General features: G+C 70.0%; 116 protein-coding genes, 3 pseudogenes and 1 riboswitch. Of the genes and pseudogenes, 47 read left to right on the top strand and 72 right to left on the bottom strand.

All coding sequences use genetic code 11. From position 1 onward, the window contains the following. Window positions 1-32: 32 nt before the first annotated feature. The 14 genes from ACFY2B_RS18670 to ACFY2B_RS18605 form a co-directional block, all read right to left on the bottom strand. A complete protein-coding gene (locus tag ACFY2B_RS18670) occupies window positions 33-572 on the bottom strand; it encodes a hypothetical protein (RefSeq protein WP_390764201.1) in 540 nt (179 codons plus the stop codon). Between the two features lie 11 nt (window positions 573-583). Beyond that, the gene (locus ACFY2B_RS18665) at window positions 584-3301 is read right to left on the bottom strand and encodes a hypothetical protein (protein WP_390764200.1); all 2718 of its coding nucleotides are present in this window, start codon (window positions 3299-3301) and stop codon (window positions 584-586) included. Beyond that, the gene (locus ACFY2B_RS18660; protein ID WP_390764199.1) at window positions 3302-5509 is read right to left on the bottom strand and encodes a phage tail tape measure protein; all 2208 of its coding nucleotides are present in this window, start codon (window positions 5507-5509) and stop codon (window positions 3302-3304) included. A 39-nt stretch (window positions 5510-5548) separates the two neighbouring features. Beyond that, window positions 5549-5761, bottom strand: coding sequence for a hypothetical protein (locus ACFY2B_RS18655; protein WP_390764198.1), 213 nt, complete (start codon window positions 5759-5761; stop codon window positions 5549-5551). Next, window positions 5758-6243, bottom strand: coding sequence for a hypothetical protein (locus tag ACFY2B_RS18650; protein WP_390764197.1), 486 nt, complete (start codon window positions 6241-6243; stop codon window positions 5758-5760). The genes ACFY2B_RS18655 and ACFY2B_RS18650 overlap by 4 nt, the downstream gene beginning before the upstream one ends. 3 nt (window positions 6244-6246) lie before the next feature. Continuing rightward, entirely contained in the window at window positions 6247-6738 is a 492-nt protein-coding gene (locus ACFY2B_RS18645) for a phage tail tube protein (RefSeq protein WP_390764196.1), read from the bottom strand. Between the two features lie 13 nt (window positions 6739-6751). Continuing rightward, window positions 6752-7186 carry a minor capsid protein gene (locus ACFY2B_RS18640; RefSeq protein ID WP_390764195.1) on the bottom strand — a complete coding sequence of 145 codons (435 nt, stop codon included), beginning with the start codon at window positions 7184-7186 and terminating at the stop codon, window positions 6752-6754. Further along, the gene (locus ACFY2B_RS18635) at window positions 7183-7530 is read right to left on the bottom strand and encodes a hypothetical protein (protein ID WP_390764194.1); all 348 of its coding nucleotides are present in this window, start codon (window positions 7528-7530) and stop codon (window positions 7183-7185) included. The genes ACFY2B_RS18640 and ACFY2B_RS18635 overlap by 4 nt, the downstream gene beginning before the upstream one ends. Beyond that, complete coding sequence (locus ACFY2B_RS18630; RefSeq protein WP_390764193.1) at window positions 7527-7844, bottom strand: hypothetical protein; 318 nt, start codon at window positions 7842-7844, stop codon at window positions 7527-7529. The genes ACFY2B_RS18635 and ACFY2B_RS18630 overlap by 4 nt, the downstream gene beginning before the upstream one ends. Then, window positions 7841-8230: a hypothetical protein gene (locus ACFY2B_RS18625; protein WP_390764192.1), complete on the bottom strand. Its 390-nt coding sequence runs from the start codon at window positions 8228-8230 to the stop codon at window positions 7841-7843. Before ACFY2B_RS18625 ends, ACFY2B_RS18630 begins: the two co-directional genes overlap by 4 nt. 156 nt (window positions 8231-8386) lie before the next feature. Then, window positions 8387-9244 (bottom strand): N4-gp56 family major capsid protein, encoded by an 858-nt coding sequence (locus tag ACFY2B_RS18620; protein ID WP_390764191.1) that lies wholly within the window; start codon window positions 9242-9244, stop codon window positions 8387-8389. A 67-nt stretch (window positions 9245-9311) separates the two neighbouring features. Beyond that, window positions 9312-9992: a hypothetical protein gene (locus tag ACFY2B_RS18615; RefSeq protein WP_390764190.1), complete on the bottom strand. Its 681-nt coding sequence runs from the start codon at window positions 9990-9992 to the stop codon at window positions 9312-9314. A gap of 117 nt (window positions 9993-10109) precedes the next feature. After that, window positions 10110-10277: an Rmf/CrpP fold protein gene (locus ACFY2B_RS18610; protein WP_390764189.1), complete on the bottom strand. Its 168-nt coding sequence runs from the start codon at window positions 10275-10277 to the stop codon at window positions 10110-10112. Window positions 10278-10288: 11 nt separating this feature from the next. After that, on the bottom strand, window positions 10289-12505 hold the full coding sequence (locus ACFY2B_RS18605) for a phage minor capsid protein (protein WP_390764188.1): 2217 nt from the start codon (window positions 12503-12505) through the stop codon (window positions 10289-10291). 89 nt (window positions 12506-12594) lie between these two features. Between ACFY2B_RS18605 and ACFY2B_RS18600 the strand changes: the two genes are divergently transcribed. Further along, window positions 12595-13293: a hypothetical protein gene (locus tag ACFY2B_RS18600; protein ID WP_390764187.1), complete on the top strand. Its 699-nt coding sequence runs from the start codon at window positions 12595-12597 to the stop codon at window positions 13291-13293. Here the strand turns inward: ACFY2B_RS18600 and ACFY2B_RS18595 are convergent. The 19 genes from ACFY2B_RS18595 to ACFY2B_RS18505 form a co-directional block, all read right to left on the bottom strand. Further along, entirely contained in the window at window positions 13290-14711 is a 1422-nt protein-coding gene (locus tag ACFY2B_RS18595) for a phage capsid protein (protein WP_390764186.1), read from the bottom strand. The genes ACFY2B_RS18600 and ACFY2B_RS18595 overlap by 4 nt on opposite strands. Window positions 14712-14754: 43 nt before the next feature. Further along, complete coding sequence (locus ACFY2B_RS18590; RefSeq protein WP_390764185.1) at window positions 14755-14958, bottom strand: hypothetical protein; 204 nt, start codon at window positions 14956-14958, stop codon at window positions 14755-14757. 13 nt (window positions 14959-14971) lie between these two features. Further along, window positions 14972-16237: a PBSX family phage terminase large subunit gene (locus tag ACFY2B_RS18585; protein WP_390764184.1), complete on the bottom strand. Its 1266-nt coding sequence runs from the start codon at window positions 16235-16237 to the stop codon at window positions 14972-14974. Next, window positions 16227-16769 (bottom strand): helix-turn-helix domain-containing protein, encoded by a 543-nt coding sequence (locus ACFY2B_RS18580; protein ID WP_390764183.1) that lies wholly within the window; start codon window positions 16767-16769, stop codon window positions 16227-16229. The genes ACFY2B_RS18585 and ACFY2B_RS18580 overlap by 11 nt, the downstream gene beginning before the upstream one ends. A 77-nt stretch (window positions 16770-16846) precedes the next feature. After that, the gene (locus ACFY2B_RS18575; RefSeq protein WP_390764182.1) at window positions 16847-17248 is read right to left on the bottom strand and encodes a hypothetical protein; all 402 of its coding nucleotides are present in this window, start codon (window positions 17246-17248) and stop codon (window positions 16847-16849) included. 256 nt (window positions 17249-17504) lie between these two features. Then, a complete protein-coding gene (locus tag ACFY2B_RS18570; protein ID WP_390764181.1) occupies window positions 17505-17867 on the bottom strand; it encodes a hypothetical protein in 363 nt (120 codons plus the stop codon). A gap of 78 nt (window positions 17868-17945) precedes the next feature. Next, complete coding sequence (locus tag ACFY2B_RS18565; protein WP_390764180.1) at window positions 17946-18494, bottom strand: hypothetical protein; 549 nt, start codon at window positions 18492-18494, stop codon at window positions 17946-17948. Between the two features lie 53 nt (window positions 18495-18547). Next, window positions 18548-19006: a hypothetical protein gene (locus tag ACFY2B_RS18560; RefSeq protein WP_390764179.1), complete on the bottom strand. Its 459-nt coding sequence runs from the start codon at window positions 19004-19006 to the stop codon at window positions 18548-18550. Between the two features lie 395 nt (window positions 19007-19401). Further along, window positions 19402-20274: a hypothetical protein gene (locus ACFY2B_RS18555; protein WP_390764178.1), complete on the bottom strand. Its 873-nt coding sequence runs from the start codon at window positions 20272-20274 to the stop codon at window positions 19402-19404. Between the two features lie 58 nt (window positions 20275-20332). Then, entirely contained in the window at window positions 20333-21088 is a 756-nt protein-coding gene (locus tag ACFY2B_RS18550; protein WP_390764177.1) for a hypothetical protein, read from the bottom strand. 11 nt (window positions 21089-21099) lie between these two features. Beyond that, window positions 21100-21456: a hypothetical protein gene (locus ACFY2B_RS18545; protein ID WP_390764176.1), complete on the bottom strand. Its 357-nt coding sequence runs from the start codon at window positions 21454-21456 to the stop codon at window positions 21100-21102. Further along, window positions 21456-21611 (bottom strand): hypothetical protein, encoded by a 156-nt coding sequence (locus ACFY2B_RS18540; RefSeq protein ID WP_390764175.1) that lies wholly within the window; start codon window positions 21609-21611, stop codon window positions 21456-21458. The genes ACFY2B_RS18545 and ACFY2B_RS18540 overlap by 1 nt, the downstream gene beginning before the upstream one ends. A gap of 29 nt (window positions 21612-21640) precedes the next feature. Then, entirely contained in the window at window positions 21641-22570 is a 930-nt protein-coding gene (locus tag ACFY2B_RS18535; RefSeq protein WP_390764174.1) for a hypothetical protein, read from the bottom strand. 41 nt (window positions 22571-22611) lie between these two features. Next, the gene (locus ACFY2B_RS18530; protein ID WP_390764173.1) at window positions 22612-22884 is read right to left on the bottom strand and encodes a hypothetical protein; all 273 of its coding nucleotides are present in this window, start codon (window positions 22882-22884) and stop codon (window positions 22612-22614) included. Window positions 22885-22963: 79 nt separating this feature from the next. Beyond that, window positions 22964-23467, bottom strand: coding sequence for a single-stranded DNA-binding protein (locus ACFY2B_RS18525; protein ID WP_390764172.1), 504 nt, complete (start codon window positions 23465-23467; stop codon window positions 22964-22966). After that, window positions 23467-23955 carry an HNH endonuclease signature motif containing protein gene (locus ACFY2B_RS18520; RefSeq protein WP_390764171.1) on the bottom strand — a complete coding sequence of 163 codons (489 nt, stop codon included), beginning with the start codon at window positions 23953-23955 and terminating at the stop codon, window positions 23467-23469. Before ACFY2B_RS18520 ends, ACFY2B_RS18525 begins: the two co-directional genes overlap by 1 nt. 158 nt (window positions 23956-24113) lie before the next feature. Next, window positions 24114-24287, bottom strand: a complete 174-nt coding sequence (locus ACFY2B_RS18515) for a hypothetical protein (RefSeq protein ID WP_390764170.1) — start codon at window positions 24285-24287, stop codon at window positions 24114-24116. After that, window positions 24284-24967, bottom strand: a complete 684-nt coding sequence (locus ACFY2B_RS18510; protein WP_390764169.1) for a cell surface glycoprotein — start codon at window positions 24965-24967, stop codon at window positions 24284-24286. The genes ACFY2B_RS18515 and ACFY2B_RS18510 overlap by 4 nt, the downstream gene beginning before the upstream one ends. A gap of 5 nt (window positions 24968-24972) precedes the next feature. Then, on the bottom strand, window positions 24973-25398 hold the full coding sequence (locus ACFY2B_RS18505; protein ID WP_390764168.1) for a hypothetical protein: 426 nt from the start codon (window positions 25396-25398) through the stop codon (window positions 24973-24975). 207 nt (window positions 25399-25605) lie between these two features. Here ACFY2B_RS18505 and ACFY2B_RS18500 point away from each other — a divergent pair, with 207 nt between their 5' ends. Further along, complete coding sequence (locus ACFY2B_RS18500; protein ID WP_390764167.1) at window positions 25606-25869, top strand: hypothetical protein; 264 nt, start codon at window positions 25606-25608, stop codon at window positions 25867-25869. 118 nt (window positions 25870-25987) lie between these two features. Here ACFY2B_RS18500 and ACFY2B_RS18495 read toward each other — a convergent pair whose 3' ends face one another. From ACFY2B_RS18495 to ACFY2B_RS18455, 9 genes are all read right to left on the bottom strand, one after another. After that, entirely contained in the window at window positions 25988-26194 is a 207-nt protein-coding gene (locus tag ACFY2B_RS18495; RefSeq protein WP_390764166.1) for an aromatic ring-opening dioxygenase LigA, read from the bottom strand. Next, entirely contained in the window at window positions 26191-26778 is a 588-nt protein-coding gene (locus ACFY2B_RS18490) for a hypothetical protein (protein WP_390764165.1), read from the bottom strand. The genes ACFY2B_RS18495 and ACFY2B_RS18490 overlap by 4 nt, the downstream gene beginning before the upstream one ends. Continuing rightward, complete coding sequence (locus tag ACFY2B_RS18485) at window positions 26775-27152, bottom strand: hypothetical protein (protein ID WP_390764164.1); 378 nt, start codon at window positions 27150-27152, stop codon at window positions 26775-26777. Before ACFY2B_RS18485 ends, ACFY2B_RS18490 begins: the two co-directional genes overlap by 4 nt. 57 nt (window positions 27153-27209) lie before the next feature. After that, on the bottom strand, window positions 27210-27830 hold the full coding sequence (locus ACFY2B_RS18480) for a hypothetical protein (RefSeq protein WP_390764163.1): 621 nt from the start codon (window positions 27828-27830) through the stop codon (window positions 27210-27212). Then, the gene (locus tag ACFY2B_RS18475; protein WP_390764162.1) at window positions 27827-28843 is read right to left on the bottom strand and encodes an ERF family protein; all 1017 of its coding nucleotides are present in this window, start codon (window positions 28841-28843) and stop codon (window positions 27827-27829) included. The genes ACFY2B_RS18480 and ACFY2B_RS18475 overlap by 4 nt, the downstream gene beginning before the upstream one ends. After that, a complete protein-coding gene (locus tag ACFY2B_RS18470) occupies window positions 28840-29214 on the bottom strand; it encodes a hypothetical protein (protein WP_390764161.1) in 375 nt (124 codons plus the stop codon). The genes ACFY2B_RS18475 and ACFY2B_RS18470 overlap by 4 nt, the downstream gene beginning before the upstream one ends. Continuing rightward, on the bottom strand, window positions 29211-29588 hold the full coding sequence (locus ACFY2B_RS18465) for a hypothetical protein (protein ID WP_390764160.1): 378 nt from the start codon (window positions 29586-29588) through the stop codon (window positions 29211-29213). The genes ACFY2B_RS18470 and ACFY2B_RS18465 overlap by 4 nt, the downstream gene beginning before the upstream one ends. Before the next feature lie 69 nt (window positions 29589-29657). Continuing rightward, window positions 29658-29858, bottom strand: a complete 201-nt coding sequence (locus tag ACFY2B_RS18460) for a hypothetical protein (protein ID WP_390764159.1) — start codon at window positions 29856-29858, stop codon at window positions 29658-29660. After that, complete coding sequence (locus ACFY2B_RS18455; RefSeq protein ID WP_390764158.1) at window positions 29855-30067, bottom strand: helix-turn-helix domain-containing protein; 213 nt, start codon at window positions 30065-30067, stop codon at window positions 29855-29857. Before ACFY2B_RS18455 ends, ACFY2B_RS18460 begins: the two co-directional genes overlap by 4 nt. 301 nt (window positions 30068-30368) lie before the next feature. Between ACFY2B_RS18455 and ACFY2B_RS18450 the strand changes: the two genes are divergently transcribed. From ACFY2B_RS18450 to ACFY2B_RS18420, 7 genes and pseudogenes are all read left to right on the top strand, one after another. Continuing rightward, window positions 30369-30785, top strand: a complete 417-nt coding sequence (locus ACFY2B_RS18450) for a helix-turn-helix domain-containing protein (protein ID WP_390764157.1) — start codon at window positions 30369-30371, stop codon at window positions 30783-30785. 58 nt (window positions 30786-30843) lie between these two features. Then, entirely contained in the window at window positions 30844-31143 is a 300-nt protein-coding gene (locus ACFY2B_RS18445) for a hypothetical protein (RefSeq protein WP_390764156.1), read from the top strand. Next, window positions 31140-32789 (top strand): recombinase family protein, encoded by a 1650-nt coding sequence (locus ACFY2B_RS18440; RefSeq protein ID WP_390764155.1) that lies wholly within the window; start codon window positions 31140-31142, stop codon window positions 32787-32789. The genes ACFY2B_RS18445 and ACFY2B_RS18440 overlap by 4 nt, the downstream gene beginning before the upstream one ends. Before the next feature lie 46 nt (window positions 32790-32835). After that, window positions 32836-33480 (top strand): annotated as a pseudogene (locus ACFY2B_RS18435) (ATP-binding protein); the annotation flags it as partial. Next, entirely contained in the window at window positions 33477-34637 is a 1161-nt protein-coding gene (dprA, locus tag ACFY2B_RS18430) for a DNA-processing protein DprA (protein ID WP_390764154.1), read from the top strand. The pseudogene ACFY2B_RS18435 and the gene dprA, both read left to right, overlap by 4 nt. A gap of 291 nt (window positions 34638-34928) precedes the next feature. Further along, complete coding sequence (gene whiG, locus ACFY2B_RS18425; RefSeq protein ID WP_376533285.1) at window positions 34929-35771, top strand: RNA polymerase sigma factor WhiG; 843 nt, start codon at window positions 34929-34931, stop codon at window positions 35769-35771. Window positions 35772-36156: 385 nt separating this feature from the next. Then, window positions 36157-36714, top strand: a complete 558-nt coding sequence (locus ACFY2B_RS18420; RefSeq protein ID WP_390764369.1) for a TetR/AcrR family transcriptional regulator — start codon at window positions 36157-36159, stop codon at window positions 36712-36714. Window positions 36715-36921: 207 nt separating this feature from the next. On the opposite strand, the gene ACFY2B_RS18415 is transcribed toward ACFY2B_RS18420, so the two are convergent. Continuing rightward, the gene (locus tag ACFY2B_RS18415; protein ID WP_390764153.1) at window positions 36922-37599 is read right to left on the bottom strand and encodes a peptidoglycan DD-metalloendopeptidase family protein; all 678 of its coding nucleotides are present in this window, start codon (window positions 37597-37599) and stop codon (window positions 36922-36924) included. Between the two features lie 289 nt (window positions 37600-37888). Here ACFY2B_RS18415 and rpsB point away from each other — a divergent pair, with 289 nt between their 5' ends. From rpsB to ACFY2B_RS18390, 5 genes are all read left to right on the top strand, one after another. Continuing rightward, complete coding sequence (rpsB, locus tag ACFY2B_RS18410) at window positions 37889-38791, top strand: 30S ribosomal protein S2 (RefSeq protein ID WP_390764152.1); 903 nt, start codon at window positions 37889-37891, stop codon at window positions 38789-38791. A 157-nt stretch (window positions 38792-38948) separates the two neighbouring features. Further along, window positions 38949-39785, top strand: coding sequence for a translation elongation factor Ts (gene tsf, locus ACFY2B_RS18405; RefSeq protein ID WP_390764151.1), 837 nt, complete (start codon window positions 38949-38951; stop codon window positions 39783-39785). Window positions 39786-39974: 189 nt separating this feature from the next. Further along, entirely contained in the window at window positions 39975-40733 is a 759-nt protein-coding gene (pyrH, locus tag ACFY2B_RS18400; protein WP_390764150.1) for a UMP kinase, read from the top strand. Window positions 40734-40877: 144 nt separating this feature from the next. Further along, complete coding sequence (gene frr / locus ACFY2B_RS18395) at window positions 40878-41435, top strand: ribosome recycling factor (RefSeq protein WP_376533289.1); 558 nt, start codon at window positions 40878-40880, stop codon at window positions 41433-41435. Continuing rightward, window positions 41435-42619: a phosphatidate cytidylyltransferase gene (locus ACFY2B_RS18390; protein ID WP_390764149.1), complete on the top strand. Its 1185-nt coding sequence runs from the start codon at window positions 41435-41437 to the stop codon at window positions 42617-42619. The genes frr and ACFY2B_RS18390 overlap by 1 nt, the downstream gene beginning before the upstream one ends. Window positions 42620-43530: 911 nt before the next feature. On the opposite strand, the gene ACFY2B_RS18385 is transcribed toward ACFY2B_RS18390, so the two are convergent. The 9 genes from ACFY2B_RS18385 to ACFY2B_RS18345 form a co-directional block, all read right to left on the bottom strand. After that, window positions 43531-44766, bottom strand: coding sequence for a tyrosine-type recombinase/integrase (locus ACFY2B_RS18385; protein ID WP_390764148.1), 1236 nt, complete (start codon window positions 44764-44766; stop codon window positions 43531-43533). A gap of 94 nt (window positions 44767-44860) precedes the next feature. Beyond that, the gene (locus tag ACFY2B_RS18380) at window positions 44861-45076 is read right to left on the bottom strand and encodes a helix-turn-helix domain-containing protein (RefSeq protein ID WP_390764147.1); all 216 of its coding nucleotides are present in this window, start codon (window positions 45074-45076) and stop codon (window positions 44861-44863) included. Window positions 45077-45342: 266 nt separating this feature from the next. Beyond that, window positions 45343-47154 (bottom strand): DnaB-like helicase N-terminal domain-containing protein, encoded by a 1812-nt coding sequence (locus tag ACFY2B_RS18375; RefSeq protein WP_376538590.1) that lies wholly within the window; start codon window positions 47152-47154, stop codon window positions 45343-45345. Between the two features lie 86 nt (window positions 47155-47240). Continuing rightward, a complete protein-coding gene (locus tag ACFY2B_RS18370; RefSeq protein ID WP_390764146.1) occupies window positions 47241-47852 on the bottom strand; it encodes a hypothetical protein in 612 nt (203 codons plus the stop codon). Window positions 47853-47865: 13 nt separating this feature from the next. After that, a complete protein-coding gene (locus tag ACFY2B_RS18365) occupies window positions 47866-48060 on the bottom strand; it encodes a hypothetical protein (RefSeq protein WP_390764145.1) in 195 nt (64 codons plus the stop codon). Next, complete coding sequence (locus ACFY2B_RS18360; RefSeq protein ID WP_390764144.1) at window positions 48057-48332, bottom strand: hypothetical protein; 276 nt, start codon at window positions 48330-48332, stop codon at window positions 48057-48059. Before ACFY2B_RS18360 ends, ACFY2B_RS18365 begins: the two co-directional genes overlap by 4 nt. Before the next feature lie 141 nt (window positions 48333-48473). Then, the gene (locus ACFY2B_RS18355; RefSeq protein ID WP_390764143.1) at window positions 48474-50639 is read right to left on the bottom strand and encodes a cell division protein FtsK; all 2166 of its coding nucleotides are present in this window, start codon (window positions 50637-50639) and stop codon (window positions 48474-48476) included. 102 nt (window positions 50640-50741) lie between these two features. Further along, a complete protein-coding gene (locus ACFY2B_RS18350) occupies window positions 50742-51746 on the bottom strand; it encodes a DUF2637 domain-containing protein (RefSeq protein ID WP_390764142.1) in 1005 nt (334 codons plus the stop codon). Between the two features lie 65 nt (window positions 51747-51811). Next, window positions 51812-52306, bottom strand: a complete 495-nt coding sequence (locus ACFY2B_RS18345; RefSeq protein ID WP_390764141.1) for a DUF6284 family protein — start codon at window positions 52304-52306, stop codon at window positions 51812-51814. Window positions 52307-52702: 396 nt separating this feature from the next. On the opposite strand from ACFY2B_RS18345, the gene ACFY2B_RS18340 reads away from it, so the two are divergent. The 5 genes from ACFY2B_RS18340 to ACFY2B_RS18320 all read left to right on the top strand — a co-directional run bounded on the left by ACFY2B_RS18340 (window position 52703) and on the right by ACFY2B_RS18320 (window position 55827). Beyond that, a complete protein-coding gene (locus tag ACFY2B_RS18340) occupies window positions 52703-53458 on the top strand; it encodes a GntR family transcriptional regulator (protein WP_390764140.1) in 756 nt (251 codons plus the stop codon). Window positions 53459-53764: 306 nt separating this feature from the next. Next, complete coding sequence (locus tag ACFY2B_RS18335) at window positions 53765-54040, top strand: hypothetical protein (protein ID WP_390764139.1); 276 nt, start codon at window positions 53765-53767, stop codon at window positions 54038-54040. Next, the gene (locus tag ACFY2B_RS18330) at window positions 54037-54534 is read left to right on the top strand and encodes a hypothetical protein (protein WP_390764138.1); all 498 of its coding nucleotides are present in this window, start codon (window positions 54037-54039) and stop codon (window positions 54532-54534) included. The genes ACFY2B_RS18335 and ACFY2B_RS18330 overlap by 4 nt, the downstream gene beginning before the upstream one ends. Next, a complete protein-coding gene (locus tag ACFY2B_RS18325) occupies window positions 54512-54880 on the top strand; it encodes a hypothetical protein (protein WP_390764137.1) in 369 nt (122 codons plus the stop codon). Before ACFY2B_RS18330 ends, ACFY2B_RS18325 begins: the two co-directional genes overlap by 23 nt. A gap of 311 nt (window positions 54881-55191) precedes the next feature. After that, window positions 55192-55827, top strand: coding sequence for a DUF4145 domain-containing protein (locus ACFY2B_RS18320; RefSeq protein ID WP_390764136.1), 636 nt, complete (start codon window positions 55192-55194; stop codon window positions 55825-55827). Window positions 55828-55868: 41 nt separating this feature from the next. Here the strand turns inward: ACFY2B_RS18320 and ACFY2B_RS18315 are convergent, their stop codons facing one another. The 5 genes from ACFY2B_RS18315 to ACFY2B_RS18295 form a co-directional block, all read right to left on the bottom strand. Then, entirely contained in the window at window positions 55869-56243 is a 375-nt protein-coding gene (locus ACFY2B_RS18315; protein ID WP_390764368.1) for a hypothetical protein, read from the bottom strand. Between the two features lie 8 nt (window positions 56244-56251). After that, window positions 56252-56599, bottom strand: coding sequence for a hypothetical protein (locus tag ACFY2B_RS18310; protein ID WP_390764135.1), 348 nt, complete (start codon window positions 56597-56599; stop codon window positions 56252-56254). A gap of 88 nt (window positions 56600-56687) precedes the next feature. Next, entirely contained in the window at window positions 56688-56990 is a 303-nt protein-coding gene (locus ACFY2B_RS18305) for a hypothetical protein (RefSeq protein ID WP_390764134.1), read from the bottom strand. Between the two features lie 26 nt (window positions 56991-57016). After that, window positions 57017-57313, bottom strand: coding sequence for a hypothetical protein (locus ACFY2B_RS18300; protein WP_390764133.1), 297 nt, complete (start codon window positions 57311-57313; stop codon window positions 57017-57019). Continuing rightward, window positions 57303-57854: a bifunctional DNA primase/polymerase gene (locus tag ACFY2B_RS18295; protein ID WP_390764132.1), complete on the bottom strand. Its 552-nt coding sequence runs from the start codon at window positions 57852-57854 to the stop codon at window positions 57303-57305. Before ACFY2B_RS18295 ends, ACFY2B_RS18300 begins: the two co-directional genes overlap by 11 nt. A gap of 394 nt (window positions 57855-58248) precedes the next feature. Here ACFY2B_RS18295 and ACFY2B_RS18290 point away from each other — a divergent pair, with 394 nt between their 5' ends. After that, the gene (locus ACFY2B_RS18290; RefSeq protein WP_390764367.1) at window positions 58249-59520 is read left to right on the top strand and encodes a hypothetical protein; all 1272 of its coding nucleotides are present in this window, start codon (window positions 58249-58251) and stop codon (window positions 59518-59520) included. A 109-nt stretch (window positions 59521-59629) separates the two neighbouring features. Here the strand turns inward: ACFY2B_RS18290 and ACFY2B_RS18285 are convergent, their stop codons facing one another. Further along, a complete protein-coding gene (locus ACFY2B_RS18285; RefSeq protein ID WP_390764131.1) occupies window positions 59630-60556 on the bottom strand; it encodes a phosphotransferase enzyme family protein in 927 nt (308 codons plus the stop codon). A gap of 248 nt (window positions 60557-60804) precedes the next feature. On the opposite strand from ACFY2B_RS18285, the gene rlmN reads away from it, so the two are divergent. The 5 genes from rlmN (at window position 60805) to ACFY2B_RS18260 (ending at window position 66802) form a co-directional block, all read left to right on the top strand. Next, window positions 60805-61911: a 23S rRNA (adenine(2503)-C(2))-methyltransferase RlmN gene (rlmN, locus tag ACFY2B_RS18280; protein ID WP_390764130.1), complete on the top strand. Its 1107-nt coding sequence runs from the start codon at window positions 60805-60807 to the stop codon at window positions 61909-61911. Between the two features lie 64 nt (window positions 61912-61975). Next, window positions 61976-62083, top strand: a riboswitch (TPP riboswitch). Between the two features lie 81 nt (window positions 62084-62164). Further along, the gene (locus ACFY2B_RS18275) at window positions 62165-63235 is read left to right on the top strand and encodes a thiamine ABC transporter substrate binding subunit (protein ID WP_390764129.1); all 1071 of its coding nucleotides are present in this window, start codon (window positions 62165-62167) and stop codon (window positions 63233-63235) included. A 92-nt stretch (window positions 63236-63327) separates the two neighbouring features. Then, window positions 63328-64962: an ABC transporter permease gene (locus tag ACFY2B_RS18270; protein WP_390764366.1), complete on the top strand. Its 1635-nt coding sequence runs from the start codon at window positions 63328-63330 to the stop codon at window positions 64960-64962. Further along, complete coding sequence (locus tag ACFY2B_RS18265) at window positions 64962-65981, top strand: ABC transporter ATP-binding protein (protein ID WP_390764128.1); 1020 nt, start codon at window positions 64962-64964, stop codon at window positions 65979-65981. Before ACFY2B_RS18270 ends, ACFY2B_RS18265 begins: the two co-directional genes overlap by 1 nt. Before the next feature lie 23 nt (window positions 65982-66004). Then, complete coding sequence (locus tag ACFY2B_RS18260; RefSeq protein ID WP_390764127.1) at window positions 66005-66802, top strand: maleylpyruvate isomerase family mycothiol-dependent enzyme; 798 nt, start codon at window positions 66005-66007, stop codon at window positions 66800-66802. A 60-nt stretch (window positions 66803-66862) separates the two neighbouring features. Here ACFY2B_RS18260 and ACFY2B_RS18255 read toward each other — a convergent pair whose 3' ends face one another. The 6 genes from ACFY2B_RS18255 to ACFY2B_RS18230 all read right to left on the bottom strand — a co-directional run bounded on the left by ACFY2B_RS18255 (window position 66863) and on the right by ACFY2B_RS18230 (window position 72814). Continuing rightward, window positions 66863-67555, bottom strand: a complete 693-nt coding sequence (locus ACFY2B_RS18255) for an LAETG motif-containing sortase-dependent surface protein (RefSeq protein WP_390764126.1) — start codon at window positions 67553-67555, stop codon at window positions 66863-66865. A 384-nt stretch (window positions 67556-67939) separates the two neighbouring features. Beyond that, window positions 67940-68347, bottom strand: coding sequence for a VOC family protein (locus tag ACFY2B_RS18250; protein ID WP_390764125.1), 408 nt, complete (start codon window positions 68345-68347; stop codon window positions 67940-67942). Window positions 68348-68550: 203 nt separating this feature from the next. Further along, window positions 68551-69969, bottom strand: coding sequence for a hypothetical protein (locus ACFY2B_RS18245; RefSeq protein ID WP_390764124.1), 1419 nt, complete (start codon window positions 69967-69969; stop codon window positions 68551-68553). Next, on the bottom strand, window positions 69951-70691 hold the full coding sequence (locus ACFY2B_RS18240; RefSeq protein ID WP_390764123.1) for an ABC transporter ATP-binding protein: 741 nt from the start codon (window positions 70689-70691) through the stop codon (window positions 69951-69953). Before ACFY2B_RS18240 ends, ACFY2B_RS18245 begins: the two co-directional genes overlap by 19 nt. Window positions 70692-70928: 237 nt before the next feature. Continuing rightward, a complete protein-coding gene (locus ACFY2B_RS18235) occupies window positions 70929-72311 on the bottom strand; it encodes an aspartate aminotransferase family protein (protein ID WP_390764122.1) in 1383 nt (460 codons plus the stop codon). Beyond that, the gene (locus ACFY2B_RS18230) at window positions 72296-72814 is read right to left on the bottom strand and encodes an Lrp/AsnC family transcriptional regulator (RefSeq protein WP_390764121.1); all 519 of its coding nucleotides are present in this window, start codon (window positions 72812-72814) and stop codon (window positions 72296-72298) included. Before ACFY2B_RS18230 ends, ACFY2B_RS18235 begins: the two co-directional genes overlap by 16 nt. A 169-nt stretch (window positions 72815-72983) precedes the next feature. Here ACFY2B_RS18230 and ACFY2B_RS18225 point away from each other — a divergent pair, with 169 nt between their 5' ends. The 3 genes and pseudogenes from ACFY2B_RS18225 to ACFY2B_RS18215 all read left to right on the top strand — a co-directional run bounded on the left by ACFY2B_RS18225 (window position 72984) and on the right by ACFY2B_RS18215 (window position 76596). Further along, window positions 72984-74432, top strand: coding sequence for a gamma-aminobutyraldehyde dehydrogenase (locus tag ACFY2B_RS18225; RefSeq protein ID WP_390764120.1), 1449 nt, complete (start codon window positions 72984-72986; stop codon window positions 74430-74432). Window positions 74433-74733: 301 nt separating this feature from the next. Beyond that, a pseudogene (locus ACFY2B_RS18220) lies at window positions 74734-75475 on the top strand (hypothetical protein). Between the two features lie 203 nt (window positions 75476-75678). Beyond that, complete coding sequence (locus ACFY2B_RS18215) at window positions 75679-76596, top strand: endo-beta-N-acetylglucosaminidase H (RefSeq protein WP_390764119.1); 918 nt, start codon at window positions 75679-75681, stop codon at window positions 76594-76596. 238 nt (window positions 76597-76834) lie between these two features. On the opposite strand, the gene ACFY2B_RS18210 is transcribed toward ACFY2B_RS18215, so the two are convergent. Then, complete coding sequence (locus ACFY2B_RS18210) at window positions 76835-77764, bottom strand: NADP-dependent oxidoreductase (RefSeq protein WP_390764118.1); 930 nt, start codon at window positions 77762-77764, stop codon at window positions 76835-76837. A 77-nt stretch (window positions 77765-77841) separates the two neighbouring features. Between ACFY2B_RS18210 and ACFY2B_RS18205 the strand changes: the two genes are divergently transcribed. Both ACFY2B_RS18205 and nhaA read left to right on the top strand, forming a co-directional pair. Next, entirely contained in the window at window positions 77842-78222 is a 381-nt protein-coding gene (locus ACFY2B_RS18205; RefSeq protein WP_390764117.1) for a winged helix-turn-helix transcriptional regulator, read from the top strand. Between the two features lie 563 nt (window positions 78223-78785). After that, on the top strand, window positions 78786-80666 hold the full coding sequence (gene nhaA, locus ACFY2B_RS18200) for a Na+/H+ antiporter NhaA (protein ID WP_390764116.1): 1881 nt from the start codon (window positions 78786-78788) through the stop codon (window positions 80664-80666). Window positions 80667-80753: 87 nt separating this feature from the next. On the opposite strand, the gene ACFY2B_RS18195 is transcribed toward nhaA, so the two are convergent. Continuing rightward, complete coding sequence (locus ACFY2B_RS18195) at window positions 80754-81122, bottom strand: winged helix-turn-helix transcriptional regulator (protein WP_390764115.1); 369 nt, start codon at window positions 81120-81122, stop codon at window positions 80754-80756. Between the two features lie 85 nt (window positions 81123-81207). Between ACFY2B_RS18195 and ACFY2B_RS18190 the strand changes: the two genes are divergently transcribed. Beyond that, on the top strand, window positions 81208-81864 hold the full coding sequence (locus ACFY2B_RS18190; protein ID WP_390764114.1) for an NADPH-dependent F420 reductase: 657 nt from the start codon (window positions 81208-81210) through the stop codon (window positions 81862-81864). 72 nt (window positions 81865-81936) lie between these two features. Here ACFY2B_RS18190 and ACFY2B_RS18185 read toward each other — a convergent pair whose 3' ends face one another. After that, window positions 81937-82644 (bottom strand): glycerophosphodiester phosphodiesterase, encoded by a 708-nt coding sequence (locus ACFY2B_RS18185; protein ID WP_390764113.1) that lies wholly within the window; start codon window positions 82642-82644, stop codon window positions 81937-81939. A gap of 36 nt (window positions 82645-82680) precedes the next feature. Next, window positions 82681-83736: an adenosine deaminase gene (locus tag ACFY2B_RS18180; protein WP_390764112.1), complete on the bottom strand. Its 1056-nt coding sequence runs from the start codon at window positions 83734-83736 to the stop codon at window positions 82681-82683. A gap of 460 nt (window positions 83737-84196) precedes the next feature. Between ACFY2B_RS18180 and ACFY2B_RS18175 the strand changes: the two genes are divergently transcribed. After that, window positions 84197-85000 (top strand): DUF4190 domain-containing protein, encoded by an 804-nt coding sequence (locus ACFY2B_RS18175; RefSeq protein WP_390764111.1) that lies wholly within the window; start codon window positions 84197-84199, stop codon window positions 84998-85000. A gap of 93 nt (window positions 85001-85093) precedes the next feature. Here the strand turns inward: ACFY2B_RS18175 and ACFY2B_RS18170 are convergent, their stop codons facing one another. Then, a complete protein-coding gene (locus tag ACFY2B_RS18170; protein ID WP_390764110.1) occupies window positions 85094-85654 on the bottom strand; it encodes an NADAR family protein in 561 nt (186 codons plus the stop codon). 207 nt (window positions 85655-85861) lie between these two features. On the opposite strand from ACFY2B_RS18170, the gene ACFY2B_RS18165 reads away from it, so the two are divergent. From ACFY2B_RS18165 to ACFY2B_RS18130, 8 genes are all read left to right on the top strand, one after another. Continuing rightward, a complete protein-coding gene (locus tag ACFY2B_RS18165; RefSeq protein ID WP_390764109.1) occupies window positions 85862-87406 on the top strand; it encodes a gamma-aminobutyraldehyde dehydrogenase in 1545 nt (514 codons plus the stop codon). A gap of 64 nt (window positions 87407-87470) precedes the next feature. Further along, a complete protein-coding gene (locus ACFY2B_RS18160; RefSeq protein WP_390764108.1) occupies window positions 87471-88718 on the top strand; it encodes a spermidine/putrescine ABC transporter substrate-binding protein in 1248 nt (415 codons plus the stop codon). A 5-nt stretch (window positions 88719-88723) separates the two neighbouring features. Then, window positions 88724-89896 carry an ABC transporter ATP-binding protein gene (locus tag ACFY2B_RS18155; protein WP_390764107.1) on the top strand — a complete coding sequence of 391 codons (1173 nt, stop codon included), beginning with the start codon at window positions 88724-88726 and terminating at the stop codon, window positions 89894-89896. Window positions 89897-89898: 2 nt separating this feature from the next. Next, the gene (locus tag ACFY2B_RS18150; RefSeq protein WP_390764106.1) at window positions 89899-90819 is read left to right on the top strand and encodes an ABC transporter permease; all 921 of its coding nucleotides are present in this window, start codon (window positions 89899-89901) and stop codon (window positions 90817-90819) included. After that, the gene (locus ACFY2B_RS18145; protein WP_376536566.1) at window positions 90820-91620 is read left to right on the top strand and encodes an ABC transporter permease; all 801 of its coding nucleotides are present in this window, start codon (window positions 90820-90822) and stop codon (window positions 91618-91620) included. Window positions 91621-91678: 58 nt separating this feature from the next. Continuing rightward, window positions 91679-93106, top strand: a complete 1428-nt coding sequence (locus ACFY2B_RS18140) for an NAD(P)/FAD-dependent oxidoreductase (RefSeq protein WP_390764105.1) — start codon at window positions 91679-91681, stop codon at window positions 93104-93106. A 250-nt stretch (window positions 93107-93356) separates the two neighbouring features. Next, window positions 93357-93809: a hypothetical protein gene (locus ACFY2B_RS18135; protein WP_390764104.1), complete on the top strand. Its 453-nt coding sequence runs from the start codon at window positions 93357-93359 to the stop codon at window positions 93807-93809. Window positions 93810-93915: 106 nt separating this feature from the next. Then, complete coding sequence (locus ACFY2B_RS18130; RefSeq protein WP_390764103.1) at window positions 93916-95775, top strand: chitinase; 1860 nt, start codon at window positions 93916-93918, stop codon at window positions 95773-95775. A 157-nt stretch (window positions 95776-95932) separates the two neighbouring features. On the opposite strand, the gene ACFY2B_RS18125 is transcribed toward ACFY2B_RS18130, so the two are convergent. Together ACFY2B_RS18125 and gabT are read right to left on the bottom strand one after the other, a co-directional pair. Continuing rightward, a complete protein-coding gene (locus ACFY2B_RS18125; RefSeq protein ID WP_390764102.1) occupies window positions 95933-96526 on the bottom strand; it encodes a phosphatase PAP2 family protein in 594 nt (197 codons plus the stop codon). A gap of 502 nt (window positions 96527-97028) precedes the next feature. Then, window positions 97029-98363 carry a 4-aminobutyrate--2-oxoglutarate transaminase gene (gene gabT / locus ACFY2B_RS18120; RefSeq protein ID WP_390764101.1) on the bottom strand — a complete coding sequence of 445 codons (1335 nt, stop codon included), beginning with the start codon at window positions 98361-98363 and terminating at the stop codon, window positions 97029-97031. Window positions 98364-98645: 282 nt separating this feature from the next. On the opposite strand from gabT, the gene ACFY2B_RS18115 reads away from it, so the two are divergent. The 4 genes from ACFY2B_RS18115 to ACFY2B_RS18100 all read left to right on the top strand — a co-directional run bounded on the left by ACFY2B_RS18115 (window position 98646) and on the right by ACFY2B_RS18100 (window position 106571). Further along, window positions 98646-100772: an ATP-binding protein gene (locus ACFY2B_RS18115; protein WP_390764100.1), complete on the top strand. Its 2127-nt coding sequence runs from the start codon at window positions 98646-98648 to the stop codon at window positions 100770-100772. A 154-nt stretch (window positions 100773-100926) separates the two neighbouring features. Then, the gene (locus ACFY2B_RS18110; protein WP_390764099.1) at window positions 100927-102591 is read left to right on the top strand and encodes a PucR family transcriptional regulator; all 1665 of its coding nucleotides are present in this window, start codon (window positions 100927-100929) and stop codon (window positions 102589-102591) included. A gap of 179 nt (window positions 102592-102770) precedes the next feature. Beyond that, window positions 102771-104216, top strand: a complete 1446-nt coding sequence (locus ACFY2B_RS18105) for an aldehyde dehydrogenase family protein (protein WP_390764098.1) — start codon at window positions 102771-102773, stop codon at window positions 104214-104216. 414 nt (window positions 104217-104630) lie between these two features. Further along, on the top strand, window positions 104631-106571 hold the full coding sequence (locus ACFY2B_RS18100; RefSeq protein WP_390764097.1) for an acyl-CoA dehydrogenase family protein: 1941 nt from the start codon (window positions 104631-104633) through the stop codon (window positions 106569-106571). A gap of 128 nt (window positions 106572-106699) precedes the next feature. Here ACFY2B_RS18100 and ACFY2B_RS18095 read toward each other — a convergent pair whose 3' ends face one another. Beyond that, window positions 106700-107152, bottom strand: a complete 453-nt coding sequence (locus ACFY2B_RS18095; protein ID WP_390764096.1) for a lamin tail domain-containing protein — start codon at window positions 107150-107152, stop codon at window positions 106700-106702. Window positions 107153-107317: 165 nt separating this feature from the next. Here ACFY2B_RS18095 and dxr point away from each other — a divergent pair, with 165 nt between their 5' ends. The 3 genes and pseudogenes from dxr to ACFY2B_RS18080 all read left to right on the top strand — a co-directional run. Continuing rightward, on the top strand, window positions 107318-108625 hold the full coding sequence (gene dxr, locus ACFY2B_RS18090; RefSeq protein WP_390764095.1) for a 1-deoxy-D-xylulose-5-phosphate reductoisomerase: 1308 nt from the start codon (window positions 107318-107320) through the stop codon (window positions 108623-108625). Window positions 108626-108633: 8 nt separating this feature from the next. Continuing rightward, window positions 108634-109926 carry a M50 family metallopeptidase gene (locus tag ACFY2B_RS18085; protein ID WP_390764365.1) on the top strand — a complete coding sequence of 431 codons (1293 nt, stop codon included), beginning with the start codon at window positions 108634-108636 and terminating at the stop codon, window positions 109924-109926. 173 nt (window positions 109927-110099) lie between these two features. Beyond that, a pseudogene (locus ACFY2B_RS18080) lies at window positions 110100-110237 on the top strand (4-hydroxy-3-methylbut-2-en-1-yl diphosphate synthase); the annotation flags it as partial.

The following is a 110237-nucleotide window of genomic DNA, read 5'->3' as shown; positions in this document are numbered from 1 at the left end:
CGCGGTGCGCGGGGCGTACGGGGGTGATCGGGTCAGTTGGCGGGGCCGGCGTAGGTGACGTTCGCGTACGGGGCGAATGTGCCGGTCGCGGTCGGCAGCGATACGGCTGTACCGGCGTTGTTCGCGTTGTGTGCGGGCACCAGCTCGACGTAGTCGCCGGCGGCGAGACGTTTGGTGATGGTCCGGGCTTCGACGGTCAGCGGTGAGGATGAGATGCCGCTTTCCGCGTAGGTGCGGGCACGGCCGGAGACGAGGGCGCCCCCGTTGACGTACCAGAGGGCGTCACGGGTGGTGCCCGGGGTGGTGGTGCCGTTCACGCTGATCGCTCCGGACAGTGTCCACAGGCCGGCGACCGGCACGGTCCACCGGCTTGGGTTGGCTGCGGACCAGCCGCTGAGCAGGTCGACATCGATACTGTCCCATTGCAGGGCGTTCGCGGCTGTCTCGGTCCCGCTGGGGATGGTCTGGCCGGTGGTGCGGGCCGCGGCGAACACCACAGCTCCGATCATGGCGGCGAGGTTGGCGCGTTGCGCGGTGATCGTCATTCCGGGCTGCCACACAGCGAATGCCACGGGGAGTCTCCTTACAGGGCGATGGCGGCGGGTTGGGCGAGGCGAATGTCTGTGCCGTTTGCGTGGGCTTTCGTGACGCCGTTGACCGCGCGGGTGACTACGAATGTCTGGGACAGTGCGGTTCCGACGCAGCCGGTCACCCGCATGACCTCTCCGCCGACGGTCACGTCGAAGGGGAATTCTCCGGGGAATCCGGCTGAGTCGATCCACGGCTTTCCGCCCACCGGTGTCAGGACGTTGACGACGTCCGACGTAGCGTCCAGGGCGCCGTTGAGGGTGCAGCCGTCGGCGTCTGTCCGGCCGGCCGCTGGGTCATCGATCACCCCTACGGTCCATGGACCGGCCGGCGCGCCGTTGAACGTGATCGTCCATGCGCGCGGCAGGAGTGTTTCTGTGAAGCTGTCGACGAGGAGTTCCGCGGTACCTGATCCCGTGAATTGCTTGGGGAGGTTGGTGATGCGGATTTTGTCGCCCTCGCGTAGGGCCAGCACAGCCGGGATGAGTTCCGGGCACCGGTGCAGCAGGATCGTGACCGACGGATAGCGGGCCTCATCCCAGGTCGACAGGTGCAGCAGCCATGACGCCATGGGCTCGGCCTGGTCGTCGCTGTACAGATTGAGCGTCACAGAGTCGGCGACCAGGCCGATACCGTCGGGCGGGTCCTGAGTCGACAGCGGGCCCGTGTCGAGGCTCGCCACGCCGGCGGAGCCGCCGGCGCGCTGTACCTCCCAGGAGTTCCTTACCTGGTCGTCCTCTACCGGTTCGAACGGGGCGGCCACCTGGCCGGCGGCGTAGTCGAGGGTGAGTTTCGGCGCCTGGTTGTACAGGTCGCTTCGGGTGCGGTACGTGAGTTCTCTCCGGTCGGCGGTCTCACCGAACAGGCCCCCGTCGGCCTCGGCGCATTCGCGAAGCAGGTCGAGCAGGGCTGCCGGGCGTTGCGGCCCGACGAGTGCGGTCCCCGCAGGGTCCCCGGCGATCGTGAGGGGAATCCTTTCCTCGTCGCGCAGACGTGCCATTCTGGCGCCGACTGTTTCACCGGCGAACCCGTTATCGGCGCCGTTGAAAGCCACCGTGTTGACCGTCGAGAAAACAGCTATGTGCCCCATACGCAAGTTGCCGGGCACGCCCAGGGCGTTTATCCCTGTGGGGCGGCCTTCGGTGCCTGTGAAGGTGACGGTCGAGCCGAAACCGTTTGTGCCGACTCCCAGCCACGCTACGTGCATTTCCACGCTGGATCCCACCTGTCTGGCCCAGAGCTGGAAGCGGTTCCATCGTCCGAGGAAATCCGGGGCGGTGGTGTTTATGAGTGACAGAACGTTGTCTTCTGAATCGAGGGCCCGTACCTCGACGTTGTTCGTTTGAAGACGTACCGTGTATTTCTTGGCCGTGCCGGTTGTGTTCACCTCGATCAGGGTGTTGAAGCTCGTCGGCATCGTGTCCAGGCGCATCACACATTCAAGGTGCCAGCCACCCACCGGGAAAGACGGGATTGCTCCGTGACACAGGGCATCCTCGTCCCATACCGGCAAGGGGGATGATCCGCCCAACGTGTCATCAGAAGCGAACTTCAACCCGCTCACGCCCATCGGACGCACACCAGCGATCGGGCTGTACGCCTGTGTGGCGTTGGCGCCCTCTTCCATCGGCCAGTACGCGCGCGGCGCGTAACTCGGGATGCGGCGACGCAACGTCGACGCGAGGGGTTTCTGTCCCTGGGAGAGGCGGCGCAGGATGCCCGCGGCCTGAATCGGCGTCCACGCATCGCGGGCGCTCGGCGTCCACTTCGGCGGCCACTCGGGCACTTCGCCCTCGAACCGAATCACGCGGTCGGTGATCTCGGCGTCGGTGGCGAGGGTCCATACGCGGCCCGCGGCGTCGGTCCACGTGCCGCCCGTTCCCAGGGGGCGCGCGGTGAGATCGGGCGCGGCAACAACTGTGCCCCCGACACCGGAACGCACCTCGGCGCGGCAGCTCTTGCCGGTCACAGCGCGGCGTGCCGGGGTGACGAGGTCGAGCTGTTGCGGCGCGATGGAGAGGGGGGCGGTACTTGCGTAGATGCTGATCGTTCCGGTGCCGACGGCATTGGTGCCTATCTGCGTCCACGGTCCGGAGATCGACTCCGCCCAGTACAGGCCGGCAACCCAGCCACCGGCGCCATTGTCGACGTCGATCGTTCCGCGCAGCGCAGCTCGGCGCGGTAGCTGTGCAGGCAGTGTGATCGTGGCGTTCTTGCCGCTGGTGCCGTCTTGAGTGGTGTGGATGACGAGTGTGCCGTCTTGGATGCGCAGGTGATAGGAGCGATTACCGCTTGCGCCCCACTTGCCGATGAGGATCTGGGCGCCTGCCGCGTACCAGTCGGCCTCACCCTCCCACCGCAGGTCGATGTCACCGGTGATGTCGAGTGCGGCGACGTCGGGGGTGGTGACGCGGTCGGGGGCACCGGTCATCGCAAGGTACGGTGACGGCCCTCCGGGCAGGCTGATGCGGAACGGGGTACCGCGGCCAAAGAGTCCGTAGAACGGGCCCTCGGGGTTTCGCGGTGTGTACCGCCCATCGATGTTGCGGATGGTCGCCGATACCGTCGACGGATCGGCGGCGTTGCTCCGGTACGGTCGCCCGCGGGTGTGGGTGATCGCGTCACGGGTGTACAGGTCGCCGGTGATGTTCCGCCATACCTGGCCGATCCTGAGTTCTCCGCGCAGTCCGAGGGCGTTTTCCGGGAATGCCACTTACGCGCTCCTTCCCGTGATGGCGAACTGCACGTTGCCGCCGCGGCCGGCGACGGCTGTCCGCAGAGTGCTGATGATGAAGTCGCCGAACGCTGTACCGTCCGAACCGATCCGTACGACGTCGGCCGAGTTTCCGTGGGTGCTCGTCGTGCTGGTCGCGGCCGAGGCGGCGATGTTCGCTGCGACGGTCTGCCCGCTGGTCGGCACGGTGACCAGGTTCCGCATGGCGGCATCAACGGCGGGGGCGCCTTCTTCGACGCCCTCGACGACGCCGGCGGGAATCCACCGGCCGATCCGGTCGGCCATGACGCGCGATGGCGAGTGGATACCGAGGGCGTCGGCGATGGGGCCGGGAATGAGGTCTCGGGCCCAGCCTATGAGCGTGCTGCGCAACCAACTGCCCATGGCCTTGATGCCGTTCCACAGGCCGCGTACGACATCTTGCCCCTTGTCGTAGAGCAGGGAGCCGAGATTTCCGATGGCGTCTGTGATCCGGCGGGGCAGACCGCGCACCCAGGTGATCATTTCGGTTGCCTTGTTTACCGTCGCAGTCTTGATCTGCGACCAGTGTTTGATGATCAGGCCGAGCAGTGTCCAGTTAAGAAAGGCGTTGTAGAGCTTTCCGGGGATGCCCTTGACCCAACCCACCACGGTATTCCATGCGGTGGTTGTGGCGTTCTTTATGGCGTCCCAGTGTTTGATGATCAGGCCAACGAGCGTGAAGTCAAGAAAGGCGTTTACCGCCGCGTCCTTGGCCCACGTCACTTTCTGTACAACCCAGTTCCATGCGGCAAGCGTGGCTGACTTGATCTGCGTCCAATATGTGACGATCAGTACAACGGCTGCCGCTACACCAGCAATTACCCAGAAGATCGGGTTGGCCAGCATCGCCGAGTTCATCGCCCATACAGCGACCGAAGCGACTGTGAATGCCACTGCGAGGCCACCGACGGCGACCGCGAGCAACTTTGCCGCGCCTGAGTGTTCCTGGAAGTATCCGCCGACCTTCGTCAGGATCGGTACGACCTTTTCGCCCAGCACTTGTACGAAAGCCTGTGTCGCCGACCGTTTGAACTGTTCGACCTGCGTTGCGGCGTTGTCCCGCAGGCTGTCACCCATCCGGGCGGCGGCGCCCCCCACGTCGCCGAGACCCTGAGCGGCGGTGGTCGGGTCCATGGCGTAAAGCGCTCTGCCGAGGTCTTCGGCCTGGGTGCCGAACAGGGCGACCGCGGTCTGAGACTGTGTGATGGGGTCTTTGACGGCGCGCAACCGGTCAAGGGTGGTGTCGAGTGCGGCGGAGGCGGACTTTCCGCCCTTGCCGAACTTGGCGGCCATGTCGTCGGCATTCAGGCCGAGGGCCTGAAAACCGGCCGCGGTGGTCGTAGAACCATCCACCGCGCGGATGGCGAATTCCTTGATCGCGTCCGCGGCGATATCCGAGTCGCGGGCGCCTGCCTGGATCGCCTGGTTCATCAGGCCAACGGCGGTCGCTCCGTCCAATCCGGCTTTACGGAACTGTGTGCCGTACTCGTTGAACGTGTCCACCAGGTCGTCGGCTTTATTTGCCGAGGACTGAAAACCTGCCGTGAGGACGTCGAATGCTTCGTCCGCCGAGGATGCGAGGCCCGTACGAAGCATTTGTGACACCGCATTGGTTACGCCGCCCAAATCTTGCTCGAAGGTGTTGGCAAGGTCGGCGACTTTCGTCGCTATGGACTCGATTTGTGCGTTGGTGGCATCCGGCGGTAGCAGGCCGCTGCTCATGGTCGCCTTGATCGCGTCCGCGGCGCCCTGGAAATCGTCGGTGATCGCGTTCGAGTACAGGGCACCGGCGATCTTGCCGTACTTCTCGGCCTCGGCCGGGGTGGATCCGAGTTGTGCGGCGAGTTTGCCGGTGATCTGGTCCTGTTCCATCGCCGTTGCGATGCCGCCCATGAGGGCGGCGCCGAGACTGCCGCCGATCGCGCCGAGAGCAAGCCCCTTGAGCGTGCCGGTGATGGACTCGCCGGCCGTGTCGGCGCCTTCGCCGGCGCCCTCGTCGAGCCCCCCGCCGAGAGCGTCGCCTGCATCCTGCCCGCCCTGCCGGGCCCGCTGGACGGTACGGGCGAGGGCGGACCGTAGACGGTTCTGGAAGCCGTTGAGACCCTGCTCGGCCTCGGTGTCGTCGACGGTGATCGTGGCGGCAAGCTCGCCCACAGTCAGTGCCATGCGCGGCCTCCTCTCGGGTAGGCCGCGCGCGGCGCGGGGTCACGTACGCCCGGTTGCCTTGGACGGCTCGGACGGGGGAAGCAACAGGCGGTTGATGCGGGAATCAGCTGAGAGCAGGCCCAGGATGCGCACGCGCAGCCATCGCCACGTACGCACGTCGAGCAGGCCCGGAGCGCCGACGTCCACGCCGTACACCTCGTGCAGGTCGGCCTCAATGAGCGGCCACTCGGCGAGCAACTGCGCCCACGTCACGTGCGGCGCGCGTTGCTGCCCCGTCCGTCGCGGTTGCCCTGGCGGCGGGTCGTAGAACTCGTGGAGCCCCGAGACCGGGTCGATGTCGCCATGCCCGATGAGGCCCGGCGGGCTGCCCGGTTCGGGGCCACGCGGTTTGGGTCGCCGCCGCTGTTCCAATACAGCTCGGCACGGTCCTTGTCCTGGACGATCCACACCATGGCCGTCACTGCGCAGTGCTTGAGCATCGGCCACGACACGCCATCGGCGACCATCTCAGCGTGAGCCGTGCCGAGGACGTCGCGGTACATGTCCCGCTCGGCGGCGTCGGCCAGTGCCTCGTTGTTGACGTTGCCTCCGTCGGCGGCGACCGCGGCGGCCTGCATGATGGCCTGCACGCGCAGACCGGTCGCGGCCGAGGGCGGCGGGACGGCGTACGTCTTGCCGTTGACGGGGAGTGACAGGGTCTCGTCGAGTAGTTCCCCGAGTGCCTGAAACGCCACGGATCAGCCTCCGGTCGGCGCGAGCGGGTTGGTGATCTTCGTCCGCTTGCCCTTGCCGGTCAGTGTGACCGTGACCGAATCGAGGTCGTCGGTGGCGGTGCCGTCCTGCTCCCACGTCACCAGGGCGTACCCCTCGTACGCCTCGTCGCGGCCGTCGCGGTCGTACCAGCGGACATGCACCTTGGCACCGTCGCCGAACTGCTCGGCGGCCATCCTGAGTGCTTCCTGAGCGGCGTTGAATGCCTTGGTGTCCGGATGGCACCGGTGCAACATGGTCAGCTCGATGGACCATGCGAGCTGGGTGACCGTGTTGTCGGCCCATCCCTCGTCGTCGTAGGTCGTGTTGTCCTGCTGGGTGGGGTCGACCTTCGGCGCGAAGTCGTTGATGCCGGGCAGCCACGACCACGTGACGGTGCCGGTGCCGGTGTCGACGTCCACGCGGTACCGGCGGGCGAGCGCGGTCTCTGTCTCCGCCGGCGGGATGGGGGTCGTCATGGGTGTGCTCCTCCTATTCGAGGCGGTCAGATGCGGGCCGTTGGGCGCGCACGGTGTAGTTGCTGGTGCGCTCGAAACGGCCTACGGCGTCGGCCCCCATCGAGGCCGAGTTGTCGCGCGTGACGAGCTGGACGTAAGCGCTGCCGAACTGGCGGTCGCGTAGGCCGTGCAGCGCGGTGAATGCGGCCTCGTCGAGGTCGGCCACGTCGCGCGGGTCGGTGCCGGCGCGGGTGCGTACCTGCACGCTTACGGCGCAGTCGGTGAGGGCGGGCGCGTCGGTGGTGTCGTAGGCAGTCAGGACGACGGCGCGGTCTGGACTCTCCGGCATCGCCGTGTCCGTGATGGCGGTCTCGCTGCTGGTGTAGGCGCCGGTAGGCCGGTAGGTGGCCACGCCGGTGGCAGCAAGTTCACGGGCCAGTCCGTCGACCAGGTCACGGAGGAACGTCACGGGATCGCCCTCCGGACCTGCGCGGCGATGATGTCCGTGATGGTGCCGTTCTCCTCGTGCAACGGCCGTTCGAGGTACTTCGCGGTGCGGCCGTTGTCGTGCCGGTACGTCAGTTCCTCGTGCTGGCGGACGGCGTACGGCGAGTCGTACGACACGACGGCCGTAAGGGTGCCCTCGTCGACGGTGGCGACCCCGGAGCGTTCGAGAGTGCCCTCTTCCATCGGGACACGCTGCCGGGACACCTCCAACAGATGCTCGGCACCGAGGCGTACGCCCCGTACGGCGGCGGCCCGTATGGCGGCAAGAGCGGCGTTCCCGTTCCATCGGATCTCGGCACGGCTCACTCGCAATACACCTCCGTCGATTCCGGGACGGGGAGGCCCGGCGCGGTGTGGCTGGCGATGGTGAGTACCCGCGTGACCCGCCCGTGGGGGAGGGTCACGCGGGACCCGACGGGGCAAACGAGGTCCGGCCCGGCGTAGATCTGGGCGGTGGAGACGACGACGGCCCCCGTGGGGTCGCGTACCTGCTTTACGGTCTCGGCGACCAGGGCCGAGGCGGCGGCGGGCTCGCCGTAGACAGGCCCGTACGCCCCGCTGCCGCGGTACGGCTCGACGGTGATCGTGTGGCGCAGTAGCCACGCGGGCAGTGCGGTCACCAGATCACCTCAAGCAGTCCGGCCCGCCGTAGGGCGCGCGCGGCGCGCGGGGCGAGGTCGAGCCCTTCGGGTCCGGCGGGGGCGTCACGGCGGCCGGACAGGGCGACCGGGCCGAGGGTCACGGAATCCCATCGCCCTGCGGCGCCGGTGCCGGTGTCGCCGGTCTCTTGCTGGTATTCGACCTGCGCGCATGTGGCGTCGCGTAGTGCGTCATGCACGCACGCCTCGACCGGCATGCCGTCGGCGTCGGTGCAGTAGACGGCCGTCAGTAGGGCGTCTTCGATGTCCTGCGACGCGCGGGTGAGCAGGCGGGCGATGTCGGCCGGCGGGGTGGCCTGGCCGGTCCACGCGATGTAGTCGGCGCTCGTGGCGTAGACGCGGCCCATGGCTCATTCCCCCTTTGTGGTCTTGGAGCGGGAACGCCCCGCAGGCTTCTCGGCCTGCGTGGCGTTGGTGGTGTTCGGCGCCCTGTCGGCGTCGCGGCGGTGTCGGCGCAGCAGCATGAGGCGCCCTCCCTTCCTGGGTGGTGGCCGGGCGTCCGGTCAGGTGGTGGCGAGGGTTCCGACGCAAACGCCGCGGTCGTTGAGGCGCTTCACCGCGTAGTGAAGCGTGGTCGTGACGACAGTCGAGCGGGCGAGGATGTCGCGGTCGGACTCGACCAGCGGGCGCCGCTTGTAGAGCAGGCCGAGGGCCTGGTTCTTCATCAGCAGGAACTTGCCCGCGGCGATCCGGTTCGTGATGAACACGGGCACGCCGCCGATCCGGCCGATGCTGCCCGCGACGGCGGCCGACGGGCCGTTGCCCAGCTTGGACGCGTCGACGAACTGCGAGTCACCGAGGGCATCGGCGTACTGAGCGCTGTTGATGAACAGGCCGGCGAACTGGTCGGGCTCCCACTCGTCGCCGAACTTCGCGATGGCCGGCACCATCGCGTCCAGCCACGTGAACTTCGTCTTCCCCGTGGCGGTGGTGAAGCTGTAGGGGGTGCCTCCGCCCTGCGCGGTCTCGTCGGCCTGGGCCTGGGCGATCAGGGCGGCGTCGACCTTGCGGGCGGCGAGGATGCCGAACTGGCGGCGGGCTTCGGCCTCGGGGTCGCCGAGGCTGGTCAGCTTGGCCTTGTCGGTGATCTCGACGGCCTTACCGGCTTCCTTGATCGTGGCCGTGGCGTCGCTGGTGGACATGGCGACGGGGGTCATGGCGGTGGTCTCGGTGAGGTCGTCGAGGTCGCCGAGGGTGCCCCACTTCGGGAAGTGGATGGTGTCTCCGGGCGCACCCTCAAGGGTGTTGTCCTCGACGACGGCGGCCGATCCGGCGACGCGTACCTGTCCGATGAACTGGGCCTGTGCCATGTCGCCCCATACCTCGGGGACGATGACGACTGCGGACGTGGTCTGAGCCATGGCGGCTACTCACTTTCTCCGGCGCGGTGGCCGGGCGTTGGGGTGCCCGGCATAGGGCCGGGCGGGGTCAGCCGGCGAGGCGCCGGTATGTGTCGGGGGCGGTCTGGTACAACTCGGCGCGCGCCGCGTAGTCCATGGCGGCGAACTGCTGCGGGGTGATGTCGGCCGAGGTGGGCGTGCTGAACTCGACTCCGCCGCGGCCGGGGTTGAATCCGCCGGCGGCGAGGTGCGGCTGAGCCGTCACGGCGGCCTGGATTGCCGCGGTGACGGCGGCCTGGTCGGCGGGGTCGACGGCGGCGAGGGCGCGCATGGCCGAGCTGCTGTCGAGCAGGCGGGCGATGTCGGCGCCGGCGGCGGGGGCGGTGGCGATCACTGCCGTCTGAACGGCGAGGGTCCGGGCGGCGCCCTGTCCGTCTGTGACGGCCTGCTGTGCCCACCGAGGGAGGCGGGACACGTCGCCCTCGGCCGCGGACTGGGGCGCGGGCTCGGCGGGCACCGTGGTGCCCTGGGCGCGGGTGCGCCACTGGGCGGCCTCGGCACGGGTGTTGCCGATGAGCTGTTGGGCCCACTCGGGCAGGCTCGCAACGTTCTGCGGCTCATCCGTCGGCGCCGGGGTGGGATTCGGCGGCGCGACTGGGGCGGGCGGCGCGGGCGTGGCCGGTGCCGCCAGGGCTACCGGTGCGGCGGGCGCAGCGGGGGTCGAGGGCGTTGCCGGGGCGGCGGGCGCGGACGGGGTGGACTCGGACATGACGGGGCCTCCTGGGCCGTAGTCGGGGGCGGCGCGCGCCTGGCGCTCCGCGTCTCAAAGGCAAAGCAAAAGGGCCCGCTCCTGGCGGGCCCTTCCGGGGTGGTGCTGGTGTGGCTGCTACGCGTCGTCGGCCTGGTCGGCGAGGGGCGGCGCGGTCTGCGTGTATCCCTTGATCCATGCCGTGCGCAGCACGTCGCGGTACGGGCAGACAGTCGCGGGGTCGCCTCGGCGCCCGGCCTCGGTCCCCTCGATCACGGCTCGTGCGATGTCCTCGCGCGTGCCCATGTCGCCTCCCTCTACCGCCTGTTCTGGTGGTCAGATTCGCTCTTGCGGGCGCCGGCCGCCCAACGCTGCTCATGGCCGGTCACCTGCTCGATGAACTCGGCCTGTGTGAGTCGGCCGTGTTCGGCCCACCACTGTTTTAGCTCGTCCGACGCGCGCGCGTACGCAATATGGGCGGGACCGCTGAACAGGGTTGCGGGGTTGTGTCGGGCGGCCTGGGCTTTCTTGTTGAGCAGGAAGCCGTTACAGGCGTCTTCGGCGGCGAGGTACTGCCGGTACAGGTACTCGTCGTACATGCGGCGGGCCTCGGCGCGGGTGATCTGCGGTACCTCGCCTGCGGCCATGGCGGCATCACGCTCGGACTGGCGGGCGATCTCCTCGGCCAACTCGGCGGCAAACTGGGCGTCGTCGGCGAGGGCGCCCCATCCGTCCGGGTCCGGTGCGGGACTCATGGCCTCGGCGAGGGCGTCGCGGTCGGCCAGCATGTCGGCGACCGCATCGCCTGTCGCGGCCGGCTGCGGTAGTTCGATGGCGTCGCGGCGGTCCATCTCCGCGGCGATTCGCAAGACCTCGTCGGGCTCGGCGTACTGCATCGCCCATCCGAGGGTGTCATCTCCGACGCTAGCGAGGTCGTCTGCAAGGCGACCGCCGGGGAACGTGCGGGCGAGCAGGTCGCGGCGGTGCGCCTCGGCGGCGAGCTGGGCGACGTTGTCTGTGCCGTGCGCGATGGCCTCGCGTACCCGTCCGGCGAGCTGGTCGTCAGACAGGTTGACCAGGTCGCCGCGGACGCCGGGCAGGCGGGCAGCGACGTCGCGGCGGTCCATCTCGGCGGCGATCCGCAGCGTGTCGCGGTCGTCGACGTGGCCGAGTAGGCGGCCCAACTCGTCGTCACTGAATCCGGTGAGGTCATCGGCCAGAGTGCGGCCGTCGGGCTTGGCGCGGTCGAGTAGGGCGGCGGTGTCGCGGCGGTCGGCCTCGGCCTCGATCCGGGCCCGGTCCTGCGGGGTGAGGTCGCCGTGCCGCAAGGCGGCGGCCAGCTCGTCGTCGGTCATCTCACGCGGGGTGAGCTGGTCGCCGGATCGGATACGGGCGGCCTGCTGCGCCTCGTCGGGGATCGGGCGGCGCGGTGCCGGGAGGTTGCTCGCCCCAGGCTGTTCGCGGGAACGCAACCGCCGTAGGTCCGGGTGCGCGGCGAGGTGGTCGCGCATGGCGGCCTGGTGCTGCCGAACCTTGGCGCGCGCGGCCGTCTTCGCCTCCGGGGTGACGGCGGCGGCCTCACGGTTCTTCCACTTCCTGATGTTCCGCTCGATGGCGCGCTGTCGCTGTCCGGCCTCGTATCCGGCGGGATCGGACTCGGCGGGCTCCACGCGGGTGATTCCGGGTGTGTACGCGGACACACCGTGTCGGCAGTTGGGGTGCTGGAGTCCGGCGCGGCGGGCCTCGTCGAGGCTGCCCGCAACGTCCACGCGGACCATGCGGCCGTCCTCGGTGGCGTGCTCTACCTGGAGGGTCCGCGCCCCGTTGCCGGTGAGAGACAACACCTTGCGCTCCCACGGACGGCACAGGGGGCACTCGCGGGGCGCGTCGGACACGATGACCAGATCAACGCCGGCGTCGGTGAGGGTCCGGGCGTGCGCCTCGGACGCGGCCCGCCCAACGGACGTACGTACGGCCATCTCCGCGTAGCTCGTGAGTTGCCAGCGACGGCCCGCGCGGTCGGTGAACGACCGGATACCGCGGTCGGCGAAACGGGCCATGGCGTCCTGTGTGGCTTGGCGGCGGGTGCCGGTGCCGAGTAGGGGTGTGGCGGTCACCTCGGCGACGACGGCGCGGTATCCGTCGTCGACGGCCCGCAGGATCGACCGGTGCCGGTCTGTGAGCAGGTTGACGGTTTCCTCGGCGAGGCGGTCGACGGCTTGCGCGTTCGGGGTGACGTCGTCGACCAGTCGGCGCGCAGCGTCGGACAGGGCTCCAAGCTCGGCGACCGCGGCGCGGTGCCCCGTGTTGTACGCCTCCGCTACCGAGCCGAACACGTCCAACGTGACAGCCTTGCCCAACTCGTCGACGACGGCCTGTGCGCTGCGCCTGAGCGCCTGCACAGCGGCGAGTTTGCGCTCAGCCCACCCGGGCGCGTCAAGGCCATCGGCAAGCTGCCGGGCGATGATGCCCAACAGACGTTGCTCGGCTGACGCGTACAGATTGCGAGTCCGCTCCGCAGCAGGTTCAACCATGCCGGGGTGAATTGGCATTGCTGCTACCTCCCCAGCTGCGATCAGATACCGTTGGTCGGTGGTCACTCGGTGAGGGAACGAGGCTAGTTATGGGTAGCAGCATTGCGTGGCGACGCGATAACGAAATTACGCAAACTGTGGAATATAAAATCCACCTCCAAGCGGGGCCGCTTTCTGGCCTGATTATGTCCATCAGTGCCACAGATGACCACTTGGCGAATCGGTATATCGACGCCATTCGGGGAGGGGGCGCGTTCGAGGTTTTTGACGAGGCTCAATTACCCGCAGAGTTCGAGATTCGTAGCGGCATATTCCAAGACCGCGGCGGCATGCATGGTAACTACATCGCTACTCGGTATTCGGAAGTGCTGGCGACCCATCTGGTCCAAACCGGTCGATTGTTCGACAGTGCGGCCGCTTTCGATGAGATTCGTATTTTTCTTATCGGCGGCCAGCCGCGTGTTCCCCAATTCGGATCTCCCCCCCGTGGCTGGTTCAATCTATCCGCAGTAATGGCGCAAGCGGTGGGGACCCTTGTGGCTATTGGTAAAGGTGGAGGGGGTGTGTCATTGCTGCTTTGTTACGCTGGTGGCGTTGTCCTAGTCCGCTTTATCGATCCGATGGCCGCTGAGGCGGGGCGAGCACTTGCCGAAGGTATTGGTGTTGCTATTCGTCGAGCTTTTGGGCTGAACGAGACTCCGCAACTCGGAGTACAAATTGAGGAGACTGCTATTGAATCATCGGCATCGGAGTCTGGTCAGCGGGAGCTGGAGGATGGAAATAGTTAGCGACCCACGGGGAACGTGCCGACCGGATCGGGTGCAGCGGCGCCGGTCTCGGCGAGGATCGCCCGAACCTCGGTCTGCACGGCTGCGTCGTCCCACTCGGGGTGCAACACCTTCACCTTCGTCGCGGTCGATACGGCTCCGGCACGGTTGAGCAGGTCGAGCGTCGTCGCAGTCGACTGCTGCGACTCGGCCACGCCGGGTCCGAACTCGACCGACGGGCGCTCGGGCGTGATCCTGCTGCCGAACAGGCTCCGGTCGAGCTGAAGCTGTACGTAAAGCTGCTCGGTCAATCCGTATCGCCAGTAGCCGGCTTTCTTCCCGCGCGTGACCACGCTCCGTCGGTCGCGGCTGTCGGATTCGGTGGCGGTGATCGGCTGCCCGCCTCCGTCTAGGCCGAAGCTCTGCGCGGAATATCCGGCGGACTCGGCGGCCTGCCGAACGATAGATTCGGCCGTGGCCTGATGTTCGGCAACGCGGATGCCGAACTGGGCGAGCGTGATCGATCCACCGGCCTCGGTCGGCGGAATCTTCAGCGCGGCGTACACCTCGCGGTCATCGTCGAACGTCGCGCCGGCTCCGGGCCCGTTGTCCCGTAGGTAGCCGTCGGGCACGATCAGCCGGGCGCGGGCGAGGCGGATGTCACGCATCCAAGAGGTCCATGTCTCGTCGAGCGCATCAAACAGGTCGTACAACGGCGAGGCGTAGTCGCTTCGGCCGATCGGCGCCGCGCGGTGCAGACGGTTAGGCAGCATGTTGGGCACGTAGGACGCGGTCAGTTCGCGTATTCCGGTGGCGATGGACTGTCCGTCGGGTCCGAGGCTCGCCCGGAGTTCGGCGGTGTCGGGGTGCTCGGTGAGCGGGACGGCGCGGCCGATGGTGTCGTGGGTGCCTTGGTACAGGGCGTGCACGATGCGGCCGGGCTCGTGCCGCTCGATGTGCCGGAACACAACGTCGCTACGGCCGGTGTGCAGCTCGCGCCAGAAGTTGACGGCTCGGAGCATGCCGAACCGGAATTCGGGAAGGGCGGCATCCGGCTGCATGACGGTGATCAGGGGATACGGGGCTATCGCCTCATCCCAAGTGGTACGCAGGAACACTCCGGACAGGGCGGCAGCCTGCTCGGCGGCGCCGAGGAACGTCTGTTGCCCGCGGTCGAGGTCGAGCAGGTCGTCAAGACGCTGCTGTGTGGCAGTGTCCGTGACCTTGATCGACGGCATGTCCGCGAACAGGAGATCGGCGCTTGTCGAGGCGATGTCGCCCGGGAGAGGCACGTGAAGGCGATGGTCGCGGTGGTGCTGGCGGTGCTCGGCTGAGTGGCGTCCCCACAGCCGGAACCGGCGCTCGCGTACTGGGGCCTGCCGGTAGACGTGGGTGAGGCGGCGCGCGTCGCCTGCGTACCAAGCGTCGTCGACGCGCATGCGCCGGTAGTGCTCGGCCCACTCGGGCGGCGGCCACGGAGTGTTATCTGAGGGGAGGGGCATCGGTGTTCACCTCCTCATTGGGTACGTGGTCGAGTGCGTCGGCGGCGGCGCGGAGCAGGTCGGAGAGGGCGCCATGTACGGTCTCGCCGGGTTCGAGGGTGAGCTGTCCTACCTCGGCGGTGTAGTCGCCGACGGTGAGGCTTATTGGCAGCGTGAGCGGGGGGACAGACGGCGTGTGTGCCATGGGGCGGGCCTCCTTACGCGGCGAGGGTGAGCAGGTGGCGCCACTCGTGGGCAGTCGAGTGGACGACGTAGCGCAGTGCGTCCACGCTGTGATCGTTGACCTTGATGGGCTTGTCCTCGCCCTGCGCGGCGGCTTTCTCGTCCCACACGTAGCCGGGTAGCTCGTCGAGCAGGCCCGTGCATGAGCGGTGGATGCGGAGCAGGCCGGCGGCGAGCAGGGATGCCACGTCGCGGATGCCGTCGCCTACATCGTTGTTCGCCCTGGTGAGGTTGGGGAATCCGTCCTCGTACGCCTGCCGAATGAAGCTCGCGGCCGAGGGATCGACGAACGACCAGACGGGGGTGACCCCCCGCGGCGCGGTTGAGATTGCACGCGGCGGCCGGTAGTCGGCGAGCCACGCGCGGATCGCGGCACTGTACTGCGCGTCGGTCATCTGGCGTTGCGCCTGGCGGGAGTCGTGCCGCCACTCGGCGCACGCGTACAGGCGGCCGTCGGCTCCCTCGCCGAGCAGGATCACGGACGTGGCGTTCACGGTGCCGTAGTCCATGCCGATCCAGTACCGGCGCATCTCCGGTAGCTCGTCAACGACGTGCGTTGCCTCGTCGTACGCCTCGTAGATGGCGCCCTCGGCCATCACCCACAAGCCCTGAACGTTCCGCTTGTAGAACAGGCCCCGGTGCGTGGCCTTCGTGCGGGCCTTGTACGCCTCGGACAATCCGGGGTTGTCGTCCATGACGAAGTGCCAGGAACGCAACCTCGTCTCGCGCGGTCGGAGTAGGTACTCCTTGCGTAGCCAGTGCTGCGGGTTGTCGGGGTTCGTGGTTCCGAAGATCTTCGAGCCGTCGACGGAGCATCGTGCGTTCAGCTGGTCGTAGAACGACTTCGGCAGGGTGGTGATCTCGTCGACGTACGCGCCGGCGCACGTCAGACCGCGGACCTTCGGTTCGGCTTGGGCGTCGTTGGCGCCGAGTGCGTGAACGGTGACGCCGAGGACGTTCGCGGTCGGTGCCCCGCTCGTGTAATGGATATCCCGGGTGAGGCTGCCGAAGATTGACGGGTCGGTGAGCGGTCCGAACACGTTCCGGGCGAGGCTGTCGCGGGTGCGACCGACCATGACCAATTCGCCGGTGGCGGGCCGGTTGCTCACGAAGTCCAGCCACCGGAGCAGGCTCGCAATGGTCTTCCCGGAGCGCACGGAGCCGTCCCATACGTTCTGGAACGCGCGGGCCTCCATGATGCTGTCGACCTGCTTCGGCGACAGGGCGAGGCTACTCGGCATCGTCGACGGCCCCCGGATCGTCGGGCTCCGGGGGCGGTCCGTCGTTCCGGGCGGCGTAGTCGCGGGCGAGGCCGGCCATGAGGTCGCCGATGACGCTCCGGGACTCGGCGGCTCCGTCGTCCTTCGGCGGAACCAGCTTCAGCGACCGGTCAACGGCGGTGGCGATCGTCGACATGATGGCGCGTCGGTCGGCCGGTATCGGCTCGGGCGCGGTCTTCTCGGCGTACTTGTGATCCTTGCCGCCCCACTCCCAATACAGGGTGGGCGCGTGCAGTTTGTCGGCCTCACGTTCGGCGATGTCCTGTAGCCGTTCGGCGAACGCTGCGCGGCGCGCCCCGAGGTCGGCTTTGCGTACGGCGGTGGCGGCCTCGACTTCGGCGGCCCGGTCGAACGTGAGGCCAAGCTCGGCGGCGATCTTCGAGACGGTCGAGGGGCTGCGCTTGATGGCGCGGGCGATGTCGTTGCGGCTCGTGCCCTGGGCGTGCAGCCGGCGGACGGCGGCGCGGTCCTTGGCGTCGATGGGGCGGCCCATGGTGGGTCACCTCCTCGGCGGGGCAAGCAAGACGCCCCACTGCTACGGGGGCGCGGTGGGGCGTCGTCAGTGTGGTGTTACGCGGTCTTGCAGAACGGCGCCAGTGCGGCGTTGATCTGCTTGGCCTCGTCGGTGGTCACCTGGTGCGAGCTGCTGCTGAATCGGGCCTGTGCGCTGCTGTCGGCCTTGCCTCCGCCGTTGATCACTGAGCATTGGTTGCGGGCGTTGTCGATGGCCTTGTCAGGGTCGGAAACGAGCGCAGCGTTCACCTTGCGGAGTCCGGTGAGCAGGTCGGTTCGGGCCTGGCCGGTGGGTTTGGCGGGGATGCCTGCCGCGGCAAGGGCGTCGGATACGGCCTTGGTCGCGGTGGCGGTCGCCTTTGCTGGCTTGGTGCTGGCGGTGTCGTCGCTGCTGCATGCGGTGAGTGCTGCGAGGGCGGCGGCGGTGGCGAGTGCTGCGGCGGTGGCGCGGTGCTTCACGGTGGTTCCCCCCACGGGTCTACGCGAGTGCGTCGTGTGTGGGACGCGTGAGGGGAGTGTGATGGTTGCGCAGGGAACGCGAACGCCCCGCCGGGGGGATTTCGGCAGGGCGTTCGGTCGGCTCCCGTTTCCGGGCACGCCGGAGACGGGTCAAGAGTAGATCACGGAATGGTCACGGCGCAACGTGTGCGCGGACCAGCGGACGTCCGGTCGGACAGATGCGCCCCACTCGTCGGACGAGCGGGGCGCGTGTCAGCTACGGGCGCAGGATGCGCGGAGCGGGCGGCGCGGGAATGCGGCGGCCAATGGGGCGGCCTGTCGGACGCGGACGCGTGGAGGCGTCATACGCGCTGGCGGGGGCGTCGGACGGGGTCCGCTGCTGCTGCAACTGGTAGGCGAGTAGGCGGGGCGCGGTGCCCTCGGGGACAACGCCATTGGCCCATGCGGTGCGGTGAATGTCGGCGGCCTGTCGGACGGCGGCGCGGATGGCGTCGGACAGGTTGGCGCCGGTGGACATGAGGACGGCGAGGTCGGCGGCGAGGCCGTCGTCTACGCGGATGCTGGGGCGGGCGCCAGCCTTCGGCGGGGTGGACTGCTGGGTACGCTTGGTGTTGCTCATGGTGGGGGTTGCTCCCATCGTGGGTAGTCGGCCCGCCCGGTGGTGACGTCACCGTGTGCGGGCCGCATTGTTGTCCGGCTACTGCTGGTCGGCAGTGCGGGTGCTGATCCGGTACTCGTCGACGGGCGGCGCCTCGCCGGTGACATCGGATGTGGCCTCGGCCGCGGTCTTGCGAAGCTGCCGGTAGACGTAGGACTCGGTCACGCCGAGGTCGTCGGCGATGGACGGTACGGGCTGGCCCTGGTCGCGGGCGCTCTGGATGAGCCGCGGTGTGATGGCGGCGGCGGCTTCGGCGGCGAGGCGGATGTCTCGCACGTCTCGCAAGCTAAGGACGTCGGTTGCGAGCAGGCCGAGGAAATCGGCCAACCCCTCGGCGTCGCCCTGCTTGTGCCGGGCGTAGTCATCGGCGATGTTCCGCACGTGCTCGAACGGGTCGCGGTCCTCATCGAGGTCGACGCCGGCGCCGTGACGGTCGCGCTCGAACCGTTCGAGTTCGGCAAGCATTGCGGCGCGAAGTTGGGCGCTGGCGTTCGACGGCTCGGCACTGCCCGCTTTCCTGTCGGCGGCCATGCGTGCGTTGTGGGCCATGGCGGAGGCTGCGACTTCGCCGAACTGTTGGTGGGTCATGGCGTTCTCTCTATGTGGTGCGGGCCCGCCCCGGTCGAGGCAGGTTGACGGGGCTACGCGAAGAGGGCGCCCTGTTCGGCGTCGAGCGGGAACAGGGCAGGCGCCTCGGCGGTGGTGCGTGCGCCGATCCACTCGCCTCGCCACGTGCCGTCGGTGGCCTCGGCCTCGGTGACCAGGGTGGCGGCTTGCTGCGCTTCGGTCTCGGCGGCGGTGAGGTTGGCGGCGAGCGTTGTTGTGGCGTGCCCGGCGCGGTTGAGCCACGTACGGGCGGCGCGGCACTCGGCGGCGGTGTGCAGGTCGCGGTTCGTGAGGATGGCCTCGGCGAACGCGCTGATGAACTGGAGTACGGCGGTGGATCGGGGCGTGATCACGAGGGTGCGGCCTCGTCCGCGGTGGCCGTCGTCGAGGGTGGCACGCGCGTCGGGCGCGGCCGGGTCGGCGGCGGCGGGGCCGATGGTGAGGTCGGTGCGGGCGAGGTGGTCGGCGAGGGCTCCGGGGACGGTGACTCGCATGGGGGTTGCTCCCTTGTGGTCGGGCCGGGTGACGTCCGGCGAGCCTTAGTGTACCAAGTTCTGAACTTAGTCCACATCAAGGGTTCTATCAATTGCCTGCACACGTCGGTAAGTTGGATGGGTCTTCATCTCGATTGGGGGGAGGGGACGGCGGCGCCGCGGATGGCGGAACGGCCGCTGTCCCCCACACAAAAGAGGAGGAGACATGGCCGACCAACCGTCGACCAAGCGGGCAAAGGTCTTTCGGGAACTTGCTACGCGTATAGCGGTGGCCCTGAGCGTTCGCGCTCTCTGGGCTGTCATCGTGGAGCTTGTTCGCCCCGACGATCTTTGACCAAACGGCGCGCGGGTACCCCCCCTTCCCGCGCGCCGTGCTTACGCCTCTCGCCTGCCCGTTACGCCTGCTGCTCCTCGGTTCGCTTCCGGGTGGCCTCGATCGCCACCCACAACCCGACCAGATCGGCGCCCCGCCATGTGCGCCGACCGTGGTCGAGGGCCACGGACGCCCCGCAGTGCTCGCCGGTCGAGCAGGTGACGTACGGCTCTCCTCCGGGCCGGGTGGCTCCGGTGAGCTGGCCTCGGCACCACGGGCAAGGGGCGTCGAGGGTGGTCGTCCGGCTGTCACGCTGTAGGGCCCGCTCGATGATGCCGCGGGCGCGGCGGGCGACCTGGGCGAGGTCGTCGAGGGCGAGCGTCGGCAGGGGAGCGAACAGGTCGCCGGTGTCCTCGGCGAGGGCACGGCCTTCGAGCCACACGGCGGCCCAGTGCAAGCCGTATGCGCGGGATCCGGCCGAGGCGGCGTTGCCGGGGCCGATGTCGCGGACGGTGGGCAGGTGCCATCGGCGCGGGTCGTCGCGGTCGGCGGCATCCTCGGCCCACCGTACAAGCGTGGCCGTGGGCGTCGGGCGGCCGACCAGATGGCGGCGTACGGGGCGCTGCACGGTGGCGGCGATGGCATCGCACGCGGTGAACAGGGCGTGCTCAGTCGACAGGGCGGCGTCGAGGGCGTCGAGGTTGAGCGGGGCGGGGTGCTCGCGGAGTGTGAGCGGCATGCGGCCGATGCGGGAGTCGGCCGGATCGTCGTCGGTGTGGTCGTCGTCGGCGGCGAGCTGGTCGAGGAATCCGCGGCACTCGCGCGGCGGCCACTCGGCGGCTGGGGGCCGTTCGATGGCGGCGAGCAGGTCGCCCCACTGTTCGCGTATCGCGGTGAGGTCGGCGGCGATGCGGGCGGCGACGGGGGACGGGGCGGTGTCGAGGGCGGTCGGCATGGCGTGCTGCTCCTGGTCGGGCGAGGGCGCCTCGCGGTGTGGCGGGGCGTCGTGGCGGTCACGGGCGGGCGGGCTCGGTGCCGTCGTCGGTGTGGGCTTCGATTACTGCGTACAGCTCTCTGCCGATGAGTCCCTTGCGGTGAAGGCTGGCGGCGTCCCGTATGCGGGTGAGGGCGGTCTCTGCGGCCTTGGCGCGGTTGGCTTCGGCGGCGTGGCGGCGCTGCGCGTCGTCGCGGTCGGTCTCGGCCTTCAAGGCGCGCTGGTGCATGTCGTTATAAACCGTCCAGTGGACCGGGTAGCCGTAGCCGTCGACGGCCTCGGTTTGCTCGGCGTCGTGCAGCTTGGCGGCGATGCGGTCGCGGTCCTGCTCGATCTCCTGCGCCTTGGCTTTCCAGTGGTCGCCGCGGCGACCGAGCTTGGCGGCGCGCTCCTCGGCATCCCATGCGCGGGTGCCGGCGGCCTCGGCGAACCGCTCGCAATGGTCGACACGGGCGAGCGCGTCGCGCAGCTGGTCGACAACGGCGGCGCTTCCCTCTCCGTATACGGTCCGGTACATGCGCAACTGCTCCTCGGCGTCGAGGGCGCGCTGTTCCATCTCGCGTATGGCCTCGTCGGCGGCCTCGCGGTGGCGGCCGAGGGCGGCCGTGGTCTCGCCGAGGCTGCGGCGGGTCTGGTCGTACACGCGCTGCTCCTCGCGTACCTGCTCGGTCAACAGGGCGGCCTCGGTGACGGTGAGGCGTCCGCGGAGTGCGCGGGTGAGTAGGTGGTCGAGCAGGGTGCGGCGGTCGCGGCGACGCTGTGCGGTCGGCTTCACGGGGTCGGCTCCTAGCTGAGGTCGGGAACACAGATCCAGCCGGGCCCGGCAAGATCGGGGAGAGTGCCGTATCCGAGGGCGTCGACTGCCACGGCGAGTTGGCGATTCCACTCGGCGAGCTGTTCGGCCGTCACGGTCTCGGGCGTGACGTGCTTGTACGTGCCGAGGTCGACCTCATCGCACTGGGTTGTGAGGAACAGGCGGTCGGCGTCGTAGTTGCCCGCGGACAGGTATCCGACGTCGGGGCACTGCTCCTTGAGCGTGCGCAGCTTCTCGTCGATGCGGTCGTTCTCGGCCCACGTGTGGACGTCGTTCGGGAGCGGGATGTGGACGCCGTACGCGAAGTAGGTGGAGTAGTACATGCCCATCAGCCGTCGTGCTCCTGGTCGTCGAGGGTGAGTTGGCCGGCGCCCGGTGTGCGGATGCCGTGGGCGAGGGCGGCGGCGTTGGTGCGGGCGTCCTCGGTGGGGCGTTCGCGGCGGCGGCAGACGGGGCCGAGGCCGTCGACGCTGGGGTGCGTCAACGGCCGTCGGCATCGTCGGCAGGTACGGGTCACTGCTGCGCGTCGGCGTACAGCTCGCGGGCGTAGTCGTAGCCCGACCAGTTGTCGACGCCGGCCGCGTTGAGGGCGTCGAGCCATGCGGTGCGCTGCTCCAGCTCGGCCACGCGGGCGCGGAGCTGCGTGACCTCGGCGGCCCCGTCTTTGTCGGGGAACTCGGCGTCGAGGGCGGCCACGTCGGCGGCAGCGTTGGCCAGCTCGGCGGCGGTAAACGGCTGCGCCTCGGCCACCTGACGCAGCTTGTCGAGGGCGGCCTGATCGTCGTCGGTGAATCCGTCGCGGTAGGACATCTCCTCGGCGGCTTGGTCGAGGGCGAACGTGAGGAACTGGCGGTCGGCGGCCGTGAGGACGACGGCCGGCGGGCACGGCGCGGCCTGCTCGGCGGCGTCCGGCCATGACCAGTCGCCGGAATCGTGCCCCTGGGCGGTGTCGTGGTTGGGGTCCTCGGTGCACTGGTGCCACGTGCCGTTGGGGTCGGCAAACATCGCCGAGCAGGTCTCGGGGTCGGCCTCGGGCGCGGGCGTAAGTATGCCGACGGTGGCGAGCGCGGCGGCAATGGCCTCGGTGATGAGGCTGGATCCGATGCGGGGCCCGTGCATGCCGAACTCGCCGCGGGCAGCGCGGTAGACGGCCTCGAACTCGTCCTCGGTGAGAACGCGGCGCGCCGTGCCGTCGGCCTGTTCGGTGAGCCCGTACGGGATCGGCTCGTCGCCCTCGGCGCGCGCCTGCTCGTCGAACCGGTCGGCGACCTGACGCAGCGCGTACGCGGCGGCGGCCCGACTCATGCCACGGGAACCGGCCTCGGCGGTGACGTTGTCGGGGTCGGTGTCGTGGGGGCGGATGAGGACGAACGCGAGGGCGTCGCGGCCAGCGAGGACGGCGAGGCGTGCGGCGTGAACGTCGGGGGTGGGCTGCTCGGACATGGCGGGGTGTCTCCTGCGTGCTCGATGGGGCGCGGACGGGGCTACTGCTGCGGGCCGACGTAGCGGGCGTACACGCGGGGCTCGCCCTTGACAGTCCGGGCGGCGGCCTCGAACGATCCGGCCGGCGCGTACGCGGCGAGCCGGCCCGCGCGGATTGCCCCGGCGAGACTCGCCGACGATGCCGAGTTCTTCGCGGTGGTCACGTGTGCCCACTCGCCGGGGTGGGCGCGCAACTGCTCGGCGGCGCGCGCGTGCTTTCCGGGGCGGCGACCGGGGGCGGATTTGGGAAGGGGGCCGAACGTGATCGGGTTCATGGTGGGGTGTCTCCTGCGTGGCTGGGTCGGGGTGATCGCGCGCGCGGTCGGCGCGGCGTCCGGTCGTGTGGTGGTCGCGTCAGAACGGGGGTTCGGCGTTGTAGCCGTGCTGCTGGGTGTTGGTGGCCCATGGGTCGTCGGCGGGCTGCTGCTGGCCGTATCCGCCGTGGCCCTGCTGCGCGCCGTATCCGCTCTGCTGCTGGGGCTGCTGGCTGTTGCGGCTGTTGCGGGTGACGGTGGCGGTGGCGTTCTTGAGGCTCGCGGCGACGTCTTCGGCTTCGATCTCGTAAACGGTCCGCTTGACGCCGTTCCCGTCCTCGTAGCTGCGCTGCTTGAGGGCGCCGACGACGGTGGCGCGGTCTCCGCGTTTGAGGGATTCGGCGACGTTCTCGCCGAGTTTCCGCCATGCGGTGACGGTGAGGAACAGGGAGTCTCCGTCGCGCCATTCGTTGGTGCTCTTGTCGAACGTGCGCGGGGTGCTGGCGATGCGGAATTTGGCGACGGCGTGTCCGGCGGGGGTGAATCGCAACTCGGGGTCGTCGACAAGGTTTCCGATGACGGTGATGACGGTTTCGCCGGCCATTACGCGGCTCGCTTCCTGCTGGTGGTGGCGGGGGTGATCTGGTGGATGGTGGCGCCCTGCTTGGTTTTGCGGGCGCGGGCGCATGCGCGGCATGCGCGGGTGCCGTTCTTGCGGCGGCGGGTGTTGACCTCGTCGAACGGGTGGCCGCGGTGGCAGTGGGTTTGTGCGGCGCGGTAGGCGGCGACGTTGCCCGAGGCGAGAACGTTGTCTCGGTGGGTGAGGGCCCGGAGGTGGCTGTCGCGGACGCATCGCCGGTTTCGGCAGTGGTGATCGATGTCGTGTCCGGCCGGTATGGGGCCGTGGGATTGCTCGTATGCGTAGTGGTAGGCGCGGCGGTTGCGACCGTCGATCCAGAAGCGGGCGTAACCGTCCTGGTCGGTGCTGCCGGTCCATTCGTGGCAACGGCCGATGACTCCGCGGATGAGCGGGATGGGCCCGTTGGGGTTGATGAAGCGCGCAAAGCGTTCGGCGGCTGTTGGCCTCGGCATGGCGCGTGTCCCTTCGGGCTGAGCGCTCAGGGGCGCTCGCGATGCTGTCGGTGGTGCCAATCAATCTCCATTCGTGAATGAGTGGCGATCGATTGCGAGTGAACGATAGTCGGTTGGGGGCGGCGATGCGGATTCCGGTTGCTGCCCCGGTTGGGGTGCTACGCGGCGCGCTGCGGGACGTTCTCGGGTCGGTGCGTGACCAGGTCCCATCCGGCGTCTTCGAGCGCGTGTGCGACGCGTTGGGCGGTCGTATCGGGGCGCTGCAACAGTTCGGCCACGTGGGCGTCTTCGAGGGTGGCGCGGATGACGGCGACGGCAGCAGGGGCGATCACGGCCGGGCTCCGGTGGTGTGGTGGGCGGTGGTGGCGTCGTCGAGGCGGGATGGGTGGGCGGTGGCGCGGGGCGCACGGCGGGCGGTGCGGCATGGCTGTCCGCGGTCGGCGCGGCAGTGCTCGTACGGGCACGGCACGTCGAGCGGGTCGGGGCGGCCGGCGGCGGCGAGTTGTTCGCGCTCTGCCTTGCGGGGCCGGTGGGCGGCGAGGACGGCGGCGACGGTGCGGGGCACGTAGGTGCCGAGGGCGGCGAGGCGGGCGCGGGCCTGCTGCTCGGTCATGCCGGTGGTGAGGGCGGCGCGGGGGGTGGCGACGGTGGCGCCGGTTTCAATGGCGCGGCGCTGGGCGGCGAGGGCGGCGCGGTACGCGGTGTCGTCGTCGGGGTCGACGGCGGGCAGGGGGTCAACGTGGCGGGACAGGATGTCGCGGCGGAAGTCGGCCCACGGGCGGGATACGTCGCTGGGCTTGATCGGGTAGGGGCTGGTGGCGATGTGGTGGCGGACGATCTGCGAGGCGTCCCAGTGGCGGCCTTCGGGGTGTGGTGCGGTGGAGGCGACGTCGGCGAGCAGTTCGGCCCACTGGTCGAGGCGTTCGGCGGCGGCGGCGCGGTCCTGTGGGGCGCGGGTGGGGTCGAGGCGGTCGGTGTAGGCGAGCAGGGCGGCCACGTGCTGACGGTTCATGGGGGTTACTGCTCCTCGGCGAGTAGGTCGGCGTACCAGTCGGCGGCCTGGGCGGCGCGGCCCTTGCGGGGCTGGGTGCGGTCGAGGGGGATCACGTTTCCGCCGGGGCCCGCGGTGGGGGCGGCGGGGACGGTGCCGGCGGTCGGGGCGGGCGGCAGGTTGGTCCAGGCGCGGAGGAAGTACCGCGCGCTGCTGACGCGCTGCCCTCGGGCCTCCTGGCGGGCGGCGAGGGTGACTGCGTGCTCGGCGAGCATGTCGATCCCGGACCGTTTGAGCATGGCGTCGAGGCGGAGCCATTCGCCGGCGGTGAGGTCCCATCCGACGTAGACGCGGGCGGCGGTGATGCGGTCGACGAGGGGGCGGGCGAACGGGGGGATTGGGTCTGTGAGCGATGCGGGCGCGGGCGCTCCCTCACTCACTCCTTCACTCATACAAATGCTTTTAGAGGAAGCCCGCGCGCGCGTAGCACACTTTTCGGGTTCCTCGTCCCACAGTGTTTGTGGTCTGGGATCCGGACCGCTACGGGTGGGGTTTGTGGTCTGGAATCCGGACCGCAAACCGTTTGTGGTCTGAGATCCGGACCGCAACGGCGTCTCGGGGCCGCTTTGTGGTCTGGAATCCGGACCACAACGGGTGTCTTGTGGTCCGGATTCCGGACCACAACGGCTCACGTAGTCGACGGCTCCGGGGATGCGGTACAGGGCGGCGCGGCGGCCCTGGGCGGGCTCGGCCACTTCGAGATCTCCGACTGTGACGGCGTCGGCGAGGGCCTTGACGGCGGTCCCCTTGCCGATGCCTCCGAGACGGCTCATGACCTCGGTGACGCCAAGGCGCGCGGTCGCCTCGGGCCCGGTGGTGAGGGCGGCCACGGCGAGGACGGCGAGGCGCGCGTTACCGCGTGAGCGGGCGTGCTTCCACGCCCAATCGGTCGCGTCGTCGGTCAACGGGGGCTCCTGTCGGGGTGGTGCGCCCGGGGCGAGGGGCGTAGGGCTCGTCCTCGCCCCGGGACGGTGCGAGGTGCTACGCGGGCCGGTGGGTGCGGGGGCGGTGGTTATCGCATCTCCAGCCGGCCGGGTAGAGGCGGGCGGGGGCGCCGCATCGGGGCCGTCCGGCGTCGCACGTGGGCGGCGGCTTCTCTTCGGCCTCGACGGCGAGCTGTCCGGGTACCGGCTCGGGCGGCGGGGTGTCGAGCAGGCGGCGCACCTGGTCGAGACCGACGGCCGTCATGTGAGGGCCTGCCGGGCGCGCTTGGCCTCCTGGTGGCAGGTGCCGCAGTACGGGTGCCCGTTGCGGTCGTAGCGGCGGTGGGTGGCCGTGTCGTGTCCGCGGTTGCACTCGGCGAGATTCGTTGCGGTGCCGACGACGGCGGCGAGCTGCGCGCGCAACCGGGTGCGGCCGGGCTCGTCTTCGACGTGCTCGGGGGCGACGCACCATTCGGGCTGGTCGCACTCCGCGGTGACGTAGCCCTCGGGGTCGCGGCGGTGGGCGGCGCGGAACGCTATCGAGCGGGCGGTGTGCTGCCGCTCGTGGTGCGTGAATACGGGGGTGCCGTTCTGCTTGGTGCGGCGGCCGGTCCATTCGAGGTGTCCGCCCTCGACTGGGCGCGTGTAGGTCATGAACTTCTGCTCGATGGTGAGTGTCGAGCGGTTGGGGGCGGGGCGCTTGGGTGCCGGTCCGATTCCGAGGCTGGCCCTGTAGCGGGCGGCGGTCTGCTTGTCGATACCGAGCATGCGGGCGGCGTCGATGTTGGTCGAGCCGTCGCGCAGCATCGTGGCGAGGCGGTCGACGGTGGCGGGCGCGAGGCTGGTCACCAGGCCACCGCCTTGGCGGCGTGCTCGGCGGCTCCGTTGGCGAGCGTGTCGGCGCCGATGGGCTGTCCGGCCTCGGCGAGTATCGCGAGCAGGTCGGCGGTCGACGGGTCCTCTCCGTCGTCGGCGGCGGCCACGTGGCGGGCGATGGCAGCGCGGGTGTTGTCGAGGGCGGTCTGAACGTCGAGCATGCGGCGGGCGGTAGCGAGCAGGGCGCGGGCCAGGATGCGGCCGGTAGCTCGCGGCGGCGTATCACTCGTGCGGATGGTCTTCGCGGCGAGGGCGGCGGCGTTGGTGACGTCGGCGAACGTTGCTGCGACCGTGTTGTGGGTGTAGGCGGTGAGGTCGGCGTGGTCGGTCGGGTGGATGGGGTCCATGGTTAGTGTCTCCGGTCGAGCGGGCCCGCCCCGCGGCGGGGGCGGGCCGTGCGCGGGCTATGCGGCGGGGGCGTTCTCGGGCGCGGCCGGGGCGAGGGCGGGCGGCGTGTCGAGGTCGAGGTGTCCGGTCTGCAACGCCTCGGCCACCAGCTCTCGGCCGTCGAGGGGCTGCCGCTTGCTCGTCCGGGTGAACAGCCATCGGAAGTACGGGCTGCGGGTCGCCTTGATGGCCACGCCCGGCACGTCGTGAATCTCGCCGGTCTCCGGGTTGGCGTACTGCGTGACGTTCGCCGCGGTGACGGCGGCCAACACCTGATCGGCGAATGCGTCCTTGACGTATGTCTCGGTGCGGGCCGGGATGATTCGGAACCCGAAGTGCTCGGGGAAGGTGTCGCGCACCCACGCCTCGAACGCGGCGCGGTCGGTCACCTGCGCTTCGGCTTCGCCACCGACGCGGGTCACGGTGGCGAACTTCGTGTCGTCGGCGAGGGTGATGTCTGCCTTGGTGCTCTTGGTCGCCTTGTACTGCTGGGCGAGTAACTGCGTCGCCTCGGTGTTGGCGTCCTCGAACAGGGCCTCGGCGGCGTCGAGGCGGGCGCGCATCGCCTGACGGCGGCGCAGTACAGCGGCGAGGTAAGCGGGGTCGACGGGCTCGGGCTTCTTCTCGACGTCGCTCACTGGGCGGCCTCGATCTGCTGCCGGAACGCGTGCAGCGTCATAGCCGGGGCCTGCTCGATCGGCATGCCGTAGACGCGCTGGAAGTCGGCGTCAAGGGTCGGCAGGTTGGCGCGGGAGGCGGTGAGCCTGAGCGCGTTCTCGGCGTCGGTGCGGGCCCGGCCGACGTTGGCCAACACGGCGGCCTCCTGCTCGGCGGGCATCTCGCGCTGCTCGCCCTGCTGACGCGGTCCGGCGGCGGCCCGCTTCTCCGCGGCGATCTGGTCGAGCTGGGCGAGGAATTCGGCGGGGGCGCCGGCCTGCTCGGCGTCGCTACGCACCTTGGCGAACGCCTCCGGGTTCGGGGCGGCCTTGGCCTCGGCCACGTAGTCGCGGCGCGGTGCCTGCTCGGCCCGCTGCGGGCGTCGTTGCTGCTGGCGCTGCTGCCCGCGCTGCTGGCGGCGGTCCTGCCCGCGCTGCTGGCGCTGGGCCTGCTCGGCGCGCTGGGCCTCGGTCGACTCCACGGGGTGATCGCGGTCCCCGTCGTCGATGCTGCGGCCGTCCACCGGAATCATGAACAGGGTGAACAACAGGTACTTGAGCGCCGCGGACTGAGCCTTGTTCGTGGCCTTGTCGGCGAAGTCGGATGCTTCGCCCGGCACTTCGGCCGTGAGGCAGTCACCCGCGGGCCCGTAGACGTGGTACCGCATGGTGATGTTGACGTGCGTCATCTTCTCGCCGCGGCGCTCGGCACGGTGCGCGGCGATGCTCGGCAGAATGATCAGACCGTGTGCGCGCATCGGTCCGGCCATGGCCGACATGGCGTCATCGACTCCGCGGAACTTGTACCGCTGCTGCTGGTTCTCCTTGTCCTTGGCGACGGGCATCACGTCGCGCATTACGGCGGCGATGGCGGCGAACACGCGCGGGGCGTCCGCGGGCGTTCCGACGGGCGCAGGCTGGTAGATCGGCGCCACGGTAGGAACGGCCAGGGTCGGGGCGGTCGTGTGCGGGATGGGCAGTGCGGTGACGGTCACTGGCGGGTGCTCCGGTTCTGCGTGTTGCGGATGTGGGCGGCGCGCTTCGTGAGGCGGGTTGCGAGGGTCACGGCCTCGTCGGGGCTGAGCAGGTCGTCGGGGTGCGCGGCGGCCGGGCACTCGTCGAGCAGGGCCTCACGGGTGCCGTCGGCCTCCGCGGCGGCCATGGCTCGGCCGTAGTCGGTGCTGTCCTCGCTGCACACGGCGTGGTCCAGGGCGAGGACCGTCGCGGCGTGCCGGTCGAGCAGGGCGCCGATCACGTCGGGCTGGTTGGCGTACGCGATGGCGAGTTCGTCGAGTACGGGGGCGATGCGGTCGGCAAGGGGGATACGGACAGCTCTGCCGTCGGCGGTCACCTGCGGCCGGATCACTGGTCGGCCTCCGCGGTGTCGAGGCTGAGGGCGGCCGGCGCGGTCGGCTCGTCAACGGTGAGGACACCGGTACGGGCGTCGTACGTGCGCGGGCGGGACCAGTCGGCGGCCGGGAACGCGCGTGACAGCAGGCCGAATACGGCGGAGCGCTGCTCCCGCGTGGCGGCCAGTACGCCGGTCGCGGAGTAGAAGACGACGGCCCGGGTTACGCGGCCGTGGTGGGTGGTCGGCAGCGTGTGCACGCGGACGGTGCCCGGTGCGATCTCGGCGAGTTGCCGCGCGATGACTCGGACGAACTCCGTGCGCTGGCGGGCGCGGCGCGCGCCGAGGATCGCCTCGGCGGCGCGCAAGGGGTGGGTAGGCTGTGTGGTCACGATCGGTGCCCTTTCAGTGGCGGTCGTGGTGGGTCGTCCGGGTCGCATCCGGGCGGCCCTTTTGCGTGGTCAGGCAGCGGCGCGGTCGGTGGGCCCCGTGGCGTGACGAGCGCCCTCGACGGCGGCCCGCTCGGCGCGGCGGATGACGAGTTCCGTTTCGGGCGGCAGCAGGCCGGCGGCGCGGTCGAGGGCGATTCGGTAGAGAGCGCGGTCAAAGACGGCGCGGGCGGCAGCGATGCACTCGGCGCGGGGAATTACGGAAGCGCTCATGCGGCGGTGTCCTTGGTGAACAGGTCCGCGGTGGTGAGGCCGTAGCAGGCGTGGATCTTGGCGAGGGCTTCGGCGCTCGGGCGACCGGTGCCGCGCACCCACCGGTAGACGGTGGGGTAGGGGATGCCGAGGCTGCGGCCGAGATCGGCGGTACCGAACACACCTTCTCGGGCGGCGGCAACGAGTAGCGGGCGAACAGTGAACGACATGACTTCCTTCCGTGACCGACCAGGTATCGATCACGGGTGAACGATAGCATCTATCGATCACGCGTGGAAAGTGTGGCGAGCATGTGTCGGATGAGGTCCCGGCCTGCGGGGTGACGGGGGGGTGTGGCGCGTGTGTCGTGAAAACAGTTGCTCAATGTGTGAAGGTACGTTGAAAATTCGATCAGTTGTGCGATAGCGTGGATGATGGCGTTCCGTTAGGGGTGCCATACAGGGGGTTGGCATATGCCGTTTTTACTGGTCAGGGGTGCAGCCAATCGTTCGCGCGCGATAAATTGCGCTCATGGTCAACCACAGACGCGACCCCCATAGCGCTGCACCCTCAGACGAAACCCTCGGCCAGTGGCTCACGCGTCAACTAGAGCAACGCGGCTACGACCTCAGTCAACGTGGCGGAGGTAGGGCCCGATTCGCCGTGGAGTCCGGCGTCCCTGTAGCCACCGTGTCCCGCTTTCTACGGGACCAGGGCGGCGCCGACCCTCGCACCCTAGGACGCATCGCACAGGCTCTCGGCCTCCCCGTAGCACCCCTACTCGTCAAGGCCGGCATCCTCCCTGCCTCCGAACTACCCGAGCACACAGGTGAGATCACCCAGCAAGAGGCGCTGAACGCGCTCGGCATTACCAGCCCAGACGATCAGACAGCAGTCATGGCCATGGTGCGCGCCCTCCTTGCCAAGGAGGGAGGCCGCGCCACCTAGCGAGAGAGAACGTTCCGTGTCGAGAACCCCCCGCCCCGTTGCCGCCCTGCTGCTTTCCTTGCTGGGTCTCTATATCGGCTTGACCGTGATCATCACCGGACTCGCCATAACCCAACCCACAGAACCCGTGCTCCACGTAGGCGCAACCCTCGCAGCACTCGGCGCTGTAGCCGTACCTGCCACGGGATATCTCTTTTTCCGTGCTGCCCTCAGTGACCAGCGTGTACGTATCGAGCGCGACCTGTACCCGCTCGTTCGCAATCACCTTTTGCACGATTCCCAGTTCACCGCGCCGACCGCGCCGACCGTCGTTGACATGCAGGCCCGGCGCACGGCAGGAAAGGACACACCCACGTGACAGAAGTCCCGCCAACCTTCCAGGGCTCACCGACCGACGAGGACGGCGAGCCCTGGCTCGGTTACATCCGGGTGTCGACCTGGAAAGAGGAGAAGATCAGCCCAGAACTCCAAGAGACTGCGCTTCGGGCATGGGCCAAACGCACCGGGCGGCGCCTGCTTGAACCGCTCATTGTTGACAAGGATGCGACCGGCCGAAATTTCAAGCGGCGCATCATGGGCGGCATTCAGCGCATCGAACGCGGCGAGGCCGTCGGCATCGCCGTGTGGAAGTTCTCGCGGTTCGGCCGTAACGACCTCGGCATTGCCGTCAACCTCGCCCGGCTTGAGCACGCCGGTGGGCAACTCGCATCCGCAACCGAGGACGTCGACGTCCGCACAGCGGTCGGGCGTTTCAACCGGCGTATTCTGTTCGACCTCGCCGTGTTTGAGTCCGACCGCGCCGGCGAACAGTGGAAAGAGACGCACCAGTGGCGCCGTGCCCACGGCCTACCCGCGACCGGTGGGAAACGCCTCGGCTACATCTGGCACCCGCGCCGCATCCCGCACCCCACAGAGCCCGGACAATGGCTCATCCAAGATGAGCGGTACGTCGTCGACGAAAGCGCGCGCCCACACATCGAAACCCTGTTCGCCCGGAAACTCGGCATCGGGCAACCGGCGCCCGATGGATACGGCGGCCTCGCCACATGGCTTAACACCCTCGGATACCGCACCGGCGAGGAGAATCCGTGGCGGGCGGACAGCCTACGCCGCTACATGCAGGCAGGTTTTCCCGCAGGCATGCTCCGCATTCACGACCCGGACTGCCGATGTGAGTACACCGCTAACGGCGGACGCTGTACACGATGGGTCCAGATTGACGGCGCGCACGAGGCAATCATCACCCCAGAGACATGGGAAAGATACGAGGCGCACCGCGCCGAGCGCCGACGCATGACGCCGCGGGCCCGTAACCCCACCTATCCCCTTACCGGTCTCGTACGCTGCGGTGGCTGTCGCGAGGGTGCCGCCGCAACCTCAGCCCGCCGCGCGACAGGCCAAATCCTCGGATACGCATACGCATGCGGGCAAAGTCGCCATGGCCTGTGTGACACCCCGGTATGGGTCCAACGCGCCATCGTTGAGGACGAGGTTCGCCTATGGCTCCAACGTGAGGTCGCAGTCGACATCGATACCGCACCCCGCACGGTCATCCCGCATCCACGCGATGATCGCGCCGACGCCGACCGCGCCGAGCGGGCCCGCCTGGATGCCGAGCACACCCGATTGACCAACGCCCTTACCAACCTCGCCGTGGACCGCGCCACCAACCCGGAGGCGTACCCCGAAGGCGTGTTCGAGGCCGCGCGGGCGCGGATCTTGAAGCAGAAGCAGGCCGTCACCGAAGCCCTTGAAGCAGTCGCGAAGGTCGAGGCCATACCGCAGCGTGCCGCACTGGTTCCCCTTGCTGTGAAGCTGCTCGACACGTGGGACGCGCTTTACGCGCCCGAAGCGAACGGCATCCTCCGATCCCTGTTCAGACGAGTCGTCCTCACCCGAGGAACCACTGGACATAAAGGAGTGAAGGGGAGCGGACAAACCCGTATCGAGGTCCACCCCCTATGGAAGCCCGATCCGTGGGCCGAGGGCACCGCGGGGAAGTAGCACCCTGATTCACCTGGCGTAGCCACCTGTTTTACACGTCTCGTCCCTGGACGAGACGCCGGAATTCCGCAGTCAGGCCCTGGACGCGCTGCGGCAGCCCCTGGAGGCGGGGCACGTGGTGATCGCGCGCAGCGCCGGGGTGGTCCGGTTCCCGGCCCGGTTCCTGATGGTGCTCGCGGCGAACCCCTGCCCGTGCGGCCGTTTCTCGCAGCGGGACGCGCTGTGCGAATGCCCGCCGTCGCAAATCCGCCGCTATCAGGCGCGGCTGTCCGGCCCGCTGCTCGACCGGGTCGACCTCCGCGTCGAGGTGGACCCCGTGACGCGCGCCGAACTGACCCGGCCCGGTGCCCGCGGCGAGTCCACCGCGACGGTCGCCGACCGGGTCCGGGCGGCCCGGGACCGTACGGCGGCACGCCTCACGGGAACTCCGTGGCGGACCAACAGCGAGGTGCCCGGACGGGAGCTGCGCAACCGCTGGCAGCCGGCGAGCGGCGCGCTGGCCGAGGCCGAGCGGAATCTGGAGCGGGGCGCCCTGACGGCCCGGGGACTCGACCGGGTCCTGCGCGTCGCCTGGACGGTCGCCGACCTCGCCGGTCACGACCGGCCCGACGCCGGTGACGTCGCCCTGGCCCTGCAACTGCGCACCGGGGTTCCCCGAGGTGTGCCCATGGCCATCGGGGCACCGGCGTGACCGGCGTCGCCGGTCCGGACGACGACCTGCTCTCCCGTGTCCTGCTCACCCGGGTCGTCGAACCCGGCGACGAGGTCGGCGGGCGGTGGCTGCGGCAGCACGGGGTGCGGGAGGTCGCCCGGCGGCTGCGCGCGGGCGGGCAGCCGCTGCCAGGGGTGAGCGGGAGACGCTGGGCCGGCCTGCGGGCGCGTGCCCTGCGGGCCGAGCCGAGCCGGGACCTGGAGGTCGCGCGCGCCGCCGGGGTGCGGTTCGTCGCACCGGGGGACGCCGAGTGGCCGGTCCAGCTCGACGACCTGGGCGACGCCCGGCCCCTGGGACTGTGGCTGCGTGGCCGGCCCGGACTGCGGATGTGGGCGCTCAGATCGGTCGCCGTCGTCGGCGCCCGGGCCTGCACCGAGTACGGCGCCCACATGGCGGCCACCCTCGCCGCGGGGCTCGCCGAGCGCGGCTGGGTCGTGGTGTCGGGTGGCGCCTACGGCATCGACGGTGCCGCCCACCGGGGCGCCCTCGGCGCGGGCGGCGCCACCGTCGCCGTTCTGGCCTGCGGCGTCGACCGGCCCTATCCCCGTGGACACCACGAATTGATCACCAGGATCGCGGCGCAGGGACTGGTCGTGGGGGAACTGCCACCCGGTGACCATCCGACGCCGAGCCGGTTCATCCTGCGCAACCGGGTGATCGCGGCGCTCACCCGGGGCACGGTCGTGGTCGAGGCCGCCCACCGCAGCGGATCCCTGGTCACCGCGCGGGCGGCGCAGCGCCTCGGGCGGTTCACGATGGGGGTGCCCGGGCCCGCCACCAGTTCACGCTCCGCGGGCGTCCACGAACTGCTGCGCGGGGAGGGCGTGCTGGTCACCGACGCCGCGGACGTCGTCGAACTCGTCGGGGACATGGGAGAGCTGGCCCCGGCCAGACACGGCCCGGTCCTCCCTCGTGACCTGCTGGAACCGGGTGCCCGGCGGGTCCTGGCCGCCCTGCCCGCGGGCCGGCCGGCACAGCCGCGGGAGATCGCGTGCGACGCGCAGACGACTCCGGACGAGGTGATCGCGAGGCTGTACGAACTCAGAGCACTTGGATACGTCGAACGACACGGCGACGGCTGGAAGTTGACACGCCAGGCGGTGATGTCGGTCCGGGCCGGTCCTGGGCCCTGCTGACCGAGGGTGTTCGGCCGTCCGGGGGAACCCCGATGCCCTTGGGATTTCCCGGAGTTGACCGCCCGACCGGTCACGCACGGCGACGCGCCGGGCCTGCTGGAACGGGCCCCGGAGCAGGCCCGCCCACGGGTGGAGCCCCGGCGTTCGCACACCGCGACTCCTCAGTCACGCTACGCTCACGAGGACTCCGGCGCAGACCGGCCCAACTCGATACCAGACCGACAGCCCGCCCACCCACCCCGCTCCACAGCACTTCACGGCACTTCACGGCAGAACGGCACAAGGCGACGAATGCCCCAGCACACCTCCGGGTCCGACCGTGCGGCCATCCCCCCCGCCGCCCGCGACGGTGCCAGCGCACGACCGCCCGCTCCTTCGACACTCGACGAACTGTGGCGGTCGTACAAGGCGACGGGGGACGAGCGGCTGCGGGAGCAGCTGATCCTGCACTACTCGCCGTTGGTGAAGTACGTGGCGGGGCGGGTGAGCGTGGGACTGCCGCCCAACGTGGAGCAGGCGGATTTCGTCTCGTCGGGGGTGTTCGGGCTGATCGACGCGATCGAGAAGTTCGACATCGGGCGGGAGATCAAGTTCGAGACCTACGCGATCACGCGGATCCGGGGCGCGATGATCGACGAGTTGCGGGCGCTGGACTGGATTCCGCGGTCGGTGCGGCAGAAGGCGCGCAATGTGGAACGGGCGTACGCGACGCTGGAGGCGCGGTTGCGGCGCACGCCGTCGGAGGGCGAGGTGGCGGCGGAGCTGGGGATCGGGGTGGACGAACTGCACGCCGTGTTCGGCCAGCTGTCGCTGGCGAACGTGGTGGCGCTGGAAGAACTGCTGCACGTGGGAGGTGAGAGCGGGGACCGGCTGAGCCTCATGGACACGCTGGAGGACACCGCGGCGGACAATCCGGTGGAGGTCGCGGAGGACCGGGAGCTGCGGCGGTTTCTGGCGCGGGCGATCAACACCCTGCCGGAACGGGAGAAGACCGTGGTGACGCTGTACTACTACGAGGGACTGACGCTGGCGGAGATCGGGAACGTGCTGGGGGTGACCGAGAGCCGGGTCAGCCAGATCCACACGAAGTCCGTGCTCCAGCTGCGGGCGAAGCTGGCTGGTTTCGGACGGTGACCTGTGATCGGGACGTGCCGTCTTCTTCCGGATCGCACCGTTCCTGGGTCGTGCTGTTTTCGGGTTGCGCCGGGTCCCCGGTTGCGCCTTTCCCGGGGCACGGCTGGTCCCGGGTTGCGCCTTTCCCGGGACATACCTGGTCCCGGGGTACGCCTGGTCCCGGGCCGTGCCTTTCCCGGATCGTGCCTTTCCCGGATCGTGCCTTTCCCGGATCGTGCCGTCCCTAGATCGGACGGTTCCCGGATCGGACGGTTCCCGATTCGTGTCGGGTTTCGGCGGTGGCCGGGTCTGGGCTGTGTGGACACTCCGGGTGCCACCGGGTGACTCCCGCGTCGGCGGGCGCGTCCGTACAGTGGTGGGCGTGCCAAGGATTCGAGCGGCCTCCGTGGTCGAGCACCGGTCGATGCAGCGAGCCGCCCTGCTGGACGCGGCTCGGAGCCTGCTGTCCGAGGGCGGTACGGAGGCGCTGACCTTCCCGGCCCTCGCCGAGCGCACCGGGCTCGCGCGGTCGTCCGTGTACGAGTACTTCCGTTCGCGCGCCGCGGTCGTCGAGGAACTGTGCGAGGTCGACTTCCCCGTGTGGGCCGCCGAGGTGGCGGCGGCGATGGAGCGGGCGGACTCGGCAGAGGACAAGGTGGAGGCGTATGTGCGCCGGCAACTGGCGCTCGTCGGCGACCGGCGGCACCGCGCCGTCGTGGCGATCTCGGCGAGCGAGCTGGACGCCGGGGCGCGGGAGAAGATCCGGGCGGCGCACGGCGGGCTCGTCGCGATGATCGTCGAGGCACTGGAGGAACTGGGGCACGCCCAGCCGCGCCTGGCGGCGATGCTGCTCCAGGGCGTCGTGGACGCGGCGGTCCGCCGCATCGAACTCGGCGCGGCCGAGGACCCCGAGACCATCACGGAGGCCGCCGTGACGATGGCCCTGCGGGGCGTACGGGGCTGACCCCGTGGCACTTCCCCGTACGGACCCCGGTCGGGGCCGAGGCGGAAGCACGATGACTGCTTGCGCCTGCCGGGGGAGGCGCAGGCCCTCGGGGAGCGGCGGGGGGCGGAAACCGGACACCGGCCCGCTGCCGAAATCAGAAACCGGCTCCTCAAGGAAACGACCTGGGCTCCCGGGCCTCCGGGCCCCCGGGCCGGATGTCCGGTCTCAAGGAAGCGGTACCCCTAGGACCGGCAGCAGTCTTGACGGGCCCCGGTGCAGCAGCCGCGGGGGCAGCAGCAGGAGCGGGTTCAGGTAGGTGTCGCCGCTGAGCAGCCCCCAGTGCAGACAGGGGCCGGCGGCGCAGTGCGTCGCGGTCGGCTCGACCCGGCCCACGACCTCGCCCGCCGCCACCTCGTCCCCGGTGCGCACCAACGGTCTCACCGGTTGGTAGGTCGTCCGCAGATCCGTCCCCAGCAGTTCGACGGAGACCACGCCCCGCCCGGCCACCCGGCCCGCGAAGACGATCCGGCCCGCCGCCACCGCCCGTACCGGAGCGTCGGGCGTGGCCCCGAGGTCGACGCCCCGGTGCCCGGGCCCGTACGGCGTCGCCGGGGGTTCCCAGCCCCGTACCACCGCGGGCCGCGTCCCCACCGGCCAGGCGCGGGCGATGGCCGGCGCCGCGGGAGGGGGCGGCGCGGGGACCCCCGGTCGTGGCGGCTCCGCGCGGGCCGGAGGAGACGGCGTGGGCACCCCTGGCCGGGGTGACTCCGCGCGGGCCGGGGGAGCGGGTCCGCCCAGGACCGCAACCGGTACCACCGCCGTCAGCACCACCGCCCACACCCACATCCACACCCGCGCCCCCGGCCGGGTCCCCCGGGTCCGCACCGCACGCCTCACAGACATCGTCCACATGCGAGAACCGTCCCGCACACTCGCCGGGCACGGCCGGGCCCGGTGGACTACTCACCGGTTGTGGACAGCGGCGTCACCCGGTGCCTCGCCGGTCCCGTACACTTCTGGTGGCGACCCGGGTCACCGGGTCGACTTCGCACGCCCCGACACGAACCGGCCGGCAACGGTCCGTTCGGGTCAGCGCCCCTCGGTCCTCACGTGGCAACGGCGCAGGTGGGCGTCAGGCGCGGAAGCCGTCCGGCATCCGCGGCACAACCGAGAAATCCAAGGAGTCACGGCCATGGCCGTCGTCACGATGCGGGAGCTGCTGGAAAGCGGCGTCCACTTCGGTCACCAGACCCGTCGCTGGAACCCGAAGATGAAGCGCTTCATCTTCACCGAGCGCAACGGCATCTACATCATCGACCTGCTCCAGTCGCTGTCGTACATCGACCGCGCCTACGAGTTCGTCAAGGAGACCGTCGCCCACGGCGGCACGGTCATGTTCGTCGGTACCAAGAAGCAGGCGCAGGAGGCCATCGCCGAGCAGGCCACCCGCGTCGGCATGCCGTACGTCAACCAGCGCTGGCTGGGCGGCATGCTCACCAACTTCTCGACCGTCTACAAGCGCCTGCAGCGCCTGAAGGAGCTTGAGCAGATCGACTTCGAGGACGTCGCCTCCTCCGGTCTGACCAAGAAGGAGCTTCTCGTGCTCTCCCGCGAGAAGGCCAAGCTGGAGAAGACCCTCGGTGGTATCCGCGAGATGCAGAAGGTGCCCAGCGCCGTCTGGATCGTGGACACCAAGAAGGAGCACATCGCGGTCGGTGAGGCCCGGAAGCTCAACATTCCGGTCGTCGCCATCCTCGACACCAACTGCGACCCCGACGAGGTCGACTACAAGATCCCGGGCAACGACGACGCGATCCGCTCCGTCACCCTGCTCACCCGGGTGATCGCCGACGCCGTCGCCGAGGGCCTGATCGCCCGCTCCGGTGTCGCGACCGAAGGCAAGGGCGAGAAGGCCGCGGGCGAGCCGCTGGCCGAGTGGGAGCGCGACCTGCTCGAGGGTGAGAAGAAGGTCGAGGACGCTCCGGTCGCGGAGGCTGCTGCCGAGGCCCCCGCCGCGGAGGCCCCCGTTGCCGAGGCCCCCGCCGCTGAGGCTCCGGTCGCCGAGGCTCCGGCCGCTGAGGGCGAGCAGGCCTGACCCGTCAGCGCCGCGTCGACGGCGGGAGCGGCGACATGAAGTCCGCTCCCGCCGTTCACCCGTAGGTCAGCACCGGGTCGGGGACCTGCATCTACATGGAGACCACAGACCGTGCAGATCTTCGATCCTTCAGACTTCGAGAGAGATTCACACACTCATGGCGAACTACACCGCCGCCGACGTCAAGAAGCTCCGTGAGCTCACCGGCGCCGGCATGATGGACTGCAAGAAGGCGCTGGACGAGGCCGACGGCAACGTCGAGAAGGCCATCGAGGCGCTTCGCATCAAGGGCCAGAAGGGCGTCGCCAAGCGCGAGGGCCGCTCCGCCGAGAACGGCGCCGTGGTCTCGATCATCGCCGACGACAACTCCTCCGGCGTCATCGTCGAGCTGAAGTGCGAGACGGACTTCGTCGCCAAGGGCGAGAAGTTCCAGGCCGTCGCCGCCACCATCGCCGAGCACGTCGCCAAGACCTCCCCGGCCGATCTGGAGGCCCTGCTCGCCTCCGAGATCGAGGCCGGCAAGACCGTCCAGGCGTTCGTGGACGAGGCCAACGCCAACCTGGGCGAGAAGATCGTCCTGGACCGCTTCGCGCAGTTCGCCGACGGTTTCGTCACCGCGTACATGCACCGCACCATGCCCGACCTGCCGCCGCAGATCGGTGTCCTCGTCGAACTCGACAAGCCGAACGCCGAGGTCGCCAAGGGCATCGCCCAGCACATCGCCGCCTTCGCGCCGAAGTACCTTGCCAAGGAGGACGTCCCGGCCGAGGTCGTCGAGTCCGAGCGCCGCATCGCCGAGGAGACCACTCGCGCGGAGGGCAAGCCGGAGGCCGCGATCGCCAAGATCGTCGAGGGTCGTCTGAACGGCTTCTTCAAGGACGCGACGCTGCTCGGTCAGCCGTACGCGCTCGACAACAAGAAGTCGGTCCAGAAGGTTCTGGACGAGGCCGGTGTCACCCTGAAGCGCTTCGCGCGCATCAAGGTCGGCATCTGAGTCCGTACCGCGATCGACACGCGACCCCGATAGGGTCGACAGCAGTCGTCCGCGCACACCGCCGCACCCGGGCGCGCGACGGACGACAGCAGATCTGACGAGGAGGCCATTGCCGCGCATGGGAGCGAGAAGCGACCCCACCGGCAATGGCCTTCTTCGTATGCGCACCAGGTGAAAGAGGCGGATCCCATGACCACCAAGGCCCAGAAGAGTGACGACGGCAAAGTACACGGCCGGTTTCTGCTGAAGCTGTCCGGAGAGGCGTTCTCCGGTGGCGGCGGCCTGGGCGTGGATCCCGACGTGGTGCACAAGATCGCGCGCGAGATCGCCGCGGTCGTCCGGGACGGCGCGCAGATCGCCGTGGTCATCGGCGGCGGCAACTTCTTCCGCGGTGCCGAACTCCAGCAGCGCGGCATGGACCGGGCCCGCTCCGACTACATGGGCATGCTCGGCACGGTGATGAACTGCCTCGCCCTCCAGGACTTCCTGGAGAAGGAGGGCATCCAGTCCCGGGTGCAGACGGCCATCACCATGGGCCAGGTGGCCGAGCCGTACATCCCGCTGCGCGCCGTGCGGCACCTGGAGAAGGGCCGTGTGGTGATCTTCGGCGCCGGTATGGGCATGCCGTACTTCTCCACCGACACCACCGCGGCCCAGCGCGCCCTGGAGATCGACGCCGAGGCGCTGCTGATGGGCAAGAACGGGGTGGACGGGGTGTACGACTCCGACCCGAAGGCCAACCCGGACGCCGTCAAGTTCGACTCCCTCGGCTACGGCGAGGTCATCACCCGCGACCTCAAGGTCGCCGACGCCACGGCCATCACGCTGTGCCGCGACAACAAGCTGCCGATCCTCGTCTTCGAGCTTCTCGCCGAAGGCAATATCGCCCGGGCCGTCAAGGGTGAGAAGATCGGCACACTCGTGGGCGACCAGGACGGTCGGCACTGACCGGAGAACCGTCCGGACCCTGACCGGGGGATGGACAAGGACCTGCCGGTCGGGAACCGTGCAGGAAGAAGACGCGACGCAGCCGGCCGTGGGCCCCGACAAGGAACCGCAGCCGGGCCTACTCAAGACACGCAGGAGCAAGTGGTGATCGAAGAGACCCTCCTCGAAGCCGAGGAGAAGATGGAGAAGGCCGTCGTGGTCGCCAAGGAGGACTTCGCCGCGATCCGCACCGGCCGTGCGCACCCGGCGATGTTCAACAAGATCGTGGCCGACTACTACGGCGCGCCGACGCCGATCAACCAGCTGGCCTCGTTCTCCGTGCCGGAGCCGCGCATGGCGGTCGTCACCCCGTTCGACAAGAGCGCGCTGCGCAACATCGAGCAGGCGATCCGCGACTCCGACCTGGGGGTCAACCCCACCAACGACGGCAACATCATCCGCGTGGTGTTCCCCGAGCTGACCGAGGAACGCCGCCGCGAGTACATCAAGGTCGCCAAGGGCAAGGGCGAGGACGCCAAGATCTCGATCCGCTCCGTGCGCCGCAAGGCCAAGGAGACCATCGACAAGCTGATCAAGGACGGCGAGGTCGGCGAGGACGAGGGTCGGCGTGCGGAGAAGGAGCTCGACGACACCACGGCGAAGTACGTCGCCCAGGTGGACGAACTCCTCAAGCACAAGGAAGCGGAGCTGCTCGAGGTCTGATGAACGACTCTTCCTGGGGGGCGCCGCCACCGGCCGGGTACTGGGGGCCCACCGACCACGGGCCCGGGCAGGCGTACGCCCAAGGAGCCGCCCCGGCGGGTCCCGCGTACGATGCGCGTGACGCCCAGCAGACTCGCCCCATGCCCATCGTCCCGGACGACGTACCCGCGCATGGCGGTGACCAGGATGGGGACCGGGGGGCCGCTCGGCTGGGCGGCGCTCCGGTCCGAGACGAGACGTTCCGCGGCGGTGCGTACCACGACAGTGCGTACTACCAGCAGACCCCGTCGGCGTTCCCGCACGGGGCGCCGCCGCAGAATCCGGAGCCCATGCCCGACGCACCGCAACCCGCCCCCGCACCGCAGAAGAAGAGCGCGGGCCGGGACCTGGGATCGGCCATAGGCGTCGGCGTCGGGCTCGGCGTGGTCATCGTCGCGTCCCTGTTCATCGTCAAGGCCGTCTTCGTCGGCGTCATAGCGGTCGCCGTCGTGGTGGGGCTGTGGGAGCTGACCAACCGGCTCCAGGAGCGCAAGGACATCAAGGCGCCCCTGGTCCCCCTGGCCGTCGGCGGCGCCGCGATGGTCGTCGCCGGATACGTCCGCGGTGCCCAGGGCGCCTGGGTGGCCATGGCGCTGACCGCGCTCGCGGTCCTGGTCTGGCGCATGACGCAGCCACCGGAGGGCTATCTGAAGGACGTCACGGCGGGCGTCTTCGCGGCGTTCTACGTGCCGTTCCTCGCCACCTTCGTCGCGATGATGCTGGACGCCGCCGACGGCCCGTACCGGGTGCTGACCTTCCTGATACTCACGGTCGTCAGCGACACCGGCGCGTACGCCGTGGGCTGGCGCTTCGGCAAGCACAAGCTCGCTCCGCGCATCAGCCCCGGCAAGACCCGCGAGGGGCTGCTCGGCGCCGTACTGTTCGCGATGGTCGCCGGTGCCCTGTGCATGCAGTTCCTGATCGACGACGGCACCTGGTGGCAGGGTCTGTTCCTCGGCCTGGCGGTCGCGGCCAGCGCCACCCTCGGTGACCTCGGCGAATCCATGATCAAGCGGGATCTGGGCATCAAGGACATGGGCACCCTGCTCCCCGGTCACGGCGGCATCATGGACCGGCTCGACTCACTCCTGCCGACGGCGCCCGTGGTGTGGTTGCTGATGGTGCTGTTCGTCGGCTCCGCCTGACGGCACGGCACCCGGTACGCATCCGGCACGCATCCGAACCCCTCGCCGGTCACCGGGCGGGGGGTTCGTCCGCTGAGGTCCAGGTGCCGGAGGTCCCAGCCGCTCCCCCCCGGCCGCATCAGTGGCGCCTCGGCCGTACTCGGCGGCCCGGAGCCGACGGCCCGTCCGGCGGCGACGCGCATGCGGGCAGGCGGCGAACGCCCGTGCGGGAAGGCGGAGGCGCTCGCGCGGGAAGGCGGAGGCGCTCGCGCGGGAAGGCGGCGACCGGCACGTGCGGATCACGGCCGCAGGCCACGGGAACCGATCTGCGACACTGGGAAAACCATGCCTAAGCCCGGAGAACTGGCATCGTGCGGGAGTGATTAGCCGTCCCAACTGCCCATTCGCGTCTAGCAGACGGCCCAGTCTTGCTCCTGGGCCGTCCTGGGGCCGTGAGCGGCACGCGTTCGCCTCTTCGAGGCGGCTACGAAGCCCGCTGAGCTAGCTTCTCGTAGATCAGTAAGAACGGCGAGACGTACCCGGATGCCTCAGTCGGCGACGCGGCCTTCGAGATAATGAGAATTACGCCCGCCGCCAACGCGCCCACGTACACCACCATGGTGGACCAAGAAGGACCAGACGATGTCTGGACGGTCGGGTGTTCTTCTTCCATACTTGAGACGCTCCTGTGTGTTGTTGGGTGGAGCTACGGCCGCAGTGATCCCTGCCAGGACAAGCACATGCGGCTATAAGCGCGTTATGTGGCGCAGGAGTTGCGCCACACCCAAAGTATGGTGGCTTAGCCGCCTGAGGTGCAAGACCCTCAGGCGGCTTTTGCCTTTTAATCCTAGCCCTGTGCTCGCTAATGCATTGCAATGCAATGCATTAGCTGCTGTGATGGAACGAATCCAAGGCGGTGCGGGAGTCTGTGATCACGCCTCCCGCTTCCTCAGGACTACGTCTATCGCGCGCTTTGTTCGTTGACGGCTGCTGGGCATGAGGTGTGCGTACACCCGCAACGTGAGAGCCGGGTCAGTGTGTCCGAGGTACTGGCTGACGGCCTTGATGCTTTCACCGGCATCGAGCAGCACCGAAGCGTAGAAGTGCCTCAGGGCATGCATGCCGTGCTCGCGCGCCGACTCGTACTTGCCGTCCGGCCCGGCGTCCGGGATGAGGCCGGCGACCGCCAGCGCGCGCTTCCACTCCTGGATGTTGAAGTTGCTGCGCCACACGACCCCGCTCGCGGTGTTCGTGAACAGGAGGCGGGCCGACACCTTCGGGCCGTCCGGCTTCCGCCACGGCAACGTGATCTCAACGGGCTTGAAGGCGTCCATGTGGACGCGCAGGACCTCGGCCACAGACGACGGCAGCGGTACGTCCCGCTCCTTGTTGCACTTCGGCGGGGCGAACACGGCCTTACCCCGTATGAGCTTCACCTGCCGTACCACCCGCAGGATGCCGGCCTCGAAGTCGAGGGCATCCTCAGCGAGCCCCACGATCTCACCCTGGCGGAGTCCGCACCCGGCGCCCGTGTCCACCATGGTCCGGTACCGCTCGGGGAGTGCTGCGCGGACGGCGTGCACCTGGGTGGGCAGCCATGGCACGACGCGGCGGCGCTCTACGGTCGGCGGCCGGACGGACTTTGCAGAGCACGGGTTTCGGGGCAACAGGCCATCGTCGACGGCCGCGCTCAGCACGGCTCGAACGTCGCCGTAGATGTTGCGCGCATACGCGCCGCTCACGGCAGGGTTCGCCTCCAGCGCGCTCGTGAGTTCACGGATGTGCTCGGGGCGGAACGAGTCCAGCGGTCGCGTGCCGACGATGGGGAACGCGTGCAGGCGCAGCCGCTGTTCCGCGACGATCTGGCTGGACATGTCGGCGGTGTGGGTCTTGAGCCACTTCTCGGCGTAGGTCTTGAAGGTGATCCGGGCCGCGCGCGGGTCGATGTAATGGCCGCGCGACATGTCGGATGCGGTGTTGGTGAGCCACTTCTCAGCCAGGCGCTTCTGTCCGTCGGGGAAGCTCTTGGACTTCTCGGTGCCGTCGGGCCCGATGTACCGAGCGCGGTAGCGCAGGCCGTTGCCGTGGCGGTCGGTCTTGACGCGGACGGTCTTGCCTGCGGCGTCGGTTTCGGTCTTGTACCAGCGGTCTTGGATGTGGCCGGCCATGAAAAAGACTTCCCTTCGGGACGGTCGGGTTTCAGGGGCAGCAGGAAGCCCGGGGGTGGCCGTTCGGCCGTCCCCGGTGGGGTGTGAAGGGGTGTTACGCGGTGTCGTCCGCCATGCGGTCAGCGATCCATCGGCTCACCGCGGCGGGGTCGTAGCGGAGGTGCCGCCCGACTCTGAAGCCGGGCGGGCCCGTTCGCTTCCGGCGCCACTGGTAGACGGTCTCCAGCGGCACGCCCAGGAGCGTGGCCAGGTCTTCGGGCGTGAGGTAGCGGTCAGGGAGGGCGGCTGTGGCGGGGTTCAGGGAGGGCATGGGGCGTGAACTCCTGGGGGCCGGAGTACGGATCGAGGGCCGGAGCACGGTGGGGGCGGTTCGGAAGCCAGGGGCAGGCGCAAAGGGCGCTAAGGGCGAGAAGCCGCCTGGGCTGGTGTTTTGCGCGGTCGCTAAGGGCGTGGAAAGCGGGGCGCCAAGGGTTCGTGATCAGGGCGTGAGGGGCTTACCGCCCACTTCGTGGCGCACTTCTCGACCTGCGGTCTTCGCAGGTCAGTGCGCTTTCCGCCCTTTGCGCCCTTCCCGTCTCAGACCGCGTAGGCGAGGACCGTCGTTGGCCGCCCTCGGGTGGCTCGCTGGCGGCGGGTGTATCCGGGTTGTTCGAGCAGTGCGGCCATCAGCCGTTCGCGCTCGGCCTTGCGGTCGTTCTTGAACAGACGGTGGATGTCGTTGCCGGTCAGTCCCTCTGCACCGGCCTTGCGGACTGCGGCGGCGAGTTTGTCGAGCTTGGGATCACCCGAGCCGGAGCCGACCAGGTGAGCCGCTGTGGCGTGGGCGTAGTTGATCAGGTGCCAGGCCGCGCGCATGTGATCTTCCTGGATCGTGTCGCCCTGGTCGCACAGGGCGTAGATCATGGCGGCGCGCAGAGCGTAGGGGGCGGCGCGGGCCGTGAACTCGGCGAGTGCTCCGCTTGCCGTGTCCTCGGTGAGAGCGGGGTAGATCTCGTCCCGGTAGAGCGCTCGTGCGGCGGCGCTGATCTTCACCTCGTCGACCTTCGCGGCGTCATTGAGCACGGTCCGCCAAGCGTGCGCGAGGTTGTCGATCAGCTGAGGGTCTGCTCCTCGGGACTCGGGGAGGATCAGGTTGCGGTGGCAGAAGATCGGCAGGAACCGGTTGTACGTCCCGCCTGCCATCTCCGAGTCCTGCATCTTCGCCCGGAACTCGTCCGGGGTGATGTGGCCGAGGATCGCGATGTGCGGGTTCGTGGCCTTCATCGAGTTGCGGACCATCGAGCCCAGATCTTCGCCGTCCCATGCCTGCCGCAGAACGCCCGGAAGGCTGCTGCCCTCGCGTCGTCCACGGCTCATGGTCACGGCGTATTCGGACTCGACCACCCAGAGCCGCTTGTCCAGGCTGGCCGGGGACGCGCCGTCGCTGTTGTCGTCCTTGACGTACTCGATCAGTCCTTCACCGGAGTTGAGGCCACGGGGTGTGTGGTCCGGCCCGAAGAAATCCGGGAAGGCGGTGGCCAGGGGCCGTTTCGCCGTCGATGTCGCCGAGCCTTTGCGGCCGGCGGAGGTGGCGCCGACGGTGAGCGCCCAGAGCAGCGCCGGATGACGGTCGTTGCCGATCCACAGATGCGGGCGACGGCCGATGATGGCTCCGGCCGCGGACATGAGGTTCACGAGCACGGCCACCGGATCGGCCTCGGTGGTCGGGTCCAGTTCCCGCACGGTTTCGCCCAGCCAGCCGCAGAACACGGCCGGGTGCGGGGTGGGTCCGGGCCGGTGCGGGCGGCGAAGGTCGGGCGCAGGGTCGTAGAGGGGGTTCGGCACGGTGCCCGTGGGGGATTCCTCGGCCGGGCTGCTGAGCAGAGTGGAATGCTCCGGTGCGGCAAGTTCCCTGACGTGGGTGACGGCCACGGCGCCGACTTCTTCGGGGTCGGCGCCTGGTGCTGAGGCCCACTCCACGAGGCGGGTGCCGTGCTCGACCAGGCGCCGGAGCCTTGCTTTGCCGCGCACGATCTCGGCGTAGTACTCGGCGTTCGCCGCGGTGGGGACCGCATCGACGAGACTGTGCAGGTATGAGGCTCCGCCGATGCGGGTGAGGTCACCGCGCGTGGACAGTTCCGCGCTGAGGATGATGGGGTCCACCGGCTGCCCTGCGTGGTGCAGGTCGCAGATCGCGCGGTGAATGGACTCGTGGGCTGGGCGGTAATAGTCGCTCGGGTCGAGCACGTTCACCACTTCACCGATGGCGTCGGCCGAGAGGAGCATGCCGCCCAACACGGCCTGTTCGGCTTCGATGTCCTGCGGCGGCAGGCGATCGGTGAATGAGCCGTCCACCGCGTAGAGGCTGCGAACGCGGGATTGGGGCGGCGGGTGGTGCTCGGATGCCATGCTGGACTTCTCCTGTTTCTGTGCAAGGGAACGGAGAGGCGGGGGCGGTCGCGGTCTTTGGCGAGAGGCGACCGCCCCCGGTGACGTCACGTGTGGTTGTCGTGGGCGGGGAGTGCGGGTAGCCCGGCGGTTTCCAGGGCCTTGGGGTCGAAGCCGGGCAGCGCAGCGCGGGCGGTGAGTGCGGCGGCGAGTTGTCCGGCGTAGGCGGCGCCGGTGCGAGCCACCTCGATCTGGGCGGTGGCACGGATGGTCTCGACGCGTTCGACGTGTGCGTGTTCCGCGTGGCGCTCGGTGACGTGCCGCTCGTGGGTGACGCGTTCGCGCCTGTTGGTGCGCCAGTAGCGGGCGGCGAGTCCGTAGGCGCCGGCGGTGGCCACGGACCACAGCAGCAGTGGCAGGGGAAGCCCGTCGGCGTATCCGGCGACTCCGGCGAAGGCGAGCGCCCCGGAGGCGGCGAACGCGGTCCCGGCGATGGTGCTGTCCCCCGCGCGGCCGACGCTCGCGCACGCGCCCGTCGCGGCGGCGCCGAGGGACAGAGCGGTCATGAGGGCGGCGTCGCCGACGGAGTGTTCGGCGCCGTTGGCGTTCCAGATGCGGGCCAGCGCGAGCACGGTCGTGGTGGCGAGGGCGGGCGCGGCCTTGGGCGCAGCGACGGCGAGCCAGTGCCGCGCGACGATGGGTTCGCTGGGTTCGTTCACGAAGGTTCTCCCGTCAGTGGCCGAGCTGGGACAGAAACCGGGCGAAGGAGGCCACCAGGTCGTGGATGGGTCCGTAGGCGCCGGTACCGGCGGTGAAGAAGCCGAAGAGGAACAGCAGGACGGCGGCACCCGCGCCGGTCGACTTGGTCTTGATGGCGACGACGGAGGCGAGACCGAACAGCAGCACCGCGGAGAAGGTGAGGATCATCGGAAGCCTTCCGGGCGGTGGGTGTCGGTCCCGGCGCGGTAGATGCGGGCCCAGCGGTTGTAAAGCCAGCGGCCGGCGCGTATGCGCTTGCCGGTGGCGTGGCAGCGGCGGCAGTCCTTGCCGCGCTTCAGCCGTCCCTTGCGGTCGGTCTTGAGCGCGTGGCCCATGCCCCGGCACTTGCGGCAGTTACCGAAGGGCGAGGCGGCACACAAGGCGACGTAACACAGCGTCACGCCGAGAATCAGGGTGATAGCGAGCAGGGCGGAGGCCATGACGGGCCCTTCGAGGCGGTTTCCAGGGGTTTCCGCAGATGGGCCGCTATCCGCTAGCGGCCTGATCAGATGAGGTTCGGGGCGCTAGCGGGGCCGCTAACGTTAGCGGGGTGTGCCGCTAGCGCTAGCGGCCCCGAGCAGTCAGCCCGCGTCCCGCTTTCCATCACGCTCCGCAATCACGGCGACGATCTGCGACCGGTCGATACCGCGCCGGTTGACGACCTTGCCGTTGATCCGACGGCCCACCTGGAGCGTGGAGACGCCGTGTGGCTTCAGGGCCGCAGCCAGGGATTCGGGATCCCATCCGTCGTAGACCTCGGCGCGCAGCTCGGCGAGCCGGGCGACGACGGTTTCGGACCACACCTTGGGCTCGTCGGCGGGGACCACGGCGAGGATGTCGCGCAGCAGGTCGTACGCGCTGGACTCGTCCGGCTCCGGTTCTTCGCCGAGCGCGTGGCCGGAGAGCGTGCCTGCCAGTTCACGCGCCTTGCGGGCACGAGCACCGATGGCCTCGGCGGCCGGCGCGTCCACGTACACCCCGCCGACGATCCGGGCATCCGCCCCTTCACCGACGAAGTAGTGAATGCCCTTGTCAGCCCAGCTGAACATGGTGGCGCGAACGCCCCGCTTGTAGGCGGAGGTGCCCAACACCATGTCGTTCTCCAACTGGCCCATGACCTTCAGGCAGAACCGGGCCGACGCGTTCGCGCTGATGCCCGTGGGCAGCGCCTTCGCGTCCGGCCGCTGCGTGGCCAGGAGCAGCACGATCCCGGTTGCGGGACCGCGTTTGACCAGGTCGGTGCAGATCTCTTCGAGTTCCTTGCCGTACTTCTCGTGCTCGAACCAGACCTGGCACTCATCCACCCCGACCACAATCGGGTGCAGCCCCAGCGACTTCTTGTCAGCCAACTGGGACGTCACCTTGGACTCGGGGCAGACATCCCGCGGCAGGGCACGGATCACCTTCGCGCGACGCCGCAGCTCATCGCGCAGCGCCCGCAGGTCCCGCAGCGCGTACTCGATGTCCTCTTCCTCGTCCCCGGCACGGTGCCGGTGCGAGACGGCATTGCCGACCGGGTCCAGGTCGCCGGTGCCCTTCATGTCGTAGGTGTGCAACTCCGCACGCGGGTCCAACGCGGCGATCAGCAACAGCAAGCGCAGCAGGAACGTCTTGCCCATGCGAGGGATCGCGCCGATGACGGCCGCGATGTACATGAGCGTGATCTCCACCCAGCGCCCGCGCTGGTCGGTGCCGAACGCGACCGGCTTGAAGAGGTCCACGCTGCCCGACTTCAGCAGCGGCCAAGTGGGCTTCCTGGCCTGTGACATGTCCTGATCGCCGACCCACAGCACCAGGTGCCCGGTGTGCTCGTTCGGTACCGCTTCCGGCCAGACGCAGCCCAGCGGGCGGCGAAGGCCCGACGCGAGACGTTCGCGCCGCTCGATGATGTCGGTGACCGTCACGCCGAAGGGGAGGTTGCCCTCCGCACGCCAGCCGGGACCGTCACGGGTGATCGGAGCGGTGAACTCGAACCCGTCCCGCCCCTTGCCCTGCGCCTGATTGATGGCCGGGATGCCCAGCGAGCCGAGCGCCCGCAGCACAACGTCACTGGTGAGCTTGGTCGCCCTGGGCAGTTCCACCGCTCGGTGGATGACCGGGTCATCCGCGCGGCGGCCGGCGAGCCCGAGCGCCATCACGACCGCGCTCACCGACACCGCCTGAAGCCAGTCAGGGGCGAGCACGTACAGGGCGAGTGCGGCACCGATCCCGGTGAACATCGCCAGCACCGTGACGAGAGTGCGCAACCGGACCCGCCCATCACGCTGCCGCGACAGCTTCAGATACTCGGCGGCATCCTCGCGCCGAACGGCAGCGAGCCGTACCGGCTCACCCTCCTTGTCAGCAACCCATCGCATGGTCCCGCCGATGAACTTCGCCGTACCAGAGGGGGCTTGAAGGGCGAGCCGGGCGGCGTAAACCGGCGCCCGCATGGCGTGATACCCGGCAGTGTGCGCGTAGTGGCGTGCCACCCAGCCAGCGGCCGTCTTCAACTCCGCCGTGGACTTCAGCCACTCGGGAACGACCGGACGGCGCTTCGCGGCGAGCAGTCGACCCAGGTAGCCCGGACCGGCCGGGCCGGTCGGCTGGTCGACGATCACGCGGGCGGCTCCAGGGTGCGGGCCCGGGTCGGCCGACCCATCACGGGCCGACCGCGCCTTGCCCAGGTCGACGACATCGGCCCCCGACTCGGCGGCCATGTCCGCTTCAAGGCGTTTGAAGAGTTCGTGCTCCTCTTCGTGGTTCACTGAGGTTCCTTCCTGGAACGGGGAGGCGTGCGGGGCCCGGCCGCTGCTTTGGTCGGTTGAGACCGGGCCCCGCGTGACTGCTGTAGCTCGTGGCTACGGTGGCTACTGATGGCCACCGGCGCCGGCGGCGGCCATCGACCGACCGCTCTCGTTCTGCTGGGCCTGCTGGGTGGCTCGCTGCGCTTCGACAGCCTTGATCTGCTTGCGGCCCCACCCTTCGGAGAATCCGAATTCGGAGCCCAGAGCCTTCGGACCGATGGGGCGTCCCGCATCGACGGATTCGGCGTACACCTGCTGCGCACGCTGCCGCTTCCGCTCGGTCTCGGCTTCGTCGTACGCCCGTCGAGTCAGCGCACGCGCGCTTGCCGAGTCAGGCGTACGACGGCTCTCCGCTCGCCTTTTCACGGACGGCGTACGGTCCGTGACCTGTGCGTACGACGACATCGGGCGCTGCACATCGGGCCGCTGTTCCGGCGCGTACGAGGGCGTTCGTGTGTTCTGCGCACGCTCACGTACGGGCGTGAGTTCGCCGAGCTTGAGCAGCACCCGCGTACGCCGGGGAGCCTTCCAGCGCCACCCCCTGCCGAACTCTTCGCGCAACTCGGCACGCGTGAGCAGACGCTGACGCTCGCAGTCGAGCGCAGCGGCGTACGAAGTGATCTCCCACAGCGTCATACGGCGCCACAGAGCGAAGGTGGAGGGAAAGGCGAGAAGCCACCGGGAACGCCGGATCTTCTCCAGCCGACGGCCGGTCACCGCGCCGATCCGGACCGCGTAGACATGAGCAGCCACCTCGGACAGCACCACCCACAGAAGCGGCATGGTGCCGTGTGCGATCTTGGCGGACAGGGAGTGCCCGGCTGCGACGTTGAGCCAGCATGTGACGCCGGTGAGCCCCCAGGGAACCCAGCGGACCCAAGCCAATGGCATGTCGGTCCGGATCAGCAGCAGATTGACCAGCGTGAAGACCGGAACGGCGGTGTCGATGCCGATCGGCAGCATTTGGGGAACGGAGAAGCCCCAGCGCGCCCCGGCCGCAGAGACGGTGTCGAACGAGGACGCCAGCCCGATTCCGCCGACGCCGACACCGAGCCCGGCCGCGCCCACCAGCAGAGCCTTTTCCGGCCCGCTGAGCGGCGGTGCCGGAGGCTTCGACTTCCCGAGCATGACGGTCATGCGGCACCTCCGCCGACGGCGTCTGTGCCGGACTGCTCGGCGGCGTAGAGGTACCGGAACAAGGCCAGCTGCAATTCCAGCAGGTCACGGCCTGCCGTTACGGGCGGGTATGCGTGCTCCTCAAGAACCTTGGTGACGTCAACGAGGAGTCCGAAGGAGAACCGCGGGTCGTCTCCAGCCGCCGGCGGCGGCAGAGGGTATCGGCGGGCTCGGGCGGTCACGGTCACCTCGGCTGCTTCCCGAGCGGCCTTCCGCTGCTCGGCGGCCAGACGCCGGCGCTCCTCCAACAGCCGCCGTTCCGCGCGGCGAAGCCTCCGCTCGTCGAGGTGGGAGCGGACACGGCCCAACGCCGTGATCTCCGCGTCAAGCAACTCGATTTCCGCTTCGATCACGGGCATTTCACGCTGGATGTCCGCAAGCTCCGCAGCGGTCGGCTCGCGGTCGGCCCGGGATGCTGTAACACCGTCCTGACCAGCATCGATGTACGGCAAGGGACTACCTCTCTCATAGGGACGGCCCCGTAGGGGCGGCTGCACTCCGGCCAAGGACTGGCAGCCGCCCCGAGGCGTCTTATGGACCACGGGTCATGTGACGAGTGGTCATGACCCCCGGCGCGCCTCGGGGCGCGTCGGGGACCAAAATCACTCGCGTTCTTCAGCGCGCTCTTGAGCTGTCAAAGATCAGCGGTGTCCGATGGCCCGTTGACGTGCGACTACGTCGCCTTTCCCGGTCTCCTCCGGCCCACGAAAGCCAGGTCCCTACGGGTTGGCTTCCGCCCGTAGTACGGGCTTCGCTCACAACAATGCATCCCGTAGTACGGGTTGTCAAGGTGGTTGTTATGAGGGACGCTGTACGGGCTACAGACCAGAGCAAGCGACGGAGGGAACATGCCGCCCAGCAACACCCCGGCCAAGTACCGGCAGATTGCCGATCACCTGCGGCAAGGCATCCTGGACGGCACCTATCCCGCAGGTCAGCCCCTCCCGTCGGAGGAAGTCCTGGCCAAGCAGTTCGGCGTGACACGCCCGACGGTGCGGCAGGGGATCGCCGAGCTACGGGCGGCCGGCCTGGTCGAGGTCATGATGGGCCGCGGCATGTTCGTCCGCTCACCGCACAGCCGCCCCAGCCTGACCAGGCCGCGCGGCGTCCGGCGTGAGGCTGACGGCCGCTACGCGGAGGCGGACGGCCTGCGCTGGGAGAGCGCAGAGGAACCCACCGCCACACGCACGGACGCGCCGCTCGCACTGGCCGATCTGCTCCGTATCCCGCCGGGCGAGCCGATGTACACCTACGCCACCCTGGAGACCGCCGAACGCGGACGCCTGCGCCAACTCCACCGCACGTACGTGCCGTTCTCAGCCCTGCTCGACACCAAGTACGAGGACGAGGCGCCTCCGCCGGCCCCGTACCTCTACACGGCACTGGCCGAGTTGGGCCACGAACTCCACTTCACCGAGTACCTGCGCACACGGATGCCGCTCCCGGACCAGGCCCAGACGCTCCGGTTGCCTGACGGCGTGCCCGTCCTCCACATCATCCGCGTGACGCTCGACCAGAGCGGCAAGCCGCTTGCCTTGGAGGAATTTCACGTGCCGGGGGATGACCTGGAACTCTGCTATCCGCTCGATGTCAGCGGCCGATAACGACGGCCGCACGGCCCTGCACGAGCGGTCGGCATGAAGTGCCTCGGTGGGAGGGCGCCGATGGCTGGCTCCCAAGCGCCTGCTGCTGACGACTGCTCCATGTAGCTGCACGGCTCCCGGGGCATGTGTCAGACTCATAGGCTGAGGGGGACCGAAGTTCAACTGTGGCTCTACCGCTTGGTGTTGGCTAGCAAGCCTACTGGGTCGATATGTCGACTGTGGGGGTTTGCGACGCAGGTCTTCTGCCCCTTCTTGTATCTACCGGTTCTTCTGAACAGGAACGGACTCACAGGGGGAGTGCGCGTTATGACCGAGATCATTGCGGCCTTCGTCGGCGGTGTGTTTGCGTTGGGCGCCGCCGTCATCACCGTACGGTGGACACGCTCCCGGACTGCCGGTGACTCAACGCCCGACCCATCACTGGGTAATCAGCAGTCAGATGACGTCAATTCGAACGCCCCACGTCCCTCCAACAACACTCAGCCAGGTGCTGCAGTCCCGGGAAGTTCCAGTATTGGGCAGTTCATTGGGACAAATAACGGCAGCGTGTCGCAGACCAACTACCACAACGGCAAGCAGTGAAGCTCTCAGACGGATTTGCGGGTTTACTCGGGCTCGCTCAAAATGTGCTGGGATTTATTCTTGCCGTTCTAGGGATTCTTTTTGGTCTCAACTTGGTCGATGAACTTTCTCCGGGTGCACTGCCCGCCGTCGGGCAGTTTTTCGGGCGCCTAGTGCAGCTATCCTCGGATAAATATGTTGCAGGGTTCATGCGTGATCGGGTCGTATTGTTTGCGGTTATCGGCGTTGCGTTCGTTTTTTGGGTCACACACAAATGGCCAACGTTGATCAAAACGATTGGGCAAGCACTTAACCCGTTTGCTCGTGTCGGCGTGGCAACTGTTTCAGCTATTGCTGCGGTGTTGGTTGCACTTATTCTGGCTGGTCCATTGGGTCAAGCAAGGGCGAAAGGTGAATGTGTCTCCACTTTTCACCTTACCCTGAACCATGCGCTCTCTCTGGCGAGTGACACGACATGCGGTGAGGGGCAAAATGGCCGGACTGCAAGCCATTGACCAGTACATTCAGACCAACAATGGCAGCGTATTCCAGACGATCATCAGGAACGAAGGAATCGATGAGGAGACTAAACAACAAGTAAGGCGACTGGCGGTCGCCTCGCCAGATATGCTATCTAAGCTCGATACAATGTTGAAGGAATCGGGCGACGTAAAGGCTGCTGCAGCTCTAGTTCGGAATGCGACTGAGATCCTGACCGGCGTGGGCGCCTCGTCTACTCCTTTCACCGACGATGGTGACGATCCTATGTTTCCTGGAAAAGGCGAACGTGAGCTTCGTAAGGCGATCGCCGCTCCCTTTCTTCTGATCGTCGCACTCGTAGCGCTAACACTCTGGTTATGATCTTTGCTGCACCCCCCTCTGACGTCAGGCGGTTGATTGCTCGCGCAGCACGGGCGTTGGCCGGGCTTGAGTGCGGTGGATAAAGGAGCGCAGGCAGGCAGTTTGATGCCCTGCCGGTGGGAGAGCGGCATGAAGGGGCTGGCCATCAACTCCGTGGCAAATAGTGTAAATCGCATGACGGACGAGATGTAATGGTATATTGTCCGACTGTGCGTTCTCTATCTGATCAGCTCTCAGAGGTCGAGACTCCAGCTAACGGAATCTACAGAAATGGTAGACGTCAAGTCTACTCGTGCTGTCCTCATTGCGCCATGAACACTTCTATGGCTGTAGCGCCGCGCGAGGAGCTTCAAGAACTGACTCAAAAATTCAAAAACGGAACAAAGCGCAGCCTTATGTTATTCATTATTAAACTGACCTGCGACTTCTGTTCAGCTAACTGTCTGTTCCTCTGGGAGGTAGTGAATCCGGTCAAGATTGGTTCCAATACCATTTTTGAGACTGTTGAACTCACGCAAGTGTATCCGGAGCCAAATCCAGAACCGCGTCAAATATCATCGGATGCACCACCCTTGGTGCGTGATGTGTTCAGAGAGGCGGCGCTGGCTGAGGTGTCAGGGGCTTATCGACTAGCTGGTGTCGGCTACCGAGCAGTCGTAGAGCAGATCGTGAAAGAGCAGGACGCTACGGGAAGCAACCTGTACAACCGAATTGCCTCCTTGGCTGATCTGGGCGTACCGCAGAACATCGTAGACGCATTTCATGAGGCGAGGATTGTTGGAAACGATGCCGTTCACGACGGATTGGCTTATTCGTCAGAAGAGATCGCAGATGTAGCCGAGTTGATCAACGAGGCCGTTTTCGTTCTTTACGTACAGCCAGCCCAGAGGGCGCGTATGGCAGCGGCACGGACTGCCAGACGAGATGCGGCCAGAGCTACTTCATGAGACATCTGCCGCACACACATTTCACTACCCCAGGAACAGCCTCAGCAACTCAGTTGGCCAACAATGGGTGCGAAGCTATCGATGCAAACAGGGCGTTTCGCTCCTTGGCGGTGGGCCAGTGGCAAAAACAGCACCGGCCGTATTGTCCACGTAATGCGCGTGCCAGCCTGAGTGACCGTTACTGTACAGGGCTCGGAGCGCAAGAGGGCGCGTCGCGTTGCCACGCGGCCCTGGTACAGCCACGCCCATGCCTGGTCGGAAGCGTCCGGGTCCAGGGCGGGTGAGATGGTGCGGAGCGTGATAGCGACCCACCTGTCTGCCTGCGACGGTGAGTAGGCGTCTAAGGATGCCCGGAGTGCCGGCGGCTGGTCGCCACTGAGGTCTTCAGTTCGGCACTCGCACCAGTAGCCGCGCATGAGTCCTTTCACGATGCTGCTCCTCTGGGGAAGGCCACGAGTACGTAGCGCGTGTTTTCGTCGTACAGGGTGAGTTGGTAGGCTGTTCCCGTGACCAGATAGGCGAGTGCTCGCTCATGCTCCGGTTCGTCGATGAGCCACTGACGGCCTGATTGCGCATATTCGGTGTCGAGCTGGTCCGTGATGTGACTCGTACGTTCTCGAAGCCAGCGCAGCGCCAGTCGGGGAGTTGTGCCGCCCCATGACCCCAGCCCGATGGAACGGACCTCATGCAGGGGATAGGCGGCGGCCCAGCACGAATAGGTGGTGCACTGCCCGCCCGCCTGTAAGTCTTCAGCGAAGACGGACCTCAGCATGGACGCTCTCCTGTGCTGGCTGCGCGAAGAATTCCGTGATGACCGGACGGCCGACGCTCCGGTAATTACGGCTGATCAGAGTCGGCCCTCAGGCCGCCGAAGCGTCCGGGAAACCCGTGTCCGAGGCAGCCATTTCCAGAGCCAGGCCCGTTGCGATGGCTTCGGCGAGAAGTTGCGCCGTCGTGGGGCGGATCGGGCCCAGGCAGACGAGCCCGTCGCCGTACACATTCACGTCGGCTTTCAGACTAAGAAAGTCGGAGTCCATGCCGAGCGCGTGAAGTTGCTCGGCCAGCGCGTCAGTCGCGCGCTTGGCCTCGGCCCAGCCGCGTACATACGGCACTGCCGGTGCCAGATCCTCCGCACGCCTTGCAATCACCCGTCGCGGATCCATCGCTCGATCACTCCAATGCACGTGGGTTAGTTCGTCTTACGGCCGCTTGTGCTGCCTGCGCCCGACAGGTCACGGCGGCACTCGATCGCGCGCCGAAGCAGCTCGGCCAAGCGCTCAGCGGTTTCCGGTGACACCCGGCCCAATTCGATGAGTCCCTGTCCGAAGGCGTTGAGTTCCGCCCGGAGGTACGGGAAGTCCCGAGTCATGCCGGCCGCGGTGAGCACGTCGCGCAGAGCCGTTGTCGCGTTGCGTGCGGCGTACCACTCGTCGGTCTCGATGGGGTTCCAGTTGGCGGCGTCGTACGAGTCGTGTTCAGAGGACATGAGGCGCCTCCGTCTGGACGTCCTTCGCGTAGGCGGCCTGCACGTTCGGGTACTGCTCTCCGTACCGGTCAGCTCGGGCCAGGGTGTCGGCGGCAGCAACGAGCATGACGGCCAGGGCGACGGTCCGCAGCGGCGAAGCCTCGGGCCTGCGGAGGGGAGCATTCAGCCACTGGTAGCGGTCACCGGAGAGCGGGAAGGGACCGGGCACCACGATGTACGAGCCGTGTTCCAGGTACCTGTACTCGGGCGGGATGTCGGTCTCCCCTGCCAGCGCGCGAGTGAACCTTGCGTGAGACCGCGTGGGGAGGAAGAAGCCCGTCCGCTTCGCGGCATAGTCGATTACCGCAGGGCCGACCGGCATGTTCTGCCGCTCCAACTGGTCGAACGTTTCCATGCCGATTCGCTGGCTGGTCACCACGACATCGAAGAGACGGCCCGTCGGCAGCGTGAACGGCCTCCGTGGATCGTCCGCCCAGCGCGCCCTGCACAGTTCCGGGTCCTCTGCCACAGCGGACAGCCATTGGATGCCTCGCCGCGTCATCCTCTGCACGTCATCTCACCCCTACCGGCTTTCAGCGGCCCGTCAGCCGCTGTGTGACCAGCGTCGGCCACTCGGCCTTGAGCTGGGCAGATGACGAGAGGTGACGGGGGATGACGAGTAACGGACCATCGCGTCATCCCCTGTCACCGTGGTGACGTAGTCTCCAAGTTCTCCTGAGCGGCGGGAGCTTTGACCGCGTCCATCAGGGGGAATCCGAACGACACTGCGGCCGTACTCGAATTACGGGGAGGCGAGGACTACGGGCACAGTCCAAGCGGTGGGCACTCTTCTCCGCGAGGCTCGCAAGAAACGCGGCTGGAGCCAGCCGCGCCTGGTCAACGAGCTGCGACGCATCGCGGCCCGGCACGGGCACCAACTTCCCGCCGACGCCAGCGTGAAGCGACGCATTGCCAGTTGGGAGAACGGCCACAGCGTTCCGGACGAGTTCTACGGCCCGTTGCTCTGCGAGGCGCTGGGGTTGACCGCCGCAGAGCTGGGGCTCAACCACATCACCGGCCAGGACGCGACACTTCTCGACACCAGCTATCCCGCGAGTCCAGAAGCGGCGATCGGCAATATCGACCGGCTCTGGCGTGCCGATCTCAACGGCTACGAACCTCTGATTCAGGCCGAGCCGTCCGAGCCCGCGTGGAATGAGGCATCGCTTCGGTGGCTGGTGGCCCCTGAGCCGTCCTTCCCGGCGACGCAGCCGGCCAACGGCCCGCGTGTCGGGCTCGCTGACGTGCAGATGGTCAAGTCCACCAGCGACATGTTCGCCCAGCTCGACGACCGGTTCGGCGGCGACCATGCCCGTCACTCCGTGATCCAGTACCTCAGCCGTGAGGTCGCGCCGCTGCTCGCCGGCCAGTACACGGAACCGGTGGGACGCGCGCTGTTCTCCACCACTGCTGAGGCAACGCTCCTCGCCGGGTGGATGTCGTATGACGCCTGCCACCACGGCCTTGCTCAGCGGTACTTCCTCCAGGCGCTCCGCCTCGCCCAGGACGCCAACGACCGCCGGTTGGCCGGCAGCATCCTGTCAGCCATGAGTCATCAGGCAACCTTCCTCGGCCACTTCACACACGGTGCCACGCTGGCACGCGGCGCTCTCATGGGCATCTCGGGCGTGGCAACTCCCACCCTCCGGGCTCAGTTCCACGCGATGGAGGCTCGCGCCCTTGCCCGTACGGGCGATGAGCGGGCTTGCGAACTTGCTCTTGCGGCGTCGGCCAAGGCGCTGGAGAGCGTGAACAGTGACGACGAGCCCGAGTGGATCACGTACTTCGATCAAGCTGAACTTGCAGCCGAGTCCGCTCACTGCTTCCGCGACGTAAGGAGCGCCCGTCAGGCCGTGGCGCACGCCGAGAAGGCCATGAGCGGCAGCCACGTCCGAAGCGACTTCTTCGTGACCATGGTCCTGGCGGATGCCCACCTACACGCGGGAGAGCCGGAAGAGGCGTGCCGTGTGGCGCTCGATGCCCTGGATCTTGGTGAACAGCTCAAGTCCGCGCGCTGCGTGGCCTACCTCGGCGAGTTTCGACAGCACCTCGGGCGATTTGGCGACATGCCTGCTGTTCGAGACTTCCATGAGCAGGCCAGGGAACACAGGCTGTGGCGCGCCACAGACCCGTTTCGGCCCAAGATCTCGATTCCCTCTCAGCCGTGATCGCGCGGTGGCCCTGGAATCAGCAGATAGCTCCGGCATTGGTCACGCTGCTCAGCTCACCATGATTGAGATCCTCACCGGGAACCGTGGAAAGAGACTCGGCAAGAACCTACATAGGCTGCCAGTCGTGCCGCCCATCCCCACTCCTAATCTCGGCCACACGGTGCAGGAACTCCTCCGCGGCCCGCTCGCTCGCGGCGCCCTGGTGCCCCATCCAGAGCGTCATCATGAGTTCACGGATGTCGCCCAGCACCTTGTAGCCCGGCCAGTTCATGACGTCGAACCCGTAGTGGTGAACGAACCCTTCGTACTGTGATCGATCGTGCCAGCCGTACCGGTCGTAGAAGATCGCCGTCTGGATGAGATCCCACTCGCGCGGAGCCAGGGTGAAGCCGTCGAGGTCGCTCAGGATCGCTTGGCCGTTCCGGTGGCGGAGGATGTTTCCGATGCTCGCGTCCCCGTGGATCATCCCGAAGGGGAGCACGAAATCCAACCGGTCGTACTCCTTACCGAGCTTTTCGGCTCGCTCCGCCAAGAACGCCCGGTCCTCGTCCGTGACGCCGTTCAGTTCCCGGAGGCTTGCCGTCACCTTGGCCATCGGGTCGTAGTAGGGGAGACCGAGTGACTGCGATTCTTCGAGCCAGTGCAGACGGCGGAGGAGGTCGCCCAGCTCGGTGACGGTCGCGTACTCTTCGCGATCCTGGGCGCTCTCCCAGTAGGTGACGACTCTGCCCCCAATCACGAGCGGTTGCCGGACGCCGGGCAGTACACGGGCGGCAGGAAAGTCGTGCTCCGCCAGCCAGCGGGCCACGCCTACAGCCCGGTCCATCTCCAGCAGAGCGTCAGGGTTACGTGCGATGCGGACGATGACGGGGGAGTGGGCGAGCCGGTACACGGCGTTTGACCCGAGCCTCAGCAGCTCGGCACCCGCCGGATCGAGCCCAGCCTGCCGGCATGCCTCCCTGAGCACGTCTTCCGCGGCCTCCGCCGTGAACGGCGTCACGCTGCCCTGGGTGTCTCCGTCGCCCGACATCATGGGGCCGACGCTACCGCCAGCATGGGCCGGGCCGACAGACGGCCCGTCGTGGAAGGATGTCCCATGCCCTTGGCCAGGCTCGGAAAATGCAGGTCACAGGCGTGCGGGCAGTGCCTAGCATCGCTTCCGCCGGGCCGTCTGTGGGCCGTCCGAGGGCGGCCGACAGCGACCGGGAACGACAGACAACGACCACCGCGCGGGCTTTCCGCCGCAGGTCACCCGAGTGGATCTGCGACACTGGTACGGCCATGCCTAAACCCGGAGAACTCACCTTCACAGCCCCCCGCGGCGCCCAGCGGCCGCCGCGGCATCTCGCTGATCTCTCGCCCGCCGAACGCAAGGAGGCCGTCGCCGCGATCGGCGAGAAGCCGTTCCGGGCGAAGCAGCTCTCGCAGCACTACTTCGCGCGGTACGCGCACGACCCCGAGCAGTGGACCGACATTCCCGCGGCCTCCCGCGGCCGGCTGCGGGAGGCGTTGTTCCCCGAGCTGATGACGGTCGTACGGCATCTGTCGACCGACGAGGGAACCACGCGCAAGACGCTGTGGCGGCTGTTCGACGGGACGCTCGTCGAGTCGGTGCTGATGCGGTATCCGGACCGGGTGACGATGTGCATCAGCTCGCAGGCCGGCTGCGGGATGAACTGCCCCTTCTGCGCCACCGGGCAGGCCGGTCTCGACCGGAACCTGTCGACCGCCGAGATCGTGCACCAGATCGTGGACGGGATGCGGGCCCTCAGGGACGGCGAGGTGCCCGGCGGCCCGGCGCGGCTGTCCAACATCGTGTTCATGGGCATGGGCGAGCCGCTCGCCAACTACAAGCGGGTCGTGGGCGCGATCCGGGCGCTCACCGACCCCGAGCCGGACGGGCTCGGGCTGTCCCAGCGCGGCATCACCGTCTCGACCGTCGGACTCGTCCCGGCCATCCACCGGTTCGCCGACGAGGGCTTCAAGTGCCGCCTCGCGATCTCCCTGCACGCGCCCGACGACGAACTGCGCGACACCCTCGTCCCCGTGAACACGCGGTGGAAGGTGCGCGAGGTGCTGGACGCCGGTCTGGAGTACGCCGCCAGGTCCGGGCGCCGGCTGTCCATCGAGTACGCGCTGATCCGCGACATCAACGACCAGGCGTGGCGGGGCGACCGGCTCGGCCGGCTGCTCAAGGGCAAGCCCGTGCACGTCAACCTCATCCCGCTCAACCCGACGCCGGGCTCCAAGTGGACCGCCTCCAGGCCCGAGGACGAGCGGGCCTTCGTGGCGGCCATCGAGGCGCACGGGGTGCCGGTGACCATCCGGGACACCCGCGGGCAGGAGATCGACGGCGCCTGCGGTCAGCTGGCTGCCACCGAGCGGTAGCCGGACGGTAGTCTGAGCCCGGTCATAACGTCATATCGCGAACCTCGTGTTCCGAACATTCCGAATATTCCGACAGGGGAGCGCCACAGCGCTGAGAGTGCGGCACACCGGCCGCAGACCCTCCGAACCTCGCCCAGGTCATTCTGGGTAGGGAGATCGGTCCTCACTCAAGCTGTTGCGCCCTGCCCGGACCTGCCTCGTACGGTCCGGGCAGGGCCGCGTCTCTTCCTGGTCAACCCCAGGAGGAATCCAGTTGCACACCAAGACCTTCGTGGCCGTCGTGGTCGGGCTCGGCCTGGTCACGCTGTCCGCGTGCGGGTCCACGAACGACGGGGGCGCCGACGCCAAGACGGTCACCCTCGTCAGCCACGATTCGTGGGCGGTCTCGAAGAACGTGCTCAAGGACTTCGAGAAGCAGTCCGGTTACACCGTCAGGGTCCTCAAGGACGGCGACGCCGGGCAGGCCGTCAACAAGGCGATCCTGACCAAGGACAACCCGCAGGGCGACGTCTTCTTCGGCGTCGACAACACCCTGCTGTCGCGTGCCCTCGACAACGGGCTGTTCCAGTCGTACCAGCCGAAGGACTACGACCGGATCGAACCCGAGTACCGGGACGGCGCGTCCGGGCACCGGGTCACGCCCATCGACACCGGTGACATCTGCGTCAACTACGACAAGGCGTACTTCGAGCGGCACCGGCTGGCCCCGCCGCAGACCTTCGACGACCTGGTCGAACCCCAGTACAAGAACCTGCTCGTCACCGAGAACGCCGCCACCTCCTCGCCCGGCCTCGGCTTTCTGCTCGGCACCGCCGCGAAGTACGGCGACGCCGGCTGGAGCGCGTACTGGAAGAAGCTCAAGGCCAACGGCGTCAAGGTGGTCGACGGCTGGGAGCAGGCGTACGACGAGGAGTTCTCCGGCTCGGCCGGCGGCAGGAAGGCGGGCGGCGACCGGCCGCTCGTCGTGTCGTACGCCTCCTCGCCGCCCGCCGAGGTCGTCTACGCCGACCCGAAACCGGCCACCGCGCCCACCGGAGTGGCCGCCGGAACCTGCTTCCGGCAGATCGAGTACGCCGGACTGCTCTCGGGTGCCCGCAACAGCGCGGGCGGCAAGGCGTTCCTGGACTTCCTGACCGGCAAGGAGTTCCAGGAGGACATGCCGCTGAACATGTTCGTCTACCCGGTGCGCACGGATGCCGCGGTGCCGCAGGAGTTCGAGAAGTACGGCCCGCAGGCCAAGGACCCCGAGACCATGGCGCCCGACCGGATCGCCGCCGACCGTGACCAGTGGGTCAAGTCGTGGACCTCACTCGTACTGAACTGACCGGGGCGGACGAGGGGACCGGGCCGGCGGAGGCGGCCGGTTCCCTCCCGCGCGGGCGGCACGGCACCGGGAACCTGGTGCGGCTCGCGCTGCTGGCCGGACCCGTCGCGTTCTTCGCCGTGTTCTTCGCCTGGCCGGTGGCCGCGATCGTCGCCCGCGGTCTGAAACCGGACGGCGCCTGGCGGCTGGGACGGATCGCGGACGTCGTGGCCCGTTCCGACATCCGGCACGTGCTGTGGTTCACCACCTGGCAGGCGCTCGCCTCCACCGCGCTCACCCTGCTGGTCGCGCTGCCCGGCGCGTACGTCTTCGCCCGCTTCGACTTCCCGGGCAAACGGGTCCTGCGGGCCGTGGTCACCGTGCCGTTCGTGCTGCCGACCGTCGTCGTCGGCACCGCCTTCCTCGCCCTCGTCGGGCGTGGCGGCCTCCTCGACGACCTGTGGGGCGTGCGGCTGGACACCACCGTCTGGGCGATCCTGCTCGCGCACGTCTTCTTCAACTACGCCGTCGTCGTCCGCACGGTCGGCGGACTGTGGTCCGGGCTCGACCCGCGCCAGGAGGAGGCCGCGCGGATGCTGGGCGCGTCGCCCCTGACCGCCTGGCGCACGGTGACCCGGCCGGCGCTGGCCCCGGCGGTGGCCGCCGCCGCGCTGATGGTGTTCCTGTTCACCTTCACCTCCTTCGGCGTGGTGCAGATCCTCGGCGGCCCCACCTTCGCCACGCTCGAAGTGGAGATCTACCGGGAGACGTCCCAGATCTTCGACCTGTCCACGGCCGCGGTCCTCACCCTGGTCCAGTTCGCGGCGGTCGGCGTGATCCTCGCCGTGCACGCCTGGACGGTACGGCGGCGGGAGAGCACGCTGCGCCTGGTCGACGCGTCGCTGACGGCACGCCGGCCGCGCGGGGCGGGCCAGTGGGCGATGCTCGGCGGTGTCCTGGCCACCGTCGCCGTACTCGTGCTGCTGCCGCTCGGGGTGCTGGTGCAGCGCTCCCTCGCCGCTCCCGGCCTCGGCTACTACCGGGCGCTGACCCGTGCGGACGGCGGTACGTTCCTGGTGGCGCCGATCGCCGCGGTCGGCAACTCCCTGCGCTACGCCGTCGTCGCCACCGCCATCGCGGTGCTGATCGGCTCCCTCGCCGCCGCGGCCCTCGCCCGCGGCGCCGGCCGGATCGTACGGGGCTTCGACGCGCTGCTGATGCTGCCGCTCGGCGTGTCCGCCGTGACCGTCGGTTTCGGTTTCCTGATCGCGCTGGACAAGCCGCCGCTCGACCTGCGGCAGTCCTGGATCCTCGTGCCGCTCGCCCAGGCGCTGGTCGGCGTGCCCTTCGTCGTACGGACCATGCTGCCGGTGCTGCGGGCCGTCGACGGGCGGCTCAGGGAGGCGGCGGCCGTGCTCGGGGCGTCGCCCTGGCGGGTGTGGCGCGAGGTCGACCTGCCGCTGGTGCGGCGGGCGCTGCTGATCGCGGCCGGATTCGCGTTCGCCGTCTCGCTCGGGGAGTTCGGCGCGACCGTGTTCATCGCGCGGCCCGACAACCCCACGCTGCCGGTCGCCGTGGCCCGGCTGCTCGGCCGGCCGGGCGACCTCAACTACGGCCAGGCGATGGCCCTTTCCACGATTCTCATGGTGGTGTGCGCGGTGTCCCTGCTGGTGCTGGAACGCCTGCACCTCCCGTCTCGAACAGAGGCGACCGGGGGGATCCCGGTCGACCGGACCGGGGAGTTCTGATGCTCTTGAGCCTCACGTCCGCGACCGTGCGCCTCGGCGGGCGGGCCGTGCTCGACGCCGTCGATCTGGCGGTCGCCGAGCACGAGATCGTCTGTGTGCTCGGGCCCAGCGGCAGCGGCAAGTCGACGCTGCTGCGGGCGGTGGCCGGACTTCAGCCCCTGGACTCGGGGCGGGTGGCGCTCGACGGGCGGGACCAGACGGGCGTACCCGCGCACCGGCGCGAGGTCGGGCTGATGTTCCAGGACCACCAGCTGTTCCCGCAGCGGGACGTGGGCGGCAACGTGGCGTTCGGGCTGCGGATGCGCGGCGCGTCGAAGGACCGGCAGCGGACCGCGGTGGCGGAGTTGCTGGACCTGGTGGGGCTGCCGGGGGCCGCCCGGCGGGCCGTGGCCCGGCTCTCCGGAGGCGAGCAGCAGCGGGTGGCGCTCGCCCGGGCCCTCGCACCCCGGCCGCGGCTGCTGATGCTGGACGAACCGCTCGGGCAGCTCGACCGGTCGCTGCGGGAACGGCTCGTGGTCGAACTGCGGGAGCTGTTCGACCGGTTGGGCACCACGGTGCTCGCCGTCACCCACGACCAGGGCGAGGCGTTCGCGCTGGCCGACCGGGTGGTGGTGATGCGGGACGGCCGGATCGCCCAGTCCGGTACGCCCCTTGAGGTGTGGCAGCGGCCCGCGGACGAGTTCGTGGCCCGCTTCCTCGGCTTCGAGAACGTCGTCGGCGCGGAGATCACCGGAGCGGTGGCGGTCACCCCGTGGGGGAAGCTCCCGGTACCCGAGCCCGCGCCCCAGGGCCGGCGCACGCTGCTGGTACGCCCCGCCGGAGTGCGGCTCGGACCGGCCGGCGAGGGTCTGCGCGCCACGGTGACCGCGCGCACCTTCAAGGGCACCCATGTGGCCGTGCGCCTCCAGCCGGGGGACGGCCCGCGTCTTGAGGCGGCGTGCGCGCTGCGGACGGCGCCGGAGACGGGGGACGAGGTGGGGGTGGAGTTCGATCCGGCGGAAATCGTCGTGCTGGGATGACCGCGAGGCCGTAACGTCGGGGCATGACGCTCCTCACGCATGACCGCTGCTGCGACGAGATCGCCCACCAGATCGGGCAGTTGAGGGCCGTGGTCACCTCCGGCGCCGATCTGTCCGCCACCGTGCCCACCTGCCCGGACTGGTCGCTGGAGGACCTGCTGCGGCACCTGGGCGGTGCTCTGCGCTGGGTGGAAGTGCTGGTCAGGACCCGGGCCCAGGAGAACATCCCCGCGGAGCGGGTCCCCCACGCCGGGCGGCCCGAGGCGCGCGGTGACGCCGCGGCGCTGGACGCCTGGCTCGCGGAGACCGGCCGGCTGCTCGTCGACACCCTGCGCGAGGCCGGGCCGGACACGAAGGTGTGGACCTGGGCCGGAATCCGCGACGCCGGCTTCTGGGCCCGCCGGATGACCCACGAGATCACCATCCACCGGGCCGATGCCGCGCTCGCTGCCGGACTGCCCTACGACGTCGCCCCGGACGTGGCCGCCGACGCGATCGACGAGTGGTTGCAGATCATCGAGTTGGTGCAGCGCTCGGGGCTGCGGAAGGAGGCCGGGGAACTGCGCGGGCCGGGCCGCAGCATCCATCTGCACGCCACCGACACCCCGCCCGAGCTGAACGCCGAGTGGTTCGTCGAGCTGACCGACGAGGGTGTCGCCTGGCGCCGCGGTCATGAGAAGGCGACGGTCGCGCTGCGCGGTCCGCTCACCTCGGTCCTGCTCGCCTTCTACACCCGTATCCCGCCGACCGGACCGGAGTTGGAGGTCATCGGCGAGCGGGAGGTGCTGGACTTCTGGCTGGAGCGGGCCACGTTCGGCTGAACGACCGCGGCCCGCCCCCGCGGTGCGGGGACGGGCCACGGCGTGTGCCGGAGTGAGGCGTCAGCGGTTGCTGTTGGCCCCGCGGCGGCGCATGCCGAAGAACACCGCGCCACCGCCGACGACGACGAAGGCGGCGGCGATACCGGCGATCAGAGTGGTGTTGGAGTTCGCACCGGTCTCGGCGAGGTTCGAGTCACCGGCCGCCGGGGACGGCGCGTTGCTCGACGTACCCGCCGGGGCGGTGCTGCTGCTCTCCGAGGCCGACGGGGTCGGGGTCTCCGCCGGCGTCGACTCGGACTCCGACGGAGCCGGGCTGGTCTCCGAGGGGGTCGTGGTCGGGGTCGGGGTCTCCTCGGTCTTGCAGGCCGTGGACGGGGTGACGAGGTCGGGCTTGATGTCCTCGTCGACCGGTCCGCCCTTGACGTGCACCCGGTAGGTCGCGTTCGGCTTCCAGTCCGCGGTGAACGTGGCGGTGGTGCCCTCGCGGGAGCCCGTGAGCTCCTGAGACTCGCCGACCTGCTCGTCGGTACCGTTGTTCTTCAGGAACACGGAGATGGTGACCGGCGTGCCGGAGGCGTCCTTGTCGGTGACGACGATGACACCGTTGGTGCCGTCACAGTCGGCCTTGGCGTCGAACTCACTGATGTTGCACGCGAAAGCGGAGTTGCTGACGCCCAGCGCGAGCGCGACAGTCGCGGAGGCAACACCCAGAATGCGCACGGAACGACGTGCGCTGCGGCGTGTTATGGACACGTTTGTCCTTTACAGAGTGCATCTGCGGGGGGGCTTGGGGGGCAGATGAAGCGATTGTGAAGACAGCTTCACCATCCCCAGGAGAATCACAGGTCTATAAGTGTTCCATAAGCAGTGTCAACGCATATGCCCCCCACCGGTGTTGGCTTTACCGTGTTGTTAACTCCCGGGACGTTTCGATGCCTCGGGAGCCGGCCCGGCCCGCTCGGCCGGGCACGGTCTCAGCCCCGCACCGCCTCAGCCCTGCACCGCCTCGACTCTCAACTCCGCGCTGACTCGACTCTCAACTCCGCGCTGCCTCGACTCTCAACTCCGCGCTGCCTCGACTCTCAACTCCGCACCGCCTCAGCTCTCGACGCCGCACCGCCTCGGCGCCGGGCCGGCTCAGCCCTGCACCGCCGCCGGGTCCATCCACATGACCTCCCAGGTGTGGCCGTCGAGGTCGTCGAAGGCGCGGCCGTACATGAAGCCCTGGTCCTGGGTCTCACCGGCCGCCGTGCCGCCCGCCGCGATCGCCTTGTCGACCAACTCGTCGACGCTCGCGCGGCTTTCGGCGCTCAGGCAGATCAGCGTCTCGCTGGTCTTCGTCGAGTCCGCGATCTCCTTCTTCGTGAAGTCCGCGTAGCGCTGCTTGCTGAGCAGCATCGCGACGATGGTGTCGCTGATCACGACGCAGGCGCAGTCGTCCGTGGAGAACTGCGGGTTGATCGGGTAGCCGAGCGCCGTGAAGAACCTCTTCGACGCCTCGACGTCGTCGGTGGCCAGGTTCACGAAGATCATCTGCTGGTACATGGGGCCTCTCCCCTCGGGTTCGTACTGTTCGAAGGGCAGACCGGGGACCGCCGGGGAACTCATCGGCGGGCCACGGACTTTTTTCGTACTGCTGTGCGGATGTGCTCCGGTGGCGCTCCGGTGCGGAGGGGCCGACGGTCGGCCCGGTTCAGCCGCCCGTCCGGTTCACCGGCCGGGCTGGTTCTGCTGCCGGGCCGGCCGGTTCAGCTGTCCAGCGGGAGCACCACCAGGTAGGCCACCACCACGGTGAGCGGGCCGAACAGGGCGAGCAGCGCGCCCGCACGCAGCGCGGCGGCGGCGCGCAGCAGGGTCGCGCGGGCGCCGAGGCGCAGCAGGGCGGCGACGGTGTCGGCGCGGGACTGCCGGGCCTCCACGGCCGCCGTCAGCAGGGTTCCCATGGTGCAGCCGATGACCAGCAGGACGCCGAAGGCGGTGAGTTGGCCGTAGGGCGCGGTGCTCTCGGAGCTGAAGGCGGTCATGGCGAGGGCGCCCGAGACGACCACGCACACCACGCCGAGCGGACGGCCGAGACGGACGGCCTCCGCCATCAGCGCCCGGCCGGCCAGCAGCCGCAGCGCGCCCGGCCGGACCGCCTGGAGCAGCCGGCCGCACAGATGGGTGAGGCCCGGCGCGGCGAGGACCAGGCCGACCGCGGCCAGCGCCCAGCCGGTCAGTACACCCGGGAGTACCGGGCCGGGCGCGGCGGAGAACCCGGCGTACGCCTCCACGGCCAGGCCGACGGCGAGGACCGCGATGCCCCAGGGAAAGCCGGCCGGGGCACGGCGCGGATCGGCGAGGGCCGCGCTCCAGCCGACGCCCGGGTCCGTCGTCCCGTCGGCCGGGGCGGAGTCCGGTGCGCCGTCCGCTGACGCCGTCGGCTCACCGTTGCGGCCGAGCGTCTGCCCGGTGTCGCCCCGCTGCGGGACCGGCACCGTTTTCTGCGGGACGGGCACGGCGGCGACGATCCGGGTCCCGGTGGCCGGGCGGGCGGCGGCGTCCCGCACGTGCGCGGTGAACCCGGTGTGCGTCCCCAGGGACTCGGGCGAGCGCGCCCGGCCGTAGGAGCCGAAGCGGCCGTACGTCCAGGCCGCGCCGCGCGTCGCGGGGCGGGCGTCCCGGGGCCGCAGGACCAGCGCCACCGTGCCCGACGCGATCACCGGGACCAGCGTCAGGAGGGTGAGGGCGGCCGGCACCGGCAGTGGCTCGCCCGCGGCCAGGAACGTCGCCGCCGCTCCGTCGAAGGGCGTGCCCGTGAGGTCGCCGCGCAGATGGAGGAAGGCGAAGAGGGCCACCAGCGAGCCCAGCGTGCAGGACAGGGCCGTCGACAGGACCGAGATCGCCATCAGCCGGGCCGGGCCCAGGCCGAGGGCCGAGAGCCCCGGGCGGGGCTTGGTGCCCGGGTCGGTGCGGGCGACCGCCACCGCGAAGTGGACGGTGGCGGCCAGCGGCACCGCGCACCAGGCCAGCCGGGTCGCCGCCTCCGTCGGCTGTTCGGGGTGTCCCAGCGCGTAGCCGAGGGCGCTCAGCAGGAGGAAGCCCGTGCCCGCCGCGGCGGCCGCCACCAGCAGGCGGCGCAGCTGGACCAGGGGGCGGGCAGCGCGGGTCAGACGGAGAGCGAGCACGCGGCCCGGCCTTCCGACTCGGTGGCCGGGGGCAGGTGCACGGTCGTCACGCACCGCCCGTCCAGCAGCGCCACCGTGCGGTCGGCGAGGGCCGCCGTCTCCGCGTCGTGCGTGGCCAGCAGGACCGTGATGCCGTGCGAGCGGGCGGCCGTCGTCAGCGTACGCAGCACATGGGCGCGGTCCGCGCGGTACAGGGGGGCCGTGGGCTCGTCCGCGAACAGCACCGTGGGGGCCGGGGCGAGCGCCCGGGCGATCGAGACGCGCTGGCGTTCGGCCTGCCGCAGCTCGTGCGGATGGCTGCGGGACCGGTCGCCGACGTCCAGCCGGTCCAGCCACTCCAGGGCGGTGGTCTTGGCCCGGCGGCGGCTGGTGCCGCGCAGCATCAGGGGCAGCGCGGTGTTCTCCCAGACGGTCAGTTCGGGGACCAGGGCCGGTACCGGGTCGATCCAGCCGAACCGGTCGCGGCGCAGGCGCTCCCGGGCCATCGGGCGCAGGGTGTGCACGGGCGTGCTGTTGAACCAGATCTCGCCGTGCCGGATCGGCAGCAGCCCGGACAGGCAGCGCAGCAGGGTCGTCTTGCCGCTGCCGCGGGGTCCGCTGACGGCGAGGATCTCGCCCTCCCGCACGCCGAGCGAGACACCGCCCAGGGCGGGCGAGCCGTCGGCATGGGTGAAGTGCAGGGACCGTGCCCAGAGCACGTCGTTGTCGGGCGGGGCCTCCATGGGCGTACACCTCGGTTCTGGTCCGTGTTTCCCGGCTTTCCCGGCGCTTTATCCCTCTTCCGGGGGAACGAAGGCAGGGCCGATCGGTCACTGGCACGCTAGGCAGCCGCCGCCGGCCGGCCGGACAGCACACGGCCCCGGACCGCCGTTCTCACTCGAACGGACGGCTCCGGGGCCGGTGTCGATCAGCTGATCAGCGGTGCGGGGCCGGGCGCGGGCGTACGGCCGGGCCAGGGGTCAGAGCTTGGTCCACGCCTCGGTCAGCGTCGCGCGCAGGATCTGTTCGATCTCGTCGAAGGTCGCCTGGTCGGAGATGAGCGGCGGGGCGAGCTGGACGACCGGGTCGCCGCGGTCGTCGGCCCGGCAGTACAGGCCGTTGTCGAAGAGGGCCTTGGAGAGGAAGCCGTACAGGACGCGCTCGGTCTCCTCCTCGTCGAAGGTCTCCTTGGTGGCCTTGTCCTTGACCAGTTCGATGCCGTAGAAGAAGCCGTTGCCGCGGACGTCGCCGACGATCGGCAGGTCGTACAGCTTCTGCAGGGTGGTCAGGAAGGCGCTCTCGTTGTCCAGCACATGCTGGTTGAGGCCCTCGCGCTCGAACAGGTCGAGGTTGGCGAGGCCCACCGCGGCGGAGACCGGGTGGCCGCCGAAGGTGTAGCCGTGCAGGAACATGTTGTCGCCCTGGTAGAACGGCTCGGCCAGGCGGTCGGAGACGATGCAGGCGCCGATGGGGGAGTAGCCCGAGGTCATGCCCTTGGCGCAGGTGATCATGTCCGGTACGTAGCCGAACTTGTCGCAGGCGAACATGGTGCCGAGGCGGCCGAAGGCGCAGATGACCTCGTCGGAGACGAGCAGCACGTCGTACTGGTCGCAGATCTCGCGCACCCGCTGGAAGTAGCCGGGCGGCGGCGGGAAGCAGCCGCCGGCGTTCTGCACCGGCTCCAGGAAGACCGCGGCGACGGTCTCCGGGCCCTCGAAGAGGATCTGCTGCTCGATCTGGTCGGCGGCCCAGCGGCCGAACGCCTCCGGGTCGTCACCGTGGATCGGCGCCCGGTAGATGTTGGTGTTCGGGACCTTGTGCGCGCCCGGCACCAGCGGCTCGAACGGGGCCTTCAGGCCGGGCAGGCCGGTGATGGACAGGGCGCCCTGCGGGGTGCCGTGGTAGGCCACCGCGCGGGAGATGACCTTGTGCTTGGTGGGCTTGCCGGTCAGCTTGAAGTACTGCTTGGCGAGCTTCCAGGCGGTCTCGACGGCCTCGCCGCCGCCGGTGGTGAAGAAGACCTTGTTCAGATCCCCCGGCGCGTGGCCGGCCAGGCGCTCGGCCAGCTCCACGGCTTTCGGGTGGGCGTAGGACCACACCGGGAAGAACGCCAGCTCCTGGGCCTGCTTGAAGGCGGTCTCGGCGAGTTCCGTACGGCCGTGGCCGGCCTGGACCACGAACAGCCCGGCGAGACCGTCGAGGTAGCGCTTGCCCTTGTCGTCGTAGATGTAGGTGCCCTCGCCCCGGACGATGGTGGGGACGGGCGCGTTCTCGTAGGAGGACATGCGGGTGAAGTGCATCCACAGGTGGTCGTACGCGCTGCGGCTCAGGTCCTTTGTGCTCACGGTTATCGGGTTCCCCACATGTAGGTCTGCTTCTTGAGCTTCAGATAGACGAAACTCTCGGTGGAGCGCACGCCGGGCAGGGCCCGGATGCGTCTGTTGATGACGTCCAGCAGGTGGTCGTCGTCCTCGCAGACGATCTCGGCGAGGATGTCGAACGAGCCCGCGGCCATCACCACGTACTCGACCTCCGGCATGGCGGTCAGCGCGTCGGCCGCGGACTCGACATCGCCCTCGACGTTGATGCCGACCATCGCCTGCCGGCGGAAGCCCACGGTGAGCGGGTCCGTGACGGCGACGATCTGCATGACGCCCTGGTCGAGCAGTTTCTGGACGCGCTGGCGCACGGCCGCCTCGGAGAGGCCCACGGCCTTGCCGATGGCGGCGTAGGGCCGGCGGCCGTCCTCCTGGAGCTGCTCGATGATGGCGAGGGAGACGGCATCCAGGTGCGGGGTGCCGTTCCGGGACTCGCGGGGCGAGCCCTTCTGGTCTGCGCTTCGACTGGCCACGGTCTCACTGTGCACGACGTCTCGACAGTTCCGCAAGGCACTATCGATGAAATTCGTTGTTTGCATGGTCGAGACTTGCGGATTTCGCAGCCGTAGCCCGAACGGGGGTGTTGAAAACGTCGGCTCCCGGATTAGGGTGGGTGTCTCAGTGATTGGACAGTTCTGACCCGACAGGAGGCCGGCAGTGAGCACCGAGCAGGCGCGGCTGCGCAAGCTCCGCAATTACGTCGACGGTGAGTTCCGGGACGCCGCAGACGGACGGACCACCGACGTGGTCAACCCCGTGACGGGCGAGGCGTACGCGACCGCGCCGCTGTCCGGCCAGGCGGACGTGGACGCCGCGATGGCGGCCGCCGCCGCGGCCTTCCCCGGCTGGCGCGACACCACGCCCGCCGAGCGGCAGAAGGCCCTCCTGAAGATCGCCGACGCGTTCGAGGAGCGCGCCGAGGAACTGATCGCGGCCGAGGTGGAGAACACGGGCAAGCCGGTCGGGCTGACCCGCTCCGAGGAGATCCCGCCGATGGTCGACCAGATCCGGTTCTTCGCCGGTGCGGCCCGGATGCTGGAGGGCCGTTCGGCCGGCGAGTACATGGAGGGCCTGACCTCCATCGTCCGCCGCGAGCCGGTCGGCGTCTGCGCGCAGGTCGCGCCCTGGAACTACCCGATGATGATGGCCGTCTGGAAGTTCGCCCCGGCGATCGCCGCGGGCAACACGGTCGTGCTGAAGCCGTCGGACACCACCCCGGCGTCCACCGTGCTGATCGCCGAGATCCTCGGGGGGATCCTCCCCAAGGGCGTCTTCAACGTCGTCACCGGCGACCGCGAGACCGGCCGTCTGATGGTCGAGCACCCGGTCCCGGCGATGGCCTCCATCACGGGTTCCGTGCGCGCCGGCATGCAGGTCGCCGAGTCCGCGTCCAAGGACCTCAAGCGGGTCCACCTGGAGCTGGGCGGCAAGGCGCCGGTCGTCGTCTTCGAGGACACCGACATCCCGAAGGCCGTCGAGGACATCTCCGTGGCGGGCTTCTTCAACGCCGGCCAGGACTGCACCGCCGCGACCCGCGTCCTGGTCCAGGAGTCCATCCACGACGAGTTCGTCGCCGCGCTGGCCAAGGCCGCCGCCGACACCAAGACCGGGCAGCCGGACGACGAGGACGTCCTCTACGGCCCGCTGAACAACCCCAACCAGCTGCGGCAGGTCGCCGGCTTCATCGAGCGCCTGCCCGCCCACGCCAAGGTCGAGACGGGCGGCCGGCAGGTCGGCGAGAAGGGCTACTTCTACGCCCCGACCGTCGTCTCGGGCCTCAAGCAGGACGACGAGATCATCCAGCGCGAGGTCTTCGGGCCGGTCATCACCGTCCAGTCCTTCACCGACGAGGACCAGGCGGTCGAGTGGGCCAACGGCGTCGAGTACGCCCTCGCCTCCTCCGTGTGGACCAAGGACCACGCCCGTGCCATGCGGATGTCCAAGAAGCTCGACTTCGGCTGCGTGTGGATCAACACCCACATCCCGCTGGTCGCCGAGATGCCGCACGGCGGCTTCAAGAAGTCCGGCTACGGCAAGGACCTGTCGGCGTACGGGTTCGACGACTACACCCGCATCAAGCACGTCATGACGTCCCTGGAAGGCTGACCCGTCCGCGGCCGGATCCCCGGAACGTTTGCCGCACGGCCGTGGAAGGTCTCCCACACGGCCGTGGACGGTCCGTCGTACGGCCCCGGAACGTCCGGCACACGGCCGCGGAAGGTCCGCCACACGGCTCCGGAAGGGCCTGTACGGTCCCGGACGGGCATCCCCGCCCTCCGGGGCCGTTTCGTGTCAATTGCCGGACGGTTGCCCGCAGATGACGGATCGACGACGTATCGGGTTCGGCGGTGCCCGCTCGACGCGGCGTCGATCGTCCGGCGCCCCGCGGTTCGGCCATGCTGCCCGGGTGCCCCCGACTCGTGCGCCGAAGCCCCCGCTCTCCCGCCGTTCCCTGCTGCGCGCGTTCGGTGGCACCGCCGCGCTCGGCGCCCTGGCCGGCTGCGGGGTGCCCGCCGCGTACGTCGAGGCCGCCGACCGCGCCGGGCCGGACAGCTCCGCCACCGACAGGAAGCTGACCTGGTCGAACTGCCGCTGTACATCGACACCGACGACACCGACCCGAGCCGCCGGCCCACGCTGGAGACCTTCGGGAGGCGCACCGGGATCTCCGTCGACTACATCGAGGAGATCAACGACAACGACGAGTTCTTCGGCAAGATCAGCCCGGCGCTGATGAACCATCAGTCCACCGGCCGCGACCTGATCGTCATCAGCGGCTGGATGTGCGCGCGGTTCGTCCGCCTCGGCTGGGTCCAGGAGATGGACCGCGCCCGGCAGCCCCATGTGGCGAAGCACCTCGACCCGTTGCTGCGGTCGCCCACAAGAGCAACGCCGAGCGCCTGATCGACCACTGCTACGAGCCCGAGGTGGCGGCGGAGCCGGCCGCCTGGGTCACCTACGTCTGCCCGGTCCCGGCGGCCAGGGACGTGCTCGCCGCCGCCGAGGACGAGGACACGGCGGCGCTGGCCGACAATCCGCTGATCTTCCCCGACGGCACCCTGCGCAGGCGCCTCGCCATCGCCCGCGACATCACCTCCGCGGAGCGGGTCGGCTTCGCCGAGCGGTGGAACAGGATCGTGGGGTTGTAGGAGATCGGCAGAACCCGAGGTTCGCCGGAGAGGAGCCCAACTCCCGTGCCCAGACGCCGGGTTGGGGAGCCACGTGGGTGGGAGTGGTGAAGAGTTCTCGCACGGTTCTGGGGATTCGGTCACGGGAGCGGAAAGAATCGGGGGCCCACTCGGCGCTTGCGACAGGGCGGGCGCCGCTCCATGCGATGGGAGACCGATCAACGATGTTCACTCTGGTGCGGAGCAGAGTACGGACGGCGGTGCTCGCGCTCTCGGCCGTCACGGCCCTCGCCTTCGGCGCGACCGCCACGTCCGGCGCGTCAGCGGCCCCCGCTCCCACGAAACAAGGACCGACCTCGGTGGCGTACGTCGAGGTGAACAACAACAGCATGCTGAACGTCGGCAAGTACACCCTCGCCAACGGCGGCGGCAACGTCTTCGACGTCGCCGTGATCTTCGCGGCGAACATCAACTACGACACGGGCACGAAGGCGGCGACCCTGTACTTCAACGAGAACGTGCAACGCGTCCTCGACAACGCCGCCACGCAGATACGGCCGTTGCAGCAGAAGGGCATCAAGGTCGTCCTCTCGGTGCTCGGCAACCACCAGGGCGCGGGCTTCGCCAACTTCCCGTCCCAGCAGGCGGCTTCGGCGTTCGCGAAACAACTGTCGGACACCGTGGCCAAGTACGGCCTGGACGGCATCGACTTCGACGACGAGTACGCCGAGTACGGCAACAACGGCACCGGCCAGCCCAACGCCAGCTCGTTCGTGTACCTGGTGTCGGCACTGCGCGCCAACATGCCGGACAAGATCATCAGCCTCTACAACATCGGCCCGGCCGCGTCGCGCCTGTCCTACGGCGGCGTCGACGTCTCGTCCAAGTTCGACTACGCCTGGAACCCGTACTACGGCAGCTGGCAGGTCCCCGGCATCGCCCTGCCCAAGTCGAAGCTGTCGCCAGCGGCCGTCGAGATCGGCAGGACCTCGCAGAGCACCGTCGCCGACCTCGCCCGCCGCACGGTCAGTGAGGGGTACGGCGTCTACCTGACGTACAACCTCGACGGCGCCGATCGCAGCGCCGACGTCTCCGCGTTCACCAGGGAGCTGTACGGCAGTGCCGCCGTCTACGCACCGTAGGCCGACCGCGTTCCCCGGCGTCCGGTGCCCCCTCGGGGCTTGCCGCATCCCGTAGGCCCGCGCCCGGGGCAGGCCGCGCTTTCGACAACGATGTCGGAGGCGCGGTCGCAGGCGACGACCACGTCGATTCACCCGCCCTCCCGGCAGCTCCAACACCCCGAACGCGTACGGCCACGGCGCCCACGTCCCCATGCGCGACGGTGAACCGTCGTACCCAGTCCGGGTAGTGCGGGCAGGATCAGACGGTGAGGACGAGTTTGCCCTGGAGGTGGCCCTCGTCGAGCAGCCGGTGGGCGTCGGCGACGCGCTCGAACGGGAACGTCTTCTGCACGTGGACCCGGAGCCTGCCCTGCTCGACGAGCTCGACGAGACCGCGCAGGGCGACCGGATCGGGGTCGACCGCGATGCCGCTGAAGCGCAGGCCGGCCGCCTCGTACGCGGCGGTGAGCCGTGCATCCTCCTCGGCGACCGCCGTCACCAGGTGACCGCCCGGGCGGAGCACGTCGAGTGACCGCTCGACGGTGTCGCCTCCGATCGTGTCGAGTACGACGTCGATGTCGCGGACCGCCTCAGTGAAGTCGACCGCCGTGTAGTCGATCACCTCGTCGGCGCCCAGCCCCTCGACGAACGTCCGCTTGCTCCCGCCGGCGGTCGTGATCACATGCGCGCCGAGTGCTTTCGCGATCTGGATGGCGACATGGCCGACCCCGCCACCGCCGCCGTGGACCAGGACGCGGTCGCCCTCGGTCACGCCGCCGAGGTCGACGAGGCCCTGCCACGCCGTCAGCCCGACGACCGGCAGCGCGGACGCCTCGACGTGCGAGAGTGACGCCGGCTTGCGTGCCAGGTGCAGCGCGGGTGCCGACACGGCCTCGGCGTAGGCGCTCGCCGCCCGCGGGAACAGCGGCATCCCGAACACCTCGTCGCCGGGCCTGAACCGCCACGTCTGCGGCGCCTCCTCGACCACGCCGCTGATGTCCCAGCCGAGGACGAACGGCGGCCGGCCGATCAGCGGGAACTCGCCGGCGCGCAGGCGCGCCTCCAGTGGGTTCAGCCCGATCGCCTTGACGCGGACGAGAACCTCGGTCGGGAGCGGCCGGGGCTCGGGCGCGTCCACGATGGTGAGCACCTCGGGACCGCCGAGCGTCCGCTGGGTGATGACTCGCATGACTCTCCTGGCTTTTGAAGGGGGGAAGAGAACCCAGGCTATGTTTCCTATAGGAACCAGCAGGTACCTTTGGCGCCATGAGCGGCTTCGGTCCCGGTGGTGTCTTTCTCGCCGACTGTCCGGCGCGTCTGGCGGTCGAGCTGATCGCCGACAAGTGGACGGTGGTCGTGCTCTACGGCCTCAGTGAGGGACCGGTGCGCCACGGCGAGCTGGTCGAGCTGATCGGCGGCATCTCCCGCAAGGTGCTCACCCAGACGCTCCGACGGCTTGAGGCGCACGGACTCATCCGCCGCCACGCCTACGCCGAGGTGCCGCCCCGCGTCGAGTACGAGCTGACCCCCCTCGGGGCGACGCTGATCGATCCGATCCACATGCTGACCGAGTGGGCGAGGGCGAACGGCGACGCGGTACTCGATGCGCTCGACGCCCACCCCGGGCCGGTCGCCCACCGCGACTGAGGCGCCCGCCAGGTGTTCTGTCCGGGCAGGCCGTGGCCGACCGCCGGCACGGACGAGTGCTTCGTGGGCCCTGTGGGCGGCGTGCCCGGCCGGTACAGGTCCGCCGACGATCAAGACGAACAAGGCGTGTTCGGCATCCGCTCAGGGGACTTCCGGAACCCGGCGCACAGCCGGAACCCGGTGCACGGGTCGTAAGACCGGCTGACCCCGCTGCCCCGGTCGGTGTGCCCGGGGATGAACCCTGGACCTGCTGTTGTTCCACCAGCAGGTGTTCCCGGCGGCCCGCCTGTCATGGGTCGTGCCGCGCGGGCCGTCCCGGCGGCGCTGACCGTCGTGCGGTGCGAACCGGAGCGTGGTGTGACCGGGGTGGCGGGGCCGCTCCGTGGCGTCGGCTCCGCAGGCACCGCGCGTCGCCTGCCGGTGTACTGGATGTCGACGCGCCACGTGCCGACCGCCGGCACGAGCACCGACGCACGAGCACCGATCGACTGACGACTGACCGATGAACGACTGACCGATGAGTTACTGACCGATGAACGACGACGACCGACGAGCGGCTGAGGATGTCTTTGGAAGCCACTGACTACACGGGCCAGAGCGGATGCGGCAAGGACACGCGTTCCCCGTTGCGCGACTTCCTGCGGACCGAGACCGGAAGCGCCGCCGTCCTGATGGCGGCGGCGCTCGCGGCCCTGGTCTGGGCGAACGCCGCACCGGCCGGCTACGAGACGTTCTGGCACACGCACCTGTCCGTCCGGCTCGGCGCCCACGGCATCTCCCTCGGCCTGCGGGAATGGGTGAACAGCGGACTGATGGCGCTGTTCTTCTTCGTCGTCGGACTGGAGGCGCGCCGCGAATTCGACATGGGGGAACTGCGCGACCGCAAGCGGCTCGCGCTGCCGCTCGTGGCGGGCGTCAGCGGCATGATCGTGCCCGTCGTGATCTACCTCGCGGTAACCGCGGGGCACGGCTCGGCGCAGGGCTGGGGCGCGGCGATGTCCACCGACACCGCCATCGCCCTGGGCATGCTGGCCGTGGTCGGCCGGCGCATGCCCGCCGGGCTGCGGGTCTTCATCCTCACGATCACGGTCGTGGACGACTTCGTGGCGCTCGCCGTCATCGCCGTCGCCTACAGCACCCGCCTCGGCGTGACGGCGCTGCTGGTGGCCGTCGGTGTCTTCGTCGTCGTCCTGCTCGTCCGGCGGGCCGGGGTGCGTCGCGGAGCCGTGTACGCCTTCCTCGCGGTCGTGGCGTGGGCCGCGCTGCTCGAATCGGGGGTGGATCCCGTGGTCATCGGTCTCGCGATGGGCCTGGTGACGTACGCGTACCCGGCCTCGCGCAGCGACCTGGAACGGGCGAGCGGCCTGTTCCGGAAGTTCCGTGAGCAGCCCACGCCCGAGCTGGAGCGGTCCCTGCGGGCCGGCCTCGCCTCGGCCGTCTCCCCGAACGAACGCCTGCAACGCATGTACCACCCGTGGACCAGCTATGTCGTGGTCCCGCTGTTCGCACTGGCCAACGCGGGCATCCCCATCGGCGGCGAGCAACTGGTCCGGGCCTTCACCTCACCGGTCACACTGGGCATCCTGCTGGCCTACGTCCTGGGCAAGCCGCTCGGCATCCTCGGGGCGTCGGCGCTGGCCACCGCGCTCAGCCGCGGTCGGCTGCGGCTCCCGGTCGGCTGGGGGTCGGTCACCGCGGCGGGCACGCTCGCCGGAGTCGGCTTCACGGTCTCCCTGCTGATCGCCACGCTCGCGTTCCGCGGCACCGACCTGGAAAACGCGAAGATCGGCATCCTCAGCGCGCTGATCTGCTCCTTCCTGACCAGCCGGCTCGTCACCGCGGTCATCGGGGCGCTGCCCCGCCCTGCGCGGCTGCGGGCGACGCTCGGGAAGGCGGAGACGCTGGTCGACCTGGCGGTGCCCGTCGACCCGGACCGGGACCACGTCCGGGGACCGCGGCACGCACCCGTGACCGTCGTCGAGTACGGCGACTACGAATGCCCCTATTGCGGGCTGGCCGAACCGATCGTCCGCGAACTGCTCCAGGACTTCGGGGACGTGCGCTACGTATGGCGGCACCTGCCCCTGACCGATGTCCATGTGCACGCGCAACTCGCCGCCGAGGCCGCGGAGGCCGCCGCCCTCCAAGGGCGTTTCTGGGAGATGCACGATCTGCTGCTCAGCCATCAGGGCGCCCTGGACCTGGACGACCTGCGGGACTACGCCGTGCGGATCGGACTGGAGCCGACGCGGTTCGAGAAGGACCTGGACACCCACGCCGGTGCGCCCTGGGTCGCCGAGGACGTGGACTCGGCGGACCTCAGCACGGTGGCGGGCACACCCACGTTCTTCGTCAACGGACGCAGGCACCACGGCGCGTACGACATCGGGAGCCTGTCGGCGGCGGTACGGGCCGCCCGGGCGCGGGCCGCCGTCGCGGCCTGACGCAACGGCCGGCGCGGACCGACCGGGTCGTGCGGGTGCTGCCGGGCCGCCGGAGGGGTGAACGGGATCCGCTGCCGGGCCGGCCGTTCAGGGGCGCGGGGGTGTGCGCGCGGAGCGCTCCTGGGCGGCCGTCACCTCGTCGCCGTGCGCGAACGCCCAGGCGCCGAGGGCGTCGACCGGGGCGAGCAACGTCCGCCCCAGCCCGGTGAGTCCGTACTCGACCCGGGGCGGCGAGCCGCCGTACGCGCGGCGCGCGACCAGCCCGTTGCACTCCAGCCGGCGCAGGGTCTCGGTCAGCACCTTCTGGGTGATCCCGCCGATCCGCACGCGCAGCGCTCCGGGCCGTGCGGGCCCGTCCCTGAGCGCCCACAGCACCACGCAGTTCCAGGTGTTGGCGAGCAGGTCGAAAGCGAGCCGGGCACGGCAGTCGGCGAGGAACGCCTGGTCGTCGGTCACGCACCGAATGGTGCCCGAGCCGCCTCCTACCGTCAGGCCGTACGGACATCGGGACGTCCGGGAACCCGGACGGCGGGAGGGACTTGTGCGCATCGGAATTCTTGGCGCCGGCGGCATGGCGGACGCGCTCGGCACCCGGTGGCGGCAGGCGGGACACGAGGTCGTCGCGGGCAGCCGCTCGCGCGGCGGCCTGCGCGAGGCAGCGGCGTTCGGCACCGACGCGGTGCTGCTCGCCGTCCCGTACGCGGTCGCCGTGGACGTGGTCGCGGGGCTCGGGGCGGTGCTGCGCGGGCGGGTGCTGATCGACTGCACCAATCCGGTCGGGCCCGGCTTCGCCCTGCTCACCGCGGGCGGCCCCGCGGCGGCCGAGCGGGTCGCCGCGGCGGCCCCCGCCGCCCGCGTGGTCAAGGCGTTCAACCTCTGCCACGAGGACGTCTGGCGGCTGACCCCGCCGGTCTTCGCCGGCCGCCCGCTCGCGGTACCGCTGTGCGGGGACGACGCGGCGGCACTGGCCGTCGTACGGGGACTCGTACGCGACCTCGGCTGCACCCCCCTGGACGCCGGCGGGCTGGACCGCGCGGGGCTGCTGGAGGCGACGGCCGCGCTGCTCATCGGACTCTGGCTGGGCGAGGGCGCGGACGCCCAGGCCATCGCCCCGCCCCTGGCGTTCGCCGGCCGCCGCGACCGGCCACGGCAGAGCGGGCCGGACGCGATCCCGCCGCGGTCGGGCGGTGCACTCTAGGTCCGGCGCAGGTCCGGCGCGTCCGGTGGTACCGCGCCGCGCTCGCGCTGCGGCATCCGTGGGTTTTGAGGCTCAGGGCCGCCCGTCCGGCCATGACGCGCTCTGACGGAGGGCGCAGAGCGTGTCGATGCGGTTCGTGGTGATCGAGTCGACGCCCAGGTCGAGCAGGCGGCGCATGGCGCGGCGGGTGTCGGGCGTCCACACGGACAGCAACCGGCCGCCGTGGTGGACGCGGGCGGCGAGGTCCCGGCCTACCAGGCTGAAGCGGTAGTTGAGCCAGCGCGGGCCCACCGCCGCCAGCAGCGCGGGCCGCGGGGGCGCCAGGGTCGTCCAGGTGAGGGCGATCTCGGCGGCCGGGTCGGCGGCGCGGACGGCGAGCATCGCCTCGGCGCCCGCGCAGTAGTAGACGCGGTCCCGCGCCCCGGACGCATGGACGACCTCCACGATCCGCCGCGCGGCCCGGCGCTCGGTCAGGCCCGGCAGGTCGACCATCACCCGGCCGCCGACCGTGGCGGCCAGCGCCTCCTCCAGCGTGGGCACACCACCCGCGGTGAGCCCGCGCACCTCGGCGGCGGACAACGACCTGAGCGGACGGTCCTGCCCCCACAGCCGCTCCAACGTCGCGTCGTGGAGCAGCACGGGTACGTCGTCGCGGGTGAGCCGTACGTCGATCTCGACCGCGTCCGCGCCCCGCAGGAGCGCGGAACGCAGCGAGTCGATCGTGTTCTCACGGAAGCGGTAGGGGTCGCCGCGGTGCGCCACGGCGGTCACGGTCTGCATGGACCCCATTCTGCGGGTGACCGGTGCCCGACGGGCTCAGGAGGCGAGCCACCGAGCCGTGTACGTGTCGATCTCGGCGGCGATCGCGGCCTTGCCCGCCGGGTCGAGGAAGGACGCCTCGACCGCGTTCTTGGCGAGGTCGGCCAGGCCCCGCTCGTCGAGGCCGAGCAGCCGGGCGGCCACCGCGTACTCGTTGTTGAGGTCGGTGCCGAACATCGGCGGGTCGTCCGAGTTGACCGTGACCAGGACGCCGGCCTCGACGAAGTCCTTGATGGGGTGCTCGTCGAGGGTGCGGACCGCGCGGGTGGCGATGTTCGAGGTCGGGCAGACCTCCAGCGGGATGCGGTGGTCGGCGAGGTGGGCGAGCAGCTTGGGGTCGCGGGCCGAGCTGGTGCCGTGCCCGATGCGCTCGGCGCGCAGCTCGGTCAGCGCGTCCCAGACCGTCTCGGGACCGGTCGTCTCACCGGCGTGCGGGACGGAGTGCAGCCCGGCGGCCAGGGCCCGGTCGAAGTACGGCTTGAACTGCGGCCGGGGCACGCCGATCTCGGGTCCGCCGAGCCCGAAGGAGACCAGGCCCGCCGGGCGCAACCGGTCGTCGGTGGCGAGCCGGGCCGTCTCTTCCGCGGCGTCGAGCCCCGCCTCGCCGGGGATGTCGAAGCACCAGCGCAGCACGGTCCCGAACTCGGCCTCGGCCGACTTCCGGGCGTCCTCTATCGCGTCCATGAAGGCGCGCTCGTCGATGCCGCGGCGGGTAGAGGAGAACGGCGTGATGGTCAGCTCGGCGTACCGCACCTGCTGCCGGGCCAGGTCGCGGGCCACCTCGTAGGTGAGCAGCCGGACGTCCTCCGGGGTGCGGATGAGGTCGACGACGGACAGGTACACCTCGATGAAGTGGGCGAAGTCCGTGAAGGTGAAGTAGTCCGCCAGCGCGTTCCGGTCGGTGGGGACCTTGGAGTCGGCGTGGCGGGCGGCGAGTTCGGAGACGATGCGCGGGGAGGCGGAGCCGACGTGGTGGACGTGCAGTTCGGCCTTGGGCAGTCCGGCGATGAAGGTCCGCAGGTCGCGGGCGGCGGGTGTGGAGTTGTCGGTCAAGAGGTCCCTCCCCGGGAACGGCGCCGGTGGACCGGGGTCCGGGCGCGGTGATCGGCTGATCGGTGGTTCGGGGCTCATCGTAGGCCCGGGCCCGGGGCGGCCCTGGCTGCCCGTAGCATGACAGCACGCCGAGGAGAGGGGACCGTGCGCAATGTCCGACGAGGCACCGCAGAACGCCGCGGAGAGCGGAGCGACGCCCGGCGACGCTGCCTCACCCTCCCCCTCGCCATGGCCTTCGCCGTCGCCCTCGCCTGACGAGCGTCCCGCGGTGCCCGCGGCCGGCGACGGCACGGCGGCGAACGGCGGTGCGTCTACCGGCAGTCAGGCCGGATCCGGCGGCGGGGCGGCAGGCGGCGGGGCCGCGGTGGTGTCCTGGCCCGCGCCCGCCGGTACGGACACCGGGGCGTGGGACACGCGCGGGGGCTGGGCCTCCGTCCCGTCGTCGGCCGGACCGGACGGGATGACTTCCGATCCGTGGACACCGCTCGCCGACCACACGACCGAGGACGCGTCCCCCACCGACCGGGTGACCAAGAACACGCCCCCCAGCGACCGGGTGCCCGAGGACGCGGCGCCGGGTGGTGCCCCGGCTCCGGCCCCGACCCCTGGGCACGACCACCGCGCGGTCACGCCTTCCCCGGAGGCGGGCTCGCCGCCGGCCTGGAGCCAGCCGGACGGCACACCGCCCCTGGCCGAACCGCCCAATCCGTACGCGGCGCCGAATCCGTACGCGGCGCCCGGGTCCGCGGCACCACCGGTGGCCGGCACCGGCCACCCGTTCGCTCCGCCGAACCCGGGGCCGCCCACGGGCACCCCCTTCGCACCGCCGGTCGCCCAGCCCCAGGGCTCGCCCGTCCCGCCGCCTCCCATAGCCCCCGGCGGACCGGGCCAGGTCCCGTACGGCTACCCGGGCCCCGCCGGTTACGGCTACCCGGTGCCGCCCGCACCGGGCCAGGGCTATCCGGTGCCGCCCGCCGCCGGTCCCGGCTCCTACGGCTGGCCCGGCATGCAGCCGCCGCCGAGCAACGGGCTGGGCACCGCGGGGCTGGTGCTGGGCATCCTCTCGGCGATCGGCTTCTGCATGTGGCCGGTGGCGTTCGTGCTGGGCGTGCTGGCGGTGATCTTCGGCGGGATCGGCCGTGGCAGGGTCCGACGGGGTGAGGCGACGAACCCGGGCCAGGCACTGGCCGCCATCATCTGCGGCTCGGCCGGCATCGTGCTGGCCCTGGCCATGCTGGCGCTCTTGATCTCCGCGACCATCTGACGACCGGCGTCCGGCACCTGAGGCCCGGAGGGCGATCCGGTGCCGACGGCCGCCCTGACACAAGCGCGACCACCGCCACCTCCCCTCCTCACCTCACCCCGACGACGCGAGTCGCTCGCGGGCCTCCATCAGGGCGAAGCCCAGGAGGTTCAGGCCGCGCCAGCGTTCGGGGGTCTCCGCCGCCTCGTCGTCCGCCGCCAGTCCGATGCCCCACACCCGGTCCACCGGACTCGCCTCCACGAGCACCCGGTCCCGGGTGTTCAGCAGGAACTCCCGCAGCTCCGCGAGCGCGCCGAACTTGTGCACGCTGCCCTCGACCACGATCCGGAAGCGCTCCCGCTCCCACACCGCCTCGTCGAAGCCCCGCACCAGCCGCCCGGCCTTCTTGGCCTGGGCGGGATGGGCGGCGGCCAGCACCCGGCGCTCCGCCTCCCCGTCCTCGAAGAGTCTCGCCTTCGCGGCCATCATCCAGTGCTCCGCCGTCGCGTACTCCACTCCGGCCACCGTGAACGGTGACGGCCACCACTGGCTGAGACACCCCGTCCCGACGCGCCCGTCCGCCCGCGGCCGGTGCCCCCAGAAGTGCAGGTACCTGACGCGCGTTCCCGCCCGGACCTCCTTGGTCAGGGCCTCCATCGAGTCGATCCTCCCCATGTGCGCCAGTTTGGCAGGCACCACCGACAGTCCGCCCTCGGATTCCCGGGTGCCTCGCCGACCGGTCGACAGATTCCGTCGCGTAACCAAAAGGCAACAACGGAATCACTTGTTGGAGTCCCCCGGCTCTGTCAGGATCGGCACTCAAATCGAGCTGGAGCTACGCCACCCGCCCCCCGGGACGGGACGACGGCGGAGGGGAGCGACATGCACAACCCGGGCACCGCCGCCCCGGACCGATTCCCGGCACGGGAGCGCTTCGCGGCCGGAGCGCAGTACGTCGCCGGGCGTCCGGCGAAGGGTTCGTCGGGCCGCATCCACTCCGTGGTCGATCCGGCCACCGGCGAGGACGTGTACGCCTACGAACTGGCCGGCCCGAAGGACGTGGACGCCGCGGTCGCCGCCGCCCGCGCGGCCTTCCCCGCCTGGTCCGCCGCCACGCCCGGCGAGCGCTCCGACGCGCTGCACCGGCTGGCCGCCGTCCTCGCGGACCGCGCGGAGGAGTTCGCCCGCGCCGAGTCCCTCCAGTGCGGCAAGCCGCTCAAGCTGACCCGGGAGTTCGACGTCCCCGGGACCGTCGACAACACGGCGTTCTTCGCGGGCGCCGCCCGACATCTCCCGGGCCAGTCCGCCGGTGAGTACTCCGGCGACCACACGTCGTACGTCCGCCGCGAGCCGATCGGTGTCGTCGGCTCGATCGCGCCCTGGAACTACCCGCTCCAGATGGCCGCCTGGAAGATCCTCCCGGCCGTCGCCGCGGGCAACACCGTCGTGCTCAAGCCCGCCGAGCTGACCCCGCTGACCTCGCTGATGTTCGCTGAGGCCGCGACCGCCGCGGGCATCCCGGACGGCGTCGTCAACATCGTCACCGGCACCGGCGCGGAGGCGGGGGAGCACCTGGTCGGCCATCCCGACGTGGCCATGGTCTCCTTCACCGGTTCCACGGCCGTCGGCAAGCGCGTCGCCGGGATCGCCACCGCCACCGTCAAGCGCCTCCACCTGGAGCTGGGCGGCAAGGCCCCCTTCGTCGTCTTCGACGACGCCGACCTCGACGCCGCCGTCAACGGAGCGGTCGCCGGCGCCCTCATCAACACCGGGCAGGACTGCACGGCCGCCACGCGCGCGTACGTGCAGCGCCCGCTCTACGAGGCGTTCGTCGAGCGGACCGCCGCCCTGATGGAGAGCGTCCGGCTCGGCGACCCGTTCGCCCCAGGCACCGACCTCGGCCCGCTGGTCACGCACACTCAGCGCGACCGCGTGGCCGGCTTCGTCGACCGGGCCCGCGGCTACGCGCGCGTGGTGACCGGCGGTGAGGCACCCCTGGGAGATCTGGCGAACGGCGCGTACTATCGGCCCACCCTGATCGCCGACGCGCCACAGGACAGCGAGGCCGTCCAGTCCGAGATCTTCGGTCCGGTGCTGGTCGTTCTGCCGTTCGACAGCGATGATGCGGGGATCCGGCTGGCCAACGACACCCCGTACGGCCTCGCCGCCTCGGCGTGGAGCCGGGACGTCTACCGGGCGAACCGTGCCACCCGCGAGATCAAGGCGGGCTGTGTCTGGGTCAACGACCACATCCCGATCATCAGCGAGATGCCGCACGGCGGCTATCGGCAGTCCGGCTTCGGCAAGGACATGTCCAGCTATTCGTTCGAGGAATACACGCAGGTGAAGCACGTCATGTTCGACAACACCGCGGTGGCCCGCAAGGACTGGCACCGCACGATCTTCGGGGACAGGCAGGACCGATAGCGAGACCGGCCGGCCGCTGACCACGGCCGTGCCGCACCATCCCTCCCGAAAGGGCAGCACGCGCATGGAGCAGTACGAGCCCGACCGCCACACCCCGGTCCGAGCGGCCGCCGTGCGGCGCAGTCTCCGGGACGGCAGGGCCGCCCCCACCCGCCGTTCACTGCTGCGTGCCTCCGCGGGCGGTCTGCTCGCGGCAGGCGGACTCGGGGCGCTGACCGGCTGCGGGATCCCCGCGGCCGGCCGGACGCAGGGCGGCACGTCCGCCGAGGACCACTCGGCCACGGAGAAGGTCGTCGACTTCTCCAACTGGCCCGAGTACATCGACGTCGACGCGAGCGGGAAGACCCATCCGACGCTCGGCACGTTCGCCCGGCGGACCGGCATCACGGTGAAGTACACCGAGGACATCAACGACAACAACGAGTTCTTCGGCAAGATCCAGCCGCAGCTCGCCGCGGGCCAGGCCACCGGCCGCGACATCATCGTGCTCACCGACTGGCTGGCCGCCCGGATGATCCGCCTCGGCTATGTCCAGAAGCTGGACGCGGCCAACCTGCCGCACGCCTTCACCAACCTCTCGCCCCAGTTCCGCAACCCCGACTGGGATCCGGGCCGCGCCTACTCCTACCCCTGGCAGGGCATCTCGACCGTCATCGCGTTCAACAAGAAGGCGCTCGACGGCATCGAGGTGCGGGCGGTCTCCGATCTGCTCGACAATCCCAGGCTCAAGGGCCGGGTCGGCTTCCTGTCGGAGATGCGCGACAGCGTGGGCATGACCATGCTCGACATGGGCAAGGACCCCGGGAAATTCACCGACGACGACTTCGACGCGGTGCTGGCCCGGCTCCAGCAGGCCGTCGACCGGGGCCAGATCCGCCGCTTCACCGGCAACGACTACACCTCGGACCTCTCCAAGGGCGACCTGGCCGCCTGCGTGGCCTGGGGCGGTGACATCGTCCAGCTCAAGGCGGACAACCCGGACGTCGACTACGTCATCCCGGCCGGCGGCTACATGACGTCGACCGACAACATGCTGATCCCCAACAAGGCGCGCCACAAGACGAACGCCGAGCGGCTGATCGACTTCTACTACCAGCCGGAGGAGGCCGCCGCGCTCGCCGCCTACGTCAACTACGTCTCTCCCGTCGACGGCGTGAAGCCCTACCTGGAGAAGATCGACAAGTCCGCGGCGGAGAACCCGCTGATCCTGCCCGACCGTGCCATGCAGGCCGAGTCCCACGCCTTCCGTGCGCTGACGCAGAAGGAAGAGACGGCCTACGAAGCGAAGTTCGCGAAGCTCACAGGGGCGTGACGAGGATGACCAGCACAGACAGCGGCGGCGACGTCCGCCTCTCCGGCATCGGCAAGACCTACGGCTCCTTCACCGCCGTGCACCCGCTGGACCTGACGGTGCCGCAGGGTTCCTTCTTCGCCCTGCTCGGCGCCTCCGGCTGCGGCAAGACCACCACCCTGCGCATGATCGCGGGCCTGGAGGAGCCGACCTCGGGCACCGTGCACCTCGGCGACCAGGAGGTGACCCAGCTGCCGCCGTACAAGCGGCCGGTGAACACGGTCTTCCAGTCGTACGCCCTCTTCCCGCACCTGGACATCTACGAGAACGTCGCCTTCGGTCTGCGCCGGCGCGGCATCAGGTCGGTGAAGAAGCAGGTCGAGGAGATGCTCGACCTGGTGCAGCTGGGCGAGCAGGCACGCAAGAAGCCGCACCAGCTCTCCGGTGGCCAGCAGCAGCGCGTCGCCGTGGCCCGCGCCCTGATCAACCACCCCAAGGTGCTGCTCCTGGACGAGCCGCTGGGCGCCCTCGACCTCAAGCTGCGCCGCCGGATGCAACTGGAGCTGAAGCGGATCCAGACCGAGGTCGGCATCACCTTCATCCATGTCACCCACGACCAGGAGGAGGCCATGACCATGGCCGACACGGTCGCGGTGATGAACGCCGGCCGGGTCGAACAACTGGGTTCGCCCACCGACCTCTACGAGAACCCGCGGAGCACGTTCGTCGCCAACTTCCTCGGCACCTCCAACTTCATCGAGGCCGAGGTGGGCTCCGCCGACGGCGACGACCTCGTCCTGCGGGCGGGCGGCGGAAAGCTGGTGCTGCCCAGGGCGCGGTGTTCCGCCCGTGCGCGGACCGGCGACAAGGTGCTGGCCGGCGTCCGCCCCGAGAAGATCTCCCTCACCCACGCCGACGACGCGGGCGCGATACCCGAGGGCCGCAACCGCATCACCGGCACCATCGCCGACGCCAGTTTCATCGGCGTCTCCACGCAGTACGTCGTCGACAGCGCCGTCTGCCCAGAGTTCGCGGTGTACGTGCAGAACGTCGACCGGGACGGCCGGCTCGTGCCCGGCGCCGACGTGGTCCTGCACTGGAGCCCCGCCCACACCTTCGGCCTCGACGCCTCGCAGTCCCTGCTGGCCGGGACAGGGGGCTCCGCCGGTGTGGAGAGCGCCGAGGAAGAGGCCGCGTAGCGATGTCGACACTCACCGAGGCGCCGCCGCCGACCGCCGGGACGCCGGAGAAGAAGGCCCGGCGCGGCCGCTGGACCCCGTACTGGCTGCTGCTGCCCGGCATCCTCTGGCTCGTGATCTTCTTCGCGCTGCCGATGATCTACCAGGCGTCCACGTCCGTGCAGACGGGCTCCCTGGAAGAGGGCTACAAGGTCACCTGGCACTTCGCGACCTACTGGGACGCGTTCGGCGAGTACTGGCCGCAGTTCCTGCGCTCGGTCTACTACGCGGCGGCGGCGACCGTCCTGTGCCTGCTCCTCGGCTATCCGCTGGCCTACCTGATCGCCTTCCGCGCGGGCCGCTGGCGGAACCTGATCATGGTCCTGGTGATCGCGCCGTTCTTCACCAGCTTCCTGATCCGCACCCTCGCCTGGAAGACGATCCTCGCGGACAACGGACCGGTCGTCGGCGTGCTCCACTCACTGCACCTGCTGGACGTCACCGACTGGCTCGGCTGGACCGCCGGGGACCGGGTGCTGGCCACACCGCTGGCGGTGGTGTGCGGTCTGACGTACAACTTCCTGCCGTTCATGATCCTGCCGCTGTACACCTCGCTGGAACGCATCGACGGGCGGCTGCACGAGGCGGCCGGCGACCTGTACGCCAGGCCGTTCACCACCTTCCGCAAGGTGACCTTCCCGCTGTCCATGCCGGGCGTGGTCTCCGGCACGCTGCTGACCTTCATCCCGGCGGCCGGTGACTACGTCAACGCCGAACTCCTCGGCTCCACCGACACCCGGATGATCGGCAACGTCATCCAGACGCAGTTCCTGCGGATCCTGGACTATCCGACAGCCGCCGCGCTCTCCTTCATCCTCATGGCCGCGATCCTCTTCATGGTCACCTTCTACATCCGCAGGGCGGGGACGGAGGACCTGGTCTGAATGCCCGTCGTCAGCTGGCTCAAGCGCCGTCTCGTCGTCATCGCGGGACTCCTGACCCTCGGCTATCTGCTGCTGCCGAACGTCGTCGTCACGGTCTTCTCGTTCAACAAGCCCAAGGGACGCTTCAACTACGCGTGGCAGCAGTTCTCCCTGGACGCCTGGAAGGACCCGTGCGGGGTCGCCGACATGTGCGGGTCGCTGTCCATCAGCCTCCAGATCGCCGTGTGGGCGACGGTCGGCGCCACCGTCCTCGGCACCATGATCGCCTTCGCGCTGGTCCGCTACCGCTTCCGGGCGCGCGGCGCCGTCAACTCGCTGATCTTCCTGCCCATGGCCATGCCCGAGGTCGTCATGGCGGCCTCACTGCTCACCCTGTTCCTCAACCTGGGCGCGCAGCTCGGATTCTGGACGATCCTGATCGCCCACATCATGTTCTGCCTCAGTTTCGTCGTCACCGCGGTCAAGGCCCGCGTGATGTCGATGGATCCGCGCCTGGAGGAGGCCGCCCGCGACCTGTACGCCGGGCCCGTGCAGACCTTCCTGCGGGTCACGCTGCCCATCGCGGCCCCCGGGATCGCCGCGGGCGCGCTGCTCTCCTTCGCGCTCTCCTTCGACGATTTCATCATCACCAATTTCAACGCGGGCTCGACCGTCACCTTCCCCATGTTCGTGTGGGGCTCGGCCCAGCGCGGCACGCCCGTGCAGATCAATGTCATCGGTACGGCCATGTTCCTCGTCGCCGTACTGCTCGTCCTGGCCTCCATGGCCGTCGGAAACCGCCGCAACAGGCAGAAGGCGTGAGCGCGCGCGGGAAACCCCCGGTGGCCCCCTTCGCAGGGATTCGTAGGGAGTTGACATCATGGCCCCAGGTGCCATGAGCCGTACCAGCGAATGGACCGCGTCGCTCTCCGCGGCCCAGCCGGTCCCGTACTGGCTGGACGACCCCGCAAGGCCCCGCGCCGAGCCCGCCCTCATCGGCGCCGAGACCTGCGACCTGCTGGTCGTCGGCGGCGGATACAGCGGCCTGTGGACCGCGCTCCTCGCCAAGGAGCGCGACCCCGGGCGGGACGTGGTGCTGGTGGAGGGCCGCGAGACGGGCTGGGCCGCCTCGGGCCGCAACGGCGGCTTCTGTGCCGCCTCCCTCACCCACGGTCTGAGCAACGGCCTGGCCCGCTGGCCGGACGAGATCCACCGCCTGGAGGAACTGGGCGCCCGCAACCTCGACGAGATCGAGCGGGCGGTCGACCGGTACTCCCTCGACTGCGACTTCGAGCGCACCGGCGAGATCGACGTCGCCACCGAGCCCTACCAGGCCGGAGAACTGCGCGCCTGGCACCGGGAGCTGCGCGAGAGGGGGCTCGCCGACGGCATCGACTTCCTGGACGCGGACGCCGTGCGCGAACAGGTCGACTCGCCGACCTTCCGGGCCGGTCTGTGGGACCGCAGGGGCGTGGCCATGCTGCACCCCGCCAAGCTCGCCTGGGGCCTCAAACGCGCCTGTCTCGGGCTCGGGGTGCGGGTGTACGAGCACACGCCCGCGCTGACCCTGCGGCCGTACGGCGCCGGGATGGCGGTCCGCACCCCGTACGGCGCGCTCCGCGCCCGCCGCGTCGCGCTCGGCACCAACGTCTTCCCGAACCTGGTCAGGCGGGTACGCGCCTACACCGTCCCGGTCTACGACTACGCGCTGATGACCGAGCCGCTGACGCCCGGGCAACTGGCGTCCGTCGGCTGGCGGGGCCGGCAGGGCCTCGGCGACAGCGCCAACCAGTTCCACTACTTCCGGCTGTCCGCCGACAACCGGATCCTGTGGGGCGGCTACGACGCGGTCTACCCGTACGGCGGCCGGGTGCGCGCCGAGTACGACCACCGCCCGGAGACGTACGCCAAGCTCGCCGGGCACTTCTTCACCTGCTTCCCGCAGCTCGCGGGCGTCCGCTTCACGCACGCGTGGGGCGGCGCGATCGACACCTGCTCGCGGTTCTCGGCGTTCTTCGGCACCGCCCACCAGGGGAAGGTGGCGTACGCGGCGGGCTTCACCGGTCTCGGCGTCGGCGCCACCCGGTTCGGCGCCGAGGTGATGCTGGACCTGCTGGCCGGGGAGCGGACGGAGCGCACCGCGCTGCGGATGGTGCGCACCAAGCCGGTGCCGTTCCCGCCCGAGCCGTTCGCCTGGACCGGCATCGCCCTCACCAAGTGGTCGCTGGCCCGCGCGGACAGCCATGACGGGCGCCGCAATCTGTGGTTGCGGGCGATGGACCGGCTGGGGCTCGGCTTCGACAGCTAGTGCTCCGCTGGGGTGGGGTGGGGTGGGGTTGTTTTTTATGTGCCGGTGTGTGGGGGCTGGTCGCGCAGTTCCCCGCGCCCCTATGAGGTGGGTTGGGGCTGGCCGTGTAGTTCCCCGTGTCCCCGGTGGGGTGTTGATGTGATCCAGGTCACTTCGGCTGGGGTGATGAACTCGCGTAATGCGGGCCGCAGGGTCCTGTCTCCCTCGTGTGGCGCCATCGGCGTCCACGACAGAGAGGGAGGTTTCTGTGATGACTGGGGCGAAGACGGCAGTCGAATGGCTGGCATCCGTCGCACCGGACCCCGAGTCCTGCCGCTGGGAATGGGAGCGCAACCCGCACGGGGTCGCGTTGCTGCCCGCCGGCAAGGCGTGGGACGTGCTCATCCTGCCGGGCGCGCTCGGCCACCCCACGCTCGACGTGCTCATCCGCGTCCTCGACCGGCCCGGCCCGGTGCTGGGCGACTCCGGGGCCGACCGGGTGGGCTTCTTCGTGCCGGCGGGCACCGCCGCCCGCTGGCTCGGCACCGGCATCCGCGCGGTCGGGCCCGGCACCTGGATCGTCGTGCCGTATCCCGGCCGGGTGACCCGCGGCGTGCGCTGGCTGGTGGCTCCGGACGGCTCCGGCACGCTCACCGACCCGGCACTGCTGGAGCTGGCGATGCACGAGGCGGCGGCCGGAAAGGTCGTGGACGGCGGCGCCTAGCCGGGCGGTACGGCCCGGGTGAGTGCCAGAGGTCTTGACAGCCGGATTGGTCTGGACCAAGTTGAGCGCGCTCCACCCTCCCATTCCCCCCTGCCCGGAGGCCCTTGTGGACCGCCCCAACGGCACCAGATCCACCACCCGTACCAGAACCGTCCTCGCCGCGCTCACGGCCGCACTGCTGGCCGTGCCCGGCATCACCGTGCTCTCGTCGGCCGCCCGTGCGGCCGACGCGGACCTCGCCCTCCCCCAGCCTCGAACCGACTCGGCCGGGGGTACCCCCAACGGCGGCTTCGAATCCGGCCTCGACGGCTGGACCTGCCCGGCGGGTACGACCGTCGCCTCACCCGTGCACGCCGGCACCGCGGCGCTGCAGGCCACCCCGGCCGGCAGCGACAACGCCCAGTGCGCGCAGACCGTGTCCGTGCAGCCCGACGCGCAGTACACCCTGTCCGGCTACGTCCGCGGCTCCTACGTCTACCTCGGCGCCAGCGGCACCGGCACCACCGACGTCTCCACCTGGACCCAGTCCGCCCCCGACTGGCAGAAGCTCAGCACCACCTTCCGCACCGGCCCCAGCACCACCAAGGTCACCATCTACACCCACGGCTGGTACGGCACCGGCGCCTACTACGCCGACGACGTCTCCCTGACCGGCCCCGGCGGCGCCACCCAGCAGCCGCCCGCCGCGCCGGCCGGTCTGCGCACCGGCACCGTCACCTCCTCCAGCGTCGCCCTGTCCTGGTCCGCCGTCACGGGCGCGACGAGCTACGCGGTCTACCGGGACGGCGCCAAGGTCCAGACGGTGAGCGGCACCTCGGCGACCGTCACCGGACTCACCGCCGCCACCGCCTACGGTTTCCAGGTGACCGCGGTCAACGACGCGGGCGAGTCCGCGAAGTCCGCGACCGTGACCGCGACCACCTCGACGGGAACCGGCGGCGGCTCCACCGACCTGCCCGCCCACGCCCTCGTCGGCTATCTGCACAGCACCTTCGCCAACGGCTCCGGCTACACCCGGCTGGCCGACGTCCCCGACAGCTGGGACGTCATCGACCTGGCCTTCGGCGAGCCGGCCTCGGCCACCTCGGGTGACATCCGCTTCAACCGCTGCCCGGCCACCGAGTGCCCGAACGTGGAGAGCGACGCCGACTTCAAGGCCGCAGTCAAGGCCAAGCAGGCCGCGGGCAAGAAGGTGCTGATCTCCATCGGCGGCGCGAACGGCCAGGTCCAGCTGACCACGACCGCGGCCCGGGACACCTTCGTCTCCTCCGTTTCGAAGATCATCGACGACTACGGCCTCGACGGCCTCGACATCGACTTCGAGGGCCACTCGCTGTCCCTGAACACCGGCGACACGGACTTCAAGAACCCGACCACCCCGGTGATCGTCAACCTCATCTCCGCCCTGAAGACCCTCAAGGCCAAGTACGGCGACAAGTTCGTGCTGACCATGGCCCCGGAGACGTTCTTCGTGCAGATGGGCTACCAGTACTACGGCACCGGCCAGTGGGGCGGCCAGGACCCGCGCTGCGGGGCGTACCTGCCGGTCATCTACGCCCTGCGCGACGCCCTGACCCTGCTGCACGTCCAGGACTACAACTCCGGTCCCATCATGGGTCTGGACAACCAGTACCACTCCATGGGCGGCGCCGACTTCCACATCGCCATGACCGACATGCTGCTGACCGGCTTCCCGGTCGCGGGCAACGCCAACAACGTCTTCCCGCCGCTGCGCCCCGACCAGGTCGCGATCGGCATGCCGGCGTCGGTGAACGCGGGCAACGGCTATGTGGCACCGTCCGAGGTCACCAAGACCCTCGACTGCCTGACCAAGAAGACGAACTGCGGCTCGTACACCACCCACGGCACCTGGCCCGCCCTGCGCGGACTGATGACGTGGTCCATCAACTGGGACCGGTTCTCCAACTGGGAGTTCCAGAAGAACTTCGACGCCTACTTCGGCTGACCTCGGCCGGGCGGGGCGGGTCCCCAGCGCCTGCGACCCGCCCGGCTCCGCCGGTCGTCGAGCGTGCGCTGTGCCGCCCGCCCGGGCCGTACGTGCCCCTGGCTGCTCGCCCGTCGACCACCCCTCGCTGAACCGGCCCGTGGCGGCGGGCGTTCCTTCAGCGTCCTCTCGCCTGATCCCCTTGGGTGGGAGTTCCGGAGGAACGTCGGCTCCTGCTTCGGCCGACCGGCCCGCCGCCCCGGCCGGTCAGCGGCCACAGCAGGCACAGCAGCACGGCGCCCAGGCACCAACTGGCCAGCACGTCCAGCGGCCAGTGGTAGCCGTGCCGCACCAGACCGAAGCCGACGGCCAGGTTGACGGCGACGCAGCCGCCGGCCAGGGCGCGGCGGGCGCGGGCGCCGCCGAGGTGGGGCAGCAGGAGCAGCGTCGCACCGCCGTAGGCGACGGCCGCCGTGGCGGTGTGGCCCGAGGGGTAGTAGCCGAGCCCCGGCGGCACGGCCGGGGTGCCCGGGCGGGCGATCCAGTCCTTCAGGGGGACGACCACGGCCGGCACCAGGGCCATCAGCACGGCCGCCACGGCGGGCGGTGCCCACCAGCGGTCCGCGCCCGCCCGGCGGGCCTGCCAGGACCCGAGGACCAGCGCGGCCACGAGCACCGGGACCGCGATCTGGACGTTGCCCAGATCGGCGAGGAGTCCGGAGAGCCGGTCCGGGTGGCGCAGGACGCGGCTCAGCCGTTCGTCCGCACGCACCAAGGGCCCGTCGGCCGCGACCTGCCAGGTGATCAGGGCAAGCAGCAGGGCCGACAGGCCCGGGAGAAGGAGGAAGGAGGTCGGCCGCCCCGGAACAGGGGGGGTAGTTCCGAGGCGGCCGTCCGGATCGGAACGTCGCGCGCCCCGGGGGGTTTGGGGCGAGCGACCGTCCGATCGGTGAGGAGAACCGGAGCCGGAGGCCCCGGGTGTGTGCGCGAGGGCACGACCAGGTCGAAGCTGGGGAGGCCCCGGCCTGATGTCGCCCACAGTCCCCTGTGGGCGGGGTGTATCTCTCATCTGGATCAGAACCTACGGCAGCGGGTGGCCCTGCGACAGGCGGAATCACCTCCCGCCATCCACCTCGCACACCTTCTTCACACGGCCTGACGGCCGCCACCCCCGCCCCCGCGCCACGGCGGCGGACGGGGGCGGGACGGGTGGGGCCGATGCGCCGGGCATCCGGTGCGTGAGCTGGGCCTTCGTCGGTCGGTCGAGGGTGGTCTCAGATGCGCGCGAACGCCTGCTCGATGATGTCGAGGCCCTCGTTGAGCAGGTCCTCGCCGATCACCAGCGGCGGCAGGAAGCGCAGCACGTTGCCGTAGGTGCCACAGGTCAGGACCAGCAGGCCCTCCTGGTGGCAGGCGCTGGCGAGCGCGGCGGCCGCCTCCGGGGCAGGCTCCTTGGTGGCACGGTCCTTGACCAGCTCGATGGCGATCATGGCGCCGCGGCCCCGGACGTCACCGATGAGGTCGAACTTCTCGGCCATGGCGATCAGCCGGGGCTTCATGACCGCCTCGATGTTCTTCGCCCTGGCGTTGAGGTCCAGCTCCTTCATCGTCTCGATGGCGCCGAGCGCACCGGCGCAGGCGACCGGGTTGCCGCCGTAGGTGCCGCCCAGGCCACCCGCGTGCGCGGCGTCCATGATCTCGGCCCGGCCGGTGACGGCGGCCAGCGGCAGCCCGCCCGCGATGCCCTTGGCGGTGGTGATCAGGTCGGGCACGATGTCCTCGTCCTCGCAGGCGAACCACTGGCCGGTGCGGCAGAAACCGGACTGGATCTCGTCGGCGACGAAGACGATGCCGTTGTCGGCGGCGAACCGGCTGAGCGCGGGCAGGAAACCCTTGGCCGGCTCGATGAAGCCGCCCTCGCCGAGCACCGGCTCGATGATGATCGCGGCCACGCTGTCCGCGCCGACCTGCTTGGTGATCTGGTCGATGGCCTGCGCGGCGGCCTCAGGACCCGCGTTGTGCGGACCGGTCGGCCAGCGGTAGGCGTAGGCGACCGGGACCCGGTACACCTCGGGGGCGAAGGGCCCGAAGCCGTGCTTGTACGGCATGTTCTTGGCGGTCAGCGCCATCGTCAGGTTGGTCCGGCCGTGGTAGCCGTGGTCGAAGACGACGACCGCCTGCCGCCCGGTGTATGCGCGGGCGATCTTGACCGCGTTCTCGACGGCCTCGGCACCGCTGTTGAACAGCGCGGACTTCTTGGCGTGAGCGCCCGGGGTCAGCTCGGCCAGCGCCTCGGCGACGGCCACGTAGCCTTCGTACGGGGCGACCATGAAACAGGTGTGGGTGAAGTCGGCCAGCTGGGCGGAGGCCCGGCGGACGACGGCCTCGGCGGAGGCGCCGACGGAGGTCACGGCGATGCCGGAACCGAAGTCGATGAGGCTGTTGCCGTCGACGTCCTCGACCACGCCGCCGCCCGCGCGGTTGACGAACACCGGCAGGACGGAACCCACACCCCGGGCGACCGCTGCGGTGCGGCGGGCCTGCAACTCCTGCGACTTCGGACCGGGGATGGCGGTGACGACGCGACGCTCCTGCGGAAGTGCGGACATGAGGGCTCCCTGATGATCGTGCGTACCGGGCGGGTTTCCCCCGGCGGTGCCGGGCGGTGCGATTGCGGACGCTTGCCTTCTTTCTTCGCAGGCTAGGGCCGCCGGGGGGCGGTGGGCATGCTCCATGTGGGTGGTGTCGCCGGGCGCGGTTGTCCGCGATGGACATAGCGAGCGGGCCGGGCGGTGCGCGGTCTCGGCCGCGTATGCGGTGAACTCCCCTTGCGAGGGCGTTAGATTGACTCGCTGACGGTGATCGGAACGGCTGGTCAGGGGGCAAGGGCGATGGACAGCGACGGGACGCAGGACGCGCGGGGCACGCACGCGAACCCCGTGCCGCGTCCGGCGATGCCGCAGGACGGCGCCGCGGTGCCGCCGCGACCCGCGATGCCACCGGGGGTACCGCCGCTGCCGGACGGCTCGGCGTTCCTGGCCTGGCTGCGCACGTCGCGCCCGCAGGCGCCACCCGGCATCTGGCGGTTCGGCCACCGGCCGCGCCCGGCCGAGGAGCCCGAGCGGACACCGGCGCGTCAGCTGCTCAGCGGAGCGGTGATCGCGTTCCTGGTGGGCTGGCTGGTCTGGTCGCTGCTGTGGAACGGCTACCTCGGCAGCTGGTGGGTGCTGCCGCTCGAACTGTTCACCCCGGACTCCTGGCGCCACAGCGACGACCGCGTGGGCAACGCCGTCCTCTGGTACGGCTACTACACGTTGATCGCCCTCGCCATCATGTTCGTCGTCGGCAGGCTCGGCCGCTGGGCCGAGGTCTGGCGGCGCTTCGGCCCGCCGGCCTGGACCTCCGCCGCCCCGGCCGCCGAGCGCCCGCCCGCCCCCGAGGAGGACCCCGCGCAGTGGCCCGCGCTGCGCGCCGCCGGAGCGGTGGACGCCGCCGAACGGCTCGGTGCGGAGGCCCGGACCGGACTGATGCGGGACGTCGACCAGGCCCGGATCGCACGCGCCTGGCAGGGCGTGCGCAGCGGCCGGCACAGCATGGCCGCCTTCTCGGACGCCGTGGTGCGGCACGGCGCCGCCGCCTGCCCGCACCCGTCCGGCGCGCGCGACCTGCCCGGGCGGCAGGCCCGGCACGACCTGGTCACCGGACAGGTGCGGCTCGGCACCACCGCGGACGATCCGCGCAACCCCTACCAGTACCGCGGCAGCGGCCTCGCCCTCGGCCCCGAACTGCTGGGCACCTCGCTGCTGGCCGTGGGCCCGGCCGGCTCCGGCAAGACCGGCGGCATCGTCCGGCCGCTCGCCGAGTCGCTGTGCCTGCAAGCGCTCGCCGGCCGTGCCTCGGTCGTGGTGGTCGGCGCGGCGGGCGCCGGACTCGGCCCGGCCGACGCCTACGACGTCGTCGTACGGATCGCCCAGCCCGATTCGGTCCACGACCTCGACCTGTACGGCGGCACCACCGACCCGGACGAGGCGGCGGCCATACTCGCCGAGGCCCTCGTCGGTGACCTGGCCGACCCGCATCCCGGCAGCGACAGCCGGCGCTCCACCACCGTCCTCGCCCAGCTGCTCGGCCCGTTCCGGGCGGCGCACGGCCGTTTCCCCTCCGTGCCGGAACTGCGCCGGCTGCTGGACGGCACCCCCGGCCCGCTGGCCGCGCTGCGCAAGGCCGTGCAGGAGACCGGGCAGGAGTCGCTGCTGCGTGAACTCGACGCGCGGGAGCGGCAGTCGGGGCATCCCGGGGACGTGGGCGCGGTGCTCGCCGACCGGATCGCGCTGCTCGACCGGCCCGCCTTCGCCGGGTTCTTCGACACCTCGGGGCAGTCCCGGCCGTTCTCACTCAAGGCCCTCGACCACCCCGTGCGGGTCCGTGTCGACCTGCCCGAGCGCGGGCACGCGGACGCCTCGCGGATCCTGGCCCGGCTGGTGCTCGCCCAGTTCACGGCGAGCGTGGCGGTACGGGAGGACCGGTCGCTGTTCGCCTGCCTGGTCCTGGACGACGCGACCGGCGTGGTGACCCCGGAATCGGTGCGGGGCATCCAGCGGCTGCGGTCGGGCAACGCCGGTGCCGTGCTCACCCTGCGCACCCTGGACGACGTACCCCGGCCGCTGCGCGGCCCGCTGCTCGGGGCCGCGGGCTGCCGGATGGCGCTGGCCGGGCTCACGCCGTGGGACGGGCAGGACTTCGCCGAGGTGTGGGGCAAGGAGTGGACCGAGGCCCGGGACGTGACCGACCGGCAGATCATCGCCGAGACCCCGGCGGGCAAGGCCGTGCACATGGTGCGCCGGGTGATCACCGGCAAGGCGCCGACCGCGCGGGCCGTCACCGTACGGCAGGTCGAGCGGGAGCGCTGGTCCGCCTCCGAACTGGCCCACGCGATGCCGCCGGGGCACGCGGTGCTCTCCCTGACGTCGGTGCGGGGCGAGCACGCTCCGCCGTTGCTGGTGGATCTCCGCGGCTGACGAGCGGATGCCTCGGCGGTCCGTCGGTGTGAGAACCGGCTCACCGTACAGTCAGTAGGAATCGGCATAGGCTGTTCATACGCGGCGGCCAAAAGATCACCATGATCACCGGATCTCCGCGTGGTCACCCGATCTCTCCGAACCGAAGGCATGCATGCCCCCGACGCTCGCCTCGCTCGTCCGTCACCCCGCGCTCAAACTCACCGTGCGCGCGGGCGGGGACCACCTCGACGTACCCGTCCGCTGGGCGCACGTCAGCGAGCTGGCCGACCCCGTGCCGTACATGGAGGGCGGGGAACTGCTGCTGATCACCGCGCTGAAGCTGGACGCGGAGAACCCCGAGGCCATGCGCCGCTACGTGCGGCGGCTGGTCGGCGCCGGGGTCGTCGGACTCGGCTTCGGCGTCGGCGTCACCTACGCGGAGATCCCCGAGGCGCTGCTCGACGCGGCGGGGGAGGAGGGGCTGCCGCTGATCGAGGTGCCGCGCCGCACCCCGTTCCTCGCGATCTCCAAGGCGGTGTCCGCCGCCATCACCGCCGACCAGTACCGGGCGGTGACCGCCGGGTTCGCCGCCCAGCGGGAACTGACCCGGCAGGCCCTGAACGCGGGCACCGAGGGGCTGCTGGCCGCGCTTGCCGCGCAACTCGACGGCTGGGCCGCGCTGTACGACGCCACGGGCGCCGTGGCCGCCACCGCGCCGGAGTGGGCGGGCCGCCGGGCCGCCCGGTTCATTCCGGACGTGGAGCGGCTGTGGGAGCGGCCCGCGCCCGCCTCGTCGGTGGCCGACGCACCGGAGGGCGAGGACCGGGTCGAACTGCACGCGCTCGGCACGGGACGGCGGCCGAGGGCCGCCCTCGCCGTGGGCACCGCCGCCCCGCTGGGCACCGCCGAGCGGTACGCGGTGCACTCCGCCGTCGCCCTGCTCACCCTGACCACGGAGCGCTCCCGGTCGCTGCACGCGGCTCAGCAGCGGCTCGGCGCCGCCGTGCTGCGCATGCTGCTCGCCGGGCAGCCGGACCACGCTCGGGCGGTCGCCGGGGACCTCTACGACGGGCTGCTCGACGCGCCGTTCCGGGTGATCGTCGCCGAGCGGGTCTCCGGATCGGCCGCCCGCGCGCACGCCGACGGGCGCGCGCGCGGGCCGTCGGCCGAGCCGGGCGCGGTCACCGCGCTCGCCGCCGTGGAGGCGGCCGGCGACCCGCTGGGCGGGCTCGCCGAGTCCGTGGAGTCCGCCGCGGCGCGCTCCGGCGAGGCCGTGCTGGTGGTGCCGGAGGGCGAGCGGCTGGTGGTGCTGGCCGCCGACGAGGGCGCCGCGGTGGCGGCCGGACTGCGCTACGCGACGGCGCTGGAGGCGGCGCGGGCCGTCCCCGGACCGACGGCCGGGGAGGAGGACGAACTGGTCGTGGGCCTGTCGGCGCCGGCCGGGCCGATCGCGGCCGCCGCCGCCTACAAACAGGCCGAGCAGGCGCTGTCGGTGGCGCGGCGGCGCGGCCGGGTGCTCGTGGAGCACGACCAGTTGGCCTCGGGGTCCGTGCTGCCGCTGCTCGCGGACGACGCGGTGAAGGCGTTCGCGGACGGGCTGCTGCGCCCGCTGCACGAGCACGACGCGACCGGCCGCGGCGATCTGGTGGCCTCGCTGCGGGCGTGGCTCTCCCGGCACGGGCAGTGGGACGCGGCGGCGGCCGACCTGGGCGTCCACCGGCACACACTGCGGTACCGCATGCGCCGGGTCGAGGAGATCCTCGGCCGCTCCCTGGACGACCCGGACGTCCGGATGGACCTGTGGCTGGCCCTGAAGGCGGCGCCGGGCGCGGAGTAGCCCTCGGCCGGCTTCGACTTCGACTTCGGTGGTCTCCTGCGACTGACCCGGTACGACAATCTGTAGAAAGCCGCGTCCGCAGTGCTACGACTCGGACAAGCGACCCCGGGCCGCGCCGGGCCTACGGTGGACCACGAAGCCAAGAACATCCCCGATGCGGAAGGGCTGGGATCTCTGAGATGACTTCCACCCACGCCTTCTGGCTCGCCGGCCGCCAGGTCACCGGCGAGGACACCTTCGACGTCACCTCCCCGTGGGACGGGCGGCTCGTCGGCAAGGTCAGTGTGCCGACGGACGCCCAGGTCGAGGAGGCCGTGGCCGCCGCACACGCTGTGCGGGACGAGTTCGCCGCCACCCCGGCGCACGTCCGGGCAGGCGCCCTCGACCAGGCCGGCAGGCGCCTGGCCGAACGCGCCGAGGAGATCGCCCAGCTGATATCCGCGGAGAACGGCAAGCCGGTCAAGTGGGCGCGCGGCGAGGTCGGCCGTGCCGTGTCCGTGTTCCGGTTCGCCGCCGAGGAGGCCCGCCGGTTCAACGGCGGCGAGACCCAGCGGCTCGACACCGACGCCGGTGGCCAGGGCCGGCTGGCTCTCACCCGCCGCTTCCCGAAGGGCGCCGTGCTCGGCATCGCGCCGTTCAACTTCCCGCTGAACCTGTGCGCCCACAAGATCGCCCCGGCGATCGCCGCCGGCGTCCCGATCATCCTCAAGCCCGCCCCGGCCACCCCGCTGACCGGCCTCGCCATCGGTGAGCTGCTGGCCGAGTCCGGGCTGCCCGCGGGCTCCTGGAGCATCCTGCCGGTCGCCAACGACCGGATGCCCGCGCTGGTCCAGGACGAGCGGCTGCCGGTCATCTCCTTCACCGGCTCCGACAAGGTCGGCTACTCGATCATGGACTCGGTGCCGCGCAAGCACTGCACGCTGGAGCTGGGCGGCAACGGCGCGGCGGTGGTCCTCGCCGACTTCGCGAGCGACGCCGACCTCGACCGGGCCGCCAACCGCATCGCGGCCTTCTCCAACTACCAGGGCGGCCAGTCCTGCATCTCCGTGCAGCGGGTGATCGCCGACGCCGCCGTGTACGACCGGCTGCTGCCGCGCATCGTCACCGCCGTCGAGGCCCAGGTCACCGGCGACCCCGCGGACGAGCGGACCGACGTCGGCCCGCTGGTCAGCGAGGCGGCCGCGGAGCGCGTCGAGTCCTGGGTCGAGGAGGCGGTCGCGGCGGGCGCCCGGCTGCTGACCGGCGGCAAGCGCGACGGCGCCGCCTACGCGCCGACCGTCCTGACCGACGTCCCGGCCGATGTGACGATCTCCCGCGAGGAGGTCTTCGGGCCGGTCCTGACCGTGCAGCGGACGGAGGGGGAGGCCGCGGCCTTCGCGGCGGTCAACGACTCCAAGTACGGCCTCCAGGCGGGCGTGTTCACCCACGACCTGGAGGCCGCCTTCCGCGCCCACCGCGCGCTGGAGGTCGGCGGTGTCGTCATCGGCGACGTCCCGTCCTACCGTGCCGACCAGATGCCCTACGGCGGCGCCAAGCGGTCCGGTGTCGGCCGTGAGGGAGTGAAGTTCGCGATGGACGACTACACCTACGAGCGGGTGCTGGTGCTGACCGGGCTCGCGCTCTGAGACCGGACGGCACCTCCGGACCGGCTGACGGCACCCACTAGCACATGGGAATCATTTTCAGCTACAGTCGTCCGTGACGCTCGATCGTCGTCCCCGAAGGGGTCCGGCACCGCTGCCTTCCGGTGCCGGGCCCCTTCTTCGCGCACCGGGCGAAGAAGGGCGCCGGAGCCCGCCTGCGGACCCGCCCGGTACCGGCCCGCCGCGGGACCGCGTGTCCCCCGGACGGCCCAATGGCCACACGGTGCGCAACCGCGTCCGTCCCCGGGCCCGGGGCCGGGGGCAAGGCGCCCCGGCGGGCCCACGAGGGCTGCGCGAGGACTGGTGGGTGCCGCCCGTTTCGGGTACCAACGATCCAGTAGCACTGGTCGGTAACGAACGGTCCGCACCATCCCTCTTCGCGGCGAGGTGAGCCTCATGTCCGCCCCCACCACCAAGCGCACGGTCACCGAGCGCGAGGCCCGCCAGGTCGCGGAGGCCGCCCGGGAACAGGACTGGCGCAAGCCCAGCTTCGCCAAGGAACTGTTCCTCGGCCGCTTCCGCCTCGACCTCATCCACCCCCACCCCCTCCCGGCCGACGACGACGTCCAGCGCGGCGAGGAGTTCCTGGCCAAGCTCCGCGACTTCTGCGAGACGAAGATCGACTCGGCCCGGGTCGAGCGCGAGGCGCAGATCCCCGACGAGGTCGTCGACGGCCTCAAGGAACTCGGCGCGCTCGGCATGAAGATCGACACCAAGTACGGTGGCCTCGGCCTCACCCAGGTCTACTACAACAAGGCCCTCGCCCTGGTCGGCTCGGCCAGCCCGGCGATCGGCGCGCTGCTCTCCGCCCACCAGTCGATCGGCGTGCCGCAGCCGCTGAAACTCTTCGGCACCCAGGAGCAGAAGGACACCTTCCTGCCCCGCTGCGCCCGCACCGACATCTCGGCGTTCCTGCTGACCGAGCCGGACGTCGGCTCCGACCCGGCGCGGCTGGCCACCACCGCCGTCCCGGACGGGGAGGACCCGGAGAACTACGTCCTCGACGGGGTGAAGCTGTGGACCACCAACGGTGTGGTCGCCGATCTCCTCGTCGTCATGGCGCGGGTGCCGAAGTCCGAGGGCCACAAGGGCGGCATCACGGCCTTCGTGGTCGAGGCGTCCGCCGAGGGCGTCACCGTCGAGAACCGCAACGCCTTCATGGGCCTGCGCGGCATCGAGAACGGCGTCACCCGCTTCCACCGGGTGCGGGTCCCGGCGGCCAACCGGATCGGCCCGGAGGGGGCCGGCCTGAAGATCGCGCTGACCACCCTGAACACCGGACGGCTGTCGCTGCCCGCGATGTGCGCGGGCGCCGGCAAGTGGTGTCTGAAGATCGCGCGCGAATGGTCCGCGGTCCGGGAGCAGTGGGGCAAGCCGGTCGCGCTGCACGAGGCGGTCGGCTCGAAGATCAGCTTCATCGCCGCGACGACCTTCGCCCTGGAGGCCGTCCTCGACCTGTCCTCGCAGATGGCCGACGAGAACCGCAACGACATCCGCATCGAGGCCGCCCTCGCCAAGCTGTACGGCTCGGAGATGGCCTGGCTGATGGCCGACGAACTGGTCCAGATCCGCGGCGGCCGGGGCTTCGAGACGGCCGCTTCGCTCAAGGCGCGCGGCGAGCGGGCGGTGCCCGCCGAGCAACTGCTGCGCGACCTGCGCATCAACCGGATATTCGAGGGCTCCACCGAGATCATGCACCTGCTGATCGCGCGGGAGGCCGTCGACGCCCACCTGGCGGTCGCCGGTGACCTCATCGACCCCGGCAAGCCCCTGTCGGACAAGGCGAAGGCGGGGGCGAACGCGGGCGTCTTCTACGCCAAGTGGCTGCCGAGGCTGGTCGCCGGACCCGGCCAACTCCCGTCCTCGTACGGCGAGTTCAAACGAGAGGTGGATCTCTCCGGGCATCTGCGCTACGTCGAGCGGCACGCCCGCAAGCTGGCCCGCTGCACCTTCTACGCCATGTCGCGCTGGCAGGGCCGGATGGAAACCAAGCAGGGCTTCCTCGGCCGGATCGTGGACATCGGCGCGGAACTGTTCGCGATGAGCGCCGCCTGCGTCCGGGCCGAACTGCTGCGCAGCCAGGGCGACCACGGGCGCGAGGCGTACCAGCTCGCCGACGCCTTCTGCCACCAGGCCCGCATCCGGATCGACGAGCTGTTCGGCCGCCTGTGGGTCAACACCGACGACGTCGACCGCAAGGTCGTCAAGGGCGTCCTCGGCGGCGTCTACGAGTGGCTGGAGCAGGGGATCGTCGATCCGTCCGGCGACGGTCCGTGGATCGCCGACGCGACCCCCGGCCCCAGCACCCGGCCGAACGTGCATCGCCCCATCAGGTGACGGCCGGCGCCCGGTCAGGACGCGACCGGGCGCCGGTGCCCGGTGCGGCCGTCACCTCGCGCAGGTGACGGCCGCACCCCGGCACCCGGAGGTCGGCACCCTTGTCACCGGCCCCCGATACCCGGAGGTCAGCACCACTTGTCGCTGGGATCCCGCGTCGTCCAGGAGCAGGAGTCGACCTTCGCGCCGCTCGCCCGGGTCAGGGTGGCGGTGTCGCTGGTGTTGTTCCACACGTACGCGCGGCGGTTCTGGTACCGGTCCGACGCGGTGTTCCTGCCCTTGCCCGTGTGCACCTTCACGGTTTTGCCCGCGCCTATCCGGATGTCCGGGAAGACGTACCTGTGGTTGGCGGCGTCCTTCAGGACCCAGCCCTTGACGGACACCGCCGACCGGCTGGTGTTCTTGAGCTGCACCCACTCGGCGTTCAGGCTCGCGTTGGACCCGTTGTCCGAGCCGGGGCTGTCGAACCAGACGTGGTGGATCGTCACACCGCCGGCCGCCGCGGCCGGGGTGCTGAGCAGGGTGCCGGTGAGCAGCGCGGCGCCCACGAGGGCAGCGGGCAGGGTGGCACGCAGGTGCATGGGAATTCCCCCCGGGAAGTAGTCAGGAACAGCAGTGCTATCACGAGATCTTCACGGCTGCTCCACAAACGAGGAATTCGGTCACTTCCGCGCCAAGCCCAGACATGGCACGCGGCCGGGGGACGCGCTGTCCTTCCGGGCACCGCTTGCGGCAACAATGGGGGGATGACCGACAGTCCCGCCAGCCCGGCGCCCCTCGCCGACCCGCACCTCGTCTACGACCCCCTCGCGGGAGACGGTCCGAAGGACGTGGTGATCCTCGGCTCCACTGGTTCCATCGGCACCCAGGCCATCGATCTCGTGCTGCGCAACCCCGACCGCTTCCGGGTCACCGGCCTGTCCGCCAACGGCGGCCGGGTGTCCCTCCTGGCCGAGCAGGCCCACCGGCTCCGGGTGCGGACCGTCGCGGTGGCCCGCGAGGACGTCGTACCGGCCCTGCGCGAGGCGCTCACCGCGCGGTACGGCACGGGAGAGCCGATCCCCGAGATCCTCGCCGGACCCGAGGCGGCCACCCGGGTCGCCGCCTCCGACTGCCACACGGTCCTCAACGGCATCACCGGCTCCATCGGACTCGCGCCGACCCTCGCCGCCCTGGAGGCCGGCCGCACCCTCGCGCTCGCCAACAAGGAATCCCTCATCGTCGGCGGCCCGCTCGTCAAGGCGCTCGCCAAGCCCGGGCAGATCATCCCGGTCGACTCCGAGCACGCGGCACTGTTCCAGGCGCTCGCCGCCGGCACCCGCGCGGACGTGCGCAAACTGGTGGTCACCGCGTCCGGCGGCCCCTTCCGCGGCCGTACCAGGGCCGAGCTGGCGCACGTGACCGTCGACGACGCCCTCGCCCACCCCACCTGGGCCATGGGCCCGGTGATCACGATCAACTCCGCGACCCTCGTCAACAAGGGCCTGGAGGTCATCGAGGCACACCTGCTGTACGACATCCCCTTCGAGCGCATCGAGGTCGTCGTGCACCCCCAGTCGTTCGTCCACTCGATGGTCGAGTTCACCGACGGATCCACGCTCGCCCAGGCGACGCCCCCCGACATGTGCGGACCCATCGCCATCGGACTCGGCTGGCCGGAACGCGTCCCGGACGCCGCCCCCGCCTTCGACTGGAGCAACGCGTCGACCTGGGAGTTCTTCCCACTGGACAATGAGGCGTTCCCGTCGGTCGACCTCGCCCGGCACGTGGGACGGCTCGCGGGCACCGCCCCGGCGGTGTTCAATGCGGCCAACGAGGAGTGCGTCGAGGCGTTCCGCAACGGCGCGCTGCCCTTCAACGGGATCATGGAGACCGTCACGCGGGTCGTCGAGGAGCACGGCACTCCCCCGTGCTCGGCTTCGCTCGAACGGGGGCACCCCCACCGTTCGGGAACTTCGCTCACCGTGTCGGACGTCCTCGAAGCGGAGACCTGGGCGCGGACCCGGGCCCGGGAACTGACAGCACAGACGGCGACCGCGGAGGCGCGTGCATGACATCCCTGATGATGATCCTCGGCATAGTCGTCTTCGTGGTCGGTCTGCTGTTCTCGATCGCCTGGCACGAGCTGGGGCATCTGTCCACCGCCAAGCTGTTCGGGATCCGCGTGCCGCAGTACATGGTCGGCTTCGGCCCGACCATCTGGTCCCGCAAGAAGGGCGACACGGAGTACGGGATCAAGGCCATCCCGGCCGGCGGCTACATCCGCATGATCGGCATGTTCCCGCCCGGCGAGGACGGCCGGATCACCGCGCGTTCCACCTCACCGTGGCGCGGCATGATCGAGGACGCCCGTTCGGCCGCCTTCGAGGAACTGAAACCCGGCGACGAGAACCGCCTCTTCTACACGCGCAAGCCGTGGAAGCGGGTCATCGTGATGTTCGCCGGACCCTTCATGAACCTCGTCCTGGCGGTCGTCCTGTTCCTCATCGTCCTGATGGGCTTCGGCGTCTCCCAGCAGACGACGAGCGTCAGCTCCGTCTCGCAGTGCGTCATCGCGCAGAGCCAGAACCGTGACACCTGCAAGGCGGGCGACGCGCCCTCCCCGGCCGCCGCCGCGGGCCTGAAGGCCGGCGACAAGATCGTCTCCTTCGACGGGGTCAGGACCGAGAGCTGGAACCAGCTCTCCGACCTCATCCGCGCCACCCCCGGCAAGCAGGTGCCGATCGTCGTCGACCGCAAGGGCGAGCAGCTGACCCTGCACGCGAAGATCGCCACCAACCAGGTCGCCGAGAAGGACTCCAGCGGCCAGATCGTCCCGGGCCAGTACGTCACGGCCGGCTTCCTCGGCTTCAGCGCCGCGACCGGCGTCGTCCGCCAGGACTTCGGGGACTCCGTGACCTGGATGGGCGACCGGATCGGCGAGGCCGTCGACTCCATCGCCGGCCTGCCCGGCAAGATCCCGGCCCTGTGGAACGCGGCCTTCGACGGCGCCCCGCGCCAGCCCGACTCGCCCATGGGCGTGGTCGGCGCGGCCCGCGTCGGCGGTGAGATCTTCACGCTCGACATCCCGCCCACCCAACAGCTCGCGATGGCCCTGATGCTGGTCGCGGGCTTCAACCTCTCGCTGTTCCTGTTCAACATGCTCCCGCTGCTCCCACTCGACGGCGGGCACATCGCGGGCGCCCTGTGGGAGGCCCTGCGCCGCAACCTCGCCAAGGTCCTGCGCCGCCCGGACCCGGGCCCGTTCGACGTGGCGAAGCTGATGCCGGTGGCCTATGTCGTGGCCGGAGTGTTCATCTGCTTCACGATCCTCGTCCTCATCGCCGACGTCGTTAACCCCGTGAAAATCTCGTAGCCACACGGTGTTGGAGGCGGGCGGGAACACGCGTTTCCCGCCCGCCGCCCGATGGTGGGGTTTACGCATGGTGATGTGCTGGCCTCGGCCGCCGTGGCGTAATCTCGGAGCCTGGAGCCTGGAGCCCGCTCTCCGGGCCGGATCTTGATCCACGACTTGGGGTTGCACAGCAGATGACTGCGATTTCTCTCGGCATGCCGTCCGTTCCGACCAAGCTCGCCGAGCGCCGCGTGTCGCGGCAGATCCATGTCGGTTCGGTGGCGGTGGGTGGGGACGCGCCGGTTTCGGTCCAGTCGATGACGACGACGCGT

The organism is Streptomyces sp. NPDC001270 (assembly GCF_042896695.1).
Lineage (GTDB): Bacteria > Actinomycetota > Actinomycetes > Streptomycetales > Streptomycetaceae > Streptomyces.
The sequence above is the reverse complement of the archived record's forward strand: the minus strand, read 5'-3'. Positions and strand labels throughout refer to the sequence as shown.

Coding starts and splice junctions, on each gene's coding strand:
- ACFY2B_RS18660 (WP_390764199.1), bottom strand. CDS start 5,509: ATGGCACTGACTGTGGGCGAGCTTGCCGCCACGATCACCGTCGACGAC.
- ACFY2B_RS18385 (WP_390764148.1), bottom strand. CDS start 44,766: ATGGCCGGCCACATCCAAGACCGCTGGTACAAGACCGAAACCGACGCC.
- ACFY2B_RS18340 (WP_390764140.1), top strand. CDS start 52,703: ATGCCGCCCAGCAACACCCCGGCCAAGTACCGGCAGATTGCCGATCAC.
- ACFY2B_RS18115 (WP_390764100.1), top strand. CDS start 98,646: ATGGACAGCGACGGGACGCAGGACGCGCGGGGCACGCACGCGAACCCC.
- ACFY2B_RS18215 (WP_390764119.1), top strand. CDS start 75,679: ATGTTCACTCTGGTGCGGAGCAGAGTACGGACGGCGGTGCTCGCGCTC.
- ACFY2B_RS18170 (WP_390764110.1), bottom strand. CDS start 85,654: ATGGGGAGGATCGACTCGATGGAGGCCCTGACCAAGGAGGTCCGGGCG.
- ACFY2B_RS18585 (WP_390764184.1), bottom strand. CDS start 16,237: ATGCCGAGTAGCCTCGCCCTGTCGCCGAAGCAGGTCGACAGCATCATG.
- ACFY2B_RS18535 (WP_390764174.1), bottom strand. CDS start 22,570: ATGTCCGAGCAGCCCACCCCCGACGTTCACGCCGCACGCCTCGCCGTC.
- ACFY2B_RS18495 (WP_390764166.1), bottom strand. CDS start 26,194: ATGACGGCCGTCGGTCTCGACCAGGTGCGCCGCCTGCTCGACACCCCG.
- ACFY2B_RS18300 (WP_390764133.1), bottom strand. CDS start 57,313: ATGTCCTCTGAACACGACTCGTACGACGCCGCCAACTGGAACCCCATC.
- ACFY2B_RS18450 (WP_390764157.1), top strand. CDS start 30,369: ATGGTCAACCACAGACGCGACCCCCATAGCGCTGCACCCTCAGACGAA.
- ACFY2B_RS18365 (WP_390764145.1), bottom strand. CDS start 48,060: ATGATCCTCACCTTCTCCGCGGTGCTGCTGTTCGGTCTCGCCTCCGTC.
- tsf (WP_390764151.1), top strand. CDS start 38,949: ATGGCGAACTACACCGCCGCCGACGTCAAGAAGCTCCGTGAGCTCACC.
- ACFY2B_RS18145 (WP_376536566.1), top strand. CDS start 90,820: ATGCCCGTCGTCAGCTGGCTCAAGCGCCGTCTCGTCGTCATCGCGGGA.
- ACFY2B_RS18600 (WP_390764187.1), top strand. CDS start 12,595: ATGGGTAGCAGCATTGCGTGGCGACGCGATAACGAAATTACGCAAACT.
- ACFY2B_RS18505 (WP_390764168.1), bottom strand. CDS start 25,398: ATGAGTGAAGGAGTGAGTGAGGGAGCGCCCGCGCCCGCATCGCTCACA.
- ACFY2B_RS18380 (WP_390764147.1), bottom strand. CDS start 45,076: ATGCCCTCCCTGAACCCCGCCACAGCCGCCCTCCCTGACCGCTACCTC.
- ACFY2B_RS18525 (WP_390764172.1), bottom strand. CDS start 23,467: ATGGCCGGCGAAACCGTCATCACCGTCATCGGAAACCTTGTCGACGAC.
- ACFY2B_RS18455 (WP_390764158.1), bottom strand. CDS start 30,067: ATGTCGTTCACTGTTCGCCCGCTACTCGTTGCCGCCGCCCGAGAAGGT.
- ACFY2B_RS18595 (WP_390764186.1), bottom strand. CDS start 14,711: ATGCGCGTCGACGACGCTTGGTACGCAGGCGACGCGCGCCGCCTCACC.
- ACFY2B_RS18185 (WP_390764113.1), bottom strand. CDS start 82,644: ATGCAGACCGTGACCGCCGTGGCGCACCGCGGCGACCCCTACCGCTTC.
- ACFY2B_RS18460 (WP_390764159.1), bottom strand. CDS start 29,858: ATGAGCGCTTCCGTAATTCCCCGCGCCGAGTGCATCGCTGCCGCCCGC.
- ACFY2B_RS18315 (WP_390764368.1), bottom strand. CDS start 56,243: ATGCGCGGCTACTGGTGCGAGTGCCGAACTGAAGACCTCAGTGGCGAC.
- ACFY2B_RS18545 (WP_390764176.1), bottom strand. CDS start 21,456: ATGGGCATGTACTACTCCACCTACTTCGCGTACGGCGTCCACATCCCG.
- pyrH (WP_390764150.1), top strand. CDS start 39,975: ATGACCACCAAGGCCCAGAAGAGTGACGACGGCAAAGTACACGGCCGG.
- ACFY2B_RS18160 (WP_390764108.1), top strand. CDS start 87,471: ATGGAGCAGTACGAGCCCGACCGCCACACCCCGGTCCGAGCGGCCGCC.
- ACFY2B_RS18320 (WP_390764136.1), top strand. CDS start 55,192: ATGAACACTTCTATGGCTGTAGCGCCGCGCGAGGAGCTTCAAGAACTG.
- ACFY2B_RS18135 (WP_390764104.1), top strand. CDS start 93,357: ATGACTGGGGCGAAGACGGCAGTCGAATGGCTGGCATCCGTCGCACCG.
- ACFY2B_RS18295 (WP_390764132.1), bottom strand. CDS start 57,854: ATGACGCGGCGAGGCATCCAATGGCTGTCCGCTGTGGCAGAGGACCCG.
- ACFY2B_RS18375 (WP_376538590.1), bottom strand. CDS start 47,154: ATGGCATCCGAGCACCACCCGCCGCCCCAATCCCGCGTTCGCAGCCTC.
- rlmN (WP_390764130.1), top strand. CDS start 60,805: ATGCCTAAACCCGGAGAACTCACCTTCACAGCCCCCCGCGGCGCCCAG.
- ACFY2B_RS18325 (WP_390764137.1), top strand. CDS start 54,512: ATGGCCGGACTGCAAGCCATTGACCAGTACATTCAGACCAACAATGGC.
- ACFY2B_RS18615 (WP_390764190.1), bottom strand. CDS start 9,992: ATGTCCGAGTCCACCCCGTCCGCGCCCGCCGCCCCGGCAACGCCCTCG.
- ACFY2B_RS18645 (WP_390764196.1), bottom strand. CDS start 6,738: ATGACGACCCCCATCCCGCCGGCGGAGACAGAGACCGCGCTCGCCCGC.
- ACFY2B_RS18520 (WP_390764171.1), bottom strand. CDS start 23,955: ATGCCGAGGCCAACAGCCGCCGAACGCTTTGCGCGCTTCATCAACCCC.
- ACFY2B_RS18165 (WP_390764109.1), top strand. CDS start 85,862: ATGCACAACCCGGGCACCGCCGCCCCGGACCGATTCCCGGCACGGGAG.
- ACFY2B_RS18175 (WP_390764111.1), top strand. CDS start 84,197: ATGACTTCCGATCCGTGGACACCGCTCGCCGACCACACGACCGAGGAC.
- whiG (WP_376533285.1), top strand. CDS start 34,929: ATGCCCCAGCACACCTCCGGGTCCGACCGTGCGGCCATCCCCCCCGCC.
- gabT (WP_390764101.1), bottom strand. CDS start 98,363: ATGTCCGCACTTCCGCAGGAGCGTCGCGTCGTCACCGCCATCCCCGGT.
- ACFY2B_RS18265 (WP_390764128.1), top strand. CDS start 64,962: ATGCTCTTGAGCCTCACGTCCGCGACCGTGCGCCTCGGCGGGCGGGCC.
- ACFY2B_RS18335 (WP_390764139.1), top strand. CDS start 53,765: ATGACCGAGATCATTGCGGCCTTCGTCGGCGGTGTGTTTGCGTTGGGC.
- ACFY2B_RS18590 (WP_390764185.1), bottom strand. CDS start 14,958: ATGGCACACACGCCGTCTGTCCCCCCGCTCACGCTGCCAATAAGCCTC.
- ACFY2B_RS18620 (WP_390764191.1), bottom strand. CDS start 9,244: ATGGCTCAGACCACGTCCGCAGTCGTCATCGTCCCCGAGGTATGGGGC.
- ACFY2B_RS18105 (WP_390764098.1), top strand. CDS start 102,771: ATGACTTCCACCCACGCCTTCTGGCTCGCCGGCCGCCAGGTCACCGGC.
- ACFY2B_RS18155 (WP_390764107.1), top strand. CDS start 88,724: ATGACCAGCACAGACAGCGGCGGCGACGTCCGCCTCTCCGGCATCGGC.
- ACFY2B_RS18305 (WP_390764134.1), bottom strand. CDS start 56,990: ATGGATCCGCGACGGGTGATTGCAAGGCGTGCGGAGGATCTGGCACCG.
- ACFY2B_RS18580 (WP_390764183.1), bottom strand. CDS start 16,769: ATGGGCCGCCCCATCGACGCCAAGGACCGCGCCGCCGTCCGCCGGCTG.
- ACFY2B_RS18565 (WP_390764180.1), bottom strand. CDS start 18,494: ATGACCCACCAACAGTTCGGCGAAGTCGCAGCCTCCGCCATGGCCCAC.
- ACFY2B_RS18260 (WP_390764127.1), top strand. CDS start 66,005: ATGACGCTCCTCACGCATGACCGCTGCTGCGACGAGATCGCCCACCAG.
- ACFY2B_RS18560 (WP_390764179.1), bottom strand. CDS start 19,006: ATGCGAGTCACCGTCCCCGGAGCCCTCGCCGACCACCTCGCCCGCACC.
- ACFY2B_RS18100 (WP_390764097.1), top strand. CDS start 104,631: ATGTCCGCCCCCACCACCAAGCGCACGGTCACCGAGCGCGAGGCCCGC.
- ACFY2B_RS18570 (WP_390764181.1), bottom strand. CDS start 17,867: ATGAGCAACACCAAGCGTACCCAGCAGTCCACCCCGCCGAAGGCTGGC.
- ACFY2B_RS18285 (WP_390764131.1), bottom strand. CDS start 60,556: ATGATGTCGGGCGACGGAGACACCCAGGGCAGCGTGACGCCGTTCACG.
- ACFY2B_RS18625 (WP_390764192.1), bottom strand. CDS start 8,230: ATGGGCCGCGTCTACGCCACGAGCGCCGACTACATCGCGTGGACCGGC.
- ACFY2B_RS18360 (WP_390764144.1), bottom strand. CDS start 48,332: ATGGCCTCCGCCCTGCTCGCTATCACCCTGATTCTCGGCGTGACGCTG.
- ACFY2B_RS18095 (WP_390764096.1), bottom strand. CDS start 107,152: ATGCACCTGCGTGCCACCCTGCCCGCTGCCCTCGTGGGCGCCGCGCTG.
- ACFY2B_RS18415 (WP_390764153.1), bottom strand. CDS start 37,599: ATGTCTGTGAGGCGTGCGGTGCGGACCCGGGGGACCCGGCCGGGGGCG.
- ACFY2B_RS18085 (WP_390764365.1), top strand. CDS start 108,634: ATGATGATCCTCGGCATAGTCGTCTTCGTGGTCGGTCTGCTGTTCTCG.
- ACFY2B_RS18605 (WP_390764188.1), bottom strand. CDS start 12,505: ATGGTTGAACCTGCTGCGGAGCGGACTCGCAATCTGTACGCGTCAGCC.
- ACFY2B_RS18110 (WP_390764099.1), top strand. CDS start 100,927: ATGCCCCCGACGCTCGCCTCGCTCGTCCGTCACCCCGCGCTCAAACTC.
- ACFY2B_RS18310 (WP_390764135.1), bottom strand. CDS start 56,599: ATGCTGAGGTCCGTCTTCGCTGAAGACTTACAGGCGGGCGGGCAGTGC.
- rpsB (WP_390764152.1), top strand. CDS start 37,889: ATGGCCGTCGTCACGATGCGGGAGCTGCTGGAAAGCGGCGTCCACTTC.
- ACFY2B_RS18390 (WP_390764149.1), top strand. CDS start 41,435: ATGAACGACTCTTCCTGGGGGGCGCCGCCACCGGCCGGGTACTGGGGG.
- ACFY2B_RS18530 (WP_390764173.1), bottom strand. CDS start 22,884: ATGAACCCGATCACGTTCGGCCCCCTTCCCAAATCCGCCCCCGGTCGC.
- ACFY2B_RS18140 (WP_390764105.1), top strand. CDS start 91,679: ATGGCCCCAGGTGCCATGAGCCGTACCAGCGAATGGACCGCGTCGCTC.
- ACFY2B_RS18250 (WP_390764125.1), bottom strand. CDS start 68,347: ATGTACCAGCAGATGATCTTCGTGAACCTGGCCACCGACGACGTCGAG.
- ACFY2B_RS18510 (WP_390764169.1), bottom strand. CDS start 24,967: ATGAACCGTCAGCACGTGGCCGCCCTGCTCGCCTACACCGACCGCCTC.
- ACFY2B_RS18485 (WP_390764164.1), bottom strand. CDS start 27,152: ATGGACCCCATCCACCCGACCGACCACGCCGACCTCACCGCCTACACC.
- ACFY2B_RS18150 (WP_390764106.1), top strand. CDS start 89,899: ATGTCGACACTCACCGAGGCGCCGCCGCCGACCGCCGGGACGCCGGAG.
- ACFY2B_RS18210 (WP_390764118.1), bottom strand. CDS start 77,764: ATGCGAGTCATCACCCAGCGGACGCTCGGCGGTCCCGAGGTGCTCACC.
- dxr (WP_390764095.1), top strand. CDS start 107,318: ATGACCGACAGTCCCGCCAGCCCGGCGCCCCTCGCCGACCCGCACCTC.
- ACFY2B_RS18555 (WP_390764178.1), bottom strand. CDS start 20,274: ATGCCGACCGCCCTCGACACCGCCCCGTCCCCCGTCGCCGCCCGCATC.
- nhaA (WP_390764116.1), top strand. CDS start 78,786: ATGTCTTTGGAAGCCACTGACTACACGGGCCAGAGCGGATGCGGCAAG.
- ACFY2B_RS18240 (WP_390764123.1), bottom strand. CDS start 70,691: ATGGAGGCCCCGCCCGACAACGACGTGCTCTGGGCACGGTCCCTGCAC.
- ACFY2B_RS18610 (WP_390764189.1), bottom strand. CDS start 10,277: ATGGGCACGCGCGAGGACATCGCACGAGCCGTGATCGAGGGGACCGAG.
- ACFY2B_RS18205 (WP_390764117.1), top strand. CDS start 77,842: ATGAGCGGCTTCGGTCCCGGTGGTGTCTTTCTCGCCGACTGTCCGGCG.